Here is a 115,343-nt window from a genome sequence, read left to right as displayed (position 1 = left end):
TCAATCAATTACCTACTGACGATTTTTTTAGCTTTCTTTTAGTTCTTTTTCGATTTGTAGACGTTGAACCTTCATGGTTGCTGTATGAGGGATATCCTCAAACTTGCGGATGAGTGGTTCATTTAAGTGAGGTAAGTTATGAACTTGTTCCCACCAAGCTTCCCAATTCATTTCATGAGCAGGAGAGACGGCAATGATTGGTTGTGGGGAATCGTCTTTTCCTCGAACAATCACGACTTCTTCTAGGAAGGGTAGTTGATCAAGTAAATAATCTTCAATTGCTAAGGTACTGTTAATCGTATCAATCAAATCAACTTGACGGTCTTTAAGGAACAGGTGTCCTTGTTCGTCAATCATCCCCCAGTCGCCACTATCCCACCAGTCACCGTAAACATTTTCTGTGAATCGTGCATCCTCTTTATAGTAGGTAAGGGCACGTCCTTTTGAAAGAAAATGAATATGGCCATCTGTGTTTTCAGAAAGAGGCTGACCGTTCTCGTCGGCAATGCGTGCTTTTGTTAAGTCGTGAAGACCAATCCCCATATCCCGCGCATTTGAATTCTTTAGAGAGTCGAGTGTGTGCGCTTTTAGAATCATTGGGCCACATTCGCTTTGACCATAAACCTGTAAGAAAATTGGTTCAGGCTGATCAGTCGCCGATAAGAAGGTTGCCATCGTTTGATTATTGATAGCATCAAATGTGGAATGGTAATAACGAATACTGGCAAAGGCTTCAGGGTTCGTTTGCGCCACATGAGTCCACTGCACAAAGTTATTTGGATGTGTTTCTAAAGCAATTGGTGGGTACTGTTTTAGCATGCGAACTAAATGTGCACTAGTTGCTTTAGCAAGTGGCATCATCGGAAAGCCCATCGCCATTAAAGAAGAAACGCCGATATTAAATCGTGAATGAACAGGGGAAATGTGGAAACCTACCAGTTTTCGTTCAGCGATTTTTGTGAAAATTGTTTTTTGCCATAATGTTCGCCAACCCATCGAATTTGCGGAATGGCAAATTAATTTAGGGATGCCAGTTGTACCAGAAGTATGTGTCATATAGGCAATTTCATCTGCATCAAGTGTTGCTTGAGGAACAGGAACTGCTTCTTGTAAAAGTAAGTCTCGGACTGATAATTTCTTTTCTGCAGATAGGTTTGAAACGGCGTGAACTTTTTCTTCGGTTTCCTCATCAAATAAAATATAAGGCTGTTCTAAACGATCTACAAAAACTTCAATAGTTTCGTGAGGTAGGTGATAAGAAACCATCACAGGAACAGCAGCCAAATAAGAAGCGGCGACTGCAAGTAAATACGTATCGAATTTGGGGCTTTTATAAAGAACAATTTTATCGCCAGCACTGACCCCCATTTGAGCTAATTGATAAGCTCGTTTAAGAATCTCCTGATGGCTAAGATCATAAGTGGTCTCATAACCAAGTGCCGGAAAAGCAGGCAATATCTGGTCCAAAATAATCGGTGTATCAGGTGTCGTCTGTGCAGAATCACGATAATTACTGTATAAATTTAGCGGTTGGTAAGTTAACTCTGAAAGCATGTGAGCACTTCCTTTTCATAATTTGTTTACTCGTTTTCAAATACGTCCATATGATAGCATAAACATCTAAGGAAATACAGTCCCATGAGAAATAATGCACAAGCAAAGTAAGACGATAAATGATAAATAAACGGTATAATTAAACACGTTGAAATGAGGAGGAGATAGCGATTAAAGACGGATTGTATTATGCATCACAGTTCCAAAAAAAGAAAATGAGTGTCAAAGAGTGGATTGATGATCGAGATAAACAGGTCAAGAAGCTAAATCCTGAATTGAATGCGTTTGTCGAGTGGCAACCTGATGAAGCAAAAAAACAGAGTGAGTCACAAGTGGGAACTGGGCCATTTTTTGGGTTGCCCATCCCTTTAAAAATGTTGGGTCAAGATAAAAAAGGCTGGCGGTCTACCTCGGGCTCGCGATTGTTTACAGAAACTGTTGCGACAACGACTGATAACTTTGTAAAAAAATTAGAACAGGCAGGATTGACACCATTAGGGAAAACCAATGCGCCAGAATTCGGCTTCAAAAACATTTCTGATCCGGTGATTTATGGGCCAGCAAGAAACCCGTGGAGTCTAGCACATTCACCTGGTGGTTCTAGCGGGGGTGCAGCAGCTGCTGTTGCAAGTGGACTATTCCCGATTGCAGGAGCGAGTGATGGGGGTGGTTCGATTCGGATTCCGGCCTCTTTCAGTGGATTGATTGGGTTGAAACCAACCCGTGGGAGTATGCCTGTGGGACCCAATGGCTGGCGTGGCTGGCAAGGTGCATCAATAGATTTTGCGTTGACGGTATCTATGAGAGACACAGAAGCCTTGTTTTATCAGTTAAGAGGAAGTACGAAATCAGCGCCTTATCAAGCGCCACAAGAAGAGTGGCAACAGCATAAGGCGGCGAATAAAAAGCAGCTGAAAATCGCTTTTTTGACGGAATCTCCTGTTGGGACGTCCGTTTCTGCTGAAGCAATCCAAGCCGTTCAAAAGGCAGTGAAGGTTTTAGAAGATGGCGGTCATGAAGTAACACAGATTCCTTATCCAGTTGATGGGCGCCAGCTGATTGATAGTTATTATTTGATGAACGGTGCAGAAACCGCGGCGATGTTTGAAGGGATTCAGACCGGATTGAAACGTTCTTTAACGTATGAGGATATGGAACCGATGACATGGGCGATTTATCAATACGGGTTACATTTGCCAGCAAGTCAATATGTTCGCGCGCTTCAATTATGGGACCAAGCGGCTGACACAATGGAACAATTATTTACGGAGTATGATTTATTTTTGACGCCGACAACAGCTAATACAGCTCCAAAAATTGATGAAGAACTGCAGAATGACCGAATTCGGACAGACTTAGCGAATGCTGAGCGTTTATCTGTGAATCGATTAGGTGATTTGGTCTATGAGATGTTTGAAAAGAGTCTAGCGATCACCCCGTATACCCAATTAGCCAATTTGACTGGACAACCGGCGATTAGTTTGCCGACATTTGTGACAGGTGAGGGCTTACCAATAGGGATCCAGTTTATGGCATCGAAGGGTCGAGAAGATTTATTATTGCAAGTGGGTCAATTATTTGAGCGTGAAAATAAATTTATACTACCGGTTAGCTACCGGGAATTTTAGGAGGACAAAATGAAAAAGTTCGTAGTAGGTGTAAGTGTGGTCTTGTTGACAGTGGTTTTGGCTGCTTGTGGAGGGACTAACGATAAAAAAAGTGAAACAAAGGATGACAGTTTTACCAAGGTGGAAAAAGCTAAAAAACTGACAGTTGCTACTTCAGGAACACTTTTCCCATCATCTTATTATAATGATAAAAATGAATTAACTGGCTATGATGTGGATATTATTAAAGAAGTCGCTAAACGTTTAGATCTTGAGGTTGAGTTCAAAGAATATAATGTGGACGGTCAAATTACATCAGTGGATAAAGGTGAATCTGACTTAGCAGCTAATGACTTTGGTTTATCTGGTGAACGAGGCAAAAAATTCATGTTGTCTTCACCGATTAAGTACTCATTTGATAGTATGATTGTTAGAAAAAGTGATAGCTCAGGAATTTCCTCTTTAGAAGATTTGAAAGGCAAAAAAGCAGCCGGTGAGCCGAATACAAATTATATGAAGATTGCGGAAAAATATGGCGCAGAGCTTGTCACTTACGATAATGCCACCAATGACCAATATTTGACGGATGTTGCAAATGGTCGGACGGATGTCATTTTGAATGACTATTACCTACAAAAAATGTCAGTCGGGGCGTTACCTGATATTCCTGTAAAAATTTTAGAGGACGTCTACTTTAATGCCAACCACACTGGTTTTTTGATGAAAAAAGAGAGTGTCGCATTAAGCAAAAAAATTAATGAAGTCTTAAAAAAAATGCAAGAAGATGGCACAACTGCTAAAATTTCAGAAAATTATTTCCAGACGGATGTTTCCGTTGAACCAAAAGAAAAAGTCCAAGAAAGCGTCTCGGTTGAGTAGATGTATATCCCAAAACTTGATGTTCAGTTGATGATTGATTCGGTGCCATTTTTGATGACGGGGTTACCATATACCATTGGAATTAGTGTGGTGACCTTTTTTTTCGGCAATGTGATTGGTATTTTACTAACAGTCTTAGGGCTGTTGCCGTCAAGAATTATCAGAGGACTCGTTCGTTTTTACATCTCATTTCTTCGTGGGGTTCCAGGTCTAGTGCTCTTATTTCTCTTGTATTTTGGGTTGCCGTATCAACTAAATGCACTGACGGCTGCTTGTATTTGCTTTAGTTTGACAAGCAGTGCCTTTATTGCAGAGATTTATCGAGGGTCGATTGCTGGGGTTTCTAGTGGTCAGTGGGATGCTGCCTATGCGTTAGGGCTACCTTTTGGAAAAGTCATGCGAAAAATCATTCTGCCACAAGCTTTTCGGATTTCGGTGCCAGCTTTAGGGAATGTAGCGATGGATTTACTGAAGGGGACCTCTCTTGCGGCGATGATTACAATCCCGGATATTTTTCAAAAAGCAAAGATTGTCGGAGGTCGGACGTTTGATTACATGAGTCTCTATATTTTAGTGGCGATTATGTACTGGCTGCTTTGTGTAGCAATTGGTTGGGGCCAAACTAAATTAGAAAAACACTATACGAATCGATATCAAATGAAATCTGAGGCAGCCACGAAATAAGAATAGAAAAGAGACACGCAGTCATACCGGCATACGCCATTTACTGTGTGTCTCTCTTTTTATTCGCTGACGAGTGCAGATACACCACTGATAACGGCATGACGGAAGCCATTTTTTTCAAGTGCGGCTACGCCTCGAATCGTTGTTCCACCTGGGGAAGTTACGCCATCTTTTAAGGCGCCAGGGTGTTGGCCTGTAGAAAGTGCCAGGCTAGCTGAGCCAATCATCATTTTGGCGATAACTTCATACGCAAGCGCTCTTGGCATGCCATGAAGAACGGCGCCATCTGCTAGAGCTTCCATAAAAATGTCAACAAACGCAGGACCGCAACCAGCGATACTGCTGACAATATCTAACTGTTCTTCAACGGTTTCTAACGTGTCGCCTAAATAGTCAAGCGTCTGATTAATTGTCTCTTTCTGAGGTGCTTCAAGAGCTTCACAGTAAGTGATTGCAGTCAATCCTTCACCGATTTGAACGGGGGTGTTTGGAATGGCATGAGCGAGTGGATAAGAAGGGCCCATAATTGTTTGCATTTCCTTTAAAGAAACACCAGCTGCAATTGAAATGATTGGTAGCTTTTCAATTCCTTGCTCGTTTAATGATTCTAAGATGGGAACAACAGACAGGGTTCCGACTGCAATCACGATTACGTCACAGCTCGCAAATTCTGCGACTGATTCAGCAAGTTTGAAACCAAGCTGTGCCTGTAGATTTTTTGCTGTAGCAGTATGCCCACCTTTTACGAGAATGTCTTGGGGAGCGACTTCTTGTGAATGAAGCCATCCTTTAATCATAGCTCTGCCCATTTGGCCAGCACCGAAAATACCTATTTTCATCTTTTTTCCTCCTAATAAATGAACCTACTCTTAATCATAGTCAAAAAGTATTTTTTTGCAAAAAGAAAAACTTATGGCCGCCTGTAGTAGAATTCACAGCCATTTGAAGTTGGAATACTCGAAAGAAACGTCTCTGTCTATGAGCAGATAACGGCCGCGAGATAGACAGAGACGTTTTTTAGTTTATTTATTTATTTGTGTTAACACTTCACTGATTGTTTTTTGTTGAAATTCAGCCGTAAATTTTTGAACCGCTTCTTGCTGTTCTTTTTCTGAAAGGGTCGGAGAAGTGGCCAGTAAAGTTTTTAGCTTTTCTTGCACATAACTAACAGAAGAGGTAGCCAGTTCTTTTTGATGCTCTTTCATATAGGTGGCGAGTGCTTTAGCTTCCGTGACACTCAGCACTTGCCAGGTTTTAGGGAGAGCAAACGTATTTGTTTGACTGGCGTACTTGTGGTCATTACCTGAGATGCCAAATAGTAGATTGTAAACACCGCTTTTATATTCCCAGTAGTGTGTTTCTTGCGTTAAAACGGCTTCTTTGGCAGTTGTGTTCAGTTTATTTGTAACCTGGTCCGTGCCAGTCTTTTGCAACTCTTTTTTATCATTTGTCTGATAGAGATAAATTTTTTCTGTACTGTCGCCTAATGGTTGGTAGAGTAAGACGGGAAGTTCCTTTTGACCACTACTAGAAACTAAGTTGATTTGTTTCTTTTCAACTATTTGCCTCATACCAAAGTCATTTCGGTCATTGAGCACAATGAGTGTCCCAGAAATGATAAAAAGAAGAGCGAAAAGAACCATTAAGCATTTGTGAAGGCGCGTTTTACCAAAAACGTTAAAGCCAGCAAAACCAAGCACACCCAAAATTAATAAGAGTAAAATCATTTGCTCATTTCACCTCCCAAGGTTGGAATATCTTCTTCTTTTTTCTTTAAGAAGAAGGTAATAAAAAAGCCTACTAGTCCAAAGACCACAGCGACGAAAAAGGCCGCGTGGTAGCCGCTGACTGTTGCATGAATCGCCTGATCTTTATAGTCTAAAGGAGCCGTTGTTTTCAGCGTTTCACTAGGTAGATTTGATTTGGTGACGTTGGTCAGAATACTAATTAAAACGGCTGTCCCAATAGAGCTAGCAACTTGACGGAAGGTGTTGTTTACGGCGGTTCCGTGGCTAATTAGATTCATAGGTAAAGCGTTCATACCAGAAGTGGTTACAGGCATCATGACCATTGAAATCCCAAACATTCGAACGGCGTACAAGACAACGATGTAGACAATTGGTGTGGTACTTGTTAAAAAGGCAAAAGGAAGCGTTGCGAGAGTTAAAATAAACATCCCTGTAATCGCCAATTGCCGAGCACCAATTTTATCGAAAATACGACCAGTTATAGGCATCATCATTCCCATGATAACAGCACCAGGTAACAACATCAGACCAGAATGAAAGGCTGATTCTCCGCGAATATTTTGGATGTATAAAGGTAAGACCATTTCTGCTCCGACCATGGCCATATTGGTAACGCCACTTAAAATCGCGGCAATGGTAAAGGTAGGAGAGCTGAAAACACGAAGCTCTAAGAAAGGGCGATCTAAATGAAGTTGACGACGTGCAAACAGTGTCAACACAATGGCACCAATCACTAGAAAACCTAGGACCATGGGACTGCCCCAGCCTTTGTCACCGACATTTGAAAAGCCGTATAACAAACTACCAAAACCAATTGTTGAGAGAATAGCAGATAGAATATCGATGCTTGGGTTGGATAGATGGATGACATTTTTCATCAAGAAGGCAGCGAGTAGTAGGACGAATAACACGATCGGAATGATCATCCCAAAAAGTTGGCGCCAACTATAGGAGTCAATAATCCAACCAGATAACGTTGGGCCTAATGCGGGGGCCAAACCGATAACGATTCCAGCTGTTCCCATAGCTGATCCGCGTTTTTCGGGAGGGAAAATGGATAACATGATTGTTTGTAGTAAGGGCATGGATACACCAACACCAGCAGCTTGGACCAGACGACCAACTAATAATAAGCTAAAGTTGGGTGCAGTGAAACAGATAATCGTTCCTAATAAGAAGACTGTCATTGCAGTCATATATAGAACCTTTGAGCTGATCTTGTTGATTAACCAAGCGCTGATCGGAATCATGATACCATTAACAAGTAAGAAGCCCGTGGTCAGCCACTGAACACTGGATGCTGAGACGTCAAATTCTTTCATTAATGTCGGTAAAGCAGTGGTTAATAACGTTTGGTTTAGTACTGTACAAAATGTTCCAATTAATAATACTAGGACAAGTAGTGTCCGATTATAGGGTTTGCCATGCATATCTAAAGCTGATTCTTTTGACAAAATTACATTCGCCTCTTTCTATGAAAATTCCTGAAAAACAATACTAACTTTAATCCTATAAACGATTTTTGTCAACTTACTTGACATCGAATGTAATTTTATTACAATTAATGGTGAGATGCAGCATAAATAAGGAGGGATTAAAGAATGTGGGAAAAAATGTTTCGTTCATTGTTGGAGCAGGACAATCTTTTAGTAGGGATTAGTGAGTTGAGTAAGATGGTTGACTTATCACCAAGACAATTACGATACTGGGAAGAAAAAGGCTTTATTACCTCTCAATCAGCTGAAAATAGTGCACGACGTTATCAGTTGCCAATGGTGATTAAAGTTCAATTAATCAAGCATTATCTGGATGAAGGATACACATTAAACAGTGCTGCAACAAAAGCACAGGATCAAATGTGTGAAGTTAAACGAACAAGACGGATTTTGTTAAAAACCTTTAAGCAAAAGATTCAATTAGAGGAGAAGCTATTGGCTGTTGATATGGGTGATTTTGATGCTGAAGGAACGCAACGTCTCTATATGTTGTTCAATGAAGATACAGAGGAATCAAGTTATGTGTTACTGGAAAAAGGGCAATCAATTTATGAGCAGTATAAAAAGTAATAACGAATGTTTAGTACGCTCAGTCGAGACCTCGAAAAAAAGTCATGAAAGAACAGGTAGATTTTGGTTTGGTGGCAGTGATAATGTCAAGGAACGTGTGGAGTAAACGTACATAGGAATCATTTATGGGTTGTCGCAAAAAAGTGCAGTCATGAATTAGATGAATTGAAAAACGACTGGATAGTTGGCTGTTAAGCAGACTACCTAGTCGTTTGTTTTGTCATAAAATAGGCGAGAAGAGGCGAGAAATTTGTTGTTTGAAGATTAGCCATGCAGACATATTTGCCACAGTTTCGGCGGTCATTTGTTCGCAGGCTTCTAAATCTTTGACAAAGGTTTGTTCTAATTGTTCGATGACTTTTTTGTCATACAAAACAGCGGTTGCTTCAAAGTTTAGTTTGTAGCTACGAATATCTTGGTTAGCCGAACCGACCATACAAATTTCATCATCCATAATCAATGTTTTGGCATGTAAAAAGCCGCCGCGGTAAACTTGGATTTCTATATTTTCTTTGAGCAACTGGCGAGCATAATACTGAGTTGCTCGGTAGATAAATGGGTGGTCGGGTCTATCAGGAATCATTATTTTTACTTCTACACCACTACCAGCCGCAATTTTTAAGGCAGCAATCATACTGTCATCAGGTACGAGATAAGGGGTCTGAATCCAAATACGTTTTTTAGCCGAGGTAATCAGCTTGATAAAGGCCAGTTTGATTTGTTCTTTCTCGCTGTTAGGACCACTCGCCACCACTTGAACAGCGGTTGAACCTTCTGCCAAATCATCAGTAAAGAAATAGTCTAAATGATAGCTTACTTTGTTAGGTTCAGTTGAAGAGACATTCCAATCCATAAGAAATCTCATTTGTAACAGAGAAGAAGCCGCTCCGTGAATCCGAAGATGTGTATCACGCCAATAACCAAAACGTTTGGTTGGTTCTACGTATTGATCAGAAATATTAAACCCACCAATATAACTAGTGTGTCCATCAATAACGACGATTTTCCGGTGGTCGTGGTAGTTCAAACGAAATTTCATCAGTGCTCTTTGAGAGGTAATAAAGGTTTGAGCAAAGCCACCATTTTGTTTGAGTTGGATAAAGTCTTTGGGTGTCGTACCTCTTGAGCCAAATGAGTCGTACAAAAGACGAACTTCGACGCCTTCTGCCGCTTTTTCTTCAAGTACTCTTAGAATTCTTTGGCCTGTTTTATCCGTCACGAAGGCATAATACTCAATATGAATAGATTTTTTTGCTTGTCGTAAGTCAGCAAGTAAAGTTGAAAGTTTTTCCTCTCCATCTGTAATGATTTCTACATCATTTTTTTGAGTCATAGGCATGTGATTCAACAAGGAAAAGAAATCGGCGATGGGCTGTAATTCCGGGATTTCGATTTTTGGCTCATACACTGACAATGTTTTTTCTTGAAGCTGACTGAAATTTTCCAGTTCCTTTAAGTCACTTTGTTGCAATTGATATTTCTTTTTATCTCTTAATCCACGACCAAAGAATAGGTAAAGAAAGAAACCGAAAACAGGTAGTGCGATTAAGACTAAAAGCCAGGCCCAAATAGCGGAAACATCTCTTGGTTTCATAAGGATTGTTAGTAGAGCAACCGCTGCATTAATAAAATAAAGAAGTGTCAGGATAGACAGTAGCATAGGAGACCTCCTCAAGTTTTCTCGATTTATACAGTATAGCATAGACCGCTGTTTGACTGATAGAAAATACAAAAAAACTCAACCTTCGATTAATTAAAAAAGAATGGTTGAATTTCTTTACTCATTTTTATTCTGGATGGTCAAGTTCTTCAGTCTTTTTGGAAGGCCCATGAAAGTTAAATTTCGCACCAGGTGTAAACATGGTTAAAACGGCTGCTAGAAGCAAGATAGATGCAGCTAGTAGTAAGGTTTGTAGCCCATTGTCATGGACGACTAGAAGCTGTCGCAAAATAGCAGTCATACTAATTAAAACGAGGTACCGGATTGGAATATGGTGTCCTTCTTGAATGTAACGAATTAACATGACAACGAATTCAAATAACATAAAAAATGCGGTGATTTCTTGAATGAATAGCTCAAAATTATCTGTAGAGACATCCGCGAAAATAAGGCGCCCAACATCCATCAAATAACGAACCATGTAAATAATAATGAACACGGAAGCGATGCCTAGGATTAAATCAATGATTCGGTTAATCGTCTTTTTGTATAAATCAAAATTCATCAAAACACTCCTTTCATTAATCTTGAAAAATAGGCTTTTTTTTGATCATCTTATTTTAGTATAAAGGATTTTCACCTTCAGACAATATAAACGAAGGAAAAATTGAGTAAAAACATTTTTTACGCAATATGTATGAAATAAAAATGAGAATTCCACCAAAAAAAGGCTTATTTACAGTTTCTATTTTAAATGTTTTTTTATTCAATGTATAAATATATGCTCAGGTGGTAATTGTTGAATAACCAAGCGCGTTATGAGCTTTATAATTTCGGGTCGAAAGTTATTTTATATTTTTTTGTTGATATTTTATTACGTTTTTCTTTTGGGAATAAAAGAATAAATATTTAAAATTTTGAACAATCGTTATTTTTTGTTGATTAATGGTTATTTTTTGAATATACTATTGGGTAAGGGGGAGGGAAAACAATGATTTATATTTACACGGTTCCAAGTTGTACCTCTTGCCGTAAAGCAAAAATTTGGCTGAGAGAACAAAATCTAGAGTTTCAGGAACAAAACTTTTTTACGAATCCAATTGGGGCAGATCAGCTTAAGCAAATTTTAATGTTAACAGAAAATGGGACACAGGATATTATTTCTACGCGTTCTAAGGCTTATCACAAACTCAAAGTAGATTTAGATGAGTTACCTCTCAGTGAAGTTCTGGAGATTTTAGCACAAAATCCTAACTTACTCAGACGACCCATCATTCATGACGAAAAACGACTCCAAATTGGTTACAATGAAGAAGATATTCATTGTTTTGTTCCGAGAGATATTCGAAACAGTTTATTTCTTGCGAGGCAAAAGAAAATGTACTTACTAAATTAAGAAGCGTTTCTACATAGAATAGATCTGTATGTTCTAATTTATGTATCACGAAAATAAAGTCTAAAAATCATTAGCTTAGGGTTTTTAGGCTTTTTTAGTGTGAGGAGAAACGAACTACGGGTTTTCAAACTACAGGTATGACCGTCAATAGCGTATAATGAATAGTGGAATAATAACAAAGGAGCCTACGCATGATTAAAAATATTTCTGCTTCTCAATTATCGGAGGAATTATTAAATCAGTTAGTGAATATTTGGTTGAAGACCAATCAAGAAGCCCATCCATTTATTGCACCGGCCTATTGGGAAGGCCATGAACCTGAGGTGAAAGAGCAACTACCAAAGGCGACACTTTTGGTTTCTTTTGAAAAAGAGGTGGTGACGGGTTTCTTAGGAGTAGTCGATACGTATATTGCGGGTCTGTTTATTGAAAAAAATTATCAAGGCAGAGGATATGGCAAACAACTGTTGGAAGCCGCCAAACAAGAAGCTTCAACGTTAACTTTAGCTGTTTACCAAAAAAATAAGCGCGCTTACGACTTTTATCGTAAAGAAGGGTTTACCGTAGTAAAAGAACAAATTGATGAAGAAACCAATGAACGGGAAGTCATTTTGCAATGGCGTAAGTAGAAGGAAGAGACTGGAACGTAACTTGTAAAGTTTCTGTCCCAGCTGCCATTATTAATAGTCACCTACATTAGAGACTAGGCTATAAACTAGCTAAAAATTGGTCAATTTGTTTTTTACTCTTTAAGATAACGAGACGTTTTGAGTTGGGGAGTTTGCCCAACTCTTTTTTAATCCGAAGGCGGCCCTTTTTCGGAAAATTCCAGATCCATTTTAGAAAAGCCAAGTCAAACTTTTCGGGGCAGTCTTCTTGCATATCTGGTCGAATGGTTCCGTGGTACATTTTGACTCGTTTTAGCACTTGGTAGATACAAATCAAACGGTTCCTGTCTAAAAAAATAATCGTGTCTGCAGCCTGAATTCGCATAGGTAAGGTACCACTATAATTACCATCAATAATCCAAGTGGGTGTAGTTAATAATTCTTTTTGAATGGCAATTTGTTCCTCTTTTTCAGACATTTGCCAATGAGGTTTCCACAGTAATTGGTCTAAGTGAAACGTTGGAATGCTTAATTTTTTGCTCAATGCCCGTGAAAGCGTCGATTTTCCTGCGCCACTAGAACCGATGATAATAATTTTTTTCATTTAAAAGCCCTCCATTAAATTTTTGTAGTGCTAGATTATACCCAAAAAACGAACTAAATGAACGTCTTTGCTAACTCTTTTCTCCTACATAGGTGTTTATCTAACGTTGGCATAACTACCTCAAGATTTATCCACGTGGCTTCCTGTGTTGTTCAACATAGTCTAAACCACTGAACAACACAAAACCTAGAATGCCAATCATTAAAATGCCCACAAACATTTCAGCGTAGTCCATTTTTGCCCACGCACTCAAAATCAGATAGCCCAATCCATAAGTAGTGTTATAGTTTTCGGCAAAAAAGAGGGAGGCCAGCGCAATACCCACACTGACACGTAAGCTTGCAAACAAGGTCTTTTTGATGGCAGGAAAGATGAGATAACGAATCGTTTGCCAAGAGGTACTATCATAATTTGCCATCAACCGATAATAATTTTTAGGAATTGCGTTTACACCATCTCTAATTGAAACAATCACTTGAATAGAAATAATAGCGAAGATTAATAAGATTTTTGACGTATTTCCTAAACCAAAAAAGATCATAAAGACGGGTAAAAAGGCGACTTTAGGTAAGGGATATAAAAAATAAAGTAAAGGGCTAAAAAAGGTATTAAGCCAGCTGATTCGACTGAATAAAATCCCTATAGGCACACCGATTACGAGTGACAGACTTAACGCAATCCCTATGCGTAAGAAGCTTGCTCCCGTGTGTAAAAGGAGCGAATCCTTTATTTCCCAAGCCTTTTGAAGCGTGAGTAACGGACTAGGAATGGAATGGTTTTGAACAAAAAAGTAAAGGAGTGTCCAAAGTATCAAAAAAGAAAACAAGCCGATTATAAAAGAAAGAAGTGGTTTAATTTTCATGAGTGCCTCCTTTAAGAGCTGTTCGCAACTGGATACAGAACTCATAAAAATCGAGGCTTTCTCGCCGATTTTTATGCTGGAACGTTGGGTTTTCGTAAACGGTGAGTGACTGATTCTCTAATAATAAAATGACTTCTCCTAAATAAGCCGCTTCCTCGATATCGTGCGTGACGACAAGCATCGTATTTTGACGTTTGTGTTGTTCAGCTAAGATGAATGCTTGGACCTCTTCTTTGGTTTCTTGGTCCAAAGAAGAGGTAGGTTCATCTAAAAGTAAAAAATCAGGTTCTGTAACCAGTCCGCGAGCCATGGCTACCCGTTGTTTTTGGCCACCACTTAACTCAGCCGGGAAGCGATTGGCGACAGGTGTTAATTGTAGTTCATTGAGTAGCGTGGTGACTTTTTTGAGGCGTGTTGTTTCGTTAATCTGCGCAAGGATTAAAGGCATTTCAATCGCTTGTTGAACCGTTTGCCAATCAAATAAAAGTAGCTCTTGAAAAATAATCTCGACGTTTTTTGGCGTCGTTTTCTGATAGTCGATGTGTCCGTTTTGAGGTTGTTCAAAGCCTTTTAATAAGTTTAACAATGTGCTTTTGCCACTGCCTGACTTTCCAAGAAGGGCATAGGTTTTCCCTTGTAAAAAAGAATAGGAAAGCTGATTGAAAATGAGTTTATCTTCATAGCTAAAAGTCAAATTATGTAGATCAATTTGCATGAGCGTCTCCTTTCTATTGTGATGAAACACACAAATTTCTGTTATTATGCTATACTATCTAATGAAAACTTAAGGTAGAAAGAAAGGTGAGTCTAGTGTTTCGTACACTTGTATTTCATGAAGTTCGTCCAGAAAGTGAGTTAACTATGGGGCAACGTCCTATCCGTGTGGCAGATGGTTATGAAGATTCGTTACCCAACCCACTGTATGTTAGTGTAGCGCATTTTCAAGAACAAATAAACTTTTTGAAGGAACAAAATTATCATTGTTTAACACTGAACGAGATTAAGGCATTTTATGAAGGGGGAAATGCTACATCATTGCCAGAAAAATCGGTCTTATTGACTTTTGATGACTGTTATCAATCGATGAAGGAATATGCTTATCCGATTTTAAAAGCGGCTGGTATGAAGGCGACGGTGTTTGCTGTCAAAGGTTGGTTATTTTCTGAAAAAGATACCTATCACCCAGAGTATTCACAGTGTTTAAGTGTGGATGAAGTCAAAGAAATGGCGGATGTTTTTGAAACAGCGAATCATACGACTCATTTTCATAAAAGAAGAGGGACCACGTTATCTCAACCCATGTGGGAGACCAAGGATAAAGTGGAAGAAGACATTCGTGAGTGTAATCAATTGGTCACCCATAAGGATGTGTTTGCGTATCCGTTTGGGTTGTATAATGAGGAAACAGTCGAAATTCTACAAGAGATGGGTTTTAAGCTCGCTTTTACAACCAAATCAGGGTGGAACTCACTGGAAACGAGTCCGTTAGAATTGCATCGAGAAGTTATTCCCGAGGCGATGAGTTGTGAAATATTTCAAAAGTTAATGGAGGATATCAAATGAAAAAGTTAATTGTAGGTTTAGGGATTGCCTTGTTGGGCGTGGGTAGTTTGACCGCATGTGGAGATAAAAAGACGGAATCAAGTAAGGAAACGAGTGAATCGAGTACTGTAGAGAAAGTCACCAATCAACCGTTAACTGTTGGGATTTTGCCAGCAGAGTCAGCAATTCCGATTATTTTAGCGAAAGAGAAGGGCTTTTTTGAAAAAGAAGGCCTGACAGTTGAAATCAAGGCATTTACTTCACCAAATGATCGAAATGTAGCCATCCAATCGAAAGAACTTGATGGCACGATTAGTGATGTGATGACTGAAGCAACCTTTAAAAAGAATGGTATCGATATGAAGATTACTTCTGGAATTTTAGAGGATTTTAAAGTATTAGCTTCGCCACAATCTAAAATCACGGAAATGAAGGGACTAGATAAGCATAAGGTGACTCTTGTACCGAATTTCATTTTGGAGTACATCATGGATGAATTTGCCCAAAAAGATAATTTCACCTATGAAGTGGTTGAAATTGCCTCTTTCTCTGCACGTTCTGAAGCGTTATTAAACGGTCAAGTTGATGGGGCTGTATACACAGAACCACAAGCAAGTATGTTAGCAAAACAAGGAGCCGTTGTATTGGGCAGCTCGCAGGATTTAGGTATCAATGGTGGAACGATTCAGTTCATGGATTCAGTATTAAGCGAGCGACCACAAGATGTTACTGCTTTTTATAAAGCCTACAATCAAGCCATTGATTACATGAATGAGCATAAGGCTAGCGAATACGCAGAATTTTTAACGAAATATCAGTTTCCTGAGGCGATGAGCCAATACTTGGATAGTAAAAAAGAAAAATATCCTTATGCAACAGCTGTGACTAAAGAACAGTTTGATAACATTATTCAATGGTCGAAAGAAAAAGGTCAAATTGATGAAGCTTATGAATATGCTGACTTGACTGACTTTAGAGGGATTGAAGGGAAGTAATCTTAGTGCTTAAGTGGCGTGTTTTCTATTAAAATTTCTCAAGATGAAGTACAAAATAAAGAGGGGGCTGGGACATAACTTCATACGTTATGGTGTGCTCCCCGTCAAGTGGACAGTGAAAAATAATAAAATTCTTATCAATTGTCTGTCATTTTTTTGGCAGACTTTTTTGATTTCTATTTCTAAGACTAGTCGCGCTACCGCTTAACTTGCCTGTCCGTCTCACAAGTGAAACGAAGCCCATTTCACTTATGAGACGACCAGGATGATTAAGCCACCTCCAGATAGTGTTGATGATAAGCCATTGGTGTCATAACAGATAATTTACGCTGTAATCTTCTGTTGTTGTAGTAATCTATATAATCAGAAATCATAGATACTAGGCTTTCACGGTTGGTGAACTTCCGCCCGTAATACGTTTCTCGTTTCATCATGCCCCAGAATCCTTCCATTGGTCCGTTGTCGATACAATGGGCTACGCGAGACATACTCTGCTTCATTCCTGTATTTTTTAAACGTACACAAAATTGTTGGCTAGTGTACTGAAAGCCGCGGTCACTGTGCATCAAAGGATGCGCATGAGGTTCTAGTGCAATTGCCTGATCAAAAGTGTTCATGACCAACGGATTATCGTTACGGTCACTAATAACGAAGGAGACGATGCGACGATCATACAAATCAAGAATAGCGCTAAGATAGACTTTGTGTATGTCCATACCAACGTAATACTTAAATTCAGAAACATCAGTCAACCATTTTTCATTTGGTTTGTCGGCATGAAAATCCCGGTTTAACTCATTTTTTGCCGTGTGGTAAGGTCTCTTACCTCTACGTGTGATACTGTTCGCCCAATGTTTAATCGTCGATTGAATCCCTAAAGCTCGGCAAATTCTCAAGATTCTTTTATCGTTGAACTTGTGGTGATAGCGTGTACTAATTTCATCATCTAGTCTACGATAGCCCATGTCAGGGTGTTCGTCATATATTTTTCTGATTTCTTGGGCAAGCTCAGTGTTTAAATAGGCTCTGGGACTTACAGGATGTTTCAACCATTTATAGTAGGCAGAACGAGAAACATGCAAGAAATGACACATTGGCTGAATTGGATAATGTTTCTCTTCGTGTAAGCTTTTGATAACTTCATACTCAAATAAGTGTCGGGTAAAGCTTATTCCCACTTCCTTTCTAATTCCCTTACTTTTTTTAACAAGTCATTTTCCATTTGAAGTTGTCGGTTTTTACTTTCTGATTGTGCGAGACGGTTTCGTAATTCTTCTTCCGGTGTTCGACTAGGTTGTGTGCCAATCCGGCGACCTCTGCGATCTTCTAATCCAGCAGCACCTTTCTCCTCATATCTTTTGACCCAATTTCTCACTTGTTGATAAGAAACTTGGTATTTCAAAGCCATTGCACCATAATTTTTGTTTTGTGTTAGACAGTCTAAGACGATGGTTAAACGTTCTTCTGTCGAGGTTTCTCTTGCTTTTCTCATGTAACTTCCACCACTTTCTGATTTGAAGGTTCCATGAGTATTATACACCTGTACCCATTTTTTTAGTTGGCTACTACTTCTAAGTTTGTATGTTTTGGCTAATTCCTCGTAACTTCCTTTTCCATTGAGATAATCTATGGTGGCGGATAATTGTAACGCTACTGAATAGTGCCTATTCTTGGGCGCAGTCAATAGGGCTGTTCCTCCATCATTTTCATAAAGTCTCAACCATCTGACAATGGTAGGCAAAGAAACATTTCCTTCTCTCGCTGCCTCTGAAAGACTTAGTTCATTGTTTAGACAGCTTTCTACTAGTTTCACACGCTCTTCTACTTTTAGCTTCATCACTCTTTTAGTCATAATAAATACCCCCATACTGGACTTATTATGTTTCAGTGTCCTGTATAGGGGTAGCATATCATTATGTCCTAGCCTCTCTTTATCCGAATAAACGGTGGGTACAGAAGCAACTCCATCTTATTTCTCGGAGTTAAACACTCCTGTCCCAACCTCCTCTTTATTTTACTTGAATTTAGTTTTCTCTATAGTAACGAATATCATTTTCCACTTTTTCAATTGAAAAGCGTGTTTGATCTGAAAATTCAGCAGCTTCTCCGTGTTTAGGAAGCGTTTGAGAGAACACTTCTTCGTATTCAGGAATGGCTAGTTTTTTGCGGTTATTTAATAGAGCCTGATGTTCGTTGGCTAATAGTTGTTCCTTAAAACCTTTTACTAGGCGAGCGGAAAAGAATTCACTAACTGCTCCTGAGCCGTAGCTAAATAAACCAATGGTAGAACCCACTTCTAATTCCTGACTCACCTCTAGTAAGGAAATCAAGCCAAGGAATAATGAACCTGTGTATAAGTTTCCCACATTACGACTATAGGTAATACTTTCTTCGTAACGTTTCATTAGACGTTCTTGGGTTGTTTCGTCAGTCTCAGGTAAGACACTTAGTAACGCTTTTTTGCCCATTTTTGTGTAAGGAATATGGAAACAAAGCGCATCATAGTCAGGTAAGGCTAAGCCAGTCACTTCTTTATGTCTAGTCCAAACTTTACCAAATGATTGAATGTATGTTTCGTTTGATAAGGGACCATCGACAATTGGAAAGTCTGAGTAGCTTGGACGCCAAAAATCGTAAATATCTTCGGTTAAAAAGACACTATCATTTTCTAGTGTTAAAATGCGTGGATCGCTTGTCACAAGGATAGCAATGGCGCCTGCACCTTGTGTGGGCTCACCGCCAGAGTGTAATCCGTAGCGAGAAAGGTCAGAAGCAATTACTAAAACTTTTCGAGTAGGATGCTCTGAGATATAATCTTTGGCCATCTGAAGGGCAGCTGTCGCACCATAACAAGCTTCTTTCACTTCAAACGAACGAGCAAACGGTTGAATCCCTAATAAACGGTGGATAGAAACAGCAGAAGCTTTGGAGTAATCTGTACTCGATTCTGTTCCGACAATCACCATGTCAATTTCTTTTTTGTCTGTATCTGAAAGAATTTTTGCAGCAGCATTTGCTCCAAGTGTGACAATATCTTGTGTTACTGGGCTCACCGCCATTTTATCTTGTCCGATTCCAATATGAAACTTATCTGGATCTGTCTCTCTTGCATGAGCTAGATCAGTCATATCTACATATAAGTTTGGCACATAAAAGGATAATTTATCAATACCAATGTTCATTTTCACGTCTCCTTTTCGTAGGTAAAAAAGTCTCCACTATAAAGGTATCATATTTGGAGGAAAAAGTAGTTAAAAAGAGATGATATTTTAAGGATTGTTAAAATTTAGCGTGAAATAAAATCGAAAATGACACGACAGTTTTGTTTTTTTAGGAAACCATGATATATTTTCATAGGAGGTGTATTTCGTGAAAGAGGTTGTAATAATTGACGCAACGCGTACCCCGATAGGGAAATACAGAGGTGGCTTAAGTTCACTAAGTGCGGTAGAGCTAGGAAAGACAGTCGTTGAGACGATTTTAGATAGAAATTCAGAAGTAAAAGATGAGATTAAACAAGTGATTTTTGGTCATGTTTTGCAAGCTGGTGTTGGCCAAAATACGGCACGCCAGATTACTGTAGCGGCAGGTTTACCTGTCAGCGTTCCTGCCATGACAGTGAATGAGGTTTGCGGCTCAGGCTTAAAATCAGTTATTTTAGCTAGACAGCTCATCCAAGTAGGCGAAGCTGAGGTGGTGCTTGCTGGGGGAACTGAGAACATGTCGCAGGCGCCGATGATTCAACATTATCAGCCAGAAACTAAGGATTATGCGCCAGGTATTTCAAGTATGGTGCTTGATGGTCTAACGGATGCGTTTAGCCAAACACATATGGGGATTACTGCTGAAAATGTGGCTGAAAAGTATCAGATTTCTCGTGAACAACAAGATCAATTTGCGGTTCAATCGCAAAAAAGAGCTGCGGCTGCGATTGAAGCAGGCAGGTTTGTTGAGGAAATCACACCAGTCACACTGCCTTCAGGAGACGTGTTCACACAGGATGAAGGGGTTCGAGGGAACAGTACGGTCGAGGTTTTAGGTACGTTGCGAGCGGCCTTTAAAGAGGGCGGGACAGTAACTGCCGGAAACTCTTCTACTGTAAATGATGGAGCAGCGGCTGTTTTGTTGGCTTCAAAAGAATATGCTAAAAAGGAAAATGTTTCTTATTTAGCCGTGATTAAAGATTATACAGAAGTCGGTGTTGATCCTGCGTACATGGGTTTTGCACCTTATGATGCAATCAAGGCGCTACTTGAGAAAAACCAATTAACGGTGGACGATATTGATTTGTTTGAAATTAACGAAGCCTTTGCGGCAACTTCTGTGGCAGCGGCTCGAAAATTGAATTTGCCAGATGATAAAGTTAACATCTATGGCGGTGGGATTTCATTAGGTCATCCAATTGGTGCATCAGGCGCCCGTATTTTGACGACATTGGCCTATGCGTTAAAAGCACAAAAGAAAAAACGAGGAATTGTTTCTCTTTGTATTGGTGGAGGCCTCGGTTTGGCGGTCTTAATCGAGCGTGAAGAACCATTTGATTCAACAAACGAAAAAAAAAAGTTTTATCAACTCTCTCGTGAAGAACGATTAGAGCAGTTGTACAAAGACAAACAGATTACAAAAGAGCAGTTAATGCTCTTACAAGAAGCAGTGTCGTTACCAGAAGGCCTGGGAGACAACCTCATCGAAAATCAGATTAGTGAAGTTTCAACCCCGTTAGGTATTGCTCAAAATTTTGTGATTAATGGGAAAGAACGGCTGATTCCGATGGCGACAGAAGAGCCTTCTGTCATTGCGGCCGCTAGTAATGCAGCAAAAATTATCAAACAAGCGGGCGGTTTTAAAGCAACCGTTCACGAGCGTTTAATGAGGGGGCAAATCGTTTTTTCTGCGGTTGTTGACCCGCAAAAGTTGCAAGAAGTATTACTTGAAAAGAAGGCTGAGATTTTTTCATTGGCAACTGAGAGCTATCCCTCAATCGTCAAACGAGGGGGCGGTATTCGTCAAATTAAAACGCGCACATTTACAGAGAATCAAGAAATATTTGTTTCATTAGACGTTTTGGTCGATGTGAAAGATGCGATGGGAGCCAATATCGTCAACACGATTTTAGAAGGAATTGCGACGGGGCTAAGAGAATGGTTTCCTAAAGAAGAAATTTTGTTTAGTATTTTAAGTAATTACGCGACAGAATCTTTGGCGACATCATTATGCGAAATTCCTGTAAACCAGTTGGGTAAAGGAAAAATCAGCGGAGAGGCAGTTGCTAAGAGAATTGTTGAAGCAGCCACTTATGCCAAACTCGATTCTTACCGTGCAGTTACCCATAATAAAGGAATTATGAATGGGATTGACGCAATTATCTTAGCGACAGGAAATGATACTCGTGCCGTAGCGGCAGCAAGTCATGCATATGCAGCAAAAAATGGGCGGTATGAAGGATTGACCGACTGGACTTTATCCTCTGATGGTCAAACGTTAGTGGGAGAGTTGACGATTCCAATGGCGGTAGCTTCTGTGGGGGGCGCTTCAAGTGTTCTGCCTAAAGCCAAATTTGCGCTTGATTTATTGGCAGTAAATTCTGCTGTCGAATTAGCAGAAATTGTGGTGTCAGTCGGACTAGCTCAAAACTTAGCGGCGGTTCGTGCATTGGTCACAGAGGGGATTCAAAAAGGGCATATGTCACTTCAAGTTCGTTCTTTAGCGATGTCAGTTGGGGCTAGTGGCCAAGAAATCGGCCTTGTGGTTGAGGCCTTAAAAGAAAAAGGGCAGCTGAATAAAACAAATGCTGAAGAAGCCTTAAAAAATATTCGTCAAAAAACAAACAATTAAACAGAAAAACAATGAGGAGATTGGGGCATTTTTGTCCCAATCTCCTCATTGTTTTTAACGTTTATTTATGGCTGTGCCTGAGAAGGCTTCAATTTGTGGAATTAATGTTAATTTCACTTTGTACTTACGCTCTAATGCTTTCTCAACAGTAAACGAACCAACCTCAGTCATTGAAATGCTTGCTAGTAGTTTAGGACCAGTAGCTGCTTGTTCATTGATAGTAAGTACGTCTCCTGATTCCTCAACGAAGAATTTTGGATAGCTTGAGATAACTTCTTTGAATTCAGCAAGAGTTAAGGTTGAAGGCACATCTGTTGAAGCTTCAACGGTTTCAGACGTAACAGCTTTCTCTGTTTTTTTAGGCGCTTCTTTTTTTGGAGCAGCCTTGGTTTTAGCTTTTGGTTGAGTGGCCGCGTTTTTAGCTTTTGGTTGTTCAATAGAAGTTTTTTCTTCTGAGTGAAGAGGAGTTAACGCGTTTCTATGCTGTCCCCAAATAGAAAGAACTTCTAGAAGCAGTTTGTCTCTGAAGCTTTCAAAAACAGCCGGTGTTCCAACCTGTACTTGTTTTAGGATTGTTGAAAAGTTGTTATCAATTGGAATCAGAATGCGTTCTTCTCCTGAATCTTTTTCAGGTTGAATCACTAAGAAAAGTTTTTCTTTCTTTTCAACATCTAATTTAAATGATCGACCATATTGAGAGTGAATCTTTTCTTCCATCGAATGGAATAATTTGGTCCGAATGACATCCAATGAAGGACGAAATTGAGTTAGTAATTTTTTTTTCTGCTTTTTTTTCATAATGCACTCCTTTGTCTTTACCTTAAAATTATAAAAAAGTTCGGATGAAATGAAAAGAGAAATAGTGTAAATTTTCTTGAAAATAGTTAATTTATGAGAATTTACTTATAAAAATAGCTTCTTTTCGCTAAAAAATGCACAAAAAATAAAAATATCCCTTGAATCGTTAATTAAAAAAACGATTCAAGGGAATAAGTGAGACAGGATAAGTTATCCTTCATAAAAGCTATTAAAAGGTTTTATGAGGTTTTAACGTTAAGGGATCACAGCAATTAATAACTCTTCAGTGTCTTTTTGATAGGCAATCATATGTGTTCCCCAAGGTTCAAAGACTAAAGGTGTTCCTAAACGTTTTTTTAACTCTTCTTCAATTTGTTCATCTGTCCAGCCTCGAGCAGGAAAGTGTTGAATAAGGTTTGGAGAAATTAAAAACAAAAAATCTTTATGAAAGGTTTGAGTCACTTCTTTTGAAAGTGTAGCCAATCGTTCTTCAATAGTCATTGTTTCTTACCTCCGTAGACAGTCATTCTTTGGTTCTTACCATTGTGTTGTGTCAGGATCAATTGCCTTACCAACCACACCATCAAGAGAATCAATTAACGCCATCTCGTTATCAGACAATTCGAAATCAAAGACTTGAGTATTTTCTTTGATACGGCTTGGTGTCACTGATTTAGGTAAAGGTAAGAAGCCGTGTTGTAGTGACCAACGAAGCGCGATTTGCGCGATTGATTTGCCATGAGTCTCAGCAAGTTGTTTCATTTCTGGCACCTCAAATATTTTGCCTGTACCCAGTGGGCTATAGGCTTCTAATAACATATCATGAGCGCGAGCATAGTCAACGACAGCTGGTTGAAGTTCACCAGGTGCTAGGAAGATTTGGTTAACCATTGGCATAATTTTAGCTGTTTTGGCTAAAGAATCTAAATGGTGAGGCAAAAAGTTGCTGACACCGATTGCTTTGATTTTTCCAGCTTCATATAATTCCTCAAACGCTCGCCAAGTCTCAGCGTTTGCTTGCTCCCAGTTTTCTCTAAAGCCAAGAGGGTTTGGCCAGTGAATTAAAAACAGATCAAGGTAGTCTGTTTTCAGTTTTTTTAAAGACTCTTCAAATGAGCTCATAACTAGCTCATAGCTGTGCTGGCCGTTTCCTAATTTGCTTGTCAAAAAAATATCTTCTCGTTTGAGACCACTTTCAGCAATTGCTTGACCAACACTTTCTTCATTACCATATCCTTGTGCCGTATCGATATGACGGTAGCCAGCTTTTAGAGCTTCTTTAACGGATTGAACGGCCACGTCGCCATCTGGTGTTTGCCAAGTACCAAAGCCAACTACAGGAATCTCAAGGCCATTACTCAATTTGTACGTAGATGTTAGTGAATTCATAAAATGAACGCCTCCTATTTTTCTGTTCTCTTATAGTGTATCGTAAAAATTAAGAAAAGAGACAATTATTTGCTTATTTTTTGCTGAACAAGTCGGTTAAAAAACTTTTTGAAAGGAAAAATAAACGAAAAAGTGATCGAAAAGAAAACGAAAATCGCTGGCTTTTTTTGTGAATTTCGGTAAACTAGTAAGGTGACAAAAAAGGAGACGGACAAAATGGACATTTATTTAAAGAAAGCAATTCTACATATTATAGATAAGGATTCGGGCGTGCCAGTGTTTTCGCAGGTAGAACTAGATTTAGCGACGGAATATATTCGCGACTATTTAACCAATAAAATCAAAAAAGTTTCTTCTGCACAAACAAAAACAGGGCGTCTAGCTGAAGAGGGGGCCTTCACTGCTCTAGTGCGAGAAAGTGCGACAAATTTTGTTGAAGCTTCTGAAAAACTGGTTCAGCGTTGGTATGATAGCTATCAACAAAGTGAGGAAGCGCCAAGTGCAGACATTTTTGTGGTGTTATATGAGCTAGATACAAAAATGAATTTGGCCTTCTTAAAAGTGAATTATCATGATGCGTATACACATTTTGTAGATGCAGATGAGGCGGGAATAGCCAACAAACTGATTATTAATCGAGCAATCTTAGCGTCAAAATCGCAAAAAGCGGATGAAGCGATTACGGTTGAGTTGGAGGAATTGAGTTATGAACTAGTCGAGAAAAAATATCTGTTTTCAGGTGAAAAACGTTTCTATTTTTCAGAGTCTGTGATTGAAACGGCACCTGCACCTTCATTGGAAGAGAATGTACGGGTTATTCAAAAGGTGGCTAAACAAATCGGGAAAAAATTCGATGCGGATGAGTTTGATGTGGTTGCAGACATTAAAGAAGCGGTCTATGATAGCATTGAAGAAGTCGGTCAAATTAATCATGAAGAGATTGCTAGTCGCGTGTTCAAAGATAATATCACAGCACAGATGGCCTTTAAAGAAGAGGTGCAGGAAAAAGGGTTTGTTTCGGATGTACCGCCTATTCGCGAAGTTCGAGAGGTTTCCGAGAAAAAATTTGGTAAACAAAAATTCAAAATGTCAAATGGGATTGAGTTAATTGTACCTGTCGATGTCTACAGAAACCCAGATTTGATTGAGTTTGTTAATAACCCAGATGGCACTGTCTCTGTGATGATAAAAAATGTGGATGAAGTTTTAAATCGATTGTAAGAGAACTGTTTTGTAAAAAAATACCGTAAATCCATTTTTTCTTGGTTTACGGTATTTTTAATTAGGTATGTTTTTTTCTCAAAAGGCGGCTAGCCTAATTTGTTTAAGGCTTTTTCGGCAACCTCTGATTGTGGTACTTCTTCCCATTCCATGAGACCTTTTCTTGGGTTTATTTTTAACTTCAAGTAAGCTTTTAGTCTTAGCGGACGAGTGCGATAGGCATTTAGTAAAATTTGTGTTTCTTTTCCATTTTTATTATAGGCAGTTTGCTGATAGATGTATTTCGTAAATGTCTCACCATCAGATTGTTCGCTTTCTTTTTCGCCATCTGTCACGATTTGTGTATAGTAGGTTTCGCCCCCATAAAAATAGCTATAGGTAAGCCAGCTACCAAAAACGACCATCAAAAGGATAAGAAAAGAGCCAAGAATTTTCTTCATGTGTTTCACCTCATCTCTATTATTCACAAAATGTATGAGTACGTCCATTTGATTTCCTCACAAAGAAGTGACAGTTTTGTTAGAAGAGCAGAATAGTCTAGAAAAACAATGATTCATACAGGCAAATTTATGATAGACTAAAAAAGAGTCAACCGATTACAAAAGTATGGAGGAAGAAAAAAATGTCTGAAACCGAATATTTTGAAACAAGTTTTCGCTTTAAATGGGGAACAGGTTTTATGATTGAGTTTTTAACAGCAACACTTGAGTGGATGCACCAAAATCAAGTAGAATTGGCTGAACCAATCGAATTATCTTATGCATTAGAAACAGAACAGTCGATCTACAAAACGCAAGAAGAAGTCTTTGAGGAAGTAGCTGAGGATCATCTTCTTGAGGAACTTTCACGTTACAGTTCAGCTACGAATTTTGTGATGAAGGTGGCTAGTCGTGAGCAGTTTGACGAGTTAATCACGATAGGGAACAAACAGCTATCTACGTTTAAAGACAATTTGGTGAACGAGTTTCAAGAAGCAAACGAGCGGAGTGAACAGCTACACAAGATTTATGATGGGATGGAAAATTTTGACGCACTGTTAACCTATACCAATTTAGAAATTCAGTGGCAAGAGGCGACTATTTTTACAGTTGAGGATCCGAGTCCGCAAAAGATTCAAGAAGGACAACATTTTATTGGCTAGTTTGTAAAAGATTGGACTGTAAAAAAAAATTCTTGCAAATGTATTGACAAATTTTATAATCGTTTGTAAACTGAAACACGTTAACAAATAGCTTTTCATGTGACTAGATTATACTAGGCATGGAAGAATTCCAAACAGAAGGGAGTTTTCTGTTCTTTTGGGATTGTTCCATGCTTTTTTCGTGCGCGTGAGAAGCAATTATTTTCTGCAGAAAAGGAAACGACTAGAATGAAGATAAAGAAAATTTTAAACCAAAACGCGGTGATTGTCTTTGACGAGGGACAAGAAAAAGTCGCGGTTGGTAAAGGAATTGGCTTTAATAAGCAAAAAAATGACTTATTGTTTCATCGAGAAATTGAGCGTCTGTTTGTGATGGAACCTGAGAGTCAAAAGAAGTTACAGACGTTACTTGCTCAGATTGATGAGAAGTTTTTCTTTGCGGTGGAGCACGTGATTCACCACGCGGAGACTGTTTTGATGGAGAAGTTAAATGAACATTTGTTGATTGCGTTGACAGATCACATTGCCTTCTCCGCTGAAAATATTGCCAATGGTATTGTGATTAGAAACAAGCTGCTTAGTGAAATTGAAGTACTGTACAGTGATGAATTTAGTATTGCACAGTGGGCAGTTGATTATTTAACTAAGCAGTTAGGAGTTCCTTATAGCTATGATGAAGCCGGTTATATCGCGATTCATATTCATAGTGCTCGGAGCGGCCAATCAAATAATAGTAAAAGTATCCGAGAAGTAACCATCATTTCAGATATCATTCATTTAATCGAAAATGAGCTTGAAGTGGATATTCATGCGGACACCATGTCGCTAAATTATTCACGTTTAGCCAATCATTTACGATTGTTACTTCATCGTTTTCAGCATAACCAATATGCAGTGTTAGATACGGAAATATTAGAGATGGTCAAAAGAAAGTATCCTGAAAGCTATGAAATCGCCAAAAAAATCCGTGTATTATTAATGAAATCCTATCAATTATCGATTACTGGAGAAGAGTTAGGTTATCTAGCTATCCATATCGAACGGTTACGGCTGGCTGGGAATTGTGCACAAACTACAACTATAAGTGAGGAATAGAAAATGAAAGCATACATGCAAAAAATAGGTCGTTCTTTGATGCTTCCAGTGGCAACTTTACCTGTTGCCGCATTATTTATGGGTATCGGTTATTGGATTGACCCGAGTGGCTGGGGTGGAAATAATTTATTAGCGGCCTTTTTGATTAAGGCCGGAAGTACAATTTTAGACAATTTAGGAATTTTATTCGCTGTTGGGTTGGCATTAGGAATGTCTAAGGATAAAGATGGTTCATCTGCCTTAGCTGGATTAGTGGCCTTTTTAGTTCCAATGACCCTAATTAATTCAGTGTCTGTTGCGATGTTCCAACGTATAGACGTGGAAAAGGTAGATACAGCATTTACAGCAATTAATGATAAAAATGTCTTTATTGGTATTTTAGCAGGCTTAATTGCAGGCGCGATGTACAATCGTTTTAGTGGGGTAAAATTACCCATGGCCTTGTCGTTCTTTAGTGGGAAACGTTTAGTACCCATCGTCACGTCTTTTGTGATGTTGGTTGTATCAGCTGCGCTAATTTTTATTTGGCCACCAGTCTATAACGCCCTAGTTGCTTTTGGTGGATTGATTTCTAGCATGGGTCCATTAGGGGCAGGTCTATACGGTTTCTTCAATCGTTTGTTGATTCCAACGGGTCTTCACCATGCATTAAATAATGTTTTCTGGTTTAATATTGCCGGAATTGATGATATTGCTAAATTCTGGGCAAGCGAAGGCACAAAAGGGATTACTGGTATGTATCAAGCTGGTTTCTTCCCAGTAATGATGTTTGGTTTACCGGCCGGAGCATTGGCAATTTATCAAAGTGCTCGTCCTGAGAAAAAAGCTCAAACGGCTTCTTTAATGTTAGCAGCAGGGTTTGCTTCATTCTTTACAGGCGTTACAGAACCATTAGAGTTTTCATTTATGTTTGTTGCATGGCCGTTATATGTTGTCCATGCCGCATTAACTGGGATTTCAATGTTTGTAGCAGCTTTCTTCCATTGGACAGCAGGCTTCAACTTTAGTGCAGGTTTTATTGATTTCATTTTAAGCTTGCGTGTACCAATCGCAAACAAACCTTACATGTTAATTGTTTTCGGTTTAATTATGGCCGTCGTCTATTACTTCACGTTCCTATTTGTGATTAAGAAATTCAACTTAATGACCCCTGGCCGTGAAGAAGGAATTGGCGAAGAAGATGCGGATGTGGATACATTTGCGGGGGCTTCTGGGAATAAATTTGCCGTTCTAGCAAGTAAATTATATACGCATTTAGGTGGCTCAGAAAACGTAACAGGCATCGATAATTGTACGACACGTCTTCGTTTACAGGTGAAAGATACAAGTCTTGTGGATCAAGCCAAGATTAAAGCAACCGGCGTACCTGGTGTGAAGGTTATCGACAAGCACAATATTCAAGTAATTGTCGGGACAGAAGTTCAGTTTGTCGCGGATGAGATGACCAAATTAAAACAAGGTCAAGCACCTGTGACTACAGCGCAGAAGGTTCAAACAGTCTCAGAAAAAGCAGGTGAGGCTATATCAGCTGCTAATAACGAAGGATCAAAAGAGACAGCTGCTATTTTTGCGGTGGCAACGGGTCAATTGCTTCCTGTTTCAGAAGTTGCTGATGACGTCTTTTCTGCCAAAATGATGGGTGATGGGTTTGCCGTGGTTCCTGAAATTGGCGAAATTTATACACCGATTGCAGGAGTTATTTCAAGTATTTTCCCTACAAAACATGCACTAGGTATCCGCACAGATTCTGGATTAGAAGTGTTAGTTCATATGGGAATTGATACTGTTGAACTAAAAGGGGCACCATTCACTGTGGCTGTTTCAGAAGGTCAACGAGTGGTTCAAGGAGATAAACTTGCAACAATGGACTTGTCAGCAATTCAAGCAGCAGGCAAGAAAACTGATGTGATTGTGGTCTTCACCAATCAAGATCAAGTTGCTTCATTAGAGATTCCAACAGTGCAAGTCGCAGTCTTGGCAAATGAAACAGTAGGTCAAGTAACAGCTAAATAATTTAGCGCGAAAGAGTTAGAGAGAAAGCGAAGCCAAAGAGGAGGTTGGGACAAGACTGTATAAGTTATGTCCCAACCTCAAACTCTTTGGCTTTTTTCGTGTGGATAAAAAAATTGGCGTAGTTTGTAGAGAAGAGTCAATAAGAAAGGCTCGCTAAATGAGTGGCTGAGCCGTGAGAATCTGAGTTCAAGACAAAGTAATTGACTTTGACCAATTTTGACGTATAATAAATTCATATTCAAGAAACTTACAAATAGTAAGCAATAGCTGAATCCTGTGTCAAAAGGCGAATTGGTTTCTATTTGTGGGAAAAAGAATATAATAGACTTGCTAAGATTGTTCAAACAATCTTTCAAAAAAATAGGAGGTAGTAAAAAATGGCAAAACAAATGTATGACAGAAGTAAACCACATGTTAATATCGGAACGATTGGTCACGTTGATCACGGGAAAACGACATTAACCGCTGCAATCACAACCGTATTAGGGAAAAAAGGCTTAGCGAATCCACAAGATTATGCCAGTATTGATGCTGCCCCTGAGGAACGTGAACGTGGAATCACAATCAACACGGCACATGTTGAATACGAAACTGAAAAAAGACATTATGCGCATATCGATGCACCAGGACATGCGGATTATGTAAAAAATATGATTACTGGGGCAGCCCAAATGGATGGCGCAATTTTAGTTGTTTCAGCAACAGATGGACCAATGCCTCAAACCAGAGAACATATTTTGCTTTCTCGACAAGTAGGTGTAAAACACTTAATCGTTTTCTTGAACAAAATTGATTTAGTGGATGATGACGAATTAATTGATCTAGTTGAAATGGAAGTGCGTGAGTTACTTTCTGAATATGGTTTCCCAGGCGATGATATTCCTGTAATCAAGGGTTCCGCATTGAAAGCATTGGAAGGTGACCCAGACGCAGAAGCTGCGATTATGGAATTAATGGATACTGTGGATGACTATATTCCAACTCCTGAACGTGATACAGACAAACCATTACTTTTACCAATTGAAGATGTTTTCTCAATCACTGGTCGAGGAACAGTTGCTTCAGGAAGAATTGACCGTGGAGTGGTTCGTGTCGGTGATGAAGTAGAGCTTGTGGGAATCAAACCTGAAACGCAAAAAGCAGTTGTTACAGGTGTGGAAATGTTCCGCAAAACATTAGATTATGGGGAAGCTGGAGACAATGTCGGCGTGTTGTTACGTGGGATTACCCGTGATGAAATTGAACGTGGACAAGTATTGGCTAAACCAGGCTCTATTACACCACATACTAAATTTAAAGCAGAAATTTATGTTTTGACAAAAGAAGAAGGCGGTCGACATACACCGTTCTTTAATAATTATCGTCCACAATTTTATTTCCGGACAACGGATGTAACAGGGAATATCGAATTACCAGAAGGAACAGAAATGGTTATGCCGGGTGACAATGTAACAATTGAAGTTGAGTTGATTCATCCAATTGCCGTAGAAAATGGGACAACTTTCTCTATTCGTGAAGGTGGTCGAACAGTTGGCTCAGGAATGGTTACAGAAATTGAAGCATAGATCCTAGATAAATGTGAAACAGGAAAAATAAAAGGTATACTCAAATAGACCGAATCTTGCAGAAAAATCGCAAGGTTCGGTCTGTTTTTTGCTCTCATAGTGCTAGAAGTCTAGTAGAGTAGTCTTTTATTCAGTGGAGTACAGGAAAAAAATGATTCCTTAACTTTTTGATAGGGATATATGACAAATGTCATGGAAATTTATGATAGATTGGAATTATTTTTTGCCCAAATTTTTTATAAACTGAATCTATCATCAAAGAGAGAAGGTACAACAAATGAAGCCAAATGTAAAAATCAAGGATGTTTCAGTCACATTTAAGAAAAAAATCGCTTTAGAAAATATCTCTTTTGAGTTATTCTCTGGTGAAGTTATGGGGTTAGTTGGTCCAAATGGGGCAGGAAAGACAACGTTAATGAAGGCATTATTAGGTTTTATCCATCCAACAAGTGGTTCTATCCAAAGCAATCAGAAAACGATGACAGGATTAATTGAACAACCAGGATTGTATCCATTTATGACAGGTTTAGAGCATTTGAAGATGTATAGTCAGGAAGATTCATTGAATGAGATAAATTGTTTGATTCGTCTACTTGATTTAAGTGAATTTATCAATAAAAAGGTCAAGGAGTACTCGTTAGGAATGAAACAACGTTTAGGGATAGCGATGGCTCTTTTAAATCATGCAGAAGTGGTGATTTTAGATGAACCGATGAATGGGTTGGACCCATATTCTGTAAAGCTTTTGAAAAAGACGGTGATGACTTATCGAGACAGCGGGACAACTTTTTTAGTTTCGAGTCATATATTAAGTGAGTTGGAACAGCTAGTCGATCGAGTGTTGCTAGTTAAAGAGGGCAGGATAGTCGAGTTAATTGAGCACCCTCAGCAGTTAACGAATTTTGAAGATGACTTAATTAAAAAGTTGGAAATAGGGAGAAGCTAAACATGAAAAAAATGTTAAATCAAGAAATGACCAAAATGAAGGCACAGCAAATAGTTCTAAAACAAACAATCGCGTTGGTTGTACTAATTTTCAGTGTAGCTTTAGTAACTAGAGTGAGTAAAATGGCTTTTCTGCAACCGAAACAAATGATTTCTTCATTGTTCAGCAGTAGCTGGTTGATTGTCTTTTTTATGGTCTATCAAGCCAGTCAAATTTTTTCGATGGAGTTTCGTTATGGAACAATAAAAAATTTGTTAAGACACAAGAAGAGCCGTCAAGAATTATTCCTTGCAAAATTTTTGATGCTACTAGGTTACTCTTTGTATTTTAATTTTATTGCACTGATGTCAACTCTTGCACTTTCGTTCGTTTTATTTCCAAACATTCCACTTGAAGGATTTTTTCACCAGAACACAATACTTTCTTTATTAATGGGCAATGTTTTTGGCGGCTTTGTTGGTCTGTGGCTGTTTTCTAGCTTATCTTTGTTATTTTCCCTATTAATCAATAATGAGTCATTAGCAAGTATGATAGGGATTGAGACTTATTTTATCTCTTCAATGATAGCTGGTGTTCAATTCATGATTTTGAACCAGGCATCTTGGCTGAAATGGAATCCATTTAATATGTTAAATCTAGCAAATCAGCTTATGAATACTAGTATGACAGAGTTAACTCATCTTTCGACAAGACAATTGTTGATTGGCAATGTATTCTATATTGTTATTTTCATACTTATTTCAGGAATGCTCTTTATGAGAAAGAAGATATAGGTAGAGATTCACAAAGTATTTCATCAAATTATCTGATATACTGTTTTCTGTCATTTATTTATTGAGTTTCTCTTCATAAAAATGACAAGTAAACAGGAGTTGTCGGGGAGGTTGGTTATGAAAAAATTTCATCTGTTTCCAAAAGGAGAACTGTTATCATCGATTGTTTGGCAGCTTTTTCTTATTATCCCTGTCGTCAACTTATTTCCTTTTGATACCTTTCAAAAGCAGTTTTCATTTTTCTTACTAATTGTTTTTACGGTATGTTATCGAAATATGCTGTTTCAAGGAGAATATTTTTTTTACTGGCTAATGGTCAGTTATTTTATCTCATGTTTTTATATGATGGAATTAGGGTATATCTATTTGTTTATGTTTCCTGCGTGGCAACTGGGGTATTCCACGCTTACAAAAAAGCGTTTTTTATCAGTTTATTTCAGTCAAATTTGTTTGATGAGTAGTAGTTTAATAGTGGGCATTTGTTTGAATGCGAACTTTGATAAGGAACAATTAGTACTAACTCTTGCGTTTAGTTTATTTACGGCGTTTGCTCCGCTTTCTGGACGTGAGTTCTTTCGACAACAAGAACAACGTAAACAGGTATATCAAGCAAACAAGCGTATGGAAATGATTATTAAAGGAGAAGAGCGCAACCGAATTGCCAGAGAACTGCATGATTCTTTAGGACAATCATTATCTGTAATGACTATTAAGCTAGAGCTAGCACAAAAGCTTCTCGAAAAACAAGCTGTGGGCACATCCAATGAGCTGAAGGAGATAGAAGGACTATCCAGATCGACTTTAAAGACCGTCCGAGAAATTGTTTCAGATATGAGAAAACGAAGTATTCCAGAAGAATTAATTGATAGTAATATGGCACTTACTGCAGCAAAGATTATCTTAATCACCGAAAATGAGACACTTTGTTCTTTATTAACTCGTTCGCAGCAGGCAGAGTTCAGTTCCGTACTGCGTGAATCAATAACCAATATTATTCGTCATAGTCAAGCAACGTATTGTTCAATAAATTTTTTGAAAGTAGGCACGCAGCTTGAAATTAGTGTGAGGGATAATGGAATTGGTCCGAAAAATATTATCAAAGGTAATGGGCTCAGTGGTATAGAAGAGAGAATCAACAGCTTACATGGAGTAATGGCCGTATATGAACAAAAAGGCACAGTAATGAGTTTTTTAATTCCCATTCAGGAGGAAACAAATGATTAGACTAGTAATTGCAGAAGATCAAGGAGTGCTTTCTTCCGCGTTAGCCATGATACTTGAGTTAGAGGAAGACATTTCGGTGGTTGGAACAGCTAAAGATGGCGCCGAAGCTTCTCAAATGATTCAAGAGACTCAGCCGGATATGGTATTGACGGACATTGAAATGCTCAACAAAACAGGATTAGAGCTAGCGAAGGAATTAATGGATAGTCCAGTTAAAGTCATTATCCTAACAACTTTTGCCAGAGACGGTTATTTTGAAAAAGCAATAGAAGCTAAGGTGGCCGCTTACTTGCTTAAAGACACACCAAGTGCAGAATTGATTGGTCATATTCGTTCAGTTATGTCGGGGAAAACATATTATGATTCGACATTGATTACTGGCTATATGACTAATCAAAAAAATCCGCTCTCCTATAAAGAAAGAGAGATTATCGCTCTGATTGCTGAGGGGGATACATCAAAAGAAATAGCTGCAAAACTATACTTATCTGATGGAACCATCCGAAATTATATCTCAGAGATAATTAGTAAGTTGGGCGCTAAGAATCGCATAGAAGCAGTGAGTTTTGCCCTAAATAAGGGATGGTTATAAATAGCACAATTAAAAAGTAGAAAGTTATACGTAAGCCAAACTGGAGAGTTGACTATAGAGAAACAAGACTAGTAAAATTTAGGGATAAAATCGTTAGAAAAAATGAGGCAGTTATCGATGCTTAGGATAACTGCCTCATTTTTTTGATGTATTTTATTAGCTACTCTTTTGTTTTGATAGGCGCGTTGTCAATCATTAGTAACGCAATCATAACGTAAGCAATCCAGCTGTCACGCGAGTACAGTGTATAACGGGCGACCCATTCAGTGGCGTATTTTTCTTTATAGTCTCGCAATCCTTGAAACGAGTAAAAATGAGAGCCTAATTCGTAAACGAGATAGGCGATTCGTTCTTGCAAAAAACTTTTACGAGAGGTTCCTACGTTGGAAAGGGGAGCCATGCCCAAATTAAAGACTTGAATATTTTGTTCCTTCATATAATCGAATAAATGAAGGAAGAGATAATCCATACTGCCTGAGGGGGCCTGATGCGGACTGTGGCGCATCAAATCAATGGTCCCTTGTTCGTTTGAATAGGTCGGCATAATATTAGCGAATGCGACAAATTGGTTTTCTTTATCCTTAACGACCGCAATCGGTGCCTTTTGAAGATAGCTTTCTGAAAAGAAGCCTAACGAAAAGCCTTTTTCTTTTCGACTACCTAACCATTCATCTGAGACTTGTTTCAATTGACTCATCGTGTGCTCAGAAAAAGGCGGTTTAAGCATCTCAAAGTGGTATCCTTCTTTCTCGAAGCGATTGAGTGTCGCTCGTGCGCCTTTCATTTTTTTCCCTGAGGTAGTGAAATTAACTAAGTCAACATGAGCTTCTTCGCCCATTTTAATAAAGTCATAACCAAATTCATGAAGAATCATGACGGTTTCTTCGTGGACCTCGTAGAACACGGGGAGGTAACCCCAGCGATCGGTTTCATGAATGAACGCTTCAATGGCTTTAGAGAAATCTTCTTTTTTACCAGAAGGATCACCCATAACGATACACTTATTGTTAATGGTGGCCAGTTGAAGGAAAACAGTTTCTGCTTGTCCATCGTTATAAATGTACATCTGTTTGTCATTTAAAAAAACTAGCTGACTATCACTATTGCCACCATATGTTGTCAAAATTTGTAAAGCGCGTGTTTCATCTAAAGGCTCGCCGATTTTCTTAGCAGCTCCTTGTAAAAAGCGAACAAACAAAATTACGAATAGGCTGACGGCTAGAATAGCGAGAAAGCCTGAAAACCAAACTTTTTCTGAGGGGAACAGGAAAAAAGAAATCAGGCGATGATGCTTATGCGGAAATGACGGCATATTATAAACGCCTATAATAATATAGCTAAGAATCAGAAAACCAAAAATCAGTCCATCAACGGTTAGTGATTCCCATGAATAAACGAGTTGTTCCCTAAATAACTCTTTTTTTGAAAAAAGAACAGTTAAAAGGAGCAGAAGTAAAAAGAGAAAAGGGAACAGACTGAAATCACCGAAAAAGGCATAAAACAGTGCGATAGAAAGCAAAATAATAGTAGGAAGATATGCTCGTTTGACGCGAGCGGCCATTCCTCGACCCATAATTAAGAGTGAAAAGCCCAATAAAATACTTGGAAATTGAATCACCAAATGAAAACGTAAAGGGTTCAGATGCTGCAGCCACTTAAATTCTGTAAAGGCTTGTGGGATAGTCGCTGATAAAACGACCATCACACCAGAGAAATAAAGGAAAATAACCACAAGCTTGTGGGCGATTTCGACAAATAATTGTTTGGGAATACCTGAATATTTCTGATTGAGACTGCCGCCCAAATGTTTGAAAAAGAGGAGAAGCCCAATCAGGAAGGGCACGATATAATAGAATAAACGATATAGTAAAATCCAAACAACAATTGTTTCTCTTGAAAGGCCAAAAGAGGAGAGTCCTAAAATCATAATGACATCAAAACTACCTAATTCTCCTGGAATCATAGAGGCGATCCCAATCACAGAAGCGGCGATAAATAAAGGCATCATTTGCCAAATATTGATAGGAATATCAAGAAGCGCGCCAATCGCAAAGAAGCTGCCTAAGACGCCGGTCCATTCAAGAAATGAGACGAGAATTAGTTGTCTTTTCGATTGATTATCAAAGCCACCGATAAGGCCTTTTTTACGAATCTTAGTTAATAACAAAACAAGTGGGAAATACAAACCACCACCAATTAACCAAACCCAGTATTGTCGAAGATAGGAGCTAACAGGTCCAAATAGCACGATAAAATAGGCCAGAAGACTGTAGATAGAAAGGCCCGCCATCAAAAATAAAAAGATTTTAGAAAGTGCTTGAATCACTTTCTTGCCTTGCTGCTGAGTACCATAAAATTCTGAACGAAGACCGATGCTGATGAAGCCACCAAACCCAGCAATATTATTTAAGGTGTTGATTACCCAGCTTGTCTCAAATAAGTAACGTTTTGTCTGTTTCTGCTTGAGCATCCGGTTTAAGATGAGATCATAACCAATCATGGGCAAGACGGAAAACAAACCAATGAAAAGCATTAGGAAGACCTTCCAAAGGGCAATTTCACTAAATGCTTGACGTAATTCTTGCAACGAGATGGTTTTTCCTATGGACATCAGTTCTCCAATAACAATCACTGTAACAGATATTAGGAAAAGAATCTTGAAGAGTCGAGTATGACTTTTAAGCCAAGAAATTATTTTTTTCAAAAAGACACCTACCTTTCCGTTTCGTTTAAAAATTTCAAAATTTCGAGATTAAAGCGTTCAGGATTTTTTCGAGCAAAACCGTGACCCTGCCCAGAAACTAGAACAAATGACGCGTTCGGGATCGTCTTAGCGAGGTACATTGAATGTTTTAATTTGATAATGTCGTGTTTGCCAACAAGAATTAATGTCGGACAAGAAATGGCGGTTAACTCTGATTCTGTCACTCCTGTGTCACGCAGAACCAACTTAAGAGATGTCGCGATTCTCTTCATCTTCAAACTGAATAACGAGAGGCAAGAAACGACAAAATATTGAATATAGCTGGCTAATTGGAAGAAGAGACGGACACCGTTTGTGGTGGTATTTCCAGCATTCAAAATCAGGCGATGCACAGAGTCTGGATACTGACTGGCAAAGGTCATGGCTAGATTTGCGCCATCACTGAAGCCTAAAAAATCGGCTTCTCGAATTTTTTCTAGAAGCATAATGGTTTGTATGTCTTCTGCCATTAAACGAAAACTTAGAGTGGGTGCGTTGTTAGTCGATTGACCGTGTCCACGACTATCTACTAAAAATACTTGGAAGTTTTTTTCTAGCTCAGGGACTTGTTTGGAAAAATATTTTCCGCTACCGCCGTTTCCATGGAGTAAGAATAGAGGGAAACCTTGTCCACTTTTTTCGTAATATATTTGACTACCATCTGTCATAGTGGCAGCTTTTTTTTCTTTTTTCACAAAAATCACCTACTGAAGTCAAGTATAGAACTATCTTTTCGAACAAGCAAAGAAAAGCCGAGATTCTTCATTTTTTATTAAAGAAAGATAAAAATGGCAGAGATTGTTGGTTATTTAATTCGACACATAGTACTATGTTACAAGACGTAAAAAGTTTGGATGATTGTAAATGAAGAGAAGAAAAAAAAGAAAAATTTTAAGACGTATAATCTCAACCTTCTTGCTCATTTGTTTAGCAGGAACGGTTTATCTTACTTACCAGACAGCAAAAACGGTGAGACGAGTTACTCAGTATGAGGAAAAAGTAGAGACGGCTGCCGAAAAAAATCAAATTCCAGAATATAAGAATTTATTGTTAGCAATTATCTATACAGAGTCAAAAGGCAAGGGGATTGATCTAATGCAAAGCTCTGAGAGTGCTTTTGGAAGCCGTAATCAAATAACCACACAAGAGGAAAGTATTGAAAAAGGCGTTGCTTATTTTGCAGAAGTACTGGCATTGTCTAGAGAAAAAGGAGACGATGATTGGACCGCTGTTCAAGCCTATAATTTTGGCATAGACTATGTTAATTATATCGCAGACAATGGTGGAAAAAATACGGTCGAGCTGGCAGAAGCTTATTCTCGAGACGTATTGTCACCGACGCTAGGTAATGTCGACAAAAAACAATATCGATACTGGCGAATCCAGTCTTTGTTTTATAATGGAGGCTATTTGTATCATAATGGTGGAAATATTTTCTATGCAGACGTGGTGAAAATGAATCAGTGGATTCTGTCTGCAACAGGTGGAATCTTTGGAAAAGAATAATCAACTGAGACTGAAGGATCTGTTTAATCAAAAAAGTTGTTAGAAAAAAGTGGTTATTCTGGATAAATCACTTGAAAACATTGAAAAATATGATAGAATAAAATATGTATAATTGTGTCCTTTAGAAATCGCGCTGATGTTTATTAGTGCGATTTTTTACCGACTGTTGTTTATGTACCGAAAGTATAAGCGGGAGGTGAGTGAAATGGCTCAGAGAATCCCTCAAGAAGTTATCGACGAGATTCGGGGGAAAACGGATATAGTCGAAATTATCGGTCAATATGTTCAGCTGAAAAAGTCTGGGAAAAACTATTTAGGTTTATGTCCATTTCATGAAGAACGTTCGCCTTCATTTTCAGTTGCTGAGGACAAGCAAATTTTCCATTGCTTCGGCTGTGGGAAAGGTGGCAATGTTTTTAATTTCGTTCAGGAACTAGAAGGAGTTTCCTTCCCTGAAGCAGTTGAAAAAGTGGCTGAGCTTGAACAAATTCCTTTGCAAGGAACGTGGAGCGTATCTAATCGTGAAGTCGAAGAGAATTCGAAGCATAGACAGCTGATTGAATTGCATGAAAAAGCAAATGAACTTTTTCATCATTTACTCGTGCGAACCAAAGCAGGGGTTGAAGCATTGGATTATCTCTTAGAACGTGGCTTAACGATGGAGTTGATTGAAGAGTTCCAAATTGGTTTTGCGCCTAATGAACGACAGTTTTTAGTTCAAGTGTTTGAAAATGAATCGGTTGATGCAGAGTTAATGAAGGAAAGTGGTCTCTTTATTCAAAGAGATGATGGGTCGTTTGCTGATCGATTCTATCAAAGAATTATGTTTCCTATACGTAATCCACAAGGAAAGACAATTGGTTTTTCTGGTCGATTACTAAAGACGGAACAATTTCCTGGAACTGATCAGCCCAAATATTTAAATAGTCCGGAGACGGAATTATTTAACAAGCGTTTGGTACTGTTTAACTTTGATAAAGCGCGTAGTACCATTCGAAAAGATGGCGAAGTCTTTTTATTTGAAGGCTTTATGGATGTTATTGCAGCTTGGCAGGCCGGAATTCGTAGCGGTATTGCTTCTATGGGGACTAGCTTAACTAATCAGCAACTAGCCATGATTGAACGGGTGACGAAGGAATTGGTTATCTGTTATGATGGAGATAGTGCCGGAATTGAAGCGACCAATCGCGCCATTGAATTATTGAATGATAATAGTCGCCTTCATCTGTCTGTTGTGAGTGTACCAGAAGGTCGTGACCCGGATGAATATTTGAGAAAATATGGGGCTGAGGCGTTTAAAGAATTAGCTATTCATGGCAGAGAGACCGTGTTTACCTTTAAAATGCGGTATCATCGATTGAATCGGAATTTGCAAAACGAGAAGGAACAGCTCGATTATATTCAAGAATTACTTCAAGAGCTTGTTGCAGTTGCCTCTCCTATTGAACAGGATCGTTATTTGACACAGCTATCTACAGAATTCCAGATTGGTCGAGAAAGTCTTCAAGAACAACTACGTTCTTTAAAACAAGAGTCTCGCCAACAAAGACGGGCGTCTAGAAAACAAGAGAATTTTACGCCACAGACGGCATCTGTCATACAAGCGCCACTCACACAAGCGCCGTTGTCTATGGTCGAAAAAGCGGAACGCATTTTATTGTATCGTGTGTTCAATGAGCAAAGTATCCGAAGTCAGTTAAGTGTGCAAGAATTTCAGTTTGTACACGATCAGTACCAAGAAATTTATTTTTTATTAGAAGCCTTTTTAGAAGACCGTGGTGAGTTCACACTTCCAGAGTTTTTGGATTTTCTAAAAAAAGATGAATTAAGAAAAACAGTCATTGAAATTGCTTATTATCCAATTGGAGAAACAAGCTCCAAGCGGGAAATAGAAGACTTATTGGTGGTTATCGGAAAGGCTAGCTTAGCTGATGAAATAAAACAAAAAAAATTATTGCAGCAAGAAGCAAGTCGGAACGGAAACCAACAGTTAGAGTTGGAACTAGCAATTGAAATAATAAATTTAACAAAGCAGTTAAAAAAGCCTAATAGCTAACTAGAGGGGGTCTTCTTTTTATGGCAAAAGAAACAGATAAAAAAGTATATAATGACGCTGTTGCGACATTCATTAAAGAAAATAAGGCAAATGGACAAGTGGTTTATGATGAGCTGTCCAACAAATTAGCAACACCATTTACGTTGGATGCAGATGAGATGGACAAACTAATCCAAAAAGTTGAAGATGCTGGAATCAGCGTCGTTGATGAAAATGGTGAGCCATCGATTCATAGTCTAAAAAGTAATGAAAAAAAAGCCAAAGAAGCGGAACAAGAGGATCTTTCAGCGCCAACTGGTGTGAAAATCAATGACCCCGTACGTATGTATTTAAAAGAAATCGGCCGTGTGTCTTTATTAACTGCGGAAGAAGAAGTCGCTTTAGCACTAAAAATTGAAGAAGGCGATCAAGAAGCAAAACAGCGTCTAGCAGAAGCCAATCTTCGTTTGGTAGTAAGTATTGCGAAACGTTATGTCGGGCGTGGTATGCAATTCCTTGATTTGATTCAAGAAGGAAACATGGGCTTGATGAAGGCTGTTGAAAAATTTGATTATAGAAAAGGCTTTAAGTTTTCAACTTATGCGACTTGGTGGATTCGTCAAGCAATCACACGTGCAATTGCTGACCAAGCGAGAACGATTCGGATTCCTGTGCATATGGTTGAGACAATCAATAAGCTGATTCGTATCCAACGTCAATTATTGCAAGATTTGGGTAGAGAACCGACACCTGAAGAAATTGGTGCGGAGATGGATTTACCAACAGAAAAAGTACGTGAAATCTTAAAAATCGCACAAGAGCCTGTTTCTTTAGAAACGCCAATTGGTGAAGAAGATGATTCTCATTTAGGAGATTTTATTGAAGATCAAGAAGCGACAAGCCCTGCAGAGCATGCAGCATACGAATTATTAAAAGAACAGCTTGAAGATGTGTTGGATACTCTGACAGATCGTGAAGAAAACGTCTTGCGTTTGCGATTTGGTTTGGATGATGGACGGACACGTACGTTAGAAGAAGTCGGGAAAGTATTCGGCGTGACTCGAGAACGGATTCGTCAGATTGAAGCAAAAGCTTTACGCAAACTTCGCCATCCATCTCGTTCAAAACAATTAAAAGACTTTTTAGAGTAAACGATTGATGCTGTCTAATTTTATTTCAAAATTTTAAAAATAAGCAGCGAAACAAGCTACATTCAGTGAGGTTGGGATATTAGTCATTTCGACTTATATTTCAACCTCATTTCTTCTATTCTTCAAAAAACAACTCAAATATTACTTGTTTTTAAAATTCTTAATAAAATCGTAAACCAGAGGGGCTTTTCTGTTACAGTTTTATATGATAGATTAAAGCATAAGTGAAAAAATAAACTAAGGAGCCGAAAAACAAGTGGGAAAAAAGTGTCCAAATTGCGGATTTAAATACCAAGATGAGTTAGATAATTGTCCAAAATGCGGCTTTGATTTAAAAAATCAATCCACAACTGGCGTGCCTGATGATAAAAATGATGATATTAAATGGTCAGAGTACGGCGACGTTCCATTAGAATCTGTGATGGAAATGTTTGATGAAACGCCAGAGACAGAAAAAGCCGAGTCAAAAGAGACAGTGACTGAATCTGTGGCTGAGGCAACAGAAGTTACAAAAAACGAGCTAGAAACAAATGAAGAGGTTGAAGAACCGATTGAAGATAAAAAAGCAACCGAAGACGTTGAGGGTTCAGAAGAAGTTGAAACTGTAGAGGAGACAATAGATGCTGAGCAGTCAACAAAATCGGTAGAAGAACTGACTCAATCTGAAGACAAGTCTACCTCTGTTGAGTTAGAGCCATCAGATGAAGAAGATACTGAAAGCTCTCTTTTGGCTGCATATATCCGAGAACACCGTGGAGATAATGTAGAAGAAACTTTATCAGAATCAGAAAAATCAATAGCACAAAGCACGGAACCTTTTGAAGAGCCTGAAGAGAACGTTTCTGAAGAGGCTGAAAAAGAGGAGCCGGCTGCTCAAGAAATTCAAGTAGAACAAATAACTCAAGAAGAAACAAATGTTCAAGAGGCACCAGAAAGTGTGAGTGTTTCTTCAGAAAATGGAACAGCCGTGGAATTAGCTACACCGACTCAAGAGGAAGCCTCAAAAGAAACGGTTGAAGAACCTGTTGAACAACCAACGATTGAGCCAGTTTCTGATGAAGTGAAAAATGAAGAGGAAACCGCCGATGTTACGCCAACGCCAATCTTTGGGGAAGCACCAAAAGAAGCGGATACGAACAAAGTGTTGCTGGATAAAGTGGAGATTCTTGATTCAGATACAGAAGAGGAAGCCTCAGTTGGATCAACACAGACAGAGTCAAATGGTTCGTCAAATAAGAAACGAATGATTACTCGTGGGATTACAGCGGCAGCAGTCTTAATTTTGGGTGCGAGTGCTTGGACTGTCTATAGTCAAAATAAAAAAGCAAATGAAGCACAACAAGTAGAAGAAACTAAGAAAAAAGCGACAGAGCTTGAATCCATTCAAAAAAGTTTAAACGAGTTTTATACAGATGACTCGCATGAATTTATTCGTGTGGAAAAAGTTTCTACAGATTTAACCAAACTGTCGACACAATTGGAAGCACTTAAGGATCAGAAAGATTATAAAAAAGTCTCTACTGAATTCAAAAAAGTTTCTGATAAAGTCGAGACAATTCAAAAAGTGAATGCTCTCTTTACAGCGGCAGTTATTTCTGACAATACATTGGTCAAAGATCCTGTTTTGAAAGAGGATAAAAAGCTGGAACTTGAACCATTAAAAGAAGATAGTGCGTTTGCTAAACTAATGAATCAAGCGATTGCTGCGGCCCAAACACAATTTGATGACTTACAGACAGCTAAAGAATTAGTTGATGTAATTTATGTCGATGGGAAAGTCACTGACAAAGCAAATAAAGAAAACTATGATGCTGCCAAAAAAGCAGTTGAAAAAGTGAAAAATAAGGAACTAATTAAAGAGTTAACAAAAGGCTTAGAAGCGGTTAAAAAACAAATTGATACCCAAGAAAATAAAGCAAAAGAGGAAGCTGAAAAAGCGGAAGCGCAAAGACAAGCAGAGGCAGCTAAGCAGGCGGAAGAAGCAGCTAATGCCGATGTGCAGGCTAAGGCTAATGCGACGAATAATGCGACAAATACAGCAAATTCTTCACAAAATACCGCATCTGGCAATGACTCTTCTGTCCCTAATGTGGAGTGGACATATGATAGTAAAGGGATGAGACACCCTGTTTTCCAAAAAAACAATCAAGGATTGCCTATTTTGTCGTCAAGACAAAGTGACATTAATGATGTCAATAATCCCGCTTGGACTTGGTCCCCTGGTATACAGGAGAATGTTTTATCTATTGCTTTTAATAGAGGATATATTGTTGAAGGTGGTTACTATCTTGAGCCTGTTCGAATTGAAGATGGCGAAGGATTTTATAATTTGTATGCCACTGCGCCTTCCAAATTACTCGGCGCTGAGAATACTTTCCCGGTCTATCTAATGACCATTAATTGTAAAACAGGTTGGTTCGGTGGAAACGGAAGCGACCAAACACAGTAAAATCAAAAATATTTCTATAAGATTCTGTGAGATTAGCCCAATGTGGCAAGTCTTGCGGAATTTTATTTTGTTTGTGTGATTTAGGGAGCGAGTTTTACTTGGTTGAATTGTTTTTTTTTAGCCAAGTGAACTGTATTTAATAGGATTTTTGAAAAAATCAGAAAATTTAGAAAAAAGTGATTTTTATCCATTGCGTTGGACTTTCATCTTCGCTATGATGGAAGAAATACACAAAAATTCTATTTTTTGTTTATGAATAGGTGACTAAATGGGAATTAAAGACGTTTAAGAATTTTTATTCATTTAGGTGTTCTGTGTATGATGAGTTAAAGAAGGGGTGGGAGGAATTCTATGGAGAAGCAAATGAAGCCAACAATCACATTTCGGGAAGGTGTGGAGGCTTGTTTACCAACAGTCTTAGGCTATTTAGGGATTGGTTTGGCAGCCGGAGTCGTTGGGAAAAGTGTCGGATTGTCAGTCTTCTCAATTTTGATGATGTCCGTATTCATCTATGCAGGGAGTGCACAATTTATTATTTGTGGCATGATTGCGATTCAAGCACCTGTAGCCAGTATTGTATTTACAGCTTTTTTAGTAAATCTTCGGCATTTTTTGATGAGTATGTCGGTGGCACCGCACTTTAAACAAGCCAATTTATGGGAAAGTATTGGGATTGGTACATTATTAACAGATGAATCTTACGGGGTTCTTGCGACTGAATTAGCAAAAAAACAAACGATTTCAGTTGCATGGATGAACGGCTTAAATGTGATGGCCTATCTAACGTGGATCGTTGCGACCATTATCGGAGGATTGATAGGGGAATACATACCTAGTGCAGAAAAATTTGGGCTAGATTTTGCGTTAATTGCGATGTTTATCGGCTTGTTTGTTCTACAAGTGGATTTACCAATTCGTAAACGAACGCGCCAGACAATTGTCGTATTGGTTAGTGTCTGCGTTTCGTTATATTTGATGATGGCTGTTCTTTCGCCGGAACTCTCTGTGTTGATTGCAACTTTATTTGGTTGTTTTGTAGGGGTGGTGACAAATCATGACAACTAGTTATTTATTGATGGTTATAGCTGGGTCAGCAGTTGTGACGTGGATCCCTCGAATTTTGCCGTTTATTTTATCGAAAAAAGTAGATTTTCCTAAATGGTTGATGGACTTTTTGTCATATATTCCAATCTGTATCTTGACGGCGCTGTTATTTCAGAGTATTTTAGAAGTTCGGGCTGGTAAATTGCCAGCAATTGATTTATTATCGTTAGTAGCGTGCGTTCCAACTTTTTTAGTAGCGATTCGTACCAAAGACTTGATGAAGACAGTGATTGTCGGGATTGTGACAATGGCCTTACTACGATTGTTTTTCTAAGTAGAGGAGAAAAAAATGAATACATTATTAGCAACAGTTTTTAGTGGAATGATTACAGATGAGAATGACACACATTATTTTGTTCAAAAAAATGGCTTGACGTTTCGGTTAGCAAAATCAGAAGGTGAGCATGACCTAGGTGATGCGGTAGAGGGTTTTGGTTATGTGAATCAAAAACAAGAGCTAAGCATGACGTCCGTGATTCCTAAAAGTCGTATAGGGCATTATGCGTTTGGAACAGTTACAGGAACGCGTCGGGACTTAGGGGCCTTTGTGGATATCGGTTTACCGGACAAAGATGTGGCAATTTCTTTAGATGAATTGCCGACGATGCGTGAATTATGGCCGAAAACAGGCGATCAATTGATGATTTCTCTAAAAGTTGACGCCAAAGATCGAATTTGGGGAACTTTAGCTGAAGAGAAAATCTTTAATGCGTTGAGTAATCGTGGAAATGAAGAAATGAAGAACCAGAACATTAGTGGGACAGTTTATCGTTTGAAAATCGTTGGTTCATATGTCCTAACAGAAGATTTTTATATCGGATTTATCCATCCTTCAGAACGTTATCAAGAGCCTCGATTGGGTGAAAAAATAACTGGACGAGTGATTGGCGTGCGACCAGATGGCGTCCTCAATCTTTCATTAAAACCACGCGCGCATGAAGCAATTAGCGATGATGCGGCGATGATTTTGACCTTTTTAGAAAGAGCGCCTGAAAATAAAATTCCTTATACAGATAAATCAGCGCCAGAAGAAATTCTTCAAACCTTTGGAATTAGCAAAGGTCAGTTCAAACGAGCAATTGGGAATTTGTTAAAACAACGAAGAATTCAGCAGAAAGATGGCTATACAATACTAAATAAAGATTCTAATTGAGAATCGCTTGCCAAAAACTTAATTCTAACCTATAATTATTTTAATTTATAGGTTGCAATTAAGTTTTTTATTTATAATTATTCTAATTAAGGAGAAGGAAGTCACATGAATCCTATTGCCGCACTGAAGAAAACAAAAGAACAGCTCCATGAATCGGGATTTAAGCTGACTCCTCAAAGAGAAGCTACGGTACTCGTTTTACTTGAAAACGAAAAAGATCACATGTCAGCTGAAGAAATCTATTTTTTAGTGAAAAAGAAAAGTCCAGAGATTGGTCTAGCAACTGTTTATCGAACATTGGAAATTTTAACTGATTTAAAAATTGTTGACAAGGTTAGCTTCAATGACGGGCTTGCACGATACGATTTAAGAAAAGAAGGAGCCAAACATTTCCATCATCACTTGCTCTGTTTAGAATGTGGAAATATTGAGGAAATTGAAGAGGATTTGTTAGGATCTGTTGAACAAATCGTTGAGCAAAGATACCAATTTGCCATAAAAGATCATCGTTTAACATTCCACGGAATTTGTCGAGAATGTCAAATGAAAAAGAAAGAATCAGAAGAGACAATAGAATCAGTAAATAGCTAAAACAAACGCATATGTACGTAAAATAAAACATCTGTATTTCTTAAATAAATTCGGGAGCCACTAAAAAGTGACCCCCGTTTTTGCCAGTTCCACTTGTATAAGACCTATTAGTGGAATGGTATGCGCAGAGCGATAAGGCGAACTGGAACAGTTCGCAGACCTTTAAAACAGCTCTAGCTGCAGTTCTATTGTTACAAAACCATCTAGCAGCCAGTTCCACTTGTATAAGACCTATTAGTGGAATGGTATGCGCGGAGCGATAAGGCGAACAGGAACAGTTCGCAGACCTTTAAAACATCTTTAGCTGCAGTTCTATTGTTACAAGACCATCTAGCAGCCAGTCCCACTGTGCCAGTTCGCAGACCTTTAAAACAGCTCTAGCTGCAGTTCTATTGTTACAAAACCATCTAGTTGCCAGTTCTACTTATACAGGTCTAGGTCTAAACAGCCTTAGCAGCCAGCCTCGCTTGTATAAGACCATCTAGCAAGATAGTAAACATAGACAAATTGAATTAAAACATCCCATTTGCTAACAGAAACATTCCTCTCATAGCACACATTCCATCAACATTTCTGTAAAATTGTAGAACGAATAGACAAGAATCGATAGAAAAAGGTTCGGTTACGGGCGGAAATCTGATTTTTTCCTATCCTTCCTACAAGTTATTTGATATGATAAAGAATGCGAAAGTCAGGTGATTTCTGTGAAAGAGCAAATAATTGAGTATCTTCATTATTTAAATATTGAACGTGGATTGTCCTTAAATACACGTACGAGTTATGAACGCGATTTAACCCAGTATATGAATTTTTTAGAAGAGAATCAGATTTCTTCTTGGCAGGAAGTTGACCGATTCTTAGTGATAAATTTTTTGCAGTCTTTACAAGAGGCAGGAAAATCTTCAGCTACCATTACGCGAATGGTTTCTAGTTTACGTCGCTTTCACCAATTTTTAAGACAAGAAAGACTGACGGATCACGACCCTATGCAACATATTGATTCACCTAAAAAAGCGCAGAAGCTACCAAGTACGTTGAGTTTAGAAGAGGTGGAACGATTAATCGAAACACCAGATACATGCAAACTTTTAGGGATTCGAGATCGTGCGATACTTGAAGTTATGTATGCAACAGGGCTTCGGGTCAGTGAGTTAATTGGTCTAAAACTAGGAAATCTCCATTTATCGATTGGTCTTCTTCAGACTATCGGAAAAGGGGATAAAGAACGAATTATTCCATTAGGAGATTATGCAATTCACTGGATTGAACGGTATTTGGAGGAAGTTCGTCCGACCTTGACGAGAAAAAAACCAAATGAGACGCATTTGTTTGTTAATAATCATGGGAGTGGGTTATCAAGACAAGGAATTTGGAAAAATTTGAAGGCTATTGTCCGAGACGCGGGGATTAATAAAGATGTGACTCCTCATACGTTACGCCATAGTTTTGCGACCCATTTATTGGAAAATGGCGCAGATTTGCGAACAGTGCAAGAACTGTTAGGTCATGCGGATATTTCGACAACACAGATTTATACACATATTACGAAAAAACGGATGACAGATGTCTATAAACAGCATTTTCCAAGGGCGTAAAAAACCGGGTATTTTTAGGAAGAAAGTGGGAGTCATGTGCAAGAGATAAATGTAAAGCTGGATGTTTTTGAAGGGCCGTTAGATTTGTTGCTTCATTTAATTAAAAAGCTTGAAATTGATATTTATGATATCCCAATTTCGGCTGTGACTGAGCAATATATGACCTATATTCATACAATGAAAACCTTAGAATTAGAAGTTGCTGGAGAGTATTTGGTTATGGCAGCGACCTTAATGGCCATCAAAAGTCAAATGCTTTTGCCAAAACAAGAGTTGGAAATTGAGGAAGAAGTGGATGAGGGAGAAGATCCGCGAGATGCTTTAGTAGCACAGCTTTTAGAGTATCGCAAGTTTAAATATGCAGCCGAAGTTCTTTCAGAAAAAGCAGATGAACGAAGTCTGTATTATACAAAGGAACCAATGGATGTTGATGAATACAAGGATCATGATCCGAGGTTACCATTGAATCAACTTAATACGATTGATTTGTTTTTAGCTTTTCATAGCATGCTTGAGAAACGTAAGAAAAACAAAACAGTCGAGACGACGGTTGCTTCAGATGATGTGACGATTGAAGAAAAAATTGAGATGATCAAAAAACAAATAGCCAATTTACCAAAAAATAAGGGCTGTACATTTGATTCATTTTTTACAGGAGAGTCCCGTTCAGAAATTGTAACAACCTTTATGGCTTTGTTAGAATTGATGAAATCAGGAAGTATTAGGGTAGAGCAAGAAGCAAACTATCAGCCTATCATGCTTTACGGAACAGTAGGAGAACAAACAGATGACGAAATTGAGTGAGTTAGAAGCGATACTATTTGTTGTAGGTGAGGAAGGTATCGGCTTAGATGAGCTGAGCTATTTATTGGAAGCTGAAACTTCGCAGGTTTATGAATGGCTCGAAGACTTAGGTGACCGATACGAACAAGATGAAAAATCCGCTTTGAATATTTTAGAAGTCGGCAATCATTTTGTCTTAACTACAAAAAAGAAATTTGCTAAATTATTAAAAAAATATGCGCAGTCACCGATTTCCAATAAGCTCTCTCAAGCGGCTCTTGAAACGTTATCGATTATCGCTTACAAACAACCAATTACACGGATCGAAATTGAAGAAATTCGTGGGGTTCAATCTTCTGGCTCTGTTCAGAAGTTAGTTGCACGTCAATTAATTGAAGATAAAGGTCGAGTTGATGGACCAGGACGAGCTATTCTTTATGGAACGACAGATTATTTTATGGATTATTTTGCATTAAAATCATTAGACGAACTTCCAGATATCCAGTCGATGGAGATGGAGGATGAAGAAGAGTCGATGGATCTATTCTTTGATCGTTATAAAGGAAAAGAACTAGATGCTACTACAGAAAATCAAGATGAAACTGAAGCTGAGCCTGGGATTGAGGCGCAGATACAGATGGATTTAGAAATAGAAGCAGAAACGACAGATGCAACACAAAAAGAGGAGCTTGAATAAATGGAAAGACTACAAAAAGTCATCGCACATGCAGGTGTCACTTCTCGCCGAAAAGCCGAAGAGTATATCGTTGCTGGTCGAGTAAGAGTAAACGGTAAGATTGTTAAAGAGTTGGGAATCAAAGTTAGTAAAGGGGACAAAATTGAAGTAGATGATGTGCCGATTTATCAAGAAGAATACGGCTACTATTTATTGTATAAACCAAAAGGCGTCATCTCAGCTGTTTCAGATGATAAAGAGAGAAAAGTCGTCACCGATTTTTTACCAAGTGTCACGGAACGAATCTATCCAGTTGGTCGGTTAGACTATGATACTTCAGGTTTATTATTGTTAACAAATGATGGCGAATTTTCTCAAAAATTGACACACCCAAGTCATGAAGTTGATAAGGTTTATGTTGCCAAGGTGAAGGGGCTTGCCACCAAACAAATGCTACATCCTTTAACAAGAGGTATTCGAATTGAAGGACGTAAAACAGCACCAGCAAAAGTCGAAGTGATTTCTGTGGATCCGAGAACGGGAACAAGTATTGTTGAATTGACTATTCATGAAGGTCGAAATCATCAAGTGAAAAACATGCTGCAAGCAGTGGGCTTACCGGTTCAAAAATTAAAGAGAGAGCGCTATGGTGAGCTGACATTAAAAGGCTTACGTCCGGGTGACTACCGTGAATTAAACAAAAAAGAAGTCAGTAGCTTATTAAACTTAGCGACAAACAAATCAAATTAATCGTCGCTAGAAAACAAAATGCTTGTTTTTTTTAAAGGGCAGTGTATACTAAATGTGTAACAAAAATAAAATAAAGGTTCGTCTTCAGGGGCAGGGTGAAATTCCCGACCGGTGGTAATAGTCCACGACCCATCTCATTGAGGTGGCTGATTCAGTGAAATTCTGATACCGACAGTACAGTCTGGATAAAGAAGATAGGGCTTATTTGAATTGATATTTTTTTGGCGACTCAAATAACTCTAACTCTATTTTTCCCTGCGAAAAATAGAGTTTTTTTGTTTGTTATTTGTGGTTCGCTCTTAAAAAAGTATTGGTTTGAAGGGTTCGTTGAAGATGTGTCCTTAACCAGGAGGATTTCAAGTGAAGAACAATCATGTACAGAAAATGGTCGCCGTATCAATGTTTGCAGCAATAGGTTTGGTATTACAATTTATCGCATTTCCGATAATACCCGCATTCGATTTTCTGAAAATCGATTTTAGTGATATTCCAATTATGATTAGTATGTTTTTATTCGGTCCAATGGCAGGTGTCACAACAGCTGTTATTCGTTCGGTGTTACATCTACTTCTAACAGGCTTTTCTCTACCCAATATGGTCGGAGATGTCACAAGTATGTTGGCTTCTATAGTATTTACTCTGCCAATGTATTACTTCTTTAATAAGGGAAGTCACAAGATGCGCAATAAAGTGATTGGGACTTTTAGCGGAATTATTACGTTAACATTCTTCATGAGTGTGGCCAATTATTTTGTGATTACCCCAATTTATCTGTATTTGTTCAACCAAACAACAGGTACGTTCTTAGGAATGCCTTTAATGAATTATGTTCTAATCGGTATCGTACCGTTCAATCTAATTAAAGGATTAGTTGTGAGCGCCGTGTTCCTTATCTTACATGCCAAATTACTTCCTTGGTTAGTGAAAAAGCAGAATCAGTTCGCACGACCAACAACAATTACAAAATAAAATGAAATTAGAGATACCATTGAGGTTGGGACAGAAGTGTTTAACTCCGAGAAATAAGAAGGAGTTGCTTCTGTGCCCACCGTTTATTCGGGGAATAGGAGCATGGAGCATAACTTTTTGAGTTATGTCCCATGCTCAATTTTTTTTGAATAGAATAAAAAAGGTCTTAATAAAAAAAATTGCCAAAAAATTCCGTATCTTTTTAATGAGTAGGGCTAGACAAATATTTCTCGTAAGCCTATCATTAAGAAAGAGCGCGTTCTATACGTGCATAAAAACCTTCGCGCAAAAAAGAGATATTTCTGCGCCTTAGTTAAAACTTGGAGGAAAACAAAGATGAGACAATTTGTAAAAAAAGAACATCAAGAAGCGGCGGTTAAGTCAATCAAGGAGTTAATTCGTATTCCATCGATTTTAGATGAGTCGGATTCGGGCGAAGGACATCCGTTTGGAAAAAACGTGGTGGCTGCGTTAGATAAAGTTTTGGAGATTTGCGAGGACCTTGGCTTTAAGACATTTAAGGATCCTGAAGGTTACTATGGATATGCTGAGGTCGGAGAAGGACAAGATCTTTTTGGGGTATTGTGTCATTTAGATGTCGTGCCAGCTGGCGATTTAAAAAACTGGCATTCTGATCCATTTGAACCTATTTTGAATGGGAATAGCCTGATTGGCCGTGGTGTTCAAGATGATAAAGGGCCAACGATTGCGGCGTTGTATGCAGTGAAAGCATTAATGGATGAAGGAGTAGCCTTTACCAAACGTGTGCGATTTATTTTCGGAACAGATGAAGAAAACTTATGGCGTTGTTTAGATAAATATAATGAAAAAGAAGAAGCACTCACTTTGGGGTTTGCACCAGATTCGAAATTCCCTTTAATTTACGCAGAAAAAGGGTTGTTACAAGCGTATTTAGTGGGACCAGGCTCAAAGGAAGTTTCTGTTAATCTTCCTGGCACCATGAATGTGGTACCAGAAACAGCAAGTTATTCAGGAAACCTGTTAGCCGAAGTGAAAGAAAAATTAACAGCATTAGATTTTGACTTCCAAGAAGATGGTGAATCACTGACTGTTATCGGAAAAAGTACGCATTCCAAAGAAGCACCAAAAGGGATTAATGCTATTACCCGTTTATCAATGGTTTTATCAGACCTTGTTGACTTTGCGCCATTGAACTTTTTAGGCAAGCTTGCTCAAGAAAATGCGACTGGCGAAACAGTTGTTGGCAAGATAGAAGATGAACAGTCAGGGCAGTTAACGATGAATTTTGCAAGCTTAACGATTACACCAACAGAGACAAGAATTGGTGTCGATATGCGTATGCCTGTGACTGTTAAAAAAGAGGAGTTAGTCGAAAAACTAACTAAAAAAGCGGCTGATTATGGTCTTAAATATGAAGAGTATGATTTTATTGACTCACTCTATGTACCATTGGATAGTGAACTTGTTCAAAACTTAATGAGCACGTACCGCGATATTACAGGGGATCTGGTTTCAGAACCAATCGTCTCAGGAGGCGCGACCTTTGCACGTACGATGAACCAATGTGTAGCATTCGGCGCCATTCTGCCAAATGTCGCAGGAATGGCTCATCAGCCTAACGAAGCATGGACATTAGAGGATATTAATACCGCGATGAAAATCTATGCGGAAGCGATTTATCGTCTGTGCGTATAAACAAAAAGAGAAGTGTGAGGGCAACCTCACACATTCTCTTTTTTAACACGTAATCTGTTTATTTTTCTAGAAGAATGGCTCGAACAGGACATTTTTTATAGGCTTCAAGGACCGCTAGTTCTTCAGATTTTGGGATAAATTGATGTTTGGAACTAGGTTCTTGGACGAATTGAACAATTCCTTCGTCATCATAATCAAATATATTCGGCGCAATCAGCTCGCAAATTCCACAAGCGATGCAGCGTTCTGGAATGATTTGGCAGTTTTTCATAACAGTCAATCCCATCTTATAAAGGAGTATAGTAAAACATGAATGAGTTAATTCTATCCTTCTTTAAGGAAGGACACAAGATGAAAGGCACAACTTTATATCATTTATTACGTGGAAGAAGAACGAATTCTGTTTTGGTCTACGGTTTTTTTCATGAAATCCTGCCTTTTTTAGGGGCTTTTCCGACCTTAAATGAAGAAGCTTTTTTTGCTGAATTAAAAAAATGCTGTCAAAAGCGTTTGCTTAAAGAACGTGCTGGTGAGTATCAATTGACAGATAAAGGGAGAAAGACGATAGAGAAACAATTAGTAGAATTTCCGGGGATTGATTACTTTTCTTTTGGCAAAACGGGGCAAAAAAATTGGCGCCTGATAAAGTTTGTGGTGCAAGTTATCTCCTATCTTAGTTACGAGGAGAATACATATGTCCCTATCGAAAATAGTCCTTATTATACGCAACACGTGAAGAACTGGTTACGCGGTCAAGAGAAACAGAATATCCCCACTCAATTGAGGGATGAGTTGAGTCAACTTTTGCGAGGCTTAACCAAAAGTCAGTCCGATTTTTTGGCGAACCAGTTTTCAGGTAATCAAGTTAGCGGGGCCGTCGCTTATCAACTCCTGCCTGAAGAAGTTCAACAATTTCCTTATAGTCAGCTATTTGAGGATGAAGCGATTCATTTATTTTTTACGCAGTTGAAACAATATCCTCATTCGAAGCTTTATTTATTGGTGAAGGACGGGTTGAAACAGAATTATAATCAAAGCGCTCGTCAGACGATTCGATTGTTTCTTCAAGGCGCAACAACCGAGCAAGTAATGGCCGTTCGTCATCTGAAAAAAAGTACCATAAATGATCATTTGATTGAATGGGCGATTCTCGATGAGGCGTTCCCCTTTCAGCAGTTTATTCCTAAAGAGATAGATGAGTTTTTAATGGGGGTAGATTGTCCGATACTTGAGTTAGAGTATAGTCAGTTGAATGAACAAAAACCATTAGCCTATGAATGGTTTCGTTTGTTCCAAATTCGAGAGCACAAAAGGAGAAGACAGCTATGAATTTAGAAAAGGCCCTTTTTCAGCATTTTGGTTATTCCAGTTTTCGATTTGGGCAAAAGGAGATTGTCACGAATCTTTTGACAAAACAATCGACAATGGCTGTGTTACCTACAGGGACTGGAAAGAGTCTGTGCTATCAATTGACAGGTTATTTAATGGAAGGACTGGTAGTGGTGGTGTGTCCATTAATTTCTTTGATGGAGGATCAAGTCACTCAGCTACAAAGAAAAGGGGAGAAGCGTGTAATTGCTTTTAATAGCTTACTTAGTAGAGAAGAAAAAGAGCTGGTTCTATCCAATATTTCAAACTATAAGTTTATGTATTTTAGTCCGGAAATGTTATCTCAAAAAGAAGTCGTCCGCGCATTAGCACACGTTGGAGTCTCGTTATTTGTGATTGATGAAGCGCATTGTGTCTCGCAGTGGGGTGTTGATTTTCGACCAGAGTATCGGCAGTTAGGCGAGGTCATACAGCAACTAGATCAACCAATAACCCTTGCTTTAACAGCTACCGCTACCGCACAAGTTAGAGAGGATATCCAAACTGTTCTATTTAAAGATGAGCCAAAACAAGTCATTGAGTCGGTTAATCGTAAAAATATTTCTTTATTTGTGGAACAAACAGAAGATAAGTTGGCCTCGTTGCGTGTGCTTCTTCCACAGATGGTTGGCAGTGGACTGATTTATTGTGCGACAAGAAAACAAGTAGAACAACTTTATCAAGAATTGAAGGGTGAATGTTCGGTTGGTTTTTATCATGGAGGGCTTGAGCCTTCGCAAAGAAAGCAGCTACAACAACAGTTTTTGGAGAATCAGCTGACGATTTTGATTGCTACGAATGCTTTTGGAATGGGGATTGATAAATCGGATATTCGGTTTGTTATCCATTATGATTTGCCAGATAGTATGGAAAACTACGTGCAGGAAATCGGCCGTGCTGGACGTGATCAAAAAGCGAGTCAAGCAATTCTGCTCTATCAAGCGGGGGATGAAAGAATTCATCATTTTTTCAATCAAGTAACCACTGAGGAACGACAAGGATTAGAAATCCATCTAATGAATGAAGAGTTTTCTGATGAATATCTTTCTGAAATTCAGCTGAAATGGTTAGCAGAAATTCGACAAGAAAATAACAAAGAACAAGTCCTTGCACGTATCAAAAATCGCCAAGCTCAAAGGATGGAGCAATTGCAGAAAATGCTTGGCTATATTCAAACATCCAATTGCCGTAGAGACTATCTGTTGAGCTATTTTGACGAGACGCTTACTGATAAGCCAGAGACTTGTTGTGATAGAGATGGCGCCTGTTATTTAATGGGAGATGATGTTGGAAATTCAGTGATAGAACAAGAAGATTTCCGAGTGAGGGATTGGAAAGTCATTTTACTAAGATTATTTAAAGAAAAAAAAACTGACTGATTTTTGGGGACATAGTTTGAAGTCCTGTGGTATAATAGCACACGACAGTAATTAGGAGGTAATTATACAGTGAGTAGAGATAAAAAGAAAAAATCAAAAACAGCAAACGAACCGTGGGAACAATCCATTTACGATACTGAATATGATCAAAACACTTCGCGAAGTGAGCAAAGAAGAGGGAAAAAAGGCAACACGATGTTTTTAACAATGTTAGTGGTTCTTCTTTTCTTGATTGCAGCGATTCCAACAGGCTTTTATATTTGGTGGTTAAACGACAATAAGACCACGCCGAATAAACAGACTGCTACGACTACAACGACAACAGTTATCAGTAAAACAAAAGAATCTTCTTCAACAAGTAGTAACACGGGAGAATCTTCTACAACTGAATCAAGTAGCTCATCATCGACAGCGGATAATGACCAAGGAGATGCTAGTCAAGATACTGACCCAAATGCGGATCCAAACAAGAATCAAAATGATGGTCAAAATACGGATCAGAATGCAGGGAACCAAAACGCAGAGGGTGCAGAGTATACAACTGTACAGGCAGGGGAAGGCCCTCAACAAATCGCTAACCGAACAGGCGTGTCTGTTGAAACGATTTACGAATTGAACGGCATGTCAGCTGAGAACTTTTTCCTATCACCTGGCGATTCTATTCGAATTAAATAGGTTTAATGTAAGGCCGCTTTGGCGGTCTTTTTTACGGAAATGAAGTAGTTGAATATACGAAGTAAAGGATGTCCGCTAGTGAAAAATATTAGTTTAGCAATTGATGGCCCAGCGTCTTCTGGGAAAAGTACGGTTGCAAAAATACTTGCCAAAGAATTCAAATTCATTTACACAGATACAGGAGCAATGTACCGTTCACTTACTTATTTAGCGATTACTCATAATGTTAAGTTTAACGATGAAGCAGGATTGGTTGAGTTAATCAAACAATTTCCTATTTCTTTTAAACAGTCAGAGCAAGGCCAGCTTGTTTTTGTAGAAAAAAAAGATGTAACCCAAGCTATTCGTCAACCAGAAGTGACTAACGCGGTTTCTGAAGTTGCGGCACATGCTAAGGTCAGAAAAGAAATGGTGACTTTACAGCAGAAAATTGCTGAAAAAGGCGGCGTCGTTATGGACGGCAGAGATATTGGCACAGCGGTACTTCCAAATGCTGAAGTCAAAATTTTCTTAGTAGCTAGTGTGAAAGAGCGCGCGGAACGCCGTTACAAAGAAAATTTAGAGAAGGGGATTTCAACCGATTTTGAAACCCTTCAAAAAGAGATTCAACAGCGCGACCACATCGATTCGACCAGAGCTGCTTCTCCACTGACCCAAGCGAAGGATGCTATACGAATTGATACGACTGGCATGTCAATTGAAGAGGTCGTATCGGCCATTCACCAAGTTATTAAAGATAAGGGCTATTCATAGAAAAGATACAGAGAATTTACAATCAATTTGTGAATTTTCTGTATTTTTTTTCAAATATTGTCGGAACTCAGAATTTTTTTAGAAAAAAGATGGAAATCGCTTTATTTTTTTTGAAGTATCGCTTAGAATCAAATTAGTAGTGTAGTTTAGAATCAAATGTTGGTTAGGAGGACATACGTCATGACAGAATTTGATCAAAATCAAGTGGAAAATGGCAATGAATCAATGGAAGCTGCTATCAATAGCGTCCAAGAAGTAAAAGTCGGAGATGTGGTAAAAGGAGAAGTCCTTGCCATTGAAGACAAGCAAGTGATTGTCGGCATTGAAGGTGCCGGTGTTGAAGGAGTAGTCCCTGCAAAGGAACTATCTACTTTGCCTGTAGAAGATATTAACGAAGTAGTGAAAGTTGGCGACATTTTAGATTTAGTCGTTATTACTTCAATCGGAAAAGACAAAGAAAATGGTAGTTATCTACTTTCAAAACGTCGCCTAGATGCGAAAAAAGTCTGGGAAGAAATTGAAGAAGATTTCAAAGCAGGCAAAATTATTGAAGCCCCAGTTACAAATGTTGTAAAAGGTGGTTTAGTCGTTGACGTTGGTGTCCGAGGATTTGTTCCAGCTTCAATGGTTGAAGATCATTTTGTGGCAGATTTCGAAGAGTATAAAGGGAAAACATTGACCTTTAAAATTATCGAGATTGAGCCGTCAGAAAATCGTCTAATCCTTTCTCACAAAGCGGTCGTTGAAGGCGAAAAAGAAGTCAAGAAAAAAGAAGTGTTAGACAACATCCATGATGGTGATGTAGTTGAAGGGAAAGTTGCTCGTTTGACTGACTTCGGTGCATTTATCGACTTGGGCGGCATCGACGGCTTAGTTCACGTTTCTGAGATTTCTCATAAACATGTGGACAAACCAAGTGACGTCTTAAGTGTTGGTGATGAAGTGAAAGTAAAAGTTCTTTCAATTAATCCTGACCAAGAACGCGTTTCATTATCCATCAAAGAAACATTGCCTGGACCTTGGACAGAAATCGAAGAAAAAGCTCCTGTTGGAGAAGTTTTAGATGGCGTTGTTAAGCGTCTAACTAGCTTTGGTGCGTTTGTTGAGATTTTCCCTGGAGTAGAAGGGTTAGTTCACATTTCACAAATTTCTCACAAACATATTGCCACTCCTCATGAAGTCTTAAAAGAAGGCGATGAAGTGAAAGTCAAGGTTCTTGAAGTGACCCCAGCGGAACATCGTGTGGCTTTAAGTATTAAAGCTTTGGAAGAAAAACCTGAATCAGAAGCAGAACCTAAAGAAGTTGAAAGCTATGAGTTACCAGAAGAGTCAACTGGCTTTACTATGGGTGATATTCTAGGTGAAGCTTTAAAAGGTGAAATGACCGATTCAGATTCAGACACAGAAGAATAAAATTTTTTCTGAATTTGGAACCTGATTGTTTAATAGCAAGAATAACTGAGCCCAAATTTTGTGGCTCAGTTTTTTCAATTCTTTCGTTTTAATCGCACTAAATTGATCAATTATACGAGTTTTTACTATTACAAGTGAAAATAATCGATAAACTAAGCTTGCAACTTCCTCGTTCATTCGTTAAACTAAGTAAGATTGAGAACTGTCAAGGAGGACAAAAGAATGGCAAATCCAACTATCGCAATTGTTGGGCGCCCAAACGTCGGAAAATCAACGATATTTAATCGTATTGCTGGCGAGCGCATATCAATTGTTGAAGATACTCCGGGTGTTACAAGAGACCGGATTTATGCAAAAGGCGAATGGTTAGGCCGCGAATTCAGTATTATTGATACTGGAGGAATCGATCTTGGCGATGAACCGTTTATGGAACAGATTAAACACCAAGCAGAGATTGCGATTGAAGAAGCAGATGTAATTATTTTTGTTGGAAGTGGCCGCGAAGGAATTACGGATGCTGATGAGTTAGTTGCTCGAATTTTATATCGTAGTAACAAACCTGTGATACTTGCGGTAAACAAAGTCGATAATCCAGAGATGAGAAATGATATTTATGAGTTCTATTCATTAGGCTTAGGCGATCCATACCCAATATCAGGAAGTCATGGATTAGGGATTGGTGATGTCTTAGACGAAGCAATTAAATATTTCTCAACAGAAGCTGAGGATGAAGATGAAGAGACAATCAAATTTAGTTTGATTGGTCGCCCAAATGTTGGGAAATCTTCATTGATCAATGCTATTTTAGGAGAAGACCGTGTAATTGTTTCAGATATCGAAGGCACGACGAGAGATGCGATTGATACTCGTTTTGTTGATGAAGAAGGGCAAAAATTCTTAATGATTGATACAGCTGGTATGAGAAAACGCGGGAAAGTCTATGAAAATACAGAAAAATATAGTGTGATGCGTGCGATGCGTGCCATTGACCGCTCAGACGTCGTTTTAATGGTGCTGAATGCAGATGAAGGTATCAGAGAGCAAGATAAGCGCGTGGCTGGTTATGCGCATGAGGCAGGACGTGGTGTGATTATCGTGGTGAACAAGTGGGATCTGGTAGAAAAAGAAACCAACACACTTCGCGACTTTGAACTAGAAGTCAGAGAAGAGTTTCGCTACTTAGATTATGCCCCAATTATTTTTGTTTCTGCAGTGACAAAACAACGCTTAAACAAACTTCCTGATATGATTAAAGAAGTCAGCGTGAACCAAAATCAACGAATTTCTTCTGCTTTACTGAACGATGTGATAATGGATGCGGTAGCGATTAATCCGACACCGACTGACAAAGGGAAACGTTTGAAGATTTTTTATGCGACTCAAGTAGCCGTAAAACCGCCTACTTTTGTTATTTTTGTTAATGAAGAGGAGCTTATGCACTTTTCTTATGAACGGTTCTTAGAAAACCAAATTCGAAAAGCATTCACATTTGAAGGGACGCCAATTCGAATTATTCCACGTCGCAGAAAATAGGCATTTTACCATACTGGTAGTGTTTTTACAAAGAAATTTTCAGAAATGGAATAAAATATAAAAAAAAACCAAAAAACTTGTTAAAAACTCGCAAAAACCTTGCTATTACAATGTTCTTATGATATCTTGATTAAAGAATATTGAAACAAATCAATATTTCTCATTTATTCTTGGACCACTCAAGAATATCTGAATTAGATGTTTTTTACATCAAATCTCTTTTTGAGGAGGTGAATCCATTCCATGGCAAACAAAGCAGAATTAATCGAAAAAGTTGCATCAGCTACTGATTTAACTAAAAAAGACGCAACTGCAGCTGTAGACGCTGTATTCTCAACAATTCAAGAAGCTTTAGCTAACGGTGAAAAAGTTCAATTGATCGGTTTTGGTAACTTCGAAGTACGTGAACGTGCGGCTCGTAAAGGACGCAATCCACAAACTGGTGCTGAAATTGAAATCCCAGCTAGCAAAGTACCTGCATTCAAACCAGGTAAAGCTCTTAAAGACGCAGTTAAATAATACGTCTAATAAAACGCTTATGGCTCTAGGGCTATAAGCGTTTTTTTTTTGCTCTTCGTTGAATAGTGTTGGTGATGGACAAATCGGATTAAATCATCATTTTTATTGATATATGATGTTATTTTTTAGATAATTAGTAACCTACTGGAGTTGGGATAACCCCTTTGATAAAAACTATCTGAGCATTCAATAATAGGTGAAAGAGGCTGGGACACAACTTTATAAGTGATGATGTCTCAGCTTCTCATTATCCGAATAAACGGTGGGTACAGAAGTAACTCCATCTTCACTCCGCCCCATCAATTTCTAAAGGTGGAACACCTTAAGAATTGATGGACTGCGTTCCGCTCTCAACAACTTCTACGCATGAGACATGCTAGAGTTGAAGGTCTTCACTCCGTAAAACCACTTCGATCTCATCAATCTCTAAAGGTGGAACACCTTAAGAATTGAAGGACATTGTTCCGCTCTCAACAACTTCTACGCATGAGACATGCTAGAGTTGAAGGTCTTCACTCCGTAAAACCACTTCGATCTCATCAATCTCTAAAGGTGGAACACCTTAAGAATTGAAGGACGTTGTTCCGCTCTCAACAACTTCTACGCATGAGACATGCTAGAGTTGAAGGTTCTTATTGCTGTAAAACACAACGAAGCATGAGTTGATGTTGCACAGTACCTAATCGGTGCTGTAAAACACAACGAAGCATGAGTTGATGTTGCACAGTACCTACCCGGTTCTCGGAGTGAAACACTTCTGTTCCATCCTTTTTTTTGATACAAAGGATAAAAATTTCCAATTTTGCTAAGCTTTTACAGGTGATTTCTTATATAAATGAGAAAATTAATGGTAGAATGAAAGAGAAGGGGCGATGATGATGGAGCGAATCTATAGGAAAAATAGGTATCAGTGTCGTGTGGTTTATGGCGAAATGTTTGCAACACAACTAAAACATGAAGCATATAAAGAAAAACATGTGGTCATCGTCACCAATCAGCGTTACTATGATCGTTTTTCCCAGAAATTATTACAGCTGTTTTCGGGTTACACTGAAGTCGATTGGTATATTTGTACCAATAGCGCGCATTGTAATAATTTGGATGAGCTAACAGGCTTATTAAATTATGCGGCAAGATTTCCTCAAGAAGCAGAGTATTTGTTTGTGGCATTTGGAAACGAAGGGGTCATGAAGTTAACTGGGTTCTTCCAAAAAGTTACAGTTTTAAATGGGGAGTTATGGTGTTTGCCTGTGTCGATTCGGTCATTGGCTAAAGCTTTAACTGTCTCGAATCCGATTGAGAAGGCTAATTATCGTGCAGTGATGGAATTGCCAGGGTTGGCTACACAAATTGTGTTTGATCAAACGTTAACGAATAGTCAATCAGACGGCAAAATGGTGGATTTACTCTGGTTCCTTCAATGTGGGATTGTTTGCGATCATGAGTTTCTGAAATTATTGTATAAGAATTACCCCAATCAAAAAAAGCTGATGAGTCAGTCGTTTAATGGCTTGATTGATTCGCTACTTAATTATTACGAAGAAGATAGTGAGTCAATTGAAACGTATGGACAGCTGTTTGAACAAGCTTTTTACCAGATTCCTTCTGGGCATTTATTGTCGGATCATATGAAACGTTTACTAGGGGTTTTGCTTCATCTAAAGTGGAATGATGAGATTGCCTCGCTTAATTTTAATTATAGGAATTTTCTTGTGTGGTTGGATTATTTAGGGTTTCCAATTGCTCTACCAGAGGAACTACTGATTAGTACCTATGTGGAACAAGTACTTCGATTAGGGAAAAAAAGCAAAAAGATAGTGGTTTTGGAAAAAATCGGTATAATAAAAGAACACCAGATACCGACTGAAAAAGAGTTATTAAAAACTTTAGAGTCCTATCAAAATATTGTGCACAAGATAAAAGGAGAGTCACATGAAAACATATAGTGAAAAAATGTTAGCTGCATTAGCTAACGAAGATTTAGCTGAAGCGCAATTGATGCTTGTTGAAGCACTAAAAAATGATGACGGAGATGTTTTAGTCGAATTAGGTGAAGAATTATTGTCATTAGGTTTTTTAGAAGAAGCCAAAGAAATTTTTGAGAAGTTACTGTTGGCGTATCCTGAGTCGGATGGTTTAAATATTCCGCTAGCCGAAATCGCGATTGAAAATAACCAGATAGATGAAGCATTCGAGTATTTGGAACGAGTGGATAAGGCGAGTGATAGCTATCCACAAAGTTTGTTAGTGACAGCTGATTTGTATCAAGTACTGGATATCCCTGAAGTAAGTGAAGCCAAATTAAAAGAAGCCGCTGAGATATTGCCAGATGAGCCTTTGATTCAGTTTGCTTTGGCAGAGCTGTATTTTTCCACGAATCGTTTTATTGAAGCGATTGAGTTATACAAAATTCTATTGAATAGTGATATTTCAGAGGGGCTATCTATTTCGATTGAAGAACGAATTGGTTCGGCCTATAGTATGGTGGGTGAATTTGAAGAGGCGGTGAGTCATTTGGAGACAGCTTTAGATGAAGAACAAACCGATGATCGTCTGTTCCAGTTAGCCTTCACCTATATTCAATTGAAAGAAAATGAGAAGGCCATTTACTATTTGCAACAGTTACGTGTTTTAAATCCGCAATATCAGTCGCTTTATCTATATTTAGCAGAGGCTCTACAAGAAGAGGAATTGCTTGAAGAGGCAAGTGAAGTGATTGCAGAAGGACTCAAAGAAAACCCTTATCAGGTGGAATTGTATCATTTCGCTTCTGAGAATGCCTTTCGTTTGCATGATGTGTTGGGCGCTGAAGAGTATTTGTTAAAAGCTTTGGAGTTAGGTGAGAAACAAGATGAAACCTTGTTGACGTTAAGCAATCTGTATTTGACGGAGGAGCGTTTCCAAGAAGTAATCGATACATTGGAAAAAATGGAAGAAAAAGACCACCCATACGCTGCCTGGAATCTAGCGCATGCCTATAACCAACTAGAAGAATTTTCATTGGCTGCTGTGTACTATGAGCAAGCTTTCCAAGAATTACAACATGAAGCTGAATTCTTAAAAGAGTATGGTTTCTTCTTAAGAGAAGAAGGCAAAGTGCAATTAGCAAAAGAACTATTAACACATTATTTACATCATGAACCAGGAGATTTGGAAGTACAGTCTGTCCTTGATGATTTAGAGAGATAGGTGAAAAATATGTTTATTGATGTTCAACAAAAAAAGAAGTTTTTGAATTGGTTTGTTAATCACGGTACGTTTAACCGTCGTGAAGTGTTGTGGATTTTGAATTATCTTGCGAATCATGATGCGATATTAAACAATGTGCATTTTGTTGAAGCCGCAAATAAAACAAAGAGGGGTCTACAAATTCGGGATGTCAATCAAGAAGGGGAGCCTATTGAGTTATATATTGATGGGCAATCTTTTACTGATAGCGATCAAGCGTTTCATGAAATCAGGTTGAATTGGAAAGAGCCGTTGTATTTGGAATGTCTATTTGATGAGGCATGGCAAACCAGTGAATTTTTATCGATTATAGAGGATAATCCTTTTGCCAAATGGAATGAACGGGTTGACCCTGAGCTTGTGGAAGAGCTTGATGAATTTTTTGAAGAAGAACAACGACAAGCCAAGTTGAGTCTACTTTATAGTCAGATTGATCTTGCATTAGAAAAAGGTGATGAAGAGGTTTTCTTGGAATTGTCTGATGAAGTCAACCAATTGATGCTTTTATCCACGGAACAATCATTACAGTCAAACCAATAAAAAGGGTGGGACAACAGTGTTTCACTCCGAGAACCAAAGTAGGGACTGTGCATATCAACTCATGCTTCGTTGTGTTTTACAGCACCGGAGACCTTCAACTCTAGCATGTGATCTGCGTAGAAGTTGTTGAGAGCGGAATCCTTCAATTCTTAAGGTGTTTCACCTTTAGAGATTGATGAGATCGGAGTCCTTCAATTCTTAAGGTGTTCCGCCTTTAGAGATTGATGAGATCGGAGTCCTTCAATTCTTAAGGTGTTTCACCTTTAGAGATTGATGAGATCGGAGTGGCTTTTGTACCTATCGTTTCTCCAGCCTTTTTGAAGGAAATAAATCGCCAACTATTAGCTATATGTCAGATTTTTAGACAATTAGAGCTAGTAGCTGGCGTTTTTTCTTTTTATTGGATTTTGAAATGGCTTAAGTTTTGTTTTTTGCTCGTTTTAGAAAGCTTGATTGAGGTTTGAGATACGTAAATCCTTCTCCTTCAACTTCGTGTACATTTAAGACGGAGATAAAGGCAGTTGTATCAAACTCATGGACAATTCGTTTGATTTCAGAAATCTCTCTTGCGCTGACAACGATATAGATAATCCGTTTTTCTGCGCCAGAAAATCCACCTTCTCCTTGTAAAAAGGTAACGCCACGTTCGAGTGTGGTCATGAGGATGGGGGCGATTTCTTCACTGTGATTTGAGACGATTAATAGTCCTTTTGCAGAGTAACCACCATCTAGTATGGAATCAATCACCCGGCTAAAGACATAGGAAACGATGAGTGTGTACATCATTCGTTGTAAGTCAATGTAAGTTAAAGAAAGAAGAAGTACGAGGACATCTAAGGCAAACAGAGAACGCCCCATCGAGATGCCGTGATTTTTTTCTAGAATCCGAGCGACAATATCGCTTCCTCCAGTAGTTCCACCGACTTTGTAGACTAAGCCACTGCCAATGCCGGCCAAAAGACCTGCGAGTAAGGAGACTATTAAAAGGTCATGTTGTAGATTGATTTCTACGGGGATTCGTTGCCAAATATATAAAAAGGCCGATAAAGAAAATGTTCCAATAATGGTATAAACCAACGAACGTCGGCCTAAAATCTTCCCACCGATGATGATTAAGGGAATATTAATGAGTAAGGTTGAGTAAGCGGGATCAAATTTGAATAAGGCATATAATATCAGTGTAATCCCGGACACGCCACCTTCTGCTAAGTGATTGGCGATATTTAAGTTGACCAAACCAAACGCGTAGATACTTGTGCCAATCAAAATTAAGGGAATATCTTTAAAAAACATTTTGCGATTCAAACTGAAACACCAACTTTCTGTTAAGGTAGAAAAATGTTGTAAAACAAGTGATGAGTAGTGACTCTGAAAAAAACAGACCAAAAGCCAACTGAAGTTTTGTCTAGGCTCTCCAAGTACCAATTTATCACGAATTCTTGATTTTAACAATGAGAAGCCAACTGCGATTATTCTAGGAATTATTCTGAGAATTTGTTAAGATAATGAATAAGAGAAATGAATGAGGTGACTTAAGTGGATAACAAGCAGACACGAACATTAGCGTCTATGCAAAAAGAAGTAGATGAATACATTCAACAGTTTAAAGCAGGGTACTTTTCACCACTTTCTCAGATGGCCCGCTTAACTGAAGAGGTCGGGGAGTTAGCCCGTGAAGTGAATCATTATTATGGTGAGAAACCAAAGAAAATGACAGAAAAAGAGAATACCGTAGCAGAAGAGTTGGGCGATGTTTTATTTGTTACGATGGTTATGGCCAATTCTTTAGCTATTGATTTGACGGAAGTGTATGAAAAAAATATGGCAAAGTTTAACCAGCGAGATAAGTTTCGTTTTGAAAGAAAGGATGGGAAAACACATGATTAAAATTGTTGTCGCAGGATTTAATGGAAGAATGGGGAGCACGGCTACCAAGATGGTTTTAGCAAATGAAACGTTTGAATTAGTGGGTGTGTTAGATCCATTAGAACAAAAGAAAAATCTAAGTGAGTTTCCAGAATATGCGCAAGTCGATGTGCCGATATTTACAGATAAAGAGACACTGTTATCAAGTCAACCGGATGTTTGGATTGATTTTACTATGCCAGAGTTTGCTCTTGAGCATACACAGTTTGCCCTAGAGAATCGAATTTGTCCAGTGGTTGGAACGACTGGGTTTTCAGAAGCAGATATCTCATTTTTAACCAATTTGTCAAAAGAAAAAAAGACAGGAGGTTTGATTGCTCCTAATTTTGCGATTGGCGCGGTTTTGATGATGGAGTTTTCTAAAAAAGCGGCAAAGTTTTTCCCAGATGTTGAAATTATTGAGCTGCATCATGATAATAAATTGGATGCACCGAGTGGGACGGCTATCAAAACGGCTGAAATGATTAGTCAAGTAAGAGAACCAAAAAAACAAGGGCATCTAGATGAAGTGGAAACATTACAAGGGGCGCGTGGGGCTGATTATGATGGCATGCGTATTCATAGCGTTCGTTTGCCAGGTCTAATTGCCCACCAACAAGTTCAATTTGGCGGCATCGGTGAAGGATTAACAATTCGTCATGATTCCTATGATAGAAGCTCATTTATGGGTGGTGTAGCGCTTGGTTGTAAGGAAGTCATGGAAAGAAATGAGCTTGTGTACGGGTTGGAAAATTTACTATGAAATTGACGACTTTACCAGAGGAATTTATTCAGGCAATTCCTGTCATAAAAAAAATTGAAGAGGCAGGGTTTGAGGCGTATTTTGTTGGAGGTAGCGTTCGCGATGTGTTGCTTAATCACCCAATCCATGACGTTGATATCGCAACAAGTGCTTTTCCAGCTGAGATAAAAGCGCTCTTTGCTCGAACCATTGATGTTGGTATTGAACATGGAACTGTGCTCGTTCTAACAGAAGAGAGTCAGTATGAGATTACGACGTTTCGAACGGAGTCGACCTATCAAGATTTTCGCCGGCCAGACAAGGTTCAATTCGTACGTTCATTAGAAGAAGATTTAAAGCGTCGCGATTTTACCATCAATGCGTTGGCGTTACGTGAGAACGGGGAGATTGTTGACTTGTTTGACGGCTTATCTGATTTGGAAAATCGGACATTGCGAGCAGTCGGTAATCCTCATGAGCGGTTTCATGAGGATGCCTTACGGATGATGCGTGGTCTGCGGTTTGTGAGTCAATTAGGCTTTGAGCTTGAATTCAATACCTTAACTGCGATTAAAGAAAATCATACGTTATTGGAGAAAATTTCTATAGAAAGAATTCATATTGAATTTATTAAATTATTACTTGGCGATTATCGCAATTCAAGTATTCGCGCTTTTTTTGAGACGGAATGTTATCAGTATTGCCCAGGATTTAGAGCGATGGGTGAGGCCTTGCTGAAATTTTCTGAGTTACCTGAACAACCGATTCCTACAGAGAGCCAGGCTTGGGCGTTATTACTGGATACGTTTGAAACTCCTGCAAAAGAGGTAGCTAGTTTCTTAAAAAAATGGAAATGTTCGAATCAAACGATTCAAGAAACACAACAGCTTCTTTGGGGATTATCTAAGAGAAAGGCTGCTTGGTGGGATAAAATGACGGTCTATGAACTTGGGTTAGACAAAAGTTTGGCTGTGGAAGAATTACTTATCTATTATGGACAAGAAGCACGAATGGCTGAGACAAAAGAATTGAGTGACAATCTATCTATCCATTCGTTAAGTGAGCTTGAGGTTAACGGCAATGAGTTGATGCAATTTTTGGATAAAAGTCCAGGGAAATGGCTCAGCCAGACAATCCGAGCCTGTGAGATGGCGGTTGTGAACGGTGAGCTTCTTAATGACAAGCAAGTTCTATTAACCTACGCAAAAGAACAATTATAAGAAGGTGGCAAGGATGGTTAATTTTGAGGAACCGATGAATCGTGAAGAGAATTTTTCAAGCCAAATATTTACTGTCGAAGAAACACAAACGGCACGGGCTGTAGGTTCAGGTGAGCTTGAAGTGTTAGCGACGCCAGCGTTGGCTGCGATGATCGAAAATACTTGTATGAATTATTTGAAAGGTAAGGGGTACGTTTTAAGCGGGGAAACAACTGTAGGAACCAATCTTCAATTGTCTCATCGACGGCCCTCAAAGGTTGGTCAAGAGATACGAGTCGAAGTGAAGCTAATTGAGAAAGCTAATCAGTTACGGTCTTTTGACTTTTCCTTTCACGTATTTATGGAAGAGACACTCATTTCAGAGGGGACACACCAGCGAGTAAAAGTCCAAATAGAACAATTCTTAAAAAAAAATTAGTCTAAAATAAGAACTAATCTGTGACCAGTTTTGGAAGTTATGCTACACTATATTAGAATAAATATAATTTAGTGAGGAGAATCATTATGGCTAGAGAAATGACAGCGTTAAAATTTTATTTCCGTAACGGTGAGACTTGGACAATCGAACGTCGCTACATAGGGGACTTGTGGATTAAACAAATTACTACAAGTTTTGGTCGTATTAATGGTAGCGAATTCGTTGAAATTCATCCATGTGCCGGATTTAAAATTGAAATCTTCCAAGAAGGAGATCATGTAACAACGCATGATATCAACTTAGGTGGATTAGAGTCAGGAATGTTTTCACGTGCATTAAAATATGAAGATATTGAACGTATGGAAATCTTATATCGTTCTGGAACGCCAGATTTAATTTACTTCCCATACAAAGATAAAGATACAGACGGATTGGATAATATCTATCAATCAACGAAAGAAAGCGAAAAAACAAAGAGCTTGTATATCGTTATTGACCCAACTCAAACGGTGGATGATGTCTACGGTAATCATTTTGAATAAAAGTTAGAAATGACTCTTAGTCGAAGCGGAACAGTTGAAAGGCTGCCTCTTCGCTAGGAGTTTTTTTATGTTCAAAGTAAATGCAAAAAAAGTAAGGTACTTGAATAATAATGGTTGACTTTTTAGTAAGGTACCTGTATTATTCATTTATGAAAGGTACCTTATTAAAATGTGAAGGAATGAAGAGTATGGCAAAACAAGAATTACCACAAAAGTTTATGGAAACTCAGTCGTTGATGAGACGTTATATGCATAGAGAGATGGGAAAACAAGGTCAGATGGATCCGCATCATGGACAAGGACGAATTCTGATGATTTTAGGGATGAAGGAGTCTATTTCTCAAAAAGATTTGGCTTTTATTTTAGGCGTTCGGCCACAGTCAATTGGAGAGTTGTTAGGGAAGATGGAGAAGCAGGAGTGGATTACACGAACGGCTTCAGAGGAGGATCGTCGGGTGATGCTGGTTTCTTTAACGGAAAAGGGCCAAGAAGAGGCTAAAAGAATGACCGAGCAGCCTCATTTTGGAACAGATTTGTTTTCTATTTTTAATGAAGAGGAGCAAGAACAGCTAGTCGACTTTTTCGAGCGATTGATAGAAGAGTTGGAAGAAAAAGTTGGCAATGGTGATGAAGATGAGCGCAAAGAGTTTATAAGACATTTTGGCGGCGGACATGGCGGCCCTCGCGGACATCATGGGGGTGGCCCATTTGGCCCAAGAAGACCACACCATCATGATGTCTATCCACATTCTTATGAGAGAGATTTCTAGGTAAACCTTTTTGTAGAGAGTAATAAAAACAATAATCACTTGTTCTATGTGAATGAAGTGATTATTGTTTTGTTCGGTAAGGGAAACAGTAAGCAATAGAAACATAATTCTTAATATTCTGGTGGAAAAGCCAAAATTAAGACAACTCCCTTTGCGCTAAACGATGTTTTGTAGTATAACAATAGATGTTACTTACTATTATTTATCATTTCCTTTCGAAGGAATTGCATAAAAGGAGAAAAAAATGACCAGCGAATTTGAAATGCGCAAGCAACAATTAAAAGAAAAATATGAAGCAATGTCTCCAATAGAACGTAAAGAATTAAAACGTTTATTGAAGCAAAAGAACCTTTTGGCTTATCGTCATGGAGAGCGAATTAAGCGAGAACTACTACGCTTGGAAGCTCGCCGCGCGCAAATGGCATGTGAGCACGACAATACGCAGCTTTCTGAGATTGAAGAACGTATTATTCAAAAGAAAGAACAATTCTTAAAAATTCTATATGACGTAAAGAATAGGAGTTGATGCTATTGGAATTTATCGAATTATTAATTGTTTTTGCATTAGCTATTACGTTTTCTAATGTAGTTAGTCGGATTATGCCCTCAATTCCGTTGCCGTTAATTCAAATTGGCTTAGGAATTTTAATTGGGATGACCGAGATAGGTGCCTCAATTACCTTTGAACCAGAAATATTTTTGATTATGATTATCGCCCCTTTACTTTTTCGTGAGGGAGAGGAAGCAGATATTCCTTCGATTATGCGAAACTTTGGGACAATTTTATTTCTAGCCTTTGGTGGGGTGATTTTGACCTTATTTGGTGTTGGCTTGACGTTATCCTTCTTGCTACCAGCTTTACCATTGGCTGCTTGTTTTGCCTTTGGTGCTGCGTTAGGGCCGACAGATGCGGTGGCTGTGATGTCGTTATCTGGTCGAATTAACATTCCTAAAAAAGCAATGAATATTTTAAAAGGGGAAGGCTTACTGAATGATGCTTCAGGCGTAACGGCTTTTCAGTTTGCTGTAGCTGCATTATTGACAGGGAGTTTCTCTGCTTTAAATGCGACAGCTATATTAGTGGTCTCAAGCATTGGTGGAGCGGTGACGGGATTCGTTCTTGTTTGGATTAAGCGTCAAGTGATTCAATTGATTGAGCGAGCGTCTGCCCGTGATGTGACAGGCTATTTATTAATTGATTTATTGTTGCCTTTCTTGGCGTACGTTTTAGCTGAGCACATTGGTGTATCTGGGATTATTTCAGCAGTAGTAGCGGGTGTTCTTCAGTCGTTTGGGTTTAGAAAAATCACCTTGTTTGACGCTGAATTGTCTAATGTCTCGGAAAGCTTTTGGTCGACGTTAGTGTTTACATTAAATGCTTTAGTCTTTTTATTCTTAGGAATTGAATTATCGCAAGTTTTTTCACCAATATGGGCGAGTGATTTGTATCCAAATACCTATCTATTATTGATTGTCTTGGTGATAGCAACGATGTTATTCGTTTTACGTTTTGCTTACATTTCCGTTTTTTACCTGATTAAAGATGGGGTTAAAAATTATAAAACACAGCTCAATGAAGTGTTGTTATTGACATTTGGTGGAGTCAAAGGAACAGTCAGCTTGGCGACGGCTTTTATTCTACCTATCACAATTAATGGAGAAAATTTCCCTGAACGGTCATTGATCTTGTTTATCACGGCTTGTGTGATTTTGGTGACACTCGTGGTGGGTGTAATTGTCTTACCATGGCTTGCCAGTGATGAGGAAGAGGAGACCCAAGAGCAGGGATTGATTCTGATACTTAAAGAAGTGATAGCTGAGCTTCGATCGGATATTATCACAAAGGATTTGACGGATAAGGAACGGACGGCTGTTGAAGCGGTGATTGAGAACTATCAAGAGCGACTGCAAGATGCTTATACCGAACAGTTAAGCGATAGTGCACAACAAGAGGTTCAAGAGTTACAAGCGCTGATGTTATCAATTGAAAAAGATGGACTGGATACAAGTTTTAGAGACCATAAAATTAGTCCGAATGGGTATCGTTTTTATTCTCGCTTTATCACAAGGTTTGAAAATTCTATTACGCGACAAATCTTGTCATTTATTGGTTTTTGGTTAATCGTGGGTAATCGCCTGATTCGAATTGTTCTTCACCCAAAAATGTTTTGGGAAAGAAAACGACAACAGGGAATCAGGTTACCATTAAACGATTTGGATATGGCGGAAGTAAAAGAAGTCTACATACAAAATACGCAACTAATTTTAGAGAGTTTAGAGAACTTACAAGATGTTTATGATGATCAATTGATTGAACATTTTGTGGAAGAACGGGTTGAATCAACCAACAAGCTTGAACAGGGAACTTTCTTTTCGACCTTCATGATTCAACAGGATACACTTTATGAAAAAGAACTATTACGAGGCTACTATTTGGAACGAAAAATTATTGACGAACACGAAGTCGCTGGGGACGTAAGTACGTATTTAGCCAATGTTTATCGCCAAAGAGTGAATTTGTTAGAATCCTATTCAGTCAACAAGATTGATGAATCCAAACCGATGCGATTGACTTTGAAAGGGAGTAAAATTCCTGCCAATCAATCACAAGATAAATAAATATACTTATAAATGAAAGAAACTTTATGTTGTAATAAAGACTGACGAATATCTCTTGTGGTGACTGCCAGAAGTTAGACTAAAAATCTAACTCCTAGCAGTCAGTATACCTCAAGAAATTCGGTGGTCTTTTTGTTTTTTCAAAAAATGAAGAGTGTTTGTTCGTGCGTTTTTATGGTACAATGTGCGAGAAAGAAATGAGAAGGGAACTGGGCGAGTGAAAGAATTTAAAGTCAACGAGTTAACGAAAACTTATGGAGAAAAGACCTTATTTGACCAAATTTCGTTTCTCATTCATGAAAAGGATCGTGTCGGTTTAATTGGCACGAATGGAACAGGGAAATCGAGCCTTTTAAAAATTCTTGCTGGTGAAGATAATGGGGATGGGGATAGTGCACATCTTTTTTATCCAACAGATTATCGAATGGGCTATCTTTCTCAAGACAAAGAATTTGAACCGGCATTGACGGTATTAGAGGCTGTGTTCAAAGGGAATAGCCCAGTACTTCAAGTGGTGAAACGATATGAAGAGGCGCTGATTCAATTGAACCAGCAAGGAGATAACCCTCAAGTCCAAAAAAAATATGCGCAGGCTGAAGAGGCTATGAACAAAGAGGATGCCTGGTTGACAGATACTAATGCCAAAATTATTCTACAAAGATTAGGTATTTCTGATTTGGATAAAAAGATTGGCGAGCTTTCTGGCGGACAGAAAAAACGGGTGAGTCTAGCGCAAGTATTAATTGATGAACCAGACTTGCTTTTGCTGGATGAACCGACCAACCATTTGGATTATGCGGCTATTCAGTGGCTAGAAAATTATTTGAATAACTATCGAGGCGCCGTTGTGATGGTGACACATGACCGATATTTCTTAGATCGTGTGACAACACGCATTTTTGAGCTGTCGTTTGGTAAATTATATGAGTATAAAGGAAATTATGAAGCTTATGTCTTAGAAAAAGCAGAACGTGACCGAGTCAATGTGGAACAAGAGGAGAAACGCAAAAGCCTCTACAAACAAGAGTTGGCTTGGATGAGAGCCGGCGTTCAAGCACGAGGAACCAAACAACAAGCGAGGATTAATCGCTTTAATGATCTGAAGGAAAATCTTTATCAGGTTCAAACAGATGGGGATATTGAGTTATCTATTGCGACACAAAGGCTTGGGAAAAAGGTTTTAGAGATTAAAGATGGCACGTATTCGATTGACGACCTGACTATTTTAAACGAGTTTAATTTGTTGATACAGTCAAGAGAACGTTTAGGAATAACTGGACAAAACGGAGCTGGAAAGTCAACCTTACTGAATATTCTGGCAGGACGATTGACCTTGACTAGTGGCCTGTACTCAATTGGTGAGACCGTCAACTTAGCGTATTATACGCAACAAAACGAAGAAATGGATCCAAATCAGCGAATGATTGCTTATCTTCAAGAAGCGGCTGAACAAGTCAAACAAACAGATGGCGTTCAGATTGGTGTGGCGGAGATGTTGGAGCGCTTCTTATTTCCACGGTTTATGCATGGAACCACTATTGGGAAGTTGTCTGGTGGTGAAAAACGGCGATTGTACTTACTAAAATTGCTCGTTCAGCAACCAAATGTCTTATTATTAGATGAACCGACCAATGATTTAGATATAGCAACATTGACGATTTTAGAGGATTATTTTCGGACGTTCCCTGGAGCAGTGATTACCGTCTCTCATGATCGTTACTTCCTGGATAAGGTAGTGAACAAGCTACTCGTCTTTAAAGGCCACGGAGTGATTGATGCTTACTTTGGCAATATGAGTGACTATTTATTGGCGAATGAAGCACAAGAAGCGACGGAACAAAAAGAGAAAAAAGTAGTCTCAGCTCCTCAAAATGAAACGAAAAAGAAAAAGATGTCATACATGGAACAAAAAGAGTGGGCGACTATTGAAGAGGACATCGCGGCGCTTGAGCTTAAAATTGATGAACTAAATGAAGAAATGAATCATCAAGGTGACAATTTTACTCGACTACAGGAATTGCAAAAAGAGATTGATAGTAGTGAGCAGTTGTTGGAAGAAAGAATGGATAGATGGGAATATTTGAGTGAATTTGATAATTAAGAGGAGGAATATTGCATGGAACAAGCATACTTAAAACTAGGTAAAAAGTTGATTGAAGAAGGCAATTTTAAAGGAGATCGAACAGGCACGGGCACGAATAGTTTGTTTGGTTATCAACTTCGATTTGATTTGGCGAAAGGCTTCCCGCTTTTGACAACAAAAAGAGTGCCTTTTGGTCTGATTAAGAGTGAGCTGCTCTGGTTTTTACATGGAGATACCAATATTCGTTTTCTACTACAACACAAGAACCATATTTGGGATGAATGGGCTTTTGAACGCTACATTCAAAGTGAAGACTATCAGGGGCCTGATATGACTGATTTTGGCCGTCGTAGTTTGGTTGATGAAGCCTTTAATGAAGCGTATCAAAAAGAATTGGCTGATTTTTGCCAAAAGATTGTCGATGATGAAGCCTTCGCACAAAAGCATGGCGATTTAGGTCATATCTATGGTTATCAGTGGCGTCATTGGGAAACAAAGGACGGCGGCTTTATTGATCAAATCAAAGAAGTCATCGAGATGATAAAAACTAATCCTAATTCTAGACGTTTGATTGTGTCTGCTTGGAACCCTGAAGATGTGCCGACCATGGCGTTACCTCCTTGTCATACAATGTTCCAGTTTTATGTTAATGAGGGGAAATTAAGTTGTCAGTTGTATCAAAGAAGTGCGGATGTCTTTTTAGGAGTTCCTTTTAATATTGCTAGTTATGCTTTATTAACACACTTGATTGCGCATGAGGCAGGACTTGCTGTGGGTGAATTTATTCATACATTAGGGGATGCTCATCTATATACGAACCATTTTGAGCAAATGAAAGAGCAATTGTCTCGTGACGTTAGAGAGTTGCCAACACTTGTCTTAAATACGGAGAAAAAATCTATTTTTGATTTTGAGATGGAAGATATTAAGGTTGAGAATTATCAACCTCATCCAACAATAAAAGCACCGATTGCAGTCTAGCAGTCGAGAAAAGGAGTTTTTATGTTAGCAGCTATTTGGGCACAAGATGAAAATGGATTAATTGGGAAACAGGATAAGCTTCCTTGGCATCTGCCGAGTGACTTAAAGTTTTTTAAGCAGATGACCGAAAGTAATACGCTAATTATGGGTAGAAAAACCTTTGAAGGGATGGGTGGTCGCCCGTTACCTAACAGAAAGACGATTGTTCTAACCCATGATGCCGATTACCGTGCTGAGGGTGTCGATGTGATGCACAATCTAGAGGAAGTTTTGGTATATGCTCGAGAGTTTGAAGGGATTACTTTTGTGGCAGGGGGCTCGATGATTTATAAAGAATTTCTACCCCATTGTACGATCCTTTATCGAACGGTGATTCAGCATGCGTTTGAAGGAGATACTTATTTTCCTGAGGTTGACTGGGACAAGTGGTCGTTGATTGATTTGAGTGAGGGTGTGCAGGATGAAAAAAATCTTTATCCGTATCAATTTGAGACGTACCATAGAAGTGATCAATTAGAAAAAGCTGCTCCTGAAGAATACGGTGGACTGTAGACAGTTGCTAAATAAGTCAAAAAATAAGCTGAAATTCGCTGATGAGAGAAGCGAATTTCAACTTATTTGCTTTTTTTGCTTAAGTAAAGAAAAGAATAGAGAAATACATAAAACCAGCGCCTAACATAACAAATAGATGCCAAACTACGTGCATAAAACGAACGCCTTTTAAACTGTAGAAGGCTGCACCAAGGGTATAAGAAACACCGCCAAGAACTAACAACGTAATGCCAACAGGTCCTAAAGAATCATACAGGGGTTTTGCGGCAATTAAACAAAGCCAGCCCATGATGATGTAAATGATAGTTGATATTTTGGAGACGGTTTGCTTTTTATGTAAGGTTAAAGATTTGTAAACGACGCCACAAATAGCTAATACCCAAATCAAAGCAAAAAGTGTCCAACCTAGCCAACCTTTTACGCTCAGTAAACAAAATGGCGTGTAGCTACCAGCAATTAAAAGAAAGATGGAGCTATGGTCAAAGACTTGAAAAACTTTTTTGGCTTTCGTGAAAATAAGACTGTGGAAAAGGGTTGAGCTTAAAAATAACAAAATTAATGTACTTCCATATAAGCAATAAGAAACGACAGGGAGTGCAGAGCCTAAACGTGCGCCTTTAATGATTAGAAACACAAGTCCAGCTATACTGAGGCCAGCACCAATTCCGTGAGTTACCGCGTTTAAAACTTCATTGACAATCAAATATTTGCGACTGAATTGAATTTTTTCCATACAATCACCATCCTTTGTTTAAATTTAATTTGATGAAAAAAATTTTTTTCTCTGTTATACTGAAAACAGAATAAATACCTTCTAGTGTATTCTAACACGAAATGAGGTAGCTTGTTAAAGAAAGAGTGATAAAGCTTATGAAAAATGTAAAAATTGTAACTGATTCTTCTTGTACAATGGAGAAATCTATTTGTGAGGATTTAAATATTCATGTGATGCCACTGTCAATTATGATTGACGGCGTGATGTATCGGGATGATGAAACATTGAGTGGCGAAAAATTCATGGATATGATGGAAAAGGCGGCAACTTTGCCTAAGACAAGCCAACCACCAATTGGCGAGTTTGTCGAGTTGTATGATGAGTTAGGAAAAGATGGCAGTAAAGTCATTTCAATCCACATGACTAAGGGTTTGAGTGGGACGGTTGAAGCCGCTCGTCAAGCAGGTAATATGTCACAAACTGAAGTGACAGTAATTGATAGTGAGTTCACAGACCAAGGATTATCTTTTCAAGTGATTCGAGCGGCTGAACTTGCCCAAAGTGGCGCAGATGTTCCAGAGATTTTAGAAGCGATTCAAGATGTTCATGACCATACGAAGTTATTTATCGGTATTTCGACACTGAACAATCTAGTTAAGGGTGGTAGAATCAGCCGTACGACAGGTCTTTTATCTAATATTTTTAATATGCGTGTTGTGATGGATTTCGATCACGCAGAATTAATTCCTGTAGCAAAAGGCCGGGGCTCTAAAACCTTTAGTAAGTGGTTTAGCGAGCTGAAAACAGAGCTTAGTAAATTAGGAAATGTTCGTCAAATTGGGATTTCTCATGCAGATGGATTAGCGATTGTTAATGAGTTTAAAGCGGGATTACAAGAATTATTTCCAGACATGACCATTCATGTATTACATACCAATCCTGTCATTGCGACACATACAGGAAAAGGTGCATTTGCGATTATGTACTACACGGATTAGGGCATAATAACGGAGAAACTAGAATAAAATCAAAGGGTGGTTGTGATGTCAGTCAGTTCGGCTAACATCACAACCCTTTATCTGTTGGTTTTCATTTTGTGAATTTGATGAACGTTGGTTTAAAGAAAGTCATAAATTCCAGCCTTTATTGTGAATGTTTTTTTAGAATAACTACCTTTTTGTGTGTATTTTTGCTACTATAATGAAAATGTTAACAAGTGAATGGACGTGAACACATGGACGCGAGAGTAAAAAAAATTGGTTTGCCAATCCTTTTATCAGGTGGCGTAGCACTTTTTATGTATGTCGGTTTATCAGCGGTCATACCAAAAGCTGAGCCTGTACTGATTGCTAGTCAAGGGAGAACGGCAGCTGAATCAACAACAAAAGAGAAAATCCACTACACCGCAGTCGGTGATTCGTTGACAGAAGGTGTAGGTGATCAAACCAAACAAGGGGGCTTTGTCCCATTAGTGGCCAATAAACTGAAAGAAAATTATCAATTGACCTCAGTTGAAATAGATAATTTTGGTATCGGTGGTGAACGCAGCGACCAAATTTTAAAACGGTTAAAAGAAGATGATTCATTGCGAGAGAACATTCAAACTTCGTCAATCGTCAGTGTTACGGTTGGAGGAAATGATTTAATGAAAGTCATTCAATCAAACATCTTCGGCTTATCGATCAAAACCTTTGAAAAGCCTTCAACGGAGTATCAAGAACGCGTGACAGAGATTCTTTCTGAAATCAGGGAGTTGAATGCGACTGTTCCGATTTATGTTCTAGGAATTTATAATCCCTTTTATTTGAATTTCCCAGATATAACTGACATGCAAACGATTATTGATAATTGGAATGATAAGACGGAAGCCGCCGTCAATGAAGAAGGAAACAGCTACTTTATACCGATTAACGACTTGTTGTATAAGGGCTACAACAATCAAGTGGGGGTTGAAACGAGTACCAGTGATACCACAACGAACTCGGATGATAATTTGAACACCGTCAAAAATAATGTGTTGTATGAAGAAGATCATTTTCATCCTAATAATTTAGGGTATCAGCTGATGGCCAATGCGGTCACAGAAGAATTAGCAAAAACAGAATCAAAATGGCTAGAAAAAGAGGCTAAATAAATGGATAATAACAAAAAATCAACAACGGTTGAGAAAACATCAGAAACAAAAATAGACGAACAAAAAGAGGCTAAAAAAAGTAGTGGGCAAAAGACTCCCTCGAAAGAAAAGAATGTGACGCCAAAAGAGGTCAAACCAAAAAATTACTGGAAGCTAGCGTTCTTAATTTTGGTGGGGATCGTTCTGGGGTCGGGTATCTTTTTAGCTAGTCGAGTCTTCTCCTTACGAGAACCTACGTATGACAAGGCGGCAGTCGTCGAACGAAAAGGTGAGCCCGTGTTGACGATTAATACCAAAAAAGAAAAGGTCAATGAGCTGATTGATTTTTATTTAACCGATTTTCAAAAGGATACAGATGTGAAGTACTCATTTTCTTTAGAAAATGAGGCCTTATTAAATGGTGAGTTCAAAATTTTGGGCGTTCCAGTAAATTTTTATCTGTATTTTGAGCCCTATGTAATGGAAGATGGCAATGTTCAGCTGAAAGCGAAAAGCATATCAGTTGGGACATTAGGCTTACCAATTAAAGACGTGATGAATATGGTGAAGAAGAATTTTAAACTACCCAAATGGGTCGAAGTCGATTCAAGTGAGCAGACAGTTCTCATACGATTGGATCAATTCCAAATGCAAAACGGGATGTATCTGAAAGCAGACCAAATTAATTTGATTGACGATTCAATCAGTGTTAGTTTATATTTACCAGATGACAGTAAGAAAGAAGATGCGCAGTAAGTCCGCGATTTATTTAGAAATGGTGTAAGAATGTTTCTAGGGAATGGCGACAGTTGGAGGAAAAGATGAGACGAAGTTTTTATCATTATTTAATGACCTTACGAGGACCAGATAGACAGAATGCGGAGATGAATTTTGCCAATGATGTGAGTCATGATATTCAATTTCCGAAGCAGTCAGAGGATTATGAAGAGTTGTCTTCTTACTTGGAGATTAGTGTGGATTATCTATCAAGCATGGATGTCTTTGACAAGACCTGGGAAAAATATCTTGAAAATAACCAATTATAACAACCAAAAGATTCAGGAAGCTGTAATCAGTCAGCCCTGAGTCTTTTTGCCAGTTCCACTTTGCCAGTCCCACTTTTGTAGGACCATCTAGTGGGATGGTATGCGCGGAGCGATAAGGCGAACTGTTCCAGTTCGCAGACCTTTAAAAGGCTCTAGCAGCCAGTTCTACTTATATAGGCCTATTAGTAGAATGGTGAGCGTAGTGCGATAGAAGTGAAATGGAACATTTCGCATCCTTTAATTTAGCACTAGTCAAAGTTTTCTAATAGTTTTTTGGAATTTGACGGATCTGACTGTTCTTTTTGGGATTTTTAATAAAAGAGCCTAGATTTTTTCAATAAATGAAGCAAGGCTTTTACTTCGAGTGTTTACATGGTACTATTTTGACAGTTGCAATTACCGATAGAGTCGTTTGAACAGGAGGATATCAGATGTCGAAACATAATCAGTTTATTAGTTTTAATAGATATATCATTTCCCTTATTTGTGTAGGGATAATCAGTGGCGGTGGCGTCTACATCGTTCAAAAAGAAATTCGTTTGGCTGAAAAACAAGAAGCCGTTCAAAAAGCCAATGAAACAGGAGATTTAAAAAAGGTCTACGCACTTTATGATGAAATCATGGATAATTATGTCGAAAAGGTGGATAAGGATGACCTAATTGAAGGGGCTATAAAAGGGATGACAGAAGCGTTAGATGATCCTTTTTCAAGCTATTTAAACAATGAAGAGGCTGATAATCTAACCGATAGTTTAGCAAGCACATTTGAAGGAATCGGTGCCGTGGTTACATTAATGGATGACCATCCAACAATTGCTGAAGCACCGATTAAAGGCAGCCCTGCTGAAAAAGCGGGATTAACTGCTGAAGATATTATTGCAAAGGTTGATGGAAAAAGTACAGCTGGTAAGACACTAACTGAGGTAGTTAGTACCATTCGCGGGAAAAAAGGCACAGAGGTGACACTGAGTATCCAACGAGGAAAAGAAACCTTTGATGTCACACTAAAGAGAGATACGATTCCTCAAGAGTCGGTCAAAGGGGCAATTGATGAGAAAAATAAGTCAATCGGTTCTATTCAAATCTTAACATTTGGTGAAAATACAGCGTATGAGTTGAAGGAAATGATTCAATCTTTGAGAAAAGACGGTGCAACGTCCTTTGTCATTGATTTACGTGGGAACACAGGGGGATTACTCGACCAAGTGGAAGAGATGTCAAGTATGTTCTTAAAAGACGGCAAAACGATTGTCCAATTTTCTGATAAAAAAGGGAACAAATCAGAAACAGTCGCAGATAAAAAGTTAGATAAAGGCTTTAAAGTCACTGAACCAGTTGTTCTGTTAGTTGATGGCTATAGTGCTTCTGCATCAGAAATTTTTGCGACAGCCTTAAATGAGTCAGCAGATATTCCTTTAATCGGGACGAAAACATATGGGAAAGGAACTGTTCAGACGGTTCATGGTATCGATGATAAGAGCGAATTGAAGCTGACGGTTATGAAGTGGCTGACACCTTCAGGAAAATGGATTCATAAAAAAGGAATTGAGCCGACCATTGAAGCGGATTATCCAAAAGAGTATCTACTAAGTCCCATTTCTCGTGAAAAAACCTTGAAAAAAGGCGATGGGTCAGAAGTAGTTGAAAATATGAATAAATTTCTTAAAGCACTAGGCTATCAAACGGAAGGCCAAATCTTTGATGAAAAAACAGAATCGGCTGTGCGTGATTTCCAGAAAAAAAGTCAATTACCTGAAACAGGGGAAGTTGATGGGAAAACGGCGACAGCACTAGAGGCCGATATGCGGCAATTGCTTAAAGAAAATGATACAGCCTATCACAAAGCACTTGATAAATTAAAAGAATAGAAAGAATTGTTCGCAATCTAGACCAATATTTCATATAATAAAGGTAGACACTGAAAAATGAGGGATTAGTATGGAGAGAAGACGGCGAATTTTTGAACAGTTATGGTTAATTATACGATATACAATAATTGCTGTGGCAATGGTGTTTTTGATTCGAGGTTTTTTATTAATTCCAATTGAAGTAGAAGGAAATTCGATGGAAGGGACTCTGAAACAAGGGGATATGATTGTCATGGAGAAAATCACCCCTGTTAAAAGGTTTGACGTAGTTCTCTTTCAACTGTCAGATGGGAATACCTATATTAAACGAGTGATTGGTCTTCCAGGTGACAGCATCGAATATAAAGAAGATCAATTATATATTAACGGTGAAAAGGTCGCTGAGCCTTTCTTACAAAAAGAAGAATCAGATACCAAGGAAACCGCACCCTATACAACAAATTTTACTTTAAAAAACTTACTTGGAATGAAAGAGTTACCCGAGGATAGTTATTTTGTACTAGGTGATAACCGAAGAGTATCAAAGGACAGTCGTTCGTTTGGTATTGTCACAAGCCAAGATATTTTTGGCAAGGCACAATTTGTGTATTATCCATTTAATAAAATAAAGAAAATTTCATGAAAAACAATGGCGTATGTGTCCATCAAACAATTGATGAGGCATGCGCTTTTTTGTTATGTGCTGAAGTTTTTTAAAAAACTTTAAGTGGAGGACACTATTTTTTCTCTTATTTGCAACTGATTAGGAATATGATGGGAGATAGGTAAATTGAGGAAAGAAGATTTGTTGGAATCATCGAAATAGGGCATGTTCTAAATAAAATATCTAGGGTAATTTAGAGATTGTCAAGTAATAAAAAAATTCTTGGAAGTATCTATTCCAAGAAATGACGGTTTAAAAAACGTATGGATAGTGAGTAAACTCATAAAATAATCCTAAATTAAGAATAGATGATTCTGAAAAAAATGTCAATAACAACATTTATATTTCAGATAAATGAGTGATAGGGCTTCGTTTTGTTCACTTATCGTTATCTTAGTTTTTTTAAACCGTCAAATAAGCCGTCAGAAAGGGAGTATATCGTGGCACGCAGAGGAGAAAACATTTATAAACGAAAAGATGGACGTTGGGAAGGTCGGTACATTAAAGGACGCTACTCAAACGGTCGCATCTATTATGGTTATGTTTATGCAAAATCCTTTCGAGAAATCAGAGAGAGTCTCTCGGAGAAAAAACGACTGTATAACAATTTGATAGTGGTTTCTGATGATAGAAACGAAACAGTCGCTCAATTGATTCACAAGTGGTTGTCAAAAGAGCTCAATCGCCAAGTAAAAGCTTCCACCTATTCAAGCTATAAATATAAGATGGAGCGATACATTCTTCCTTATCTTGGTGAGCTGCCTATAAATCGTCTAACAAAAACGCATCTCCAACAATTGATCGATCAACTGACAGAAAAAGAACTTTCCGTCACGACAATTCGGACAATTGTTCAGATTTTTAAAAGTGCGATTAAAAGTTCGGGACTGACCAATCCTTTCTATGACCGTCTTTTCCAAGGCTTACATTATCCTTTTTCTATCAAAAAGAAGATTCGAGCGTTGTCGGAAAAAGAACAAGCGCTCTTAGAAAAAGAAGCCCAACAGTCAGAAAACGGCTTGCCGATCTTGTTGGCTCTGCATACAGGTCTACGCATTGGTGAGATTAGTGCGCTAAAATGGCAAGACATTAACTTCGAGAAAAAAGAAATTACTGTGACACGAACACTTCAACGAATTTTTAATGAACAACAGTCTTCACAAACAGTGATTCATGAAGGTTTCGTTAAGAGCTCTGCTTCCTATCGTACAGTTCCCCTTAATGAAAAAATCTTGCGTCTATTAAAAAATAAAAAACGAACAAGTGACTATGTTGTCGGAAGAAAAGGGCGTTACTTTGAACCGCGAACATTAACCTATCAATTCAAAAAAATTATAAACAAACTGAAATTACCCATGATTCATTTTCATCAACTACGCCATACCTTCGCGACTCGTCTGTTGGAGTTAGGCGCAGATATTGCTTCCGTTAGCTCTTTGCTGGGACATCAATCAGTCAAGATGACACTCGACATCTACACCGATTCATTGATGGCGCAGCGAAAAAAATGGGTCAGTAGACTGAAATAAAAAAGACCATTAATTTATGAAACTCTAGTTATTAAAACGATTGGTATTTTTTGGATTTAAGCCAATCAACTTCTTTACGCTGTTTAATATAACGATTCGTATTTTTTGAGCAAGTCAACAAATGAAAAGGTTTTCTTTTGGGTTTTAGGAAGAACTATTCCTTCATCGGTACGTTCTATGAGCCGTCAGGTAAGCCGTCAATCAGTTTAGAAACCCTTTGTTTATCAATGGTTCAGGCCTTTTCTTGGAATAGATACTTCTAGGAAAGAAATGGACTGTCTTTACTATAGTGATTTTCTCATATTAATCAAGTAAAGAGATGGGGATCAAACACTTGATTCAAACAAATAATCCAGGATTTATATAGAAAAGGAGGTCTGAGAAATTTTTCGTGGGACGGGATGATCGTCACAGAATAATGGGAAACTATCAGTATAGAGATTCAACTGAATCTAGTTTTAGACAAGAAATAAAGAAATACATACATCCTAGTTTTGACAATGAAAAAAATCAGGAGACCGATTATAGGTTAAGTAAGGGAGCAAAAAAATGAAAAACAAAAAGAAGAACATACTTACAAAAGCAGTTGTTGCGACAACTTTATTCACAGCAGTAGGGTTTGCGCCAATCGGAAGCGTATTGGTTGCTCAAGCAGAGGATATTTCTGCAGATGCGATTGCGGACACATTCTCAAATCGTTCAATTACTATTTGGAAATACCAAGTCAGAGATGCCTCTGAATTAGGGGACCGTGGAGATGGAACCAAAGTAGATGTTGATAAAGACATCATCCCTGGAATCAAATTTAAAGTAGAACGTGTAAAACCTGTAGGAGATAAATCGTTAACGAATCCAAGGGAACAACGAGTAGACGAACACTACACGATTGATCCAACTTTCCCAGCACAAACGATTACAACCGACTCATTTGGAAAAGCAGTTATTGAATTAGGAATTGGTCGCGCGAACGACGGAATTTACTTAATCACTGAGTTGCCAGATGACCGGACAGGCACAGACTTGGATGCAACTGATGGCAAGAAAATTGGTACACCGGCAGATCCATTCTTCGTGTATGTTCCACAAACGAATCGTCAAGATACAGGGAAATTAATCTACGATGTGCAGGTACAACCAAAAAATATCTTAGAAAGTTTGGTTAATCCTGATAAAACGATCAACGACTTAAAAGGGGATTCTGTGCACGCAGGACAAGAATTTCAGTGGGAGCTTGCAGCGAAGGTTCCTGCCGGGTTATGGCAAATCGCTGCACAAACAGGTCCCGTAGACGTGTTGAAGGCAGACGGCACAGTTGAACGCACCGTGAGTATCACTGCGGGCGATCCAATTATCATTGTGGATCCAGACGATAGCTCACTGTTACAACCAAACTTCTCTATGACCGATGTTCTAAATGAAAAATTAATCTACAAAGACAACAGCGCAAAAATGCAAGTCCGAGTGGGGGATACGGGAACATGGATTGATTTGGATCCTACAGACTACACTGTTTCTTATGATGCACCAAGCAGAACCTTAAAAACAGCGTTAACAAGAGCTGGGTTAGAAAAAGTTGGGACAGCAGCGAATGGGTATACAGACATTCGTACCGTCTTCACGGCAACGGTTGCGGAAAATTGGAACGGCATCTTAGACAATAACTTTACTGTGAATTATCAAATTCCTGGTCAAACACCAAAAACAGTTACCCCACCTCCATTAACACAACCAAAATATTACACAGGTGGATTTGATATTAAGAAAACAGGGGAAGATACAAAAGCCGTCTTAAAAGATGCTGAATTCATGATTGCCTTAACAAAAGAAGATGCAGAAGCTGGGAAATTTATCGCGACTGATGGTAAAGCTTATGAAAAAGATGCAACATTACCTCCAGGTGTACAATTGATTAAAGCGACATCTGATGAGGATGGTCTTGCGGCCTTTGATGGATTAGCACTTGACTGGACCGATGCGAATTCGGATAACTATGTTCAAGACGATGAAGTCAGTCGTAAGTATTGGGTAGTGGAAACCAAAGCCCCAGAAGGTTATGAGTTATTGAAAGAACCTGTCGAAGTGACCGTTGACTTAACCACAGAAAAAGACGATACCATTGAATTAAACATTGTTGATAAACGTAAAACAGACTTGCCATTTACTGGGGGCGAAGGAACGACGCTTCTTGTGGCCATTGCCTTAGGTGCAATCACTGTTGGTACCGTAGCGATTATGATTGACAAGAAACGTCGCAAAGCTTAGGTGAGAACAAATGAAAGGATGGATAGGCGATGCGAAAAAAGAGACGAGTGAAGCAGATAGTCGCCGTTCTTCTTCCAATGCTGGTTCTTTTAGGGATTGTCTTTACCTTCCCTAAAGGAAACAGCTTACAAGCAGATGATTCTGAGCAACCTTTTGCGACGGTCAAATTGGCAGGAAAAACGACTACTTTGACCGATGTTTCAGTGAAAGAGGAAACCGTTGAAGTGGAATTGGTCGGAAAGAAAGATGAACTGATTCAACTGCCTGATGATGAAGCCTATGAACTTTCTCAGCTGGACGAAGAAGGGAATCCTGTCGAAATTCCAGAAATAGAGAAAACAGAACTTGATGAATGGTTGGAACAACACTCTTCTAAAGCGTCGGAAACGCAAGAAACCTCAGAAACAGCACAAACTTCTACTGAGACTTCAACAAGTGAAGAGCTAGAAGAAGCACGTCAACCAGAACTCTTTCATGTAACAGGAGAAGATGGCAAAGGGGTGACCTATCTTCAAGTAATGAAAGATGAACCCTTACGTTTTGTGGTTCAGAGACAATCGGAAGAGAAGACACCAATTGTGTTGAAATCAACTGAAAAAGAAAAAACAGAGCAATCGCTTTTTTCTTTCGAAGAGAGATCAACTGAGAAGGAAAAGACCTCTGAGACGTCGAAAAGCACGACAAAAACAGCAGGTAGCTCAGAATCTAAAGCGAACGAACCAACGAATGATTCTTCTTCAGAAACGAAGGAAGAAGTCACACCTCCGAAAATAGAAGAATCAGAGGATACAGAGAAATACGAAAATATTCAATTTGTCGAAACAAAATCCACGAAAAAAAGTTTGGATGAATTACTTTCAGGAGAGTATGACGAAGAAGATTCATTGCGAGCACCCAAATTTTTGCCAGAAAAGAAAGCAACACAAAGTGGTGAAAGTAAATCGAGTGGAACCATTAATATTCGTGATGCAAAGGTTGTAGTAAAGACGGGAACGGCTTCTTTTGATTCTGATAATAATCCAGGACATGATAAGGATGCGACAAATGATATCGTTCGTTCTTTTGATCAAGTGATATATTTAGTATCTTTTTCTGTTCAAAATCAAAATATACAAACGAAGTATTCAAATATTCGTTATCGTGTAGTCAGTAAATTACCTGATGCATTAAAAGATGTTGATGGAACTTTGGTTAATATTGGTAGTATTGTCAATGGATCAAGCTACGATTTGCCGAATGGTGAACAATATTCAGAGGGGATTATGGAATCGGTTATTAGTGATACTGGACAAATATTTGTTCCCGTCACACTTTCTGTATTTGGACCTAAGCATGGAACGATTATTTCACCACAGTTTCAATTAGAAGTTGTTGATGCAATAAATGAAGAAACAGGCCAAGTAGAGAAGATAAATAAAACCTATAATAGCAATGACTTTTCTGGATTAACTCCTGCCGATACAAAAGTATCTGCATTGCCATCTATAGGAGTTGAGCTGGTTCAAGGGGAAATTAAGAATAATACAGTGATACAATCAGCAATTACAACAGAAAGTGCATACGATGTAGCTGCCATCACAACGTTAAAACCAATAGCTGGTCGAGCGACTGGTGACTATAGAGGTTCGAGCTTCCCTAGTGGTCCAATCACTTTTAATGTCAAACAAAAAGGGACCTATCAAAAAGGAGCAGGTGCGACCACTAATTTAACTAGTGCACAATTTAATCCATTTTATGTGGAGTCTTACGCACCAGCTGTTAAAGATCGCACAAGTGAAACTTGGCAACATACTTGGGTACGGACAACAGATATTACAAAGTTTGTAAAACCTTTGTCTGCACCACATGCAAAAACATATCGTATTTACAACTCGCAACCTGTTGTTGCAGACAAAACCGAGATAGGTGTATTCGATGCTGGTGATTTTTCGGTGACCAGAGATGCATCTGTTACCAATAGTAACTATGCACCAACGTACAATCCATACACTTATTTAATGAACGGGGATAGAAGTCCAGTCGCTACAGCAAAAAGTTTTTCTAGCTTAGAAATGGTGTTTAGCTGGAATAACAAAAAGACACAGGATTTGGCAACTGCAAATGGTTGGACCCGTTATGACATGACTTTATATGTGGATTCAGTATCGTATGATGGGATTACAAGTGCAAATTCATCAAGTATATCATATCCCACAGTTACCGCAACTCCAGGACACTACTTAGCAACTCCAGCTTTCTTTAATGAGGAATTTGGTGGAACATATCCCATACCTGATACAACAATCCGACTTACTAACGCAACACCTGGTAGTGGGGGAGTGTGGAATTTTGGTAATGGACAATTGTCATCAGGTAGTCGAGTGTGGTTAAGTAACTACGCTCAAACGGGTGCAATAGCAAATGCGAGTCGAGTTGCAGGTAGTGAACATTTAACAATGTGGGATCCGAGTGCTTTTCAGTATGATAAGTCGATGTCGCCATATAATTTCCCATGGTCAACAAAAAATAATCATGCGGAATACCAATACGGAGTGGCAAAAAATATAACCGGAACTCCACCTTACACGATGAATGTAAGGAAAATAGATGCAGATAAATCTTTGTACAACTGGTATGCAACTCCAGAAGAAGCAGAATCTCATGGAAGCATCAGTGCATTACTTTATATCGGAAAATATGATCATAATCCTGCTGCATGGGACAGTTTAGAGAAATTCCAAGTGACACCAGTTGTTGTGAAGGCTGTGCCGGGAGCAAAGACCCCTACTGGTAATCCTATTGTTATCCTTGGTTCACAGAAGTTTATTGATAAAAACGGAAATACAATTTTTGATTCTGTAACTAATGGAACAGCCGGTAAGACAGGGAACGGTAACACTACAGGAGTTGGGAAATATAAGCCTACAGTATATTCCACTTCTGGTGTCCCAACTACGTACCCTATGGAATATTATAACCACCTCGGAGATACAGCTTATATTAAAAATATGTCGATTACCACCAAAACAGAGGTGGAAAAAAGTATGTATCAATCACATGAAGAGGTGAATATCAAAGTTAATGGGGTTATTCAAGGCAGTAAAACAGCATCATATGATAGCTCTTTAATTGTTGATTTACCACCAGGCGTTACATATAAACCAGGTTCTTCAGTGGATGCTCTAGGTAATCCATTGCCAGACCCTATCGTGACCATGGATGTTTCGGCTCCAGGTTTCACAAATCTACGATGGAACTTTTCTAAAGTTTCAATTGAAACTGGAACCGAGGTAAACTTTGTTAGTAAGCTTGATCAAAGTAAACTATCATTCTCGAATACAGGTTATACAGGTAGTCTAGTAGTCAACACATATGGCGAAGTTTGGGCAACCGGAAATGAGAACAGTCGAGATACTTCTGATATAAAGCTTAGACGGTCTTATGACTACTTTACTGTTCAACGCATGCAACAGGTGATTCTAAGTAAGGATGCGAATAAACCATTAATTGAAGTCGGCAACACGGATCCTGTTGGGACAGATACATCCATTACTTATGAAGTTACTTTACTCAATGAAAGCTTGGACGATATTGTAGATGGCCGTTTACTTGATGTCTTGCCGTTTGACAACGACGGGCGAGGAACGAAATTTAGTGGCAACTATACTGTCACTAATGTTCAAGTGACTGGGCCTAGTCCAACCATTAGCTTTTCTAATTCATCGATGGCCTACGATACTGATCCGAATACACTGTCTGGATGGGTTACATACAAACCAGGGGTGGATCCGGTGACGAAAGTCAAAGATGCTAAAGCTATCTTGGTTTCTGTGCCCAAGCTTGCTGTAGATGAGAAAGTCGTATTGAAAATTACGATTCAACCGAAGGATCAAAAAGCGGGAGACGTCTTGGTCAATAATGCCCAGATGAACTCGCAATTTGACTTACAGGTCAATTCTCAAGCAGTTTGGACCCGTGTCCATGGTCGTGACCTATCCGGTGTGGCTTGGTACGATGACAACTATGATGGCTTAATCGGCAACATGGCGAATGGCACACCTGAAGCTTTTGCTAAAGATATTCCAGTGAAATTGTATCGCACAAGCCTTGACGATCCGTCCTACCAAGACAAACTTGTCAAAGAAAGTCTGACGGGTGAATCGTTGATTGATACAAATGGTGATTCTTTAGTCAAAACAGATGCGAATGGGAAATACAAATTCTCAAATCTGCCAGAAGGCACCTACGTCGCAGAATTTATCGTTCGTGATCGAGTGGTTCGTAAAGAAGTTCAAGTGACGACGGCCGATGTGGGCGACGACCCTACGAAAAATTCGAAGGCGAGTCAAAGTACCCATAAGACGCCGGATTATCATCAACCTATCTTGTCTGATTTGCCAGACGCAACGACACCGGCGGATCCGACTTATCACATCACCGATGTGAATATTGGCTTGATTCGTGCATCACGGATTCGCTTGTTTAAGTACCAGACAGGGACGGTCGTCGATGCCAATAACGATGGCATCATCAGTGATGTTGAAAAAGCGACCGGGACGCCGATTCCTGGCGCAGAGTTTACCATCTATCACGAAGGCGTTGCCCAAGGGACAGCGACCACAGATGAGACAGGTTTCTTATTGTTTGATTTCTTCTTTAGAGGAGACTACACCTTAATAGAAACCAAAGCACCCGATGGGTATGAGTTAATTAAGCATGACATTCCTGTCACGATTAAAGAAGGAAATGAGACGATTATTCTGTATCAAGAAAATGATCGGACAACTGATCTACCATTTACTGGTGGCAATGGGCCGGCCCGACTCTTTTTACTGGTCTCAGGCAGTATCTTCTTACTTGGTTTACTAGGAATTGCATGGCACTATCGCACACCAAAAAAGAAAGGAGCGGCATAACATGAACCAACGTAGTGAAACAGTTGTAAAAGGAGTCTTCCTTGCGTTCCTTGTCTTTCTTTTGGTGGGTGCGCCATTGGTTGTTTCTGCGGAAACCGCAGATTCGTATGCTCTTTCGATTCAAAAATACAAGCTCGATGCGTCCACTTCTTTACCCAAAGAGTTTCTTCAAGATGGAACCAAGGTGGAACACGCAGTAGATGCCGATGGCAAAAAACTCGTGGCACTACCAGGGATTCAATACGAAGTCACTCGGGTGACCCCGATTTCTGGGGGAACTGATTATCAACTCGTCGAAGGGGCTGCGGCCTTTTCGACAACGATTGTCACTGACCAAACAGGTCTAGCACGAATTGATGGTTTGGCCCAAGGAATGTATCGGGTGATTGAAAAGAATAACGGGCAACTCAAAAATGTGATGGAGCCGGTGATTTTGGAATTGCCTCTGCCTCAGGCAGGAGACAAACCCGCTCTTTCTGAAGTCTACTTATATCCAAAATCAAGTGTGGTCTCGAGTAAGGCACCGACGGAGAAACCAAAAACGGTGGAACGCCTGCCACAAACCAGTGGCAATATCGGTAACTACCGACCGTTTATCCCCCTAAGCTTAGTGATTTTGATTATGGGGGCTCTCGGGTTTCTCTCGATGCGCCAACGAAACACACGGAACTAAGTAAATGTCTGAAGGAGTAACTCTATTTGTAGGGTTACTCTTTCTTTCCTTGATACATAAGGAGCTAAAAAAGAGAGGGGAGCGACGTCTATGGGGCGCAAACGACCAAAACAAACCAAACCGAACACACGAAAAAAACATTCTTTTTTGATGGTCTTCGCCTGTGTGATGATTGTCGCAGGAACGTTGATTTTACTTTACCCCATTGTCGGTAATTACTTAGCCAATCGCGAACGAAGCGAGGCGGTCTCCCAGTACGATGACACCTTAAAAAAGATGAGCCAAGAAGAACGAGAAGCCCAGATTCAATTGGCGAATCGTTACAACGACTACATTTATAAAAAACAAGAAGGCAAACAAGTTGACCCGATTGTCTATAGCTCTGTCGCTAGTGAAGGGGCCGTTATGGGGACCTTAGATATTCCAGCTTTGGATATTCAAGCCTTGCCCTTTTATAACGGGACTTCTTACAAAACCTTAGACAAAGGCCTGGGGCATTTTGAACCCTCTACGATTCCTGTCGGTGGGAAAAATACTCGTGCCGTGATTACCGGGCATAGTGGCGTCAAAAACCAAGTCTTGTTTACGGATGTCAAAAACTTAGTTGAAGGAGATATCTTCTTTGTCAATATTTTAGGAAAACGGTTGGCTTATGAGATTGATTCTTTTGAAGAGGTCTTACCCAGTGAAGTGGATAAGGTCAAAATCATCTCGGGGAAAGATACTGTGACGCTACTGACCTGTACCCCGCCGGGGATTAATACGTATCGTTTGTTGGTGACTGGGCATCGGATTCCCTATGAAGAAGCCTTGAATAAAAAGGTGACCAAACGAAACCTATGGAGCTACCAAAACATTGTGCTGTTGACCTTAGCGGTCAACCTCTTAGTTTTCTTGATTTTGATGGCGATTTATCGCTTCCAGCTGAGACGCTTTCGTTCTGAAGACCCAGAGGTCTCAAAGAAAGGCCGCAAACAATTGAAACGCTTATTCTTTGTCACCAAATGTCTTTTTGTGGCGTTGTTCTTAGCAATGGTAACGATTCTTGGGATTGCGATTTATGGGTATGCCCATATGCAAGAGGAAACCGAGATGCCACAAATTAACATTGGAAAAGAAGAAGAAATTAGTCAATACAACTTAGACAAAATCAGTCAAGCAAATTTTGAAGAAAAACAAATTGCCAGTGTCAATGTCTCCAATTATGCCGAAGCCAAAACCGTGTTTCAACAAACCACCAACAATTGGGGCATCGGCAAAGTAGTGATTCCTAAGGTTGCGATTGATCTGCCTATTTTGGCTGGGTTAGCCAATGAAAATTTACTGACAGGTGCCGCGACCTACCGCAAGGAACAACAGCTGGGCAAAGGCAACTATGTCTTATTGGCCCATAATATTTTTGACCGAGATGTCTTACTGCATCGAATTCAGAACTTGGATGAGGGAGATGTAGTGTATACGACAGACTTTAAGGATGTCTATACCTACAAAGTGACTGTTAATAAAGTGATTCGTGATACGGAGGTAGCGTATGTGGAAAAACAACCTTCGGATACAACCGCGATTTTGACCTTACTACGATGTGAAGGCGACATTGGTACCATCTATCGGCGTGTGGTCCAGGGGGAGTTGAGTAGTATTCAACCCTTAAAAACAGCCGATGCAGCGGTTCTAAAAGAATTGGGTCTGGTTCAACAAAACAAGAAAGTGACGGGTGAACTGGTCAAATCAGACCCCGTTCATTCCTTTCAAAAACGAAGCATGTTGTTGTCTGCGCGGGTCATTTCTGAGCCGATGCAGACCATCGTGCCGTTGTTTCTGTTGTTTTTACTGCCCATTTTGTTTTTGAATTTTATCCGTTAGGAAGGAGTCCCAATGACAAACGAACACTACCACAAGCGCCAGCGTGTCCCGAAAGGGACAAAACGAAAGAAACGACGAACCCTCTGGGTGTTGTGTTTGGTTTTTCTTTTTGTTGGGGTGTCTGTGCGACAGCTCCTTGTATCGACGTATTTGATTCACCCGGTGACAGGCTCTTCCATGGCACCAACCCTCAAAGAAGACGAGTGGGTCCTGGTTTCAAAAAAAGAACCCTTACAGCGTTACGCCATCATTTCCTTTTCGATGGCCGAGGAACCCGGGCAATTTGTGAAGCGGATTATTGGTTTACCAGGAGATGCCCTGTTTATTACAGGCACCCGAATGGTGATTGATTTGGATGGCACAGGCAAGTTTTTGAATACCTATAGTGTCGATCTTTCCGTCAGCTGGGCAAACACTTGGCGGGGACGAACCACCATCCCTGAAGGCTGTTACTTTGTGTTAGGCGACCACTTAGGCGTCTCCAAAGATAGCCGCGCCTTTGGTTGGGTCAAACAAGCCACCATTGAAGGAACCGTTTTGTTTAAGAACTAAAGACACAAAATAGAAAGAAAACAACTTGTTAAAAAAATGAACACAGAAGGGAGGCAAACAGATGTTGATGCTTTTTTCATGGATTGGCGGTCTATTTCTCGTGAGTTTGACTGGGCTTTTAGGCTATCGCGCGATTGTTCGGTATCAATTGAAACAACTGGCGGTGGACGATGTCGAATCCGTTCCAGCGAAAAAGAAGCTGATCTATATTAAGCAAAGAGAAAATGAAAAACATATTCATTATCTTCTTTTTTGGGGCTTAGGGATGACTTTTTTCCTCTTTTGTCTGTTTTATTACACCCTAACAATCCAACAAAAGAATACGGAAATTACCCAACAATTGACCCAAGCCAATGAAGAATTAATGACGCTGAAGACTGAACAAAAAATCTTCATTCAACAAACACCTCTACAGGAGTATCCAGAAAAAGGGCTAGGGTTAGCGGATGAAGCATGGGCGCCACTGACTTCTGAAAAGGACAATCGAAAGCTTCAGGGCAAGATGGAACAAACCCTCTCGCAAAAGCTGGCGCCTTATATCGGACTGTCGACAGTCTTACTAACAGTTGAGCCGTCGACTCAGACGATTTACTTGTCGATTCAAAATGAGGAGCGAGGGAACTTGAAGATGGCGCCGGTGATTTCAAAGATCCTTGCCGAACTAACGGCGGTCAACACGCTGAAGGAAGTGACGTTCCAAACAGTCGGCATCTCCGATGGCAAGACCGAACAAAAGGAACAGTGGCAGTACACCCGTGTTGGTGAAGAAGATTTTCAATTAGTGGCGGAACAAAAATAGAGAAAGAAGGACAAACGAATGGCAGAAAAGAAACGTGAAGGTTGGTTTTTTACCAAAAATATTTTGGATGAAATCAATGAGTTATCAGATGACGATTTTTTGGATGAGGCAAGTGAAGAGAAACCTAAAACCATTGAAAAAGAAGAAAAAGTGGTGCCAATCAATCGAGAAACAGACTTTGTGACTGTCGCAGAAAAGGAAACGAACCAACAGGTTCTGGACCAAGAATTAACGCGTTTGAAATCCGAATTAAAACAGATCAAGGAAGAGGCTATGAAAGAACCGACGGTTTCGTTAGATACCTTAGTGGCGACCCAACAAGACTACGAAAGCAAATTGACGGAGCTAAAAGAAGAAAACAAACGTCTACAAGAAAGTAAACGGACGTCTATGCAGCGGGAAGACCAGCTGTTGGACCAACTAAAAGAAGCTGAAACAACCTATGAAGCCCTCAAAAAACAATGGTCAGATGCCACGGCGCAACTAGAAGCGAAGGACACGACACGTGATAAATTAAAAATGAGAGTGATGGAAGTGGAAAACGAACTGGCTGAGACACAAGCAATCGTCGCAGAAAAAGACCAATTGCTTGCGCAAAAAGAAGAAGAAGCCACCTCTATTCATGAAGGACTACAAGCAACGCATGAAAAATTTGCGCAGTTAAGCCAACACTTGACGGAGGAAAAAGAAAAATCGGCTCAATTAACCGATCTTCTTGAAGTAAAAGAACGTCAAATTGAAGGGTTCCAAGTCCAAGAAGCAAGGAGTAGTCAAAACGAAGAACGTTACCATCAATTGGAACGCCAAGTGGCGGAATTATTGAAAGAAAACAATACGTTGACTCATGAATTGAACCAAGCCAAACAAGGCATTGGGGAAGTCTTAATCGTGGCGAAGAAACAAGCCCAACAGTTTGTGGACGAAGCCAAACTAGAAGCCAATCAATTGATTCGTGCAGCGAAGATTGAGTCGGAACAAATCGAAAGTCAAGCCAAACAAATCTCATATGAAATCAATAAATCTCGTCAAACAGTCTCTGAGATTTATGATGTCTTGGAAAAGAAAGTCAACCAACTCTTTGACCCAAGACGCGCAACTGAGCGTGACAGTCGAAGAGAACAAGCTTAGGCTCACCGATACTTAAGAAGAGAGAGGATTCGCCATGGAAAAAAAGAAAGAGGGTTGGTTCTTTAACAAGAACATCATTGAAGAAATCAATGAGCTGCCTGATGAGTTATTTGTCGAAGAAGAGGTTGAAGAAGAGGCGACCACCGATGAAGCATCTGAAGTGGTCCGTCTACAAGAAGCCCTGACAAAAATAACAGAAGAAAAGAAAACAACTGAAGCCAAATTGGTCGCTTTGATTGAAGAAGTCGCGGCTTTAAAAAGTGAGCTAGAAGAAACCAAAAACAGCACAGTGACAAACGCTGCGTCTGAAACCCAACTGGCAGCGTATCAAATCAATTATGAAAAACTAAGCAGTGAGTACGAGGCGGAAAAACAGACCAAAGAAAAGCTACGTCACAAGCTAGGGCACTACAAACAGCTTTTGGAAGAGACGGGTGCGCTTGTGTCAGAAAAAGACACGCTTCTATTGAAGGAACAAGCAGATAAAAAGGAGCTCACAAAGGCCTTACAAGAGACCATAAAAACACTGGAGGAACGCCAACAAGATTGTCAGACGTTAGAACAGACAGTCCAAACGGCCGAGGAACAACTCACCGATTGGCAACAACGGTATGAAACCCTAACGCAACAGCTCAAAGACACGCAAGCAGCGCTTCAATCTGATTCCAATGGCAGCGACCAATTGATTCAAGCACAAAAAGAAATTCAGACATTGAAGCAACAAAATGAAGCCCTTCAACTAGAGGTTAGCCATTCCCAACAAGAGATTGGTGAAGTCTTGGTTTCCGCAAAAAAACAAGCGAAACGGACCTTAGAAGAGGCGGAAGCGGATGCCAAACGGATGATGAATTCAGCTGAGATGGCCTTAGAAAAAATCAGTCATCGGGTGAAAAAAATCTCGGTGGAAGTCGATGAATCACGAAAGAATGTCACCGAAATTTATGACGACTTACAATTTAAAATCGAAAAATTGGTGCAGGTAGGACGTTTGAACACGGAAGAGTTTAGCGACTGAGTCTTCGAATCAACTTAGTTTTCTAAGAAAGAACATTCCTGGCAGTTCTCCACCTATGAGATGAGACAGGCCAAGTAAGTGGAAAAGAGGTTTCCTGACCACCGAACAATACGTGAATAGGGGGCAGGGAGATAACGCCAACCGACTGAACTGTATGAAGCGCATGCATACAGGACACTTACCCGTAAAATAACTGAATGTATTCTTTCTTAGAAACAAACTAGGACGAATCAGAAAAGGATAGCTGAATGATGAAATGGTTTAAAAAGAAAAAAGGAACAGAAATCCTGCCTCGAAAAAAGCCTCTTCAAAAGAGTCGGTTTCAAAAAGCTTTCGGTTTTTCGATTGGTTTTTGGGCACTGTATTCGAAGATGGATAAAAAGCAAGGGGCAGGAATTTCTAAAGATATGGTCAAAAAGATCTATGAACGCGTGTTGGTGTTGGAAAAGAAAGAGATTTTTTTTGACCCGGATACAGAAATTTATGACACGACTTTGAAGATTCATATGAAAGACGGGACTTTGATTATTTATGGTTTTTGGAACATGAATGAGGAAGAGACCATCGATGAGATTGTCGGGGCTCGTTTTTATAAGCAGGCCAAGGATGAGAAACCAAAAGAGAGTCTAAAAAAACAAAAAAAGAATAATTAAAATAACGTAACAAAGGAGGGATACTATGCGACACCAAAAATATGATGCAGCCTTTATTTTAAAGGGCGCGTATCAATTGGCCCTGAAAAAAGGCATTGATAACATCACGTCAAGAGGACTAGCTAAAGAACTGGATATCTCGACACAGCCAATCTATCTCTCTTTTCAAAATATTGAAGAGGTCAAAGAGATTTTAACAGAACAGATATTGACCAAAATTCAAAAACAGTATTTCAAGGGTGAACAAAGTCTGTCTGAGTTTTTAGCGAATTATTGTCGGTTTATTCAAGAAGACGCCTTATATTATGTCTTGTTTGCGGACAATCGCATGAAGATTCGCTCAAAAGCCTTTTTGTTTAACTTTTTTGAAGCCTGTTTTAAAGAGGAGACACGATTGACTACTTGTGAGAAACAGATTCTATTTTCTCGTATGCAGGGCATGATTTCCGTTCTTACTGAAACTGGCGAACTGAGTCAAAAAATGTATTTATTGGAAGAGATGATTCAATCGGATAGCCAATTGATTTTGGCTAATCAAAAGGAACTAGCAACCTCGTGATTGTTCAGAAAAATTGTCTTTTGAAGAGACTGGATCAAGCACCACCAGAAGAAATCTGTATTAAGAATGATAAAAAGGGCAGCAAAGAAGGTAGGAGATTGGTCAATTGACTTGTCTTCTATTTTTTTACCGATAGAGCACTGGGTTTTGATGGTTACAAGGTGTTCACGGTAGCGCGTTAGAGCAATCGGATTATGTAGACTCGTATTCATTTGATGTGCGATAAGGAATTTTTCTAGCTAGATAGAATCGAGAACCTGTGTAGAAAAGAGTAGGCAATTGTTTGGTCGAGTGTTACGAACTTCTGAGAGCCATTTCACAGGAATTTTTGTTGTACCTTTGTGTGGGCGTGCTATACTAATCATAATAAATTGAGGAGGTTTTGGGGATGGATGAAATTCGTATTGAAGTAGCGACTTTAAAAAATGCAGAAGCGCTATTAACAATTTATGCGTATTACGTGGAGCACACGGCGATTACGTTTGAAGATAAGGTACCTAGCCTGCAAGAGTTTCAACAGAGAATGGTTACGACGCTTGAACGTTATCCCTATTTCATAGCAAAAAAGGGGGAGGAAATTGTTGGTTATGCGCATGCGGGGACGTTTAAAGGACGAACAGCATATAACTATTGTGTAGAGACGACGATTTATATTGCGCACAATTGTAAACGAATGGGGATTGGAAAAAAATTATATCAGGCGCTTGAAGAAACGTTGAAAAAACAGGGGATTTTGAATTTATATGCGTGTATTGCCTATCCAAGAGTTGAAGATCAGTATCTTTCAAAAAATAGTGTTGAATACCATGAACGTTTAGGCTATCGTTTGGTGGGTGAGTTCTATCAGTGTGGGTTTAAATTTAATACGTGGTATAACATGGTTTGGATGGAAAAAATGATTGGGGAGCATTCCTCGAATCCGACAATTAAGTGGTTTAGTGAGCTGAAAGAAACGATAGAATAGAGGCTAATCAGATAAGCAGACCATGACGGCGAGAGGAGAGACGATGAAAAAACGGGAATTTATTGTTCAGGATTTATTGAGTAAGATTTATCAGGAAGAATTTGCAGAGGGGAAACTGCCGAATCAGCGGAATTTAGCGACTACTTATGGTGTGTCACGATTCACTATTCAACAAGCAATTAAGAGCTTAGAGGAGATTGGGATTGTTCGGGTGGTGCAAGGATCAGGGATTTTTGTTCATGAAAAGTGGGTCAAGAATCCGCTGATTTTTAACTCGTTGACTCGAACGCCTTATGATCGGATAGAGTCACGGGTCTTAAAATTGGAGAAACGAGCGGCGGATTATGAAGAAAGACGCTTATTTCAATTAGATGAAAACGAAGAAGTTTGGCATTTTGAGCGAATAAGAATTGTTAATTATAAGATTGAACAGTTAGAAAATTCTATTTTACCTGTGAAGTTATTTCCGGTAATCACAAAGGAAGTGGTTGAGCATTCAATTCAGCGTTTTGTTGAAAAACAAGGCTATAAAATTTCCCACTATATCAGCAATTATACGCCTGTTAATTTGACAAAAGGACAATCAGAGGTCTTGATGAGTAAACGGGGAACACCGGCTATGCAAATTAAGAACCGGGCGTTACTAGAGGATGGTCGAGTCTTTGAATATAGTGATATCTTGGCAATCGATTATTCGGTGACCTACATTCGACCGTTTGATCGAATCATCCATCAATCACGAATTGATTAAGCGTAAGGTTAGAACTTGCTAATTGAGTGAACCGCTTATTTGTAAATTAATAGTCAAAAAAAGAGTAGAGGAGGGAGGTCCTAAACAGGTGATTTTGAAGAACTCCTTTTTTCAGCCAAATCAAAAAACGTTTGAATACATCCTTTAATTCAGGGTGTTCAAACGTTTTTTTGGCTTTATGGTGTGACGATCGTGCCATCGGGTGTTCTACTTTGCGTCCATTCATGTGGGCGATACACGACAGGAAATTTTTCAGCAAGTTTTTCATCAAAAGTTACGCCAATGCCGGGTCTTTCTATCGGGTAGAAGAAGCCCTTTTCAGGAGCAGGAATATGACCAAAGATTTTTTGTGTATTTTCAGGAACATCGATATTTTCCTGAATAGCCGCATTATGAAGATGGATATTCAGATGTGTATTAACTGCGAGACCAACAGGCGAAATATCTGAAGGTGTATGCCAAGCAATGCGAATTCCCACAGCGTCACACAAATGAGCTAGTTTTAGAGCGGGAGTAATGCCACCGATTTGCGAAACATGTGCGCGCATATAATCAATTTGTCGGTTTAGAACAAGCTCTTTCCATTCCATTGGGTTATTAAATAATTCGCCTGTTGCAATGGGCGTGGATGCTTGACTACGCAATTGTGCCAGCCATTCATTTTGATTGGGCGGCAAAATATCTTCTAAGAAAAAGAGATTAAAAGGCTCAGCTGCTTTGGCAAAACGAATTGCTTGGTTGGGTTGTAAACGTTCATGAACATCATGTAGCATTTTGAATTGATGACCATATTTTTCTTGAATAGCAGCAAACATTTTTAAAGTCGTTTCAGTATATTCGTCTTGATCAAAATAAGAGCCGGCAATCGGATTTGTTGGGGTTTGTAGATTCATTGGATTTCCGCCATAAAAGCCCAATTGACAACGAATATATTGGTAACCTTCATTTAGAAAACCATCAATTTCTTTATATAAGTCGTCAAGATTATCGGCAACTGCATGCGTGTAAGCTGGGATGGCTGTTCGAGCTTTTCCTCCTAATAATTGATAAAGAGGCATATCTGCTAACTTTCCTTTAATATCCCACAAAGCCATATCAACTCCCGAAATGGCATTATTTGTAATTGGTCCATTCCGCCAGTATGAGTTCACGTTCATGACCTGCCAAATATCTTCAATTTGATTGGCATCACGTCCGATTAATAGTGGTTTTAAGTATTCATCTACGACCGTTTGAACCGCTAAAGGTCGGAATTGGAAGGTGCCACAGCCTAGTCCAGAAATGCCTTTATCTGTCTCGACTTTGACAACTAACAAATTGTGTCTATCTGGTTTGATTGCATAACTTTTTACATCTGTGATAATAGTTGGTGTCATTTGATTCACTCCTTGTAAATAAGTATCTCTTCTTAAATAGTAAAACACGCGCGTATAGGGACTGTCAATTTGGTCTAAAAAAAAGTGATTAATAGTCTAAAAATCAGTCCAATAATTCTAATTATCATATTGAAATGCTGTTATATAAGTGTTTTTCATATATTTTTGTGAAATAGGACTGGTTTTACAACGAGTGGTGCACATGTTAAAATAACTCGTGTAAACGCACACAAGGAGGAAGTCGAAAATGGAGCATAAAGAGATTGCAAAGAGAATTATCGAAGCAGTTGGAGGAACGGAAAATATCAATAATGCTTGGCATTGTATGACGCGCTTGCGCTTTAATTTGAAGGATGAAAAGCGGGTGGACTACAAAGCATTGGAAAAAATCCCTAAAGTAGTGGGAACAAAATTCCAAAGCGAACAGCTACAAGTTGTGATTGGAACAGACGTGGCAGATTATTTTAAACCACTAGCAAAAGAGTTAGGGCTTGATGGAAATCAAGCGCAGTCCGATGTACCAAAAGAGAAAAAAGGAATTATTTCATTATTTATGGATACTGTTTCAGGTGTCTTCGGTCCCCTAGTTCCAGCGATTGCTGGAGCGGGAATGATTAAAGGATTAATGGCTGGATTAGTTGCTTTGAACGTTATTTCAAATCAAACAGATACGTATCTAGTAATTGATATGCTAGCAAGTGGCGTCTTTACATTCTTACCGTTTTTTGTAGCGGCTTCAGCAGCCAAAATTTTCCAAACGAACCAATATTTAGCGATTGCAATTGCGGCTGCATTACAATTTCCGACTATGTCAAATGCAGTTGCAGAAGGAAAAGTTTCTCAATTCCTATTGTTCGGAGCTGTTCCAGTACCTGTCTTTAATTATGCAGGAACGGTTATCCCTATCATTTTGGCAGTTCTAGCATTAAGTTATATTTATCGCTGGGTGGATAAGGTTTTACCACAAGTTTTACGGACAGTCTTTACACCAACGATTTCGTTATTTGTAGCAGGTCTTGTAACGTTAACGATTATTGGCCCTATCAGTATTCATTTAGGGAACTTATTAGCAGATGGTGTGGAAGGATTATTCACAATTTCACCAATTTTAGCAGGGATTGTGGTGGGCGCGATTCGACCAATTGCGATCTTCACAGGATTGCATCATGCAATGACACCAATTGCTTTACAAAACTTTGCCAACCAAGGATATGACATGTTGATGCCAATGATGTTTATGGCGAATATGGCCATTACTGGAGCGACAGCAGCAATGTACACTAAAGTGAAAACGAAAGAAGAAAAATCTGTTATTTTATCTTCAGCAATCTCTGGGCTGTTAGGGATTACTGAGCCTGCATTATTTGGGATATTGTCAAAATATAAGAAAGCTTTTTTAGCGGCAACTATCGGAAGCGGTGTGGCATCAGCGTTCATTAGCTTCTTCGGTGTTCGAATTTATGGGTATATCTTATCAAGTATCTTTAGCTTACCCGCTTATATTGGTCAATATTTCATCTTTGCTATCTTAGGAATTGTGATTGCGCTTGTATTATCATTTGTGATTGCTTACCTGTTAGTACCAAAAGCTGAGGATGAGAGTGAATTTACAAACGAGCTTTCTTTACATGCTGTTGCAAAAGGGCAATACGTTCCCTTAGCTGATGTTCCTGATGAAGTATTTTCAACAAAAATGATGGGGGATGGTTTTGCGATTGAACCGAGTGATGGCACCATCTTCTCACCAGTTAACGGGACAGTGACCACCGTTTTTCCTTCAAAACATGCGATTGGTTTGCGAACAGAAAATGGGATTGAGGTTCTCGTTCATATGGGGATTGATACAGTTTCTCTAAATGGTCAGGGCTTCACTGTTTCAGTAAATGTTGGTGACAAGGTAACAACAGAAACACAACTAGCAACCATGGATTTAGAATTTATACGCACACAGAAAAAAGAGACAGTAGTCGTGGTTGTTGTAACTAACATGGATCGTGTGTTATCTTTTACAGGGGAAAAAGTTCTTGATGGTCACCACCAACAAGGAGATATAATGGAGCGATTGGTTCTTAATTAATGGTATTAAATGGTAATGAATAGAATACGAAAAAACTGATTTTGATGAGGCGAATCAAGATCAGTTTTTTTGTTTATTAAGCGAGTGTCGAAAAAAAGATATCATTGAAAGTGAGCATACGGAGCGGCAGTTTTTTCTACTACAAAGGCTAGTCTTATTTTGAGCTTTTGTTCCGAACACATTTGATGTTACAATTAAAAATGTATGTAACTGTCTATGAGATATTAGATAACATGAGGAAGGCAATTTACTAATGATTTTTTGTAGGGGAAAGTTTGTTGAAAAAGACACTATTTTCATGTGTAACGTTAATGATGGGTTTTAGTATGGCGGCATGTTCGGCAAAGACCGAAAGGAGCAAAGAAAGTCAAAATACAGCTCGAAGTGCCACTCAAGCTACAAATGATAGCCGATCATCTACAAGTAAACAAGTAGAAACGCAAGTCACAGAAGAAACTCAGACAATCACTTCAACAACAAATGGAGAGAAAAAAATGATTGATTTGTCTGGTACTTTTTACACGGCTGTAGGAGAGACTTCAACAATCAAATCATTAGGGAAGAATCAATGGGAAATCGCTTATTCAACTGCTGAGGGGGATGTGACAGCAACCTTTGAAACTAAGTGGAAAGATTCAGAGCAGATAAAGAAATCAAAAACGCCAATGAAAAAATCTGATGAATACTCTGGATTCAATAGTATTGTAGAGTACATAAGTGAGTCTGAGATAAAAATTACAATGGAAGACGGTAATCCGAGACACGAGATGGTTTTTACTAGATAGAAACCAAAATCTGATGAAAAATATGAAGTAATTTTACAAGGAGATTTATCCGCGTTTGTTGGCGAGTTTTCAACCAAAGAGTTCAATAAAAGCATTGCTGAGTCAGGATTCACTCTGGGTGGGTACACACCAGATGACTATTATAATAATCGGACAACTGTATTCCCTCAAATACAAAAAAATGGGTATTGGAATGGGATAACTTCACATGGAAATTATGAAATAAAAATTTCAGATATGCCCAAAAAAGTAGCAGGTTATTTTGAAGTCCATGTATATGGAACAAATCTAGGCGCCAATGATGGAGAGTTGACTTTTTTCTTAGTTCCGCCTAAAGTAACGGGACCGGATGGAACAATAAGTGATGATAGACGTGTTTTTCAAGAACTTTATGATGGGAAATTACATTTGAACGAGTATCAAAAAGTAGAATGGTGGAAAGAATATTAGTCTGAATAACAAAATTGTAATATAAGTTTTACAAATAATTAGGTTAGACTTTTAGGAAGTGAGCAAACATAAACGCAACAAGGGAAATGGTTGCGTACTTTGTTCGTTCTTTTACAAAAAATGGAGAAAAGTATTTCATTAAAAAACTCTGATTGAGCGCTGAGTTGTGATACAATGTTGAGAGGAATTTAAGTAGAGAAAGAATAATTAATCAGCGCTATGACAATAGATTTTCTCAGTAAAGTCGATAATTACTGACTTAAAAAAATCACTAAGTAGAGCTAAATGACTATATTTAGGAGCCAACGCGCAAAAAAATAACAGAAAAGTGTTGGCTTATTAACAGAGGCTGGGACAGAAGTGTTTAACTCCGAGAACCGGGTAGGTACTGTGCAACATCAACTCATACTTCGTTGTGTTTTACAGCACCGAGTAGGTACTATGCAACATCAACTCATGCTTCGTTGTGTTTTACAGCAATAAGAACCTTCAACTCTAGCATGTCTCATGCATAGAAGTTGTTGAGATCGGAGTGTAGATGGAATTCACGGAAATGACAAGAAACACGAAAGCCTTTCTTTCGATGTTGATTGATTCCTACGTGGTGCTCTACAAATTTTTGTGACCAAGTAGGTACTGTTCTACATCTATTTACTTTGTAAATAGTGTTTCACAGCAATTTCAGCTTATTTTTCGAACCTTCAACTCTAGCATGTCTCATGCATAGAAGTTGTTGAGAGCGGAACAATGTCCTTCAATTCTTAAGGTGTTTCACCTTTAGAGATTGATGAGATCGGAGTATGGTTTTTACGTAGTGAAGACCTTCAACTCTAGCATGTCCCATGCGTAGAAGTTGTTGAGAGCGGAACAACGTCCTTCAATTCTTAAGGTGTTTCACCTTTAGAGATTGATGAGATCGAAGTGGTTTTACGGAGTACAGACCTTCAACTCTAGCATGTCCCATGCGTAGAAGTTGTTGAGAGCGGAACGCAGTCCATCAGTTCTAAAGGTGTTCCACCTTTAGAAATTGATGGGGCGGAGTGCAGATGGAGTTGCTTCTGTACCCACCGTTTATTCGGATAAAGAGAGGCTGTGGTGCACGAAAGTGAAAAAACAAAGTAGCTGCGTTTGCCCAATTGATAGGAAAAATAATTGATAGGCTTCAAAAGTCTTGATATAAAAGGAGTTTTACACATGAGTACAATCCAGTGGTTCCCGGGACATATGGCGAAGGCGCGTCGTGAGGTCTCTGAAAAATTAAAATTTGTGGACATTGTTTTTGAATTAGTAGATGCGAGGTTGCCTATTTCTTCAAGAAATCCTATGATGGATCAAATTATTCAACAGAAGCCTCGGTTAGTTTTATTAAATAAGGCTGATTTAGCTGACCCACAACAAACAAAATTGTGGCAAGGTTATTTTCAGCAAAAAGGTTTTGTGACATTAGCGATTAATGCGCAAGATAATAAAGGGGTAAAAAATATTGTTCCTTCAGCGAAAATCGCACTGAAAGAAAAAATTGAGCGCAATCAGGCAAGAGGATTAAAACCTCGAGCAATCCGCGCAATGGTGATTGGCATTCCAAATGTGGGTAAGTCGACACTGATGAATCGTTTGGTGGGAAAAAAAATTGCACAAACTGGAAATAAACCTGGCGTGACGAAGGGACAACAATGGTTACGTTCGGGGACAGAGCTTGAATTATTAGATACACCAGGGATTTTATGGCCTAAGTTTGAAGATGCCCAGATTGGTAAAAAACTTGCTTTGACAGGAGCAATCAAGGATCAACTGATTCATTTGGATGATATGGCGTTGTATGGCATTGATTTTTTTGCCCGTCACTATCCTGGTCGTTTAGCAGAGCGCTACCAGCTGACTGAAGAGCAGGAAAAAGAGCTTGCTCCTGAAATATTAATGACAATTAGTCAAAAACGTGGCTTTAGAGATGACTATGGTCGTGCGAGTGAAATGCTTGTGTTTGAGATTCGTAGTGGCAAGCTAGGCAAGTATACACTAGATCGTTATGAGGAGTATGAAGAGTAAAATGAAACCTGAATCGATTGCGGATATAAAACAAAAATTAGTAACGATAACGACCGCTGAAGATCCCTATGTAAAAAGTTTGCGAGAAGATTCTCGGGCGGGCGTTCAGACAGCGTTAAAACAGTTTGATAGAAAATTAGAGAAGCAAGTGGCTTTACTGAAAAAGCGGCAAGAAATGAGCCAGTTTGAGCAACAAGCCTATAAAGAAGGTTATCAATTAATTGCGGGAATTGATGAAGTTGGTCGCGGTCCATTGGCGGGTCCGGTTATTTCAGCAGCGGTTATCCTACCTAAGGATTGCGACATTTTAGGATTAAATGACTCCAAACAGCTTTCAGAAGCCAAACGAAATCAGTTGTTTGATGAGATTAATCAAAAGGCTGTTGCTATTGGGATTGGTCTTGTTGATCAAACAGAAATCGACGCAATTAACATCTATCAGGCGAGCAAAAAAGCGATGATGCTAGCAGTTGAACAGCTTTCAAAAACGCCTGATTATTTATTGGTAGACGCGATGACTTTACCTATGGAAACGGCTCAACAAAGTTTAATAAAGGGTGATGCACGGTCTATTTCAATTGCGGCTGCCAGTATTATCGCTAAAGTCACTCGAGATCGTTTGATGAAGGAGTATAGCTTGGAGTACCCGTTCTACGGTTTTGAAAGAAATGCAGGTTACGGCACCAAAGAGCATCTACTTGCTTTAGAAGAGCATGGGATTACGCCGATTCACCGTTTAACTTTTGCACCAGTCAAAAATTATGTAAAATAAAAAAATAAATGAAATGCCTCTTTTTTTGCGCATACTTACTTTGATGAGTATGGAAAAAGAAGGGGGATTTTTTATGTATGAATTAGAAAGCTTACTATTTAAGCTTTTATTTTGTCGAGGAATTAGTCTGCGAGGAAGTTGGCGCTTAATTAAGTATGCACTAGAAAAGCAGTATACACATTTTAGTTTAGGAGAAATTGTCTATCTAGCGGTTGAAAGGCAGCATGAACAAGCGTTTCGTGAATCTTGGCGGGAGCTATCAGATGAGCTGATTGAAGAAAAAAAACAAGAACAGACTTATTTGTTTTGTTTGAATGAAGAGTATCCTGAGATTTTATTGGAGATTCCGTATCCACCAATCTTTTTATTTTATGAAGGGAATTTGTCTCTTTTAATGGAAAAGAAGCTTTCTTTTGTAGGCGCTAGGGAGGCGACCAATTATGGCACGCAGGTAGTGAGTCGTTTGATTCCAACCTTGGTTACTAACGAATTTGTGATTGTTAGTGGGCTAGCCAAAGGGATTGACGCACAGAGTCATGCCAAGGTTCTGTCGCTTGGTGGCCAAGCAATTGGAGTAATTGGAACAGGGTTAGATTGTTGTTACCCCAGTTCGTCTAGGGAGCTTCAATTGGAGATAGCTAAAAATCATTTATTAGTCTCTGAATATCCTAGCGGTGTTGGACCCAAACGTCATCACTTTCCAATGAGAAACCGGATTATTGCGGGTCTTTCATTAGGTACGTGTATTATAGAGGCGAAAAAAAGAAGTGGTTCGTTGATAACGGCTCAGATGGCAATGGAGTATGGGCGTGAGGTTTTTGCGGTCCCTGGTGATATTTTATCTGGCCACTCAGATGGTTGTCATAATTTGATTCAAGATGGCGCAAAATGCGTGTTTTCAGCAAAAGATATATTGGACGAGCTTCATCACTTTCTGTGATTGACTCTCTTTTGTGTAAGAAATAGGTGGCTTGTTGTCATTTAAATAAACTAGCGTAGAGCTCGTTTTCCTTATCGAATGAGAATTTTTTGTACAAGCAAAATTTTTCCTTCTATTAAAGAAGGCTTTATTGAATAGATATCTCTGTATCGCTTGTTAAACAAAAGAAGCGAGAACCATATGAATAATTTATTTTTGTTCTTTTTAAGACTTTTTCAGTAACTTTTTTTTAACGAAACTAATTCCTTCCTTGACAAACCTTTTTTGAATAGATATGATAAGCTACGATTTGTGTGTTTGTTTTATTCACATATATATAGTAGGAACTCGAAACGCGAAAGGAGTCCATCCACTAATGGCGTATAAATATCTAGTAATCGTAGAATCACCTGCGAAAGCAAAAACTATTGAAAAGTATCTTGGAAGAAATTATAAAGTAATGGCGAGTGTGGGGCATATCAGAGATTTACCTAAGAGTAAGATGGGAATCGATGTTGAAAACAATTATGAGCCACACTATATTTCAATTCGTGGAAAAGGCGATGTAATTAAGAGTCTAAAAGCGGCTGCCAAAAAAGCCGATAAAGTCTTTCTCGCAAGTGACCCGGATAGAGAAGGGGAAGCTATAGCGTGGCATTTGGCCTATTTATTAGGGCTGGATTTATCAGATAAAAATCGTGTTGTCTTTAATGAAATCACAAAAGAAGCAGTAAAAGCGGCATTTAAAGAGCCAAAAACGATTGATGTTGACTTGGTTGATGCACAACAAGCAAGACGTGTATTAGATCGTCTAGTAGGCTACTCGATTAGTCCAATTCTTTGGCGTAAAGTCAAAAAAGGCTTGAGTGCTGGACGAGTTCAATCCGTTGCGCTGAAGATTATCATTGACCGCGAAAAAGAAATTCGTGCCTTTATTCCAGAAGAGTATTGGAGTATTGACGGGAATTTCAAAAAGGAAAAGAAAAAATTCAAAGCAAACTTCTGGGGCGTTGATGGGAAAAAGAAAAAGTTACCGAATGCCGAAGCGGTTAAAGAAGTGACACAACGCCTAAATGGGAAAGACTATTCTGTGACTAAGGTTGAAAAGAAAGAACGTAAAAGAAATCCAGCCTTACCTTTTACAACAAGTAGTTTGCAACAAGAAGCAGCTCGTAAATTAAACTTCCGAACAAGAAAAACGATGATGGTAGCCCAACAACTCTATGAAGGAATTGCCTTAGGGAAACAGGGAACGGTCGGGTTAATTACGTATATGCGTACAGATTCAACTCGGATAGCTGATAGTGCTAAAAATGAAGCAGCAGAATTCATCGAAACCACTTATGGAAAACAGTTTTCTGCTCATGGTGGGCGCAAAGCAAAGAATGCGCAAGGCGCGCAGGATGCCCATGAAGCGGTTCGACCATCCAGTGCGTTGAGAACACCTGATGAGATGAAAAAATATTTGGATAAGGATCAGTTAAAACTTTATACACTTATTTGGTCTCGGTTTGTGGCTAGTCAAATGACACCAGCAATCCTTGATACGATGAAAGTCACCTTAGAACAAAATGGCGTAACGTTTATCGCTAATGGATCAAAGGTTAAGTTTAAAGGGTTTATGCAGGTTTACGTTGAAGGACGAGATGATGGCAAAGAAGATAAAGAGAACATCTTGCCGGATTTAGAAGTGGGTGATGTAGTGAATTCAGTTGATATTGAACCAAAACAACATTTCACACAACCGCCTGCTCGTTTTAGTGAAGCAACCCTAATCAAAGCGTTAGAAGAAAATGGAGTGGGGCGTCCATCAACATATGCGCCAACTTTAGATACGATTCAACGTCGTTATTATGTCAAACTGGCTCAAAAACGTTTTGAACCAACTGAATTAGGAGAAATTGTTAATTCGCTGATTGTTGATTTCTTCCCACAAATTGTGGATATCCACTTTACTGCTGGCATGGAAGGTGATTTGGATAAGGTTGAAGAAGGGAAAGAGGACTGGATTAAAGTTGTCGATCGTTTCTACAAACCTTTTGAAGTGGAGCTAACAAAAGCAGAAGAACAAATTGAAAAAGTTCAAATTAAAGATGAACCAGCTGGCTTTGATTGTGATTTGTGTGGGCATCCTATGGTTATCAAATTAGGCAAATATGGGAAGTTTTACGCATGTAGTAATTTTCCAGAGTGCCGCAACACCAAACCGATTATTAAGGAAATCGGTGTGACTTGCCCAGTTTGTCATGAGGGACAGGTTGTGGAAAGAAAATCCAAGAAAAACCGAATTTTCTTTGGCTGTAATCGATACCCTGAATGTGAGTTTACTTCTTGGGATAAACCAGTTGGACGAGATTGTCCGAAATGTGGTAAGTATTTAGTTGAGAAGAAAGTCAAAGGTGGCAAACAAGTTGTCTGTGTTAACGGTGACTATAAAGAAAATGTTCAAAAGTAACTCATTAATTACGTTGAAGAAATATATCTAAGTGGAAAAGAGGGGTTTCATGGTTCAAACAGTGAATGTTATTGGTGCTGGACTTGCAGGAAGCGAAGCAGCTTGGCAAGTTGCACAATCTGGTGTACCTGTACGTCTATATGAAATGCGCCCAGTCAAATCGACAGAGGCTCATCAAACAGAAAATTTTGCAGAGTTAGTCTGCTCAAACTCTTTAAGAGGAAATAGTTTAGCCAATGCTGTAGGTTTGTTAAAAGAAGAAATGAGACGATTAAATTCTGTTGTTATCACTTCAGCCGATCAAACAGCAGTTCCAGCAGGGGGCGCTCTAGCTGTTGATAGAGACAGTTTTTCGCAAACAATAACACAACGCGTCAAAGAACATCCATTAGTAACAGTTGTGAATGAAGAAGTGACACAGATTCCTGAAGGGATTACGATTATTGCAACAGGACCTTTGACTTCTGCGCCTTTAGCTGAAGCAATCAAAGAATTTAACGGCTCGGATGGGTTTTATTTCTATGATGCGGCTGCGCCTATTATTGATAAAGCAACAATTGATATGGACAAGGTATATCTAAAATCACGTTACGATAAGGGCGAAGCAGCTTATCTCAACTGTCCGATGACAGAAGAAGAGTTTACAGCGTTTCATGAAGCCTTAGTTAATGCAGAAGTGGTTCCTTTGAAGACGTTTGAAAAAGAAAAATACTTTGAGGGCTGTATGCCAATCGAGGTTATGGCGCAGCGTGGGTTTAAAACGATGTTGTTTGGTCCGATGAAACCAGTTGGATTGGAAGATCCTAAGACGGGGAAACGTCCGTATGCGGTGATTCAATTGCGTCAAGATAACGCAGCTGGCTCACTGTATAATATTGTTGGCTTCCAAACACATTTAAAATGGGGCGAACAAAAACGTGTTTTCCAAATGATTCCAGGGTTAGAGAATGCTGAATTTGTTCGTTATGGTGTTATGCATAGAAATAGCTTCATGAATTCACCTGAGTTATTGGAGCCAACGTATCAATCAAAAAAACGAGACAATCTGTTTTTTGCTGGTCAAATGACTGGGGTTGAAGGCTACGTTGAGAGTGCAGCTAGCGGACTTTTGGCTGGAATCAATGCCGCTCGTTTGGCAAAAGAAGAAGCGCCAGTTATTTTCCCTAGAGAAACAGCAATCGGTAGTATGGCGTATTACATTACTCATGCAGAAGGCAAACACTTCCAACCGATGAATGCTAATTACGGCTTATTCCCAGAGCTACCTGAGCGAATTCGTGATAAAAAATCACGCTATGAAGCAATCGCCGCTCGAGCTTTAGAGGCCAATGAAGAAATCAAAGCAACTTTCGTTTAGTAAAAGAGAATCGTATAATGGGGCAGGAAGGAGAACCACCTTCTTGGCCCACTATTTTTTGGCTATTTTACTGATAAGAATAAATGATGGAGGAAAACGAGTTATGCCAAGTCAAACATTTTATCACTTACCTGAAGAAAAACAGGCACGTATACGAGCGGCGGCGCTTCATGAGTTTTCAGCTCATCCGTTAAAACAAGCGCGTGTTGCAGCGATTATCGCCGAAGCCAAGATTTCTCGAGGTGCGTTTTATAAATATTTTGAGAATTTGGAAGATCTGTATGGCTATTTTTATGAGTACATTTCAATTGATGCCCATCAATTAATATTTGAAGTGCTGAAGGAAAAGCAAGGGGATTTATTTGTTGCGCTTTCTGAGTATTTTAAACGACTTTTAACTTGTTATAGCCAAGAGATGTATGCTGATTATTATCGAATGATGTTGTTACATCAAGAAGAGTTCAAGAAGTCTTCGAGAACGAAGACCACAGAACTACAGACAGAGAAGGATTCTTCCTTAGAAATTCAAAAACAATTCTTTCAGTTGATTGATACCAAGCAGCTGAAGCTTGAAAATGGTCGAGAGTATCAAGAATTTATTGTCTTTTTGACAGCCGTGATGCATGAGTTGATTAAAGCTCATTTACTGTACGAACAGCCTATTGAAAAAACAATTGCGCAGTTTGAGCAACGAATGCAGTGGCTAGCGTTTGGGGTTAAAGAGTCGGTTAATTCGTGAATTATTAACTTCTTTCATGAATGAATTGTGTCAATTGTGAACAAACTTTGAAATATTAATTAAATTCTGACAATTCATTTGTTTTTTTAAAATCGGTGTGCTACATTGTACATGTATTATCGAGGGGAGGGACAACATGGCTGAAAAAGACTGGCCAAAAGAGTTTTATCGATATCTTCTTGTTGAACGAGGATATTCAGAGAAGACGCAAGAGGCATATAAAGAAGATCTTGAAAATTTCCAACGCTTTTTAGAAGAATCTGGAAATGATGATCTGCTCAGTGTTCAGCATTTGGATGTTCGTGTTTATTTAAGTTTTTTGACCGATAAAGGCTATAGTAGGAACTCTATCAGTCGAAAAATTGCTAGTCTCCGCTCCTTTTATCAATATTTACTCAAACAGGAGTCAATTGAGGAGAATCCTTTTTCTTATGTTCACTTAAAAAAGAAGACTTTACGATTGCCACGTTTTTTTTATGAAAAAGAAATGGATGCTTTGTTTGAGAGCGTGAAGGGAACAGAACCGTTAGACTTTCGGAATCAAGCCTTGTTAGAGGTTCTTTATGGTTCGGGCTTACGGGTCAGTGAAGCAGTTACCATGAGAATTCAGGATATTGATTTTAGTTCAGGGGTTTTACTGATTCACGGAAAAGGAAACAAAGAGCGTTACGTTCCACTGGGTTCGTTTGCGGCAGATGCCCTTCAAGAATATTTTGAAAAAGGCCGCCACGTCTTGATGAGTAAGTTTAATAAAGAACATTCTTTTGTCTTTATTAATCATCATGGGGATCCGATTACAGCGACAGGTATTGAATATGTGCTGAACCAAGTTATTAAAAAGAGTAGTTTAGATAGTGACATTCACCCCCATATGCTTCGCCACACATTTGCAACACATTTATTAAATAATGGAGCGGATATGCGAACGGTTCAAGAATTGCTAGGACATGCAAACCTTTCAACGACTCAAATTTATGCGCATGTAACAAAAGAAAGTTTACAAAAAAATTATCGTAGCTTTCATCCTCGAGCATAAAAGAAGAGGTACAAAACAGGCTTAGATGATATTTTTAGGAGGAAAATAGATGGTAGAATCACAATTTCATTCGACAACGATTTG

Annotated in this window: 105 protein-coding genes and 1 riboswitch (1 of these 106 running past the window's edge); of the genes, 83 read left to right on the top strand and 22 right to left on the bottom strand. The window is 38.9% G+C overall.

Going from position 1 to position 115,343, the window contains the following annotated elements:
* Positions 1 to 27: 27 nt before the first annotated feature.
* The gene (locus tag IGI37_RS09655) at positions 28 to 1,554 is read right to left on the bottom strand and encodes an AMP-binding protein (RefSeq protein ID WP_438761514.1); all 1,527 of its coding nucleotides are present in this window, start codon (positions 1,552 to 1,554) and stop codon (positions 28 to 30) included.
* 170 nt (positions 1,555 to 1,724) lie between these two features.
* On the opposite strand from IGI37_RS09655, the gene IGI37_RS09650 reads away from it, so the two are divergent.
* Genes IGI37_RS09650 through IGI37_RS09640 form a run of 3 tightly spaced genes read left to right on the top strand, consistent with a single transcriptional unit; the run spans position 1,725 to position 4,724 of the window.
* Positions 1,725 to 3,182 (top strand): amidase, encoded by a 1,458-nt coding sequence (locus tag IGI37_RS09650; protein ID WP_438763626.1) that lies wholly within the window; start codon positions 1,725 to 1,727, stop codon positions 3,180 to 3,182.
* 9 nt (positions 3,183 to 3,191) lie between these two features.
* Positions 3,192 to 4,040 carry a transporter substrate-binding domain-containing protein gene (locus tag IGI37_RS09645; RefSeq protein WP_438761512.1) on the top strand — a complete coding sequence of 283 codons (849 nt, stop codon included), beginning with the start codon at positions 3,192 to 3,194 and terminating at the stop codon, positions 4,038 to 4,040.
* Complete coding sequence (locus IGI37_RS09640; RefSeq protein WP_438761510.1) at positions 4,041 to 4,724, top strand: amino acid ABC transporter permease; 684 nt, start codon at positions 4,041 to 4,043, stop codon at positions 4,722 to 4,724.
* A gap of 59 nt (positions 4,725 to 4,783) precedes the next feature.
* On the opposite strand, the gene proC is transcribed toward IGI37_RS09640, so the two are convergent.
* From proC to IGI37_RS09625, 3 genes are all read right to left on the bottom strand, one after another.
* A complete protein-coding gene (proC, locus tag IGI37_RS09635) occupies positions 4,784 to 5,563 on the bottom strand; it encodes a pyrroline-5-carboxylate reductase (protein WP_438761509.1) in 780 nt (259 codons plus the stop codon).
* 183 nt (positions 5,564 to 5,746) lie between these two features.
* The gene (locus IGI37_RS09630; protein WP_438761507.1) at positions 5,747 to 6,451 is read right to left on the bottom strand and encodes a DUF4811 domain-containing protein; all 705 of its coding nucleotides are present in this window, start codon (positions 6,449 to 6,451) and stop codon (positions 5,747 to 5,749) included.
* Entirely contained in the window at positions 6,448 to 7,902 is a 1,455-nt protein-coding gene (locus IGI37_RS09625; RefSeq protein WP_438763625.1) for an MDR family MFS transporter, read from the bottom strand. The genes IGI37_RS09630 and IGI37_RS09625 overlap by 4 nt, the downstream gene beginning before the upstream one ends.
* 171 nt (positions 7,903 to 8,073) lie before the next feature.
* On the opposite strand from IGI37_RS09625, the gene IGI37_RS09620 reads away from it, so the two are divergent.
* Positions 8,074 to 8,538 carry a MerR family transcriptional regulator gene (locus IGI37_RS09620; protein WP_438761506.1) on the top strand — a complete coding sequence of 155 codons (465 nt, stop codon included), beginning with the start codon at positions 8,074 to 8,076 and terminating at the stop codon, positions 8,536 to 8,538.
* 220 nt (positions 8,539 to 8,758) lie between these two features.
* Here the strand turns inward: IGI37_RS09620 and cls are convergent, their stop codons facing one another.
* Together cls and psiE are read right to left on the bottom strand one after the other, a co-directional pair.
* The gene (cls, locus tag IGI37_RS09615; protein WP_438761504.1) at positions 8,759 to 10,198 is read right to left on the bottom strand and encodes a cardiolipin synthase; all 1,440 of its coding nucleotides are present in this window, start codon (positions 10,196 to 10,198) and stop codon (positions 8,759 to 8,761) included.
* A gap of 127 nt (positions 10,199 to 10,325) precedes the next feature.
* The gene (gene psiE / locus IGI37_RS09610) at positions 10,326 to 10,763 is read right to left on the bottom strand and encodes a phosphate-starvation-inducible protein PsiE (protein ID WP_438761502.1); all 438 of its coding nucleotides are present in this window, start codon (positions 10,761 to 10,763) and stop codon (positions 10,326 to 10,328) included.
* Positions 10,764 to 11,189: 426 nt separating this feature from the next.
* Between psiE and spx the strand changes: the two genes are divergently transcribed.
* Together spx and IGI37_RS09600 are read left to right on the top strand one after the other, a co-directional pair.
* On the top strand, positions 11,190 to 11,594 hold the full coding sequence (gene spx / locus IGI37_RS09605; protein WP_438761500.1) for a transcriptional regulator Spx: 405 nt from the start codon (positions 11,190 to 11,192) through the stop codon (positions 11,592 to 11,594).
* Positions 11,595 to 11,785: 191 nt separating this feature from the next.
* A complete protein-coding gene (locus tag IGI37_RS09600; RefSeq protein ID WP_438761499.1) occupies positions 11,786 to 12,223 on the top strand; it encodes a GNAT family N-acetyltransferase in 438 nt (145 codons plus the stop codon).
* 79 nt (positions 12,224 to 12,302) lie between these two features.
* Here IGI37_RS09600 and IGI37_RS09595 read toward each other — a convergent pair whose 3' ends face one another.
* The 3 genes from IGI37_RS09595 to IGI37_RS09585 form a co-directional block, all read right to left on the bottom strand.
* Positions 12,303 to 12,806, bottom strand: a complete 504-nt coding sequence (locus IGI37_RS09595; RefSeq protein ID WP_438761497.1) for a DNA topology modulation protein — start codon at positions 12,804 to 12,806, stop codon at positions 12,303 to 12,305.
* A 127-nt stretch (positions 12,807 to 12,933) separates the two neighbouring features.
* Positions 12,934 to 13,668, bottom strand: coding sequence for an ABC transporter permease (locus IGI37_RS09590; RefSeq protein ID WP_438761495.1), 735 nt, complete (start codon positions 13,666 to 13,668; stop codon positions 12,934 to 12,936).
* Complete coding sequence (locus tag IGI37_RS09585; protein WP_438761493.1) at positions 13,658 to 14,383, bottom strand: ABC transporter ATP-binding protein; 726 nt, start codon at positions 14,381 to 14,383, stop codon at positions 13,658 to 13,660. The genes IGI37_RS09590 and IGI37_RS09585 overlap by 11 nt, the downstream gene beginning before the upstream one ends.
* Positions 14,384 to 14,478: 95 nt before the next feature.
* Between IGI37_RS09585 and IGI37_RS09580 the strand changes: the two genes are divergently transcribed.
* Both IGI37_RS09580 and IGI37_RS09575 read left to right on the top strand, forming a co-directional pair.
* Positions 14,479 to 15,231: a polysaccharide deacetylase family protein gene (locus tag IGI37_RS09580; protein ID WP_438761491.1), complete on the top strand. Its 753-nt coding sequence runs from the start codon at positions 14,479 to 14,481 to the stop codon at positions 15,229 to 15,231.
* Positions 15,228 to 16,205 carry an ABC transporter substrate-binding protein gene (locus IGI37_RS09575; protein ID WP_438761489.1) on the top strand — a complete coding sequence of 326 codons (978 nt, stop codon included), beginning with the start codon at positions 15,228 to 15,230 and terminating at the stop codon, positions 16,203 to 16,205. The genes IGI37_RS09580 and IGI37_RS09575 overlap by 4 nt, the downstream gene beginning before the upstream one ends.
* A gap of 269 nt (positions 16,206 to 16,474) precedes the next feature.
* On the opposite strand, the gene IGI37_RS09570 is transcribed toward IGI37_RS09575, so the two are convergent.
* The 3 genes from IGI37_RS09570 to IGI37_RS09560 form a co-directional block, all read right to left on the bottom strand.
* Positions 16,475 to 17,383: an IS3 family transposase gene (locus IGI37_RS09570; protein WP_438761488.1), complete on the bottom strand. Its 909-nt coding sequence runs from the start codon at positions 17,381 to 17,383 to the stop codon at positions 16,475 to 16,477.
* The gene (locus IGI37_RS09565) at positions 17,374 to 18,057 is read right to left on the bottom strand and encodes a helix-turn-helix domain-containing protein (RefSeq protein WP_438761486.1); all 684 of its coding nucleotides are present in this window, start codon (positions 18,055 to 18,057) and stop codon (positions 17,374 to 17,376) included. Before IGI37_RS09565 ends, IGI37_RS09570 begins: the two co-directional genes overlap by 10 nt.
* 172 nt (positions 18,058 to 18,229) lie before the next feature.
* On the bottom strand, positions 18,230 to 19,387 hold the full coding sequence (locus IGI37_RS09560; protein ID WP_438761484.1) for a hydroxymethylglutaryl-CoA synthase: 1,158 nt from the start codon (positions 19,385 to 19,387) through the stop codon (positions 18,230 to 18,232).
* A gap of 187 nt (positions 19,388 to 19,574) precedes the next feature.
* On the opposite strand from IGI37_RS09560, the gene IGI37_RS09555 reads away from it, so the two are divergent.
* Positions 19,575 to 22,040, top strand: coding sequence for a hydroxymethylglutaryl-CoA reductase, degradative (locus tag IGI37_RS09555; protein ID WP_438761483.1), 2,466 nt, complete (start codon positions 19,575 to 19,577; stop codon positions 22,038 to 22,040).
* Positions 22,041 to 22,094: 54 nt separating this feature from the next.
* Here IGI37_RS09555 and IGI37_RS09550 read toward each other — a convergent pair whose 3' ends face one another.
* From IGI37_RS09550 to IGI37_RS09540, 3 genes are all read right to left on the bottom strand, one after another.
* A complete protein-coding gene (locus IGI37_RS09550) occupies positions 22,095 to 22,838 on the bottom strand; it encodes a hypothetical protein (protein ID WP_438761481.1) in 744 nt (247 codons plus the stop codon).
* 255 nt (positions 22,839 to 23,093) lie between these two features.
* Positions 23,094 to 23,339, bottom strand: coding sequence for a hypothetical protein (locus IGI37_RS09545; protein WP_438761479.1), 246 nt, complete (start codon positions 23,337 to 23,339; stop codon positions 23,094 to 23,096).
* A 36-nt stretch (positions 23,340 to 23,375) separates the two neighbouring features.
* Entirely contained in the window at positions 23,376 to 24,227 is an 852-nt protein-coding gene (locus tag IGI37_RS09540; protein WP_438761478.1) for an aldo/keto reductase, read from the bottom strand.
* Between the two features lie 216 nt (positions 24,228 to 24,443).
* Here IGI37_RS09540 and IGI37_RS09535 point away from each other — a divergent pair, with 216 nt between their 5' ends.
* Entirely contained in the window at positions 24,444 to 25,448 is a 1,005-nt protein-coding gene (locus tag IGI37_RS09535) for a nucleoid-associated protein (protein WP_438761477.1), read from the top strand.
* Between the two features lie 89 nt (positions 25,449 to 25,537).
* On the opposite strand, the gene IGI37_RS09530 is transcribed toward IGI37_RS09535, so the two are convergent.
* Positions 25,538 to 25,888: a YxeA family protein gene (locus tag IGI37_RS09530; RefSeq protein WP_438761475.1), complete on the bottom strand. Its 351-nt coding sequence runs from the start codon at positions 25,886 to 25,888 to the stop codon at positions 25,538 to 25,540.
* Between the two features lie 182 nt (positions 25,889 to 26,070).
* Here IGI37_RS09530 and IGI37_RS09525 point away from each other — a divergent pair, with 182 nt between their 5' ends.
* The 8 genes from IGI37_RS09525 (at position 26,071) to IGI37_RS09490 (ending at position 34,797) form a co-directional block, all read left to right on the top strand.
* Positions 26,071 to 26,589, top strand: coding sequence for a hypothetical protein (locus tag IGI37_RS09525; RefSeq protein WP_438761474.1), 519 nt, complete (start codon positions 26,071 to 26,073; stop codon positions 26,587 to 26,589).
* Positions 26,590 to 26,817: 228 nt separating this feature from the next.
* On the top strand, positions 26,818 to 27,684 hold the full coding sequence (locus IGI37_RS09520; protein ID WP_438761472.1) for a PRD domain-containing protein: 867 nt from the start codon (positions 26,818 to 26,820) through the stop codon (positions 27,682 to 27,684).
* A 3-nt stretch (positions 27,685 to 27,687) separates the two neighbouring features.
* On the top strand, positions 27,688 to 29,697 hold the full coding sequence (gene nagE / locus IGI37_RS09515) for an N-acetylglucosamine-specific PTS transporter subunit IIBC (protein ID WP_438761470.1): 2,010 nt from the start codon (positions 27,688 to 27,690) through the stop codon (positions 29,695 to 29,697).
* 377 nt (positions 29,698 to 30,074) lie between these two features.
* The gene (tuf, locus tag IGI37_RS09510; protein ID WP_438761469.1) at positions 30,075 to 31,262 is read left to right on the top strand and encodes an elongation factor Tu; all 1,188 of its coding nucleotides are present in this window, start codon (positions 30,075 to 30,077) and stop codon (positions 31,260 to 31,262) included.
* A gap of 277 nt (positions 31,263 to 31,539) precedes the next feature.
* Positions 31,540 to 32,208, top strand: coding sequence for an ABC transporter ATP-binding protein (locus IGI37_RS09505; protein WP_438761467.1), 669 nt, complete (start codon positions 31,540 to 31,542; stop codon positions 32,206 to 32,208).
* 2 nt (positions 32,209 to 32,210) lie between these two features.
* Complete coding sequence (locus IGI37_RS09500) at positions 32,211 to 32,981, top strand: ABC transporter permease (RefSeq protein ID WP_438761465.1); 771 nt, start codon at positions 32,211 to 32,213, stop codon at positions 32,979 to 32,981.
* A 117-nt stretch (positions 32,982 to 33,098) separates the two neighbouring features.
* Positions 33,099 to 34,205, top strand: a complete 1,107-nt coding sequence (locus IGI37_RS09495; RefSeq protein ID WP_438761464.1) for a sensor histidine kinase — start codon at positions 33,099 to 33,101, stop codon at positions 34,203 to 34,205.
* Entirely contained in the window at positions 34,198 to 34,797 is a 600-nt protein-coding gene (locus IGI37_RS09490) for a response regulator (RefSeq protein ID WP_438761463.1), read from the top strand. Before IGI37_RS09495 ends, IGI37_RS09490 begins: the two co-directional genes overlap by 8 nt.
* A 160-nt stretch (positions 34,798 to 34,957) precedes the next feature.
* Here IGI37_RS09490 and mprF read toward each other — a convergent pair whose 3' ends face one another.
* Positions 34,958 to 37,501 (bottom strand): bifunctional lysylphosphatidylglycerol flippase/synthetase MprF, encoded by a 2,544-nt coding sequence (mprF, locus tag IGI37_RS09485; RefSeq protein ID WP_438761462.1) that lies wholly within the window; start codon positions 37,499 to 37,501, stop codon positions 34,958 to 34,960.
* Between the two features lie 8 nt (positions 37,502 to 37,509).
* Positions 37,510 to 38,235 carry an alpha/beta fold hydrolase gene (locus IGI37_RS09480; RefSeq protein ID WP_438761460.1) on the bottom strand — a complete coding sequence of 242 codons (726 nt, stop codon included), beginning with the start codon at positions 38,233 to 38,235 and terminating at the stop codon, positions 37,510 to 37,512.
* 169 nt (positions 38,236 to 38,404) lie between these two features.
* Between IGI37_RS09480 and IGI37_RS09475 the strand changes: the two genes are divergently transcribed.
* The 14 genes from IGI37_RS09475 to IGI37_RS09410 all read left to right on the top strand — a co-directional run bounded on the left by IGI37_RS09475 (position 38,405) and on the right by IGI37_RS09410 (position 53,979).
* On the top strand, positions 38,405 to 39,046 hold the full coding sequence (locus IGI37_RS09475) for a lysozyme family protein (RefSeq protein WP_438761458.1): 642 nt from the start codon (positions 38,405 to 38,407) through the stop codon (positions 39,044 to 39,046).
* A gap of 205 nt (positions 39,047 to 39,251) precedes the next feature.
* A complete protein-coding gene (gene dnaG, locus IGI37_RS09470; RefSeq protein ID WP_438761456.1) occupies positions 39,252 to 41,102 on the top strand; it encodes a DNA primase in 1,851 nt (616 codons plus the stop codon).
* A gap of 20 nt (positions 41,103 to 41,122) precedes the next feature.
* Positions 41,123 to 42,232, top strand: coding sequence for an RNA polymerase sigma factor RpoD (gene rpoD / locus IGI37_RS09465; RefSeq protein ID WP_438761454.1), 1,110 nt, complete (start codon positions 41,123 to 41,125; stop codon positions 42,230 to 42,232).
* Between the two features lie 256 nt (positions 42,233 to 42,488).
* Positions 42,489 to 44,681, top strand: a complete 2,193-nt coding sequence (locus IGI37_RS09460) for a cell division site-positioning protein MapZ family protein (RefSeq protein WP_438761453.1) — start codon at positions 42,489 to 42,491, stop codon at positions 44,679 to 44,681.
* 351 nt (positions 44,682 to 45,032) lie between these two features.
* Positions 45,033 to 45,746 (top strand): AzlC family ABC transporter permease, encoded by a 714-nt coding sequence (locus tag IGI37_RS09455; protein ID WP_438761451.1) that lies wholly within the window; start codon positions 45,033 to 45,035, stop codon positions 45,744 to 45,746.
* A complete protein-coding gene (locus IGI37_RS09450; RefSeq protein WP_438761450.1) occupies positions 45,736 to 46,059 on the top strand; it encodes an AzlD domain-containing protein in 324 nt (107 codons plus the stop codon). Before IGI37_RS09455 ends, IGI37_RS09450 begins: the two co-directional genes overlap by 11 nt.
* Positions 46,060 to 46,074: 15 nt before the next feature.
* Positions 46,075 to 46,938: a CvfB family protein gene (locus tag IGI37_RS09445; protein ID WP_438761448.1), complete on the top strand. Its 864-nt coding sequence runs from the start codon at positions 46,075 to 46,077 to the stop codon at positions 46,936 to 46,938.
* A 105-nt stretch (positions 46,939 to 47,043) separates the two neighbouring features.
* Entirely contained in the window at positions 47,044 to 47,529 is a 486-nt protein-coding gene (gene fur / locus IGI37_RS09440) for a ferric iron uptake transcriptional regulator (protein WP_438761447.1), read from the top strand.
* Positions 47,530 to 48,233: 704 nt separating this feature from the next.
* Positions 48,234 to 49,124, top strand: a complete 891-nt coding sequence (gene xerD, locus IGI37_RS09435) for a site-specific tyrosine recombinase XerD (RefSeq protein WP_438761445.1) — start codon at positions 48,234 to 48,236, stop codon at positions 49,122 to 49,124.
* A 36-nt stretch (positions 49,125 to 49,160) separates the two neighbouring features.
* A complete protein-coding gene (locus tag IGI37_RS09430) occupies positions 49,161 to 49,928 on the top strand; it encodes a segregation/condensation protein A (RefSeq protein ID WP_438761443.1) in 768 nt (255 codons plus the stop codon).
* Positions 49,912 to 50,604 (top strand): SMC-Scp complex subunit ScpB, encoded by a 693-nt coding sequence (scpB, locus tag IGI37_RS09425; protein WP_438761442.1) that lies wholly within the window; start codon positions 49,912 to 49,914, stop codon positions 50,602 to 50,604. The genes IGI37_RS09430 and scpB overlap by 17 nt, the downstream gene beginning before the upstream one ends.
* Positions 50,605 to 51,333, top strand: a complete 729-nt coding sequence (locus tag IGI37_RS09420; RefSeq protein WP_438761440.1) for a pseudouridine synthase — start codon at positions 50,605 to 50,607, stop codon at positions 51,331 to 51,333.
* 76 nt (positions 51,334 to 51,409) lie between these two features.
* Positions 51,410 to 51,533, top strand: a riboswitch (FMN riboswitch).
* A 160-nt stretch (positions 51,534 to 51,693) separates the two neighbouring features.
* A complete protein-coding gene (locus IGI37_RS09415; RefSeq protein ID WP_438761439.1) occupies positions 51,694 to 52,302 on the top strand; it encodes an ECF transporter S component in 609 nt (202 codons plus the stop codon).
* Positions 52,303 to 52,638: 336 nt separating this feature from the next.
* Positions 52,639 to 53,979, top strand: coding sequence for a M20 family metallopeptidase (locus IGI37_RS09410; RefSeq protein WP_438761437.1), 1,341 nt, complete (start codon positions 52,639 to 52,641; stop codon positions 53,977 to 53,979).
* A gap of 58 nt (positions 53,980 to 54,037) precedes the next feature.
* Here the strand turns inward: IGI37_RS09410 and IGI37_RS09405 are convergent, their stop codons facing one another.
* A complete protein-coding gene (locus IGI37_RS09405) occupies positions 54,038 to 54,250 on the bottom strand; it encodes a ferredoxin (RefSeq protein WP_438761436.1) in 213 nt (70 codons plus the stop codon).
* A gap of 38 nt (positions 54,251 to 54,288) precedes the next feature.
* On the opposite strand from IGI37_RS09405, the gene IGI37_RS09400 reads away from it, so the two are divergent.
* From IGI37_RS09400 to IGI37_RS09355, 10 genes are all read left to right on the top strand, one after another.
* Positions 54,289 to 55,308 carry a helix-turn-helix domain-containing protein gene (locus tag IGI37_RS09400; RefSeq protein WP_438761435.1) on the top strand — a complete coding sequence of 340 codons (1,020 nt, stop codon included), beginning with the start codon at positions 54,289 to 54,291 and terminating at the stop codon, positions 55,306 to 55,308.
* Entirely contained in the window at positions 55,305 to 56,726 is a 1,422-nt protein-coding gene (locus tag IGI37_RS09395; protein WP_438761434.1) for a RecQ family ATP-dependent DNA helicase, read from the top strand. The genes IGI37_RS09400 and IGI37_RS09395 overlap by 4 nt, the downstream gene beginning before the upstream one ends.
* A 69-nt stretch (positions 56,727 to 56,795) precedes the next feature.
* Positions 56,796 to 57,401, top strand: a complete 606-nt coding sequence (locus IGI37_RS09390) for an SAG1386/EF1546 family surface-associated protein (protein WP_438761432.1) — start codon at positions 56,796 to 56,798, stop codon at positions 57,399 to 57,401.
* 78 nt (positions 57,402 to 57,479) lie between these two features.
* A complete protein-coding gene (gene cmk, locus IGI37_RS09385; protein WP_438761430.1) occupies positions 57,480 to 58,154 on the top strand; it encodes a (d)CMP kinase in 675 nt (224 codons plus the stop codon).
* 180 nt (positions 58,155 to 58,334) lie between these two features.
* On the top strand, positions 58,335 to 59,567 hold the full coding sequence (gene rpsA / locus IGI37_RS09380; RefSeq protein WP_438761429.1) for a 30S ribosomal protein S1: 1,233 nt from the start codon (positions 58,335 to 58,337) through the stop codon (positions 59,565 to 59,567).
* A 222-nt stretch (positions 59,568 to 59,789) separates the two neighbouring features.
* Positions 59,790 to 61,100 carry a ribosome biogenesis GTPase Der gene (gene der, locus IGI37_RS09375; protein WP_438761427.1) on the top strand — a complete coding sequence of 437 codons (1,311 nt, stop codon included), beginning with the start codon at positions 59,790 to 59,792 and terminating at the stop codon, positions 61,098 to 61,100.
* A 243-nt stretch (positions 61,101 to 61,343) separates the two neighbouring features.
* Positions 61,344 to 61,619, top strand: coding sequence for an HU family DNA-binding protein (locus IGI37_RS09370; RefSeq protein WP_010768713.1), 276 nt, complete (start codon positions 61,344 to 61,346; stop codon positions 61,617 to 61,619).
* 872 nt (positions 61,620 to 62,491) lie between these two features.
* On the top strand, positions 62,492 to 63,565 hold the full coding sequence (locus IGI37_RS09365) for a hypothetical protein (RefSeq protein WP_438761426.1): 1,074 nt from the start codon (positions 62,492 to 62,494) through the stop codon (positions 63,563 to 63,565).
* The gene (locus IGI37_RS09360; RefSeq protein WP_438761424.1) at positions 63,552 to 64,808 is read left to right on the top strand and encodes a tetratricopeptide repeat protein; all 1,257 of its coding nucleotides are present in this window, start codon (positions 63,552 to 63,554) and stop codon (positions 64,806 to 64,808) included. Before IGI37_RS09365 ends, IGI37_RS09360 begins: the two co-directional genes overlap by 14 nt.
* A 9-nt stretch (positions 64,809 to 64,817) precedes the next feature.
* Complete coding sequence (locus IGI37_RS09355) at positions 64,818 to 65,387, top strand: YpiB family protein (RefSeq protein WP_438763624.1); 570 nt, start codon at positions 64,818 to 64,820, stop codon at positions 65,385 to 65,387.
* 417 nt (positions 65,388 to 65,804) lie between these two features.
* On the opposite strand, the gene IGI37_RS09350 is transcribed toward IGI37_RS09355, so the two are convergent.
* Positions 65,805 to 66,680, bottom strand: a complete 876-nt coding sequence (locus tag IGI37_RS09350) for a YitT family protein (protein WP_438763623.1) — start codon at positions 66,678 to 66,680, stop codon at positions 65,805 to 65,807.
* A 243-nt stretch (positions 66,681 to 66,923) separates the two neighbouring features.
* Here IGI37_RS09350 and IGI37_RS09345 point away from each other — a divergent pair, with 243 nt between their 5' ends.
* The 11 genes from IGI37_RS09345 (at position 66,924) to IGI37_RS09295 (ending at position 77,219) form a co-directional block, all read left to right on the top strand.
* Entirely contained in the window at positions 66,924 to 67,274 is a 351-nt protein-coding gene (locus IGI37_RS09345; RefSeq protein ID WP_438761423.1) for a nucleotide pyrophosphohydrolase, read from the top strand.
* Complete coding sequence (gene dapB, locus IGI37_RS09340) at positions 67,267 to 68,055, top strand: 4-hydroxy-tetrahydrodipicolinate reductase (protein ID WP_438761421.1); 789 nt, start codon at positions 67,267 to 67,269, stop codon at positions 68,053 to 68,055. Before IGI37_RS09345 ends, dapB begins: the two co-directional genes overlap by 8 nt.
* The gene (locus IGI37_RS09335; protein WP_438761420.1) at positions 68,052 to 69,254 is read left to right on the top strand and encodes a CCA tRNA nucleotidyltransferase; all 1,203 of its coding nucleotides are present in this window, start codon (positions 68,052 to 68,054) and stop codon (positions 69,252 to 69,254) included. Before dapB ends, IGI37_RS09335 begins: the two co-directional genes overlap by 4 nt.
* A 13-nt stretch (positions 69,255 to 69,267) precedes the next feature.
* Positions 69,268 to 69,672: a thioesterase family protein gene (locus IGI37_RS09330; RefSeq protein ID WP_438761419.1), complete on the top strand. Its 405-nt coding sequence runs from the start codon at positions 69,268 to 69,270 to the stop codon at positions 69,670 to 69,672.
* An 86-nt stretch (positions 69,673 to 69,758) separates the two neighbouring features.
* Entirely contained in the window at positions 69,759 to 70,214 is a 456-nt protein-coding gene (locus IGI37_RS09325) for a hypothetical protein (RefSeq protein WP_438761417.1), read from the top strand.
* Between the two features lie 188 nt (positions 70,215 to 70,402).
* Complete coding sequence (locus IGI37_RS09320; RefSeq protein WP_438761415.1) at positions 70,403 to 70,984, top strand: MarR family winged helix-turn-helix transcriptional regulator; 582 nt, start codon at positions 70,403 to 70,405, stop codon at positions 70,982 to 70,984.
* Between the two features lie 244 nt (positions 70,985 to 71,228).
* Complete coding sequence (locus IGI37_RS09315; protein WP_438761413.1) at positions 71,229 to 71,510, top strand: hypothetical protein; 282 nt, start codon at positions 71,229 to 71,231, stop codon at positions 71,508 to 71,510.
* Between the two features lie 5 nt (positions 71,511 to 71,515).
* Positions 71,516 to 73,603, top strand: coding sequence for a cation:proton antiporter (locus IGI37_RS09310; RefSeq protein ID WP_438761412.1), 2,088 nt, complete (start codon positions 71,516 to 71,518; stop codon positions 73,601 to 73,603).
* A 217-nt stretch (positions 73,604 to 73,820) separates the two neighbouring features.
* Positions 73,821 to 75,704, top strand: coding sequence for an ABC-F family ATP-binding cassette domain-containing protein (locus IGI37_RS09305; RefSeq protein ID WP_438761411.1), 1,884 nt, complete (start codon positions 73,821 to 73,823; stop codon positions 75,702 to 75,704).
* Between the two features lie 15 nt (positions 75,705 to 75,719).
* A complete protein-coding gene (locus IGI37_RS09300) occupies positions 75,720 to 76,667 on the top strand; it encodes a thymidylate synthase (protein WP_438761409.1) in 948 nt (315 codons plus the stop codon).
* Positions 76,668 to 76,688: 21 nt separating this feature from the next.
* Entirely contained in the window at positions 76,689 to 77,219 is a 531-nt protein-coding gene (locus IGI37_RS09295; protein ID WP_438761407.1) for a dihydrofolate reductase, read from the top strand.
* Between the two features lie 79 nt (positions 77,220 to 77,298).
* Here IGI37_RS09295 and trhA read toward each other — a convergent pair whose 3' ends face one another.
* Complete coding sequence (gene trhA, locus IGI37_RS09290) at positions 77,299 to 77,952, bottom strand: PAQR family membrane homeostasis protein TrhA (RefSeq protein WP_438761406.1); 654 nt, start codon at positions 77,950 to 77,952, stop codon at positions 77,299 to 77,301.
* Between the two features lie 137 nt (positions 77,953 to 78,089).
* Between trhA and IGI37_RS09285 the strand changes: the two genes are divergently transcribed.
* The 19 genes from IGI37_RS09285 (at position 78,090) to IGI37_RS09195 (ending at position 101,247) form a co-directional block, all read left to right on the top strand.
* Positions 78,090 to 78,932: a DegV family protein gene (locus IGI37_RS09285; RefSeq protein WP_438761405.1), complete on the top strand. Its 843-nt coding sequence runs from the start codon at positions 78,090 to 78,092 to the stop codon at positions 78,930 to 78,932.
* A 236-nt stretch (positions 78,933 to 79,168) separates the two neighbouring features.
* Entirely contained in the window at positions 79,169 to 80,068 is a 900-nt protein-coding gene (locus IGI37_RS09280; protein ID WP_438761403.1) for an SGNH/GDSL hydrolase family protein, read from the top strand.
* On the top strand, positions 80,069 to 80,803 hold the full coding sequence (locus IGI37_RS09275; protein ID WP_438761401.1) for a YpmS family protein: 735 nt from the start codon (positions 80,069 to 80,071) through the stop codon (positions 80,801 to 80,803).
* A 65-nt stretch (positions 80,804 to 80,868) separates the two neighbouring features.
* Positions 80,869 to 81,093, top strand: a complete 225-nt coding sequence (locus IGI37_RS09270; protein ID WP_438761400.1) for a YozE family protein — start codon at positions 80,869 to 80,871, stop codon at positions 81,091 to 81,093.
* A 431-nt stretch (positions 81,094 to 81,524) separates the two neighbouring features.
* Positions 81,525 to 82,961: a S41 family peptidase gene (locus tag IGI37_RS09265; protein WP_438761398.1), complete on the top strand. Its 1,437-nt coding sequence runs from the start codon at positions 81,525 to 81,527 to the stop codon at positions 82,959 to 82,961.
* 70 nt (positions 82,962 to 83,031) lie between these two features.
* Positions 83,032 to 83,583 carry a signal peptidase I gene (gene lepB / locus IGI37_RS09260; protein ID WP_438761397.1) on the top strand — a complete coding sequence of 184 codons (552 nt, stop codon included), beginning with the start codon at positions 83,032 to 83,034 and terminating at the stop codon, positions 83,581 to 83,583.
* A 461-nt stretch (positions 83,584 to 84,044) separates the two neighbouring features.
* The gene (locus tag IGI37_RS09255; RefSeq protein WP_438761395.1) at positions 84,045 to 85,133 is read left to right on the top strand and encodes a tyrosine-type recombinase/integrase; all 1,089 of its coding nucleotides are present in this window, start codon (positions 84,045 to 84,047) and stop codon (positions 85,131 to 85,133) included.
* A gap of 549 nt (positions 85,134 to 85,682) precedes the next feature.
* A complete protein-coding gene (locus IGI37_RS09250) occupies positions 85,683 to 87,395 on the top strand; it encodes a SpaH/EbpB family LPXTG-anchored major pilin (protein ID WP_438761394.1) in 1,713 nt (570 codons plus the stop codon).
* Positions 87,396 to 87,424: 29 nt separating this feature from the next.
* The gene (locus tag IGI37_RS09245) at positions 87,425 to 92,290 is read left to right on the top strand and encodes a SpaA isopeptide-forming pilin-related protein (RefSeq protein ID WP_438761392.1); all 4,866 of its coding nucleotides are present in this window, start codon (positions 87,425 to 87,427) and stop codon (positions 92,288 to 92,290) included.
* A gap of 1 nt (position 92,291) precedes the next feature.
* The gene (locus IGI37_RS09240) at positions 92,292 to 92,963 is read left to right on the top strand and encodes a pilin N-terminal domain-containing protein (protein WP_438761390.1); all 672 of its coding nucleotides are present in this window, start codon (positions 92,292 to 92,294) and stop codon (positions 92,961 to 92,963) included.
* A gap of 90 nt (positions 92,964 to 93,053) precedes the next feature.
* Positions 93,054 to 94,826: a class C sortase gene (locus IGI37_RS09235; RefSeq protein WP_438761389.1), complete on the top strand. Its 1,773-nt coding sequence runs from the start codon at positions 93,054 to 93,056 to the stop codon at positions 94,824 to 94,826.
* A 12-nt stretch (positions 94,827 to 94,838) separates the two neighbouring features.
* Positions 94,839 to 95,378, top strand: coding sequence for a signal peptidase I (gene lepB, locus IGI37_RS09230; protein WP_438761387.1), 540 nt, complete (start codon positions 94,839 to 94,841; stop codon positions 95,376 to 95,378).
* 61 nt (positions 95,379 to 95,439) lie between these two features.
* Complete coding sequence (locus tag IGI37_RS09225; protein ID WP_438761386.1) at positions 95,440 to 96,177, top strand: hypothetical protein; 738 nt, start codon at positions 95,440 to 95,442, stop codon at positions 96,175 to 96,177.
* An 18-nt stretch (positions 96,178 to 96,195) separates the two neighbouring features.
* On the top strand, positions 96,196 to 97,305 hold the full coding sequence (locus tag IGI37_RS09220; RefSeq protein ID WP_438761385.1) for a hypothetical protein: 1,110 nt from the start codon (positions 96,196 to 96,198) through the stop codon (positions 97,303 to 97,305).
* A 34-nt stretch (positions 97,306 to 97,339) separates the two neighbouring features.
* Positions 97,340 to 98,320 (top strand): hypothetical protein, encoded by a 981-nt coding sequence (locus IGI37_RS09215; protein WP_438761384.1) that lies wholly within the window; start codon positions 97,340 to 97,342, stop codon positions 98,318 to 98,320.
* A gap of 251 nt (positions 98,321 to 98,571) precedes the next feature.
* Positions 98,572 to 98,973 carry a hypothetical protein gene (locus IGI37_RS09210; protein ID WP_438761382.1) on the top strand — a complete coding sequence of 134 codons (402 nt, stop codon included), beginning with the start codon at positions 98,572 to 98,574 and terminating at the stop codon, positions 98,971 to 98,973.
* A 25-nt stretch (positions 98,974 to 98,998) separates the two neighbouring features.
* Positions 98,999 to 99,532, top strand: a complete 534-nt coding sequence (locus IGI37_RS09205) for a hypothetical protein (RefSeq protein WP_438761380.1) — start codon at positions 98,999 to 99,001, stop codon at positions 99,530 to 99,532.
* A 388-nt stretch (positions 99,533 to 99,920) separates the two neighbouring features.
* Entirely contained in the window at positions 99,921 to 100,496 is a 576-nt protein-coding gene (locus IGI37_RS09200; RefSeq protein WP_438761378.1) for a GNAT family N-acetyltransferase, read from the top strand.
* A gap of 43 nt (positions 100,497 to 100,539) precedes the next feature.
* Positions 100,540 to 101,247 (top strand): GntR family transcriptional regulator, encoded by a 708-nt coding sequence (locus IGI37_RS09195; RefSeq protein WP_438761376.1) that lies wholly within the window; start codon positions 100,540 to 100,542, stop codon positions 101,245 to 101,247.
* Between the two features lie 176 nt (positions 101,248 to 101,423).
* Here the strand turns inward: IGI37_RS09195 and IGI37_RS09190 are convergent, their stop codons facing one another.
* Positions 101,424 to 102,623, bottom strand: a complete 1,200-nt coding sequence (locus tag IGI37_RS09190) for an enolase C-terminal domain-like protein (RefSeq protein WP_438761374.1) — start codon at positions 102,621 to 102,623, stop codon at positions 101,424 to 101,426.
* Positions 102,624 to 102,870: 247 nt separating this feature from the next.
* Here IGI37_RS09190 and IGI37_RS09185 point away from each other — a divergent pair, with 247 nt between their 5' ends.
* From IGI37_RS09185 to hslV, 11 genes are all read left to right on the top strand, one after another.
* Positions 102,871 to 104,700 carry a glucose PTS transporter subunit IIA gene (locus IGI37_RS09185; protein ID WP_438761372.1) on the top strand — a complete coding sequence of 610 codons (1,830 nt, stop codon included), beginning with the start codon at positions 102,871 to 102,873 and terminating at the stop codon, positions 104,698 to 104,700.
* Positions 104,701 to 104,978: 278 nt separating this feature from the next.
* The gene (locus IGI37_RS09180) at positions 104,979 to 105,485 is read left to right on the top strand and encodes a hypothetical protein (RefSeq protein WP_438761371.1); all 507 of its coding nucleotides are present in this window, start codon (positions 104,979 to 104,981) and stop codon (positions 105,483 to 105,485) included.
* 237 nt (positions 105,486 to 105,722) lie between these two features.
* Complete coding sequence (locus tag IGI37_RS09175) at positions 105,723 to 105,935, top strand: hypothetical protein (RefSeq protein WP_438761370.1); 213 nt, start codon at positions 105,723 to 105,725, stop codon at positions 105,933 to 105,935.
* A 1,194-nt stretch (positions 105,936 to 107,129) separates the two neighbouring features.
* On the top strand, positions 107,130 to 107,981 hold the full coding sequence (gene ylqF / locus IGI37_RS09170) for a ribosome biogenesis GTPase YlqF (protein WP_438761368.1): 852 nt from the start codon (positions 107,130 to 107,132) through the stop codon (positions 107,979 to 107,981).
* A 1-nt stretch (position 107,982) separates the two neighbouring features.
* Positions 107,983 to 108,753 carry a ribonuclease HII gene (locus IGI37_RS09165; protein ID WP_438763622.1) on the top strand — a complete coding sequence of 257 codons (771 nt, stop codon included), beginning with the start codon at positions 107,983 to 107,985 and terminating at the stop codon, positions 108,751 to 108,753.
* Positions 108,754 to 108,826: 73 nt separating this feature from the next.
* Complete coding sequence (gene dprA / locus IGI37_RS09160) at positions 108,827 to 109,693, top strand: DNA-processing protein DprA (protein ID WP_438761366.1); 867 nt, start codon at positions 108,827 to 108,829, stop codon at positions 109,691 to 109,693.
* A 355-nt stretch (positions 109,694 to 110,048) separates the two neighbouring features.
* The gene (gene topA, locus IGI37_RS09155) at positions 110,049 to 112,127 is read left to right on the top strand and encodes a type I DNA topoisomerase (RefSeq protein ID WP_438761364.1); all 2,079 of its coding nucleotides are present in this window, start codon (positions 110,049 to 110,051) and stop codon (positions 112,125 to 112,127) included.
* Positions 112,128 to 112,176: 49 nt separating this feature from the next.
* Positions 112,177 to 113,484, top strand: a complete 1,308-nt coding sequence (gene trmFO / locus IGI37_RS09150; RefSeq protein WP_438761363.1) for an FADH(2)-oxidizing methylenetetrahydrofolate--tRNA-(uracil(54)-C(5))-methyltransferase TrmFO — start codon at positions 112,177 to 112,179, stop codon at positions 113,482 to 113,484.
* Positions 113,485 to 113,587: 103 nt separating this feature from the next.
* The gene (locus tag IGI37_RS09145; RefSeq protein ID WP_438761361.1) at positions 113,588 to 114,223 is read left to right on the top strand and encodes a TetR family transcriptional regulator; all 636 of its coding nucleotides are present in this window, start codon (positions 113,588 to 113,590) and stop codon (positions 114,221 to 114,223) included.
* Positions 114,224 to 114,359: 136 nt separating this feature from the next.
* Positions 114,360 to 115,259, top strand: coding sequence for a tyrosine recombinase XerC (xerC, locus tag IGI37_RS09140; RefSeq protein ID WP_438761360.1), 900 nt, complete (start codon positions 114,360 to 114,362; stop codon positions 115,257 to 115,259).
* A gap of 49 nt (positions 115,260 to 115,308) precedes the next feature.
* On the top strand, positions 115,309 to 115,343 hold the 5' portion of the coding sequence (gene hslV, locus IGI37_RS09135) for an ATP-dependent protease subunit HslV (RefSeq protein ID WP_438761358.1). The gene runs 511 nt beyond the window's last position; only the first 35 of its 546 coding nucleotides appear in the window; the start codon lies at positions 115,309 to 115,311; the stop codon falls past the right edge of the window.

Origin of the sequence: Enterococcus sp. AZ194 (genome assembly GCF_051713825.1) — a bacterium.
GTDB lineage: Bacteria > Bacillota > Bacilli > Lactobacillales > Enterococcaceae > Enterococcus_K.
This window is presented reverse-complemented; position numbering and strand designations above follow the sequence as displayed.

Coding starts and splice junctions, on each gene's coding strand:
- IGI37_RS09590 (WP_438761495.1), bottom strand. CDS start 13,668: ATGAAAATTAAACCACTTCTTTCTTTTATAATCGGCTTGTTTTCTTTT.
- IGI37_RS09330 (WP_438761419.1), top strand. CDS start 69,268: ATGGTTAATTTTGAGGAACCGATGAATCGTGAAGAGAATTTTTCAAGC.
- IGI37_RS09630 (WP_438761507.1), bottom strand. CDS start 6,451: ATGATTTTACTCTTATTAATTTTGGGTGTGCTTGGTTTTGCTGGCTTT.
- IGI37_RS09400 (WP_438761435.1), top strand. CDS start 54,289: ATGAATGAGTTAATTCTATCCTTCTTTAAGGAAGGACACAAGATGAAA.
- IGI37_RS09250 (WP_438761394.1), top strand. CDS start 85,683: ATGAAAAACAAAAAGAAGAACATACTTACAAAAGCAGTTGTTGCGACA.
- IGI37_RS09185 (WP_438761372.1), top strand. CDS start 102,871: ATGGAGCATAAAGAGATTGCAAAGAGAATTATCGAAGCAGTTGGAGGA.
- IGI37_RS09475 (WP_438761458.1), top strand. CDS start 38,405: ATGAAGAGAAGAAAAAAAAGAAAAATTTTAAGACGTATAATCTCAACC.
- IGI37_RS09285 (WP_438761405.1), top strand. CDS start 78,090: ATGAAAAATGTAAAAATTGTAACTGATTCTTCTTGTACAATGGAGAAA.
- IGI37_RS09520 (WP_438761472.1), top strand. CDS start 26,818: ATGAAGATAAAGAAAATTTTAAACCAAAACGCGGTGATTGTCTTTGAC.
- IGI37_RS09325 (WP_438761417.1), top strand. CDS start 69,759: ATGGCTAGAGAAATGACAGCGTTAAAATTTTATTTCCGTAACGGTGAG.
- rpoD (WP_438761454.1), top strand. CDS start 41,123: ATGGCAAAAGAAACAGATAAAAAAGTATATAATGACGCTGTTGCGACA.
- IGI37_RS09395 (WP_438761434.1), top strand. CDS start 55,305: ATGAATTTAGAAAAGGCCCTTTTTCAGCATTTTGGTTATTCCAGTTTT.
- IGI37_RS09165 (WP_438763622.1), top strand. CDS start 107,983: ATGAAACCTGAATCGATTGCGGATATAAAACAAAAATTAGTAACGATA.
- IGI37_RS09450 (WP_438761450.1), top strand. CDS start 45,736: ATGACAACTAGTTATTTATTGATGGTTATAGCTGGGTCAGCAGTTGTG.
- topA (WP_438761364.1), top strand. CDS start 110,049: ATGGCGTATAAATATCTAGTAATCGTAGAATCACCTGCGAAAGCAAAA.
- IGI37_RS09300 (WP_438761409.1), top strand. CDS start 75,720: ATGGAACAAGCATACTTAAAACTAGGTAAAAAGTTGATTGAAGAAGGC.
- IGI37_RS09275 (WP_438761401.1), top strand. CDS start 80,069: ATGGATAATAACAAAAAATCAACAACGGTTGAGAAAACATCAGAAACA.
- IGI37_RS09620 (WP_438761506.1), top strand. CDS start 8,074: ATGTGGGAAAAAATGTTTCGTTCATTGTTGGAGCAGGACAATCTTTTA.
- scpB (WP_438761442.1), top strand. CDS start 49,912: ATGACGAAATTGAGTGAGTTAGAAGCGATACTATTTGTTGTAGGTGAG.
- IGI37_RS09500 (WP_438761465.1), top strand. CDS start 32,211: ATGAAAAAAATGTTAAATCAAGAAATGACCAAAATGAAGGCACAGCAA.
- tuf (WP_438761469.1), top strand. CDS start 30,075: ATGGCAAAACAAATGTATGACAGAAGTAAACCACATGTTAATATCGGA.
- IGI37_RS09525 (WP_438761474.1), top strand. CDS start 26,071: ATGTCTGAAACCGAATATTTTGAAACAAGTTTTCGCTTTAAATGGGGA.
- IGI37_RS09550 (WP_438761481.1), bottom strand. CDS start 22,838: ATGAAAAAAAAGCAGAAAAAAAAATTACTAACTCAATTTCGTCCTTCA.
- IGI37_RS09645 (WP_438761512.1), top strand. CDS start 3,192: ATGAAAAAGTTCGTAGTAGGTGTAAGTGTGGTCTTGTTGACAGTGGTT.
- IGI37_RS09315 (WP_438761413.1), top strand. CDS start 71,229: ATGACCAGCGAATTTGAAATGCGCAAGCAACAATTAAAAGAAAAATAT.
- trhA (WP_438761406.1), bottom strand. CDS start 77,952: ATGGAAAAAATTCAATTCAGTCGCAAATATTTGATTGTCAATGAAGTT.
- dapB (WP_438761421.1), top strand. CDS start 67,267: ATGATTAAAATTGTTGTCGCAGGATTTAATGGAAGAATGGGGAGCACG.
- IGI37_RS09145 (WP_438761361.1), top strand. CDS start 113,588: ATGCCAAGTCAAACATTTTATCACTTACCTGAAGAAAAACAGGCACGT.
- IGI37_RS09565 (WP_438761486.1), bottom strand. CDS start 18,057: ATGACTAAAAGAGTGATGAAGCTAAAAGTAGAAGAGCGTGTGAAACTA.
- IGI37_RS09585 (WP_438761493.1), bottom strand. CDS start 14,383: ATGCAAATTGATCTACATAATTTGACTTTTAGCTATGAAGATAAACTC.
- IGI37_RS09410 (WP_438761437.1), top strand. CDS start 52,639: ATGAGACAATTTGTAAAAAAAGAACATCAAGAAGCGGCGGTTAAGTCA.
- IGI37_RS09235 (WP_438761389.1), top strand. CDS start 93,054: ATGGGGCGCAAACGACCAAAACAAACCAAACCGAACACACGAAAAAAA.
- IGI37_RS09270 (WP_438761400.1), top strand. CDS start 80,869: ATGAGACGAAGTTTTTATCATTATTTAATGACCTTACGAGGACCAGAT.
- IGI37_RS09245 (WP_438761392.1), top strand. CDS start 87,425: ATGCGAAAAAAGAGACGAGTGAAGCAGATAGTCGCCGTTCTTCTTCCA.
- IGI37_RS09370 (WP_010768713.1), top strand. CDS start 61,344: ATGGCAAACAAAGCAGAATTAATCGAAAAAGTTGCATCAGCTACTGAT.
- IGI37_RS09495 (WP_438761464.1), top strand. CDS start 33,099: ATGAAAAAATTTCATCTGTTTCCAAAAGGAGAACTGTTATCATCGATT.
- IGI37_RS09205 (WP_438761380.1), top strand. CDS start 98,999: ATGCGACACCAAAAATATGATGCAGCCTTTATTTTAAAGGGCGCGTAT.
- IGI37_RS09175 (WP_438761370.1), top strand. CDS start 105,723: ATGCCCAAAAAAGTAGCAGGTTATTTTGAAGTCCATGTATATGGAACA.
- IGI37_RS09405 (WP_438761436.1), bottom strand. CDS start 54,250: ATGAAAAACTGCCAAATCATTCCAGAACGCTGCATCGCTTGTGGAATT.
- lepB (WP_438761397.1), top strand. CDS start 83,032: ATGGAGAGAAGACGGCGAATTTTTGAACAGTTATGGTTAATTATACGA.
- IGI37_RS09455 (WP_438761451.1), top strand. CDS start 45,033: ATGGAGAAGCAAATGAAGCCAACAATCACATTTCGGGAAGGTGTGGAG.
- IGI37_RS09195 (WP_438761376.1), top strand. CDS start 100,540: ATGAAAAAACGGGAATTTATTGTTCAGGATTTATTGAGTAAGATTTAT.
- IGI37_RS09445 (WP_438761448.1), top strand. CDS start 46,075: ATGAATACATTATTAGCAACAGTTTTTAGTGGAATGATTACAGATGAG.
- IGI37_RS09265 (WP_438761398.1), top strand. CDS start 81,525: ATGTCGAAACATAATCAGTTTATTAGTTTTAATAGATATATCATTTCC.
- IGI37_RS09560 (WP_438761484.1), bottom strand. CDS start 19,387: ATGAACATTGGTATTGATAAATTATCCTTTTATGTGCCAAACTTATAT.
- IGI37_RS09540 (WP_438761478.1), bottom strand. CDS start 24,227: ATGAATTCACTAACATCTACGTACAAATTGAGTAATGGCCTTGAGATT.
- ylqF (WP_438761368.1), top strand. CDS start 107,130: ATGAGTACAATCCAGTGGTTCCCGGGACATATGGCGAAGGCGCGTCGT.
- lepB (WP_438761387.1), top strand. CDS start 94,839: ATGACAAACGAACACTACCACAAGCGCCAGCGTGTCCCGAAAGGGACA.
- IGI37_RS09420 (WP_438761440.1), top strand. CDS start 50,605: ATGGAAAGACTACAAAAAGTCATCGCACATGCAGGTGTCACTTCTCGC.
- IGI37_RS09535 (WP_438761477.1), top strand. CDS start 24,444: ATGGACATTTATTTAAAGAAAGCAATTCTACATATTATAGATAAGGAT.
- fur (WP_438761447.1), top strand. CDS start 47,044: ATGAATCCTATTGCCGCACTGAAGAAAACAAAAGAACAGCTCCATGAA.
- rpsA (WP_438761429.1), top strand. CDS start 58,335: ATGACAGAATTTGATCAAAATCAAGTGGAAAATGGCAATGAATCAATG.
- IGI37_RS09320 (WP_438761415.1), top strand. CDS start 70,403: ATGGCAAAACAAGAATTACCACAAAAGTTTATGGAAACTCAGTCGTTG.
- proC (WP_438761509.1), bottom strand. CDS start 5,563: ATGAAAATAGGTATTTTCGGTGCTGGCCAAATGGGCAGAGCTATGATT.
- IGI37_RS09225 (WP_438761386.1), top strand. CDS start 95,440: ATGTTGATGCTTTTTTCATGGATTGGCGGTCTATTTCTCGTGAGTTTG.
- IGI37_RS09625 (WP_438763625.1), bottom strand. CDS start 7,902: ATGCATGGCAAACCCTATAATCGGACACTACTTGTCCTAGTATTATTA.
- IGI37_RS09215 (WP_438761384.1), top strand. CDS start 97,340: ATGGAAAAAAAGAAAGAGGGTTGGTTCTTTAACAAGAACATCATTGAA.
- nagE (WP_438761470.1), top strand. CDS start 27,688: ATGAAAGCATACATGCAAAAAATAGGTCGTTCTTTGATGCTTCCAGTG.
- IGI37_RS09360 (WP_438761424.1), top strand. CDS start 63,552: ATGAAAACATATAGTGAAAAAATGTTAGCTGCATTAGCTAACGAAGAT.
- IGI37_RS09220 (WP_438761385.1), top strand. CDS start 96,196: ATGGCAGAAAAGAAACGTGAAGGTTGGTTTTTTACCAAAAATATTTTG.
- IGI37_RS09335 (WP_438761420.1), top strand. CDS start 68,052: ATGAAATTGACGACTTTACCAGAGGAATTTATTCAGGCAATTCCTGTC.
- IGI37_RS09595 (WP_438761497.1), bottom strand. CDS start 12,806: ATGAAAAAAATTATTATCATCGGTTCTAGTGGCGCAGGAAAATCGACG.
- IGI37_RS09240 (WP_438761390.1), top strand. CDS start 92,292: ATGAACCAACGTAGTGAAACAGTTGTAAAAGGAGTCTTCCTTGCGTTC.
- IGI37_RS09490 (WP_438761463.1), top strand. CDS start 34,198: ATGATTAGACTAGTAATTGCAGAAGATCAAGGAGTGCTTTCTTCCGCG.
- IGI37_RS09545 (WP_438761479.1), bottom strand. CDS start 23,339: ATGACTATTGAAGAACGATTGGCTACACTTTCAAAAGAAGTGACTCAA.
- psiE (WP_438761502.1), bottom strand. CDS start 10,763: ATGAATTTTGATTTATACAAAAAGACGATTAACCGAATCATTGATTTA.
- IGI37_RS09355 (WP_438763624.1), top strand. CDS start 64,818: ATGTTTATTGATGTTCAACAAAAAAAGAAGTTTTTGAATTGGTTTGTT.
- xerC (WP_438761360.1), top strand. CDS start 114,360: ATGGCTGAAAAAGACTGGCCAAAAGAGTTTTATCGATATCTTCTTGTT.
- dnaG (WP_438761456.1), top strand. CDS start 39,252: ATGGCTCAGAGAATCCCTCAAGAAGTTATCGACGAGATTCGGGGGAAA.
- dprA (WP_438761366.1), top strand. CDS start 108,827: ATGTATGAATTAGAAAGCTTACTATTTAAGCTTTTATTTTGTCGAGGA.
- IGI37_RS09575 (WP_438761489.1), top strand. CDS start 15,228: ATGAAAAAGTTAATTGTAGGTTTAGGGATTGCCTTGTTGGGCGTGGGT.
- cls (WP_438761504.1), bottom strand. CDS start 10,198: ATGCTACTGTCTATCCTGACACTTCTTTATTTTATTAATGCAGCGGTT.
- IGI37_RS09295 (WP_438761407.1), top strand. CDS start 76,689: ATGTTAGCAGCTATTTGGGCACAAGATGAAAATGGATTAATTGGGAAA.
- IGI37_RS09640 (WP_438761510.1), top strand. CDS start 4,041: ATGTATATCCCAAAACTTGATGTTCAGTTGATGATTGATTCGGTGCCA.
- trmFO (WP_438761363.1), top strand. CDS start 112,177: ATGGTTCAAACAGTGAATGTTATTGGTGCTGGACTTGCAGGAAGCGAA.
- IGI37_RS09365 (WP_438761426.1), top strand. CDS start 62,492: ATGATGATGGAGCGAATCTATAGGAAAAATAGGTATCAGTGTCGTGTG.
- spx (WP_438761500.1), top strand. CDS start 11,190: ATGATTTATATTTACACGGTTCCAAGTTGTACCTCTTGCCGTAAAGCA.
- IGI37_RS09655 (WP_438761514.1), bottom strand. CDS start 1,554: ATGCTTTCAGAGTTAACTTACCAACCGCTAAATTTATACAGTAATTAT.
- IGI37_RS09200 (WP_438761378.1), top strand. CDS start 99,921: ATGGATGAAATTCGTATTGAAGTAGCGACTTTAAAAAATGCAGAAGCG.
- der (WP_438761427.1), top strand. CDS start 59,790: ATGGCAAATCCAACTATCGCAATTGTTGGGCGCCCAAACGTCGGAAAA.
- IGI37_RS09600 (WP_438761499.1), top strand. CDS start 11,786: ATGATTAAAAATATTTCTGCTTCTCAATTATCGGAGGAATTATTAAAT.
- IGI37_RS09210 (WP_438761382.1), top strand. CDS start 98,572: ATGAAATGGTTTAAAAAGAAAAAAGGAACAGAAATCCTGCCTCGAAAA.
- IGI37_RS09505 (WP_438761467.1), top strand. CDS start 31,540: ATGAAGCCAAATGTAAAAATCAAGGATGTTTCAGTCACATTTAAGAAA.
- IGI37_RS09350 (WP_438763623.1), bottom strand. CDS start 66,680: ATGTTTTTTAAAGATATTCCCTTAATTTTGATTGGCACAAGTATCTAC.
- IGI37_RS09530 (WP_438761475.1), bottom strand. CDS start 25,888: ATGAAGAAAATTCTTGGCTCTTTTCTTATCCTTTTGATGGTCGTTTTT.
- IGI37_RS09190 (WP_438761374.1), bottom strand. CDS start 102,623: ATGACACCAACTATTATCACAGATGTAAAAAGTTATGCAATCAAACCA.
- IGI37_RS09280 (WP_438761403.1), top strand. CDS start 79,169: ATGGACGCGAGAGTAAAAAAAATTGGTTTGCCAATCCTTTTATCAGGT.